Origin of the sequence: Veillonella sp. 3891, assembly GCF_003992315.1 — a bacterium.
Taxonomy (GTDB): Bacteria; Bacillota; Negativicutes; order Veillonellales; family Veillonellaceae; genus F0422.
Map to the genome: position 1 here is coordinate 57,672 of NZ_RQVE01000002.1, position 115,343 is coordinate 173,014.

Annotated in this window: 97 protein-coding genes, 1 tRNA gene and 1 pseudogene (2 of these 99 cut by a window edge); 11 read left to right on the forward strand and 88 right to left on the reverse strand. The window is 40.7% G+C overall.

Annotation, left to right across the window (positions count from 1 at the left end; translation table 11 throughout):
• Together EO118_RS01445 and EO118_RS01450 are read right to left on the reverse strand one after the other, a co-directional pair.
• Positions 1–356: the 5' portion of a YadA-like family protein gene (locus EO118_RS01445; RefSeq protein ID WP_127068286.1), read on the reverse strand. The gene continues 145 nt to the left of window position 1, outside the view; 356 of the gene's 501 nt are visible here — the first part of the coding sequence; the start codon lies at positions 354–356; the stop codon falls past the left edge of the window.
• A gap of 238 nt (positions 357–594) precedes the next feature.
• Entirely contained in the window at positions 595–13,707 is a 13,113-nt protein-coding gene (locus EO118_RS01450; RefSeq protein ID WP_127068287.1) for a YadA-like family protein, read from the reverse strand.
• Positions 13,708–14,495: 788 nt separating this feature from the next.
• On the opposite strand from EO118_RS01450, the gene EO118_RS08785 reads away from it, so the two are divergent.
• The gene (locus EO118_RS08785; RefSeq protein ID WP_164723836.1) at positions 14,496–16,472 is read left to right on the forward strand and encodes a YadA-like family protein; all 1,977 of its coding nucleotides are present in this window, start codon (positions 14,496–14,498) and stop codon (positions 16,470–16,472) included.
• A gap of 203 nt (positions 16,473–16,675) precedes the next feature.
• Here the strand turns inward: EO118_RS08785 and metE are convergent, their stop codons facing one another.
• The 4 genes from metE to EO118_RS01475 form a co-directional block, all read right to left on the reverse strand.
• Positions 16,676–18,952: a 5-methyltetrahydropteroyltriglutamate--homocysteine S-methyltransferase gene (metE, locus tag EO118_RS01460; protein ID WP_127068289.1), complete on the reverse strand. Its 2,277-nt coding sequence runs from the start codon at positions 18,950–18,952 to the stop codon at positions 16,676–16,678.
• Positions 18,953–19,768: 816 nt separating this feature from the next.
• Positions 19,769–20,572 carry an Rpn family recombination-promoting nuclease/putative transposase gene (locus tag EO118_RS01465; RefSeq protein WP_127068290.1) on the reverse strand — a complete coding sequence of 268 codons (804 nt, stop codon included), beginning with the start codon at positions 20,570–20,572 and terminating at the stop codon, positions 19,769–19,771.
• A 409-nt stretch (positions 20,573–20,981) separates the two neighbouring features.
• Entirely contained in the window at positions 20,982–21,698 is a 717-nt protein-coding gene (locus EO118_RS01470; protein ID WP_127068291.1) for a DUF4198 domain-containing protein, read from the reverse strand.
• Between the two features lie 149 nt (positions 21,699–21,847).
• Positions 21,848–22,465, reverse strand: coding sequence for a site-2 protease family protein (locus tag EO118_RS01475; protein ID WP_127068292.1), 618 nt, complete (start codon positions 22,463–22,465; stop codon positions 21,848–21,850).
• A 185-nt stretch (positions 22,466–22,650) separates the two neighbouring features.
• On the opposite strand from EO118_RS01475, the gene EO118_RS01480 reads away from it, so the two are divergent.
• Complete coding sequence (locus EO118_RS01480; protein WP_127068293.1) at positions 22,651–23,550, forward strand: helix-turn-helix domain-containing protein; 900 nt, start codon at positions 22,651–22,653, stop codon at positions 23,548–23,550.
• 81 nt (positions 23,551–23,631) lie between these two features.
• Positions 23,632–24,567, forward strand: a complete 936-nt coding sequence (locus EO118_RS01485) for a hypothetical protein (protein WP_127068294.1) — start codon at positions 23,632–23,634, stop codon at positions 24,565–24,567.
• Positions 24,568–24,734: 167 nt separating this feature from the next.
• Here the strand turns inward: EO118_RS01485 and EO118_RS01490 are convergent, their stop codons facing one another.
• The 16 genes from EO118_RS01490 to yedE form a co-directional block, all read right to left on the reverse strand.
• Positions 24,735–25,076, reverse strand: a complete 342-nt coding sequence (locus tag EO118_RS01490; RefSeq protein ID WP_127068295.1) for a hypothetical protein — start codon at positions 25,074–25,076, stop codon at positions 24,735–24,737.
• Complete coding sequence (gene glmM, locus EO118_RS01495) at positions 25,076–26,422, reverse strand: phosphoglucosamine mutase (RefSeq protein WP_127068296.1); 1,347 nt, start codon at positions 26,420–26,422, stop codon at positions 25,076–25,078. The genes EO118_RS01490 and glmM overlap by 1 nt, the downstream gene beginning before the upstream one ends.
• Positions 26,415–28,028, reverse strand: a complete 1,614-nt coding sequence (locus EO118_RS01500) for an NAD(P)/FAD-dependent oxidoreductase (RefSeq protein ID WP_127068297.1) — start codon at positions 28,026–28,028, stop codon at positions 26,415–26,417. The genes glmM and EO118_RS01500 overlap by 8 nt, the downstream gene beginning before the upstream one ends.
• Before the next feature lie 9 nt (positions 28,029–28,037).
• Positions 28,038–28,967, reverse strand: a complete 930-nt coding sequence (locus EO118_RS01505) for a YbbR-like domain-containing protein (protein ID WP_127068298.1) — start codon at positions 28,965–28,967, stop codon at positions 28,038–28,040.
• On the reverse strand, positions 28,964–29,791 hold the full coding sequence (cdaA, locus tag EO118_RS01510) for a diadenylate cyclase CdaA (RefSeq protein ID WP_127068299.1): 828 nt from the start codon (positions 29,789–29,791) through the stop codon (positions 28,964–28,966). Before cdaA ends, EO118_RS01505 begins: the two co-directional genes overlap by 4 nt.
• Before the next feature lie 103 nt (positions 29,792–29,894).
• Entirely contained in the window at positions 29,895–30,209 is a 315-nt protein-coding gene (locus tag EO118_RS01515) for an XdhC family protein (RefSeq protein ID WP_127068300.1), read from the reverse strand.
• On the reverse strand, positions 30,199–30,924 hold the full coding sequence (locus EO118_RS01520; RefSeq protein ID WP_127068301.1) for an XdhC family protein: 726 nt from the start codon (positions 30,922–30,924) through the stop codon (positions 30,199–30,201). Before EO118_RS01520 ends, EO118_RS01515 begins: the two co-directional genes overlap by 11 nt.
• Positions 30,925–30,928: 4 nt before the next feature.
• Positions 30,929–31,732 (reverse strand): selenium-dependent molybdenum cofactor biosynthesis protein YqeB, encoded by an 804-nt coding sequence (yqeB, locus tag EO118_RS01525; protein ID WP_127068302.1) that lies wholly within the window; start codon positions 31,730–31,732, stop codon positions 30,929–30,931.
• The gene (locus EO118_RS01530; protein ID WP_127068303.1) at positions 31,707–32,360 is read right to left on the reverse strand and encodes an NTP transferase domain-containing protein; all 654 of its coding nucleotides are present in this window, start codon (positions 32,358–32,360) and stop codon (positions 31,707–31,709) included. Before EO118_RS01530 ends, yqeB begins: the two co-directional genes overlap by 26 nt.
• Entirely contained in the window at positions 32,351–33,106 is a 756-nt protein-coding gene (gene yqeC, locus EO118_RS01535; RefSeq protein ID WP_127068304.1) for a selenium cofactor biosynthesis protein YqeC, read from the reverse strand. The genes EO118_RS01530 and yqeC overlap by 10 nt, the downstream gene beginning before the upstream one ends.
• 26 nt (positions 33,107–33,132) lie before the next feature.
• Positions 33,133–35,415, reverse strand: a complete 2,283-nt coding sequence (locus EO118_RS01540; RefSeq protein ID WP_127068305.1) for a xanthine dehydrogenase family protein molybdopterin-binding subunit — start codon at positions 35,413–35,415, stop codon at positions 33,133–33,135.
• Entirely contained in the window at positions 35,412–35,867 is a 456-nt protein-coding gene (locus EO118_RS01545) for a (2Fe-2S)-binding protein (RefSeq protein WP_127068306.1), read from the reverse strand. The genes EO118_RS01540 and EO118_RS01545 overlap by 4 nt, the downstream gene beginning before the upstream one ends.
• Positions 35,858–36,646: a xanthine dehydrogenase family protein subunit M gene (locus tag EO118_RS01550; RefSeq protein ID WP_127068307.1), complete on the reverse strand. Its 789-nt coding sequence runs from the start codon at positions 36,644–36,646 to the stop codon at positions 35,858–35,860. Before EO118_RS01550 ends, EO118_RS01545 begins: the two co-directional genes overlap by 10 nt.
• A gap of 252 nt (positions 36,647–36,898) precedes the next feature.
• The gene (locus EO118_RS01555; protein ID WP_240626894.1) at positions 36,899–37,177 is read right to left on the reverse strand and encodes a DUF3343 domain-containing protein; all 279 of its coding nucleotides are present in this window, start codon (positions 37,175–37,177) and stop codon (positions 36,899–36,901) included.
• Positions 37,149–37,349, reverse strand: a complete 201-nt coding sequence (locus EO118_RS01560; RefSeq protein ID WP_127068309.1) for a sulfurtransferase TusA family protein — start codon at positions 37,347–37,349, stop codon at positions 37,149–37,151. Before EO118_RS01560 ends, EO118_RS01555 begins: the two co-directional genes overlap by 29 nt.
• Positions 37,350–37,367: 18 nt before the next feature.
• Complete coding sequence (gene yedE / locus EO118_RS01565; RefSeq protein WP_127068310.1) at positions 37,368–38,420, reverse strand: YedE family putative selenium transporter; 1,053 nt, start codon at positions 38,418–38,420, stop codon at positions 37,368–37,370.
• A gap of 119 nt (positions 38,421–38,539) precedes the next feature.
• Between yedE and EO118_RS01570 the strand changes: the two genes are divergently transcribed.
• A complete protein-coding gene (locus EO118_RS01570) occupies positions 38,540–39,700 on the forward strand; it encodes an aminotransferase class V-fold PLP-dependent enzyme (RefSeq protein WP_127068311.1) in 1,161 nt (386 codons plus the stop codon).
• Positions 39,701–39,836: 136 nt separating this feature from the next.
• Here EO118_RS01570 and EO118_RS01575 read toward each other — a convergent pair whose 3' ends face one another.
• The 25 genes and pseudogenes from EO118_RS01575 to modA form a co-directional block, all read right to left on the reverse strand.
• Positions 39,837–41,237, reverse strand: a complete 1,401-nt coding sequence (locus EO118_RS01575; protein ID WP_127068312.1) for a nucleobase:cation symporter-2 family protein — start codon at positions 41,235–41,237, stop codon at positions 39,837–39,839.
• Positions 41,238–41,387: 150 nt separating this feature from the next.
• Complete coding sequence (gene xdh / locus EO118_RS01580) at positions 41,388–43,937, reverse strand: selenium-dependent xanthine dehydrogenase (protein WP_127068313.1); 2,550 nt, start codon at positions 43,935–43,937, stop codon at positions 41,388–41,390.
• 18 nt (positions 43,938–43,955) lie between these two features.
• The gene (gene hydA, locus EO118_RS01585; protein ID WP_240633516.1) at positions 43,956–45,257 is read right to left on the reverse strand and encodes a dihydropyrimidinase; all 1,302 of its coding nucleotides are present in this window, start codon (positions 45,255–45,257) and stop codon (positions 43,956–43,958) included.
• Between the two features lie 31 nt (positions 45,258–45,288).
• Positions 45,289–46,989: a selenate reductase gene (locus EO118_RS01590; RefSeq protein WP_127068315.1), complete on the reverse strand. Its 1,701-nt coding sequence runs from the start codon at positions 46,987–46,989 to the stop codon at positions 45,289–45,291.
• Positions 46,990–47,015: 26 nt separating this feature from the next.
• Positions 47,016–48,344, reverse strand: coding sequence for a putative aminohydrolase SsnA (gene ssnA / locus EO118_RS01595; protein ID WP_127068316.1), 1,329 nt, complete (start codon positions 48,342–48,344; stop codon positions 47,016–47,018).
• 48 nt (positions 48,345–48,392) lie between these two features.
• Positions 48,393–49,328 carry a carbamate kinase gene (gene arcC / locus EO118_RS01600; protein WP_127068317.1) on the reverse strand — a complete coding sequence of 312 codons (936 nt, stop codon included), beginning with the start codon at positions 49,326–49,328 and terminating at the stop codon, positions 48,393–48,395.
• An 86-nt stretch (positions 49,329–49,414) separates the two neighbouring features.
• Positions 49,415–50,608 carry a knotted carbamoyltransferase YgeW gene (ygeW, locus tag EO118_RS01605; protein WP_127068318.1) on the reverse strand — a complete coding sequence of 398 codons (1,194 nt, stop codon included), beginning with the start codon at positions 50,606–50,608 and terminating at the stop codon, positions 49,415–49,417.
• 46 nt (positions 50,609–50,654) lie between these two features.
• Positions 50,655–51,962: a YgeY family selenium metabolism-linked hydrolase gene (locus tag EO118_RS01610; RefSeq protein ID WP_127068319.1), complete on the reverse strand. Its 1,308-nt coding sequence runs from the start codon at positions 51,960–51,962 to the stop codon at positions 50,655–50,657.
• Positions 51,963–52,037: 75 nt separating this feature from the next.
• Positions 52,038–53,246 carry a diaminopropionate ammonia-lyase gene (dpaL, locus tag EO118_RS01615; protein ID WP_127068320.1) on the reverse strand — a complete coding sequence of 403 codons (1,209 nt, stop codon included), beginning with the start codon at positions 53,244–53,246 and terminating at the stop codon, positions 52,038–52,040.
• Positions 53,218–53,892 carry a helix-turn-helix transcriptional regulator gene (locus EO118_RS01620; RefSeq protein WP_127068321.1) on the reverse strand — a complete coding sequence of 225 codons (675 nt, stop codon included), beginning with the start codon at positions 53,890–53,892 and terminating at the stop codon, positions 53,218–53,220. Before EO118_RS01620 ends, dpaL begins: the two co-directional genes overlap by 29 nt.
• 214 nt (positions 53,893–54,106) lie before the next feature.
• Entirely contained in the window at positions 54,107–55,294 is a 1,188-nt protein-coding gene (locus tag EO118_RS01625; protein ID WP_009353334.1) for an NADP-dependent malic enzyme, read from the reverse strand.
• A gap of 11 nt (positions 55,295–55,305) precedes the next feature.
• Entirely contained in the window at positions 55,306–56,094 is a 789-nt protein-coding gene (gene speD, locus EO118_RS01630) for an adenosylmethionine decarboxylase (RefSeq protein ID WP_127068322.1), read from the reverse strand.
• Between the two features lie 99 nt (positions 56,095–56,193).
• A complete protein-coding gene (locus EO118_RS08740; protein ID WP_231723404.1) occupies positions 56,194–56,814 on the reverse strand; it encodes an XTP/dITP diphosphatase in 621 nt (206 codons plus the stop codon).
• Positions 56,806–57,531, reverse strand: a pseudogene (gene rph, locus EO118_RS08745) (ribonuclease PH); the annotation flags it as partial. The gene EO118_RS08740 and the pseudogene rph, both read right to left, overlap by 9 nt.
• A 695-nt stretch (positions 57,532–58,226) precedes the next feature.
• The gene (locus tag EO118_RS01640) at positions 58,227–58,994 is read right to left on the reverse strand and encodes an amino acid ABC transporter ATP-binding protein (protein WP_127068323.1); all 768 of its coding nucleotides are present in this window, start codon (positions 58,992–58,994) and stop codon (positions 58,227–58,229) included.
• Positions 58,995–59,003: 9 nt separating this feature from the next.
• Complete coding sequence (locus tag EO118_RS01645; RefSeq protein ID WP_206168264.1) at positions 59,004–59,663, reverse strand: amino acid ABC transporter permease; 660 nt, start codon at positions 59,661–59,663, stop codon at positions 59,004–59,006.
• A 2-nt stretch (positions 59,664–59,665) separates the two neighbouring features.
• The gene (locus EO118_RS01650; RefSeq protein ID WP_127068324.1) at positions 59,666–60,487 is read right to left on the reverse strand and encodes an amino acid ABC transporter substrate-binding protein; all 822 of its coding nucleotides are present in this window, start codon (positions 60,485–60,487) and stop codon (positions 59,666–59,668) included.
• Between the two features lie 218 nt (positions 60,488–60,705).
• A complete protein-coding gene (locus tag EO118_RS01655; RefSeq protein ID WP_164726234.1) occupies positions 60,706–61,545 on the reverse strand; it encodes an Rpn family recombination-promoting nuclease/putative transposase in 840 nt (279 codons plus the stop codon).
• 196 nt (positions 61,546–61,741) lie between these two features.
• Positions 61,742–62,242 (reverse strand): hypothetical protein, encoded by a 501-nt coding sequence (locus EO118_RS01660; protein WP_127068326.1) that lies wholly within the window; start codon positions 62,240–62,242, stop codon positions 61,742–61,744.
• A 78-nt stretch (positions 62,243–62,320) separates the two neighbouring features.
• The gene (locus EO118_RS01665; protein ID WP_164726235.1) at positions 62,321–62,806 is read right to left on the reverse strand and encodes a hypothetical protein; all 486 of its coding nucleotides are present in this window, start codon (positions 62,804–62,806) and stop codon (positions 62,321–62,323) included.
• Positions 62,807–62,918: 112 nt separating this feature from the next.
• Positions 62,919–63,905, reverse strand: coding sequence for a tryptophan--tRNA ligase (trpS, locus tag EO118_RS01670; RefSeq protein ID WP_127068328.1), 987 nt, complete (start codon positions 63,903–63,905; stop codon positions 62,919–62,921).
• A gap of 8 nt (positions 63,906–63,913) precedes the next feature.
• Positions 63,914–65,746: a glutamine--fructose-6-phosphate transaminase (isomerizing) gene (glmS, locus tag EO118_RS01675; RefSeq protein WP_127068329.1), complete on the reverse strand. Its 1,833-nt coding sequence runs from the start codon at positions 65,744–65,746 to the stop codon at positions 63,914–63,916.
• A gap of 639 nt (positions 65,747–66,385) precedes the next feature.
• Positions 66,386–67,012, reverse strand: a complete 627-nt coding sequence (locus tag EO118_RS01680) for an ATP-binding cassette domain-containing protein (protein WP_127068330.1) — start codon at positions 67,010–67,012, stop codon at positions 66,386–66,388.
• A 9-nt stretch (positions 67,013–67,021) separates the two neighbouring features.
• On the reverse strand, positions 67,022–67,681 hold the full coding sequence (gene modB / locus EO118_RS01685) for a molybdate ABC transporter permease subunit (protein WP_127068331.1): 660 nt from the start codon (positions 67,679–67,681) through the stop codon (positions 67,022–67,024).
• Positions 67,678–68,469, reverse strand: coding sequence for a molybdate ABC transporter substrate-binding protein (gene modA, locus EO118_RS01690; protein ID WP_127068332.1), 792 nt, complete (start codon positions 68,467–68,469; stop codon positions 67,678–67,680). The genes modB and modA overlap by 4 nt, the downstream gene beginning before the upstream one ends.
• 147 nt (positions 68,470–68,616) lie before the next feature.
• On the opposite strand from modA, the gene EO118_RS01695 reads away from it, so the two are divergent.
• On the forward strand, positions 68,617–69,597 hold the full coding sequence (locus EO118_RS01695) for an AEC family transporter (protein ID WP_127068333.1): 981 nt from the start codon (positions 68,617–68,619) through the stop codon (positions 69,595–69,597).
• A 279-nt stretch (positions 69,598–69,876) separates the two neighbouring features.
• Here EO118_RS01695 and EO118_RS01700 read toward each other — a convergent pair whose 3' ends face one another.
• The 5 genes from EO118_RS01700 to EO118_RS01720 form a co-directional block, all read right to left on the reverse strand.
• Positions 69,877–70,173 (reverse strand): metalloregulator ArsR/SmtB family transcription factor, encoded by a 297-nt coding sequence (locus tag EO118_RS01700; protein WP_126937104.1) that lies wholly within the window; start codon positions 70,171–70,173, stop codon positions 69,877–69,879.
• Positions 70,174–70,205: 32 nt separating this feature from the next.
• Entirely contained in the window at positions 70,206–70,832 is a 627-nt protein-coding gene (locus tag EO118_RS01705; RefSeq protein ID WP_127068334.1) for a hypothetical protein, read from the reverse strand.
• Positions 70,829–72,256, reverse strand: a complete 1,428-nt coding sequence (locus tag EO118_RS01710) for a DUF2157 domain-containing protein (RefSeq protein WP_164723838.1) — start codon at positions 72,254–72,256, stop codon at positions 70,829–70,831. The genes EO118_RS01705 and EO118_RS01710 overlap by 4 nt, the downstream gene beginning before the upstream one ends.
• A gap of 52 nt (positions 72,257–72,308) precedes the next feature.
• On the reverse strand, positions 72,309–72,755 hold the full coding sequence (locus tag EO118_RS01715; protein ID WP_009353425.1) for a universal stress protein: 447 nt from the start codon (positions 72,753–72,755) through the stop codon (positions 72,309–72,311).
• An 887-nt stretch (positions 72,756–73,642) separates the two neighbouring features.
• Positions 73,643–74,851, reverse strand: a complete 1,209-nt coding sequence (locus EO118_RS01720; protein WP_127068336.1) for an MFS transporter — start codon at positions 74,849–74,851, stop codon at positions 73,643–73,645.
• A 143-nt stretch (positions 74,852–74,994) separates the two neighbouring features.
• Here EO118_RS01720 and EO118_RS01725 point away from each other — a divergent pair.
• Positions 74,995–75,083: transfer RNA gene (locus EO118_RS01725), tRNA-Ser, on the forward strand.
• A 224-nt stretch (positions 75,084–75,307) separates the two neighbouring features.
• On the opposite strand, the gene uraA is transcribed toward EO118_RS01725, so the two are convergent.
• The 3 genes from uraA to trmB are packed head-to-tail and all read right to left on the reverse strand — an operon-like array spanning position 75,308 to position 78,683.
• Positions 75,308–76,585, reverse strand: coding sequence for a uracil permease (gene uraA / locus EO118_RS01730; protein WP_127068337.1), 1,278 nt, complete (start codon positions 76,583–76,585; stop codon positions 75,308–75,310).
• Between the two features lie 36 nt (positions 76,586–76,621).
• Positions 76,622–78,022 carry an FtsW/RodA/SpoVE family cell cycle protein gene (locus tag EO118_RS01735; protein WP_127068338.1) on the reverse strand — a complete coding sequence of 467 codons (1,401 nt, stop codon included), beginning with the start codon at positions 78,020–78,022 and terminating at the stop codon, positions 76,622–76,624.
• A complete protein-coding gene (trmB, locus tag EO118_RS01740) occupies positions 78,009–78,683 on the reverse strand; it encodes a tRNA (guanosine(46)-N7)-methyltransferase TrmB (protein WP_127068339.1) in 675 nt (224 codons plus the stop codon). Before trmB ends, EO118_RS01735 begins: the two co-directional genes overlap by 14 nt.
• Positions 78,684–78,785: 102 nt before the next feature.
• Between trmB and queC the strand changes: the two genes are divergently transcribed.
• Complete coding sequence (queC, locus tag EO118_RS01745; protein WP_127068340.1) at positions 78,786–79,469, forward strand: 7-cyano-7-deazaguanine synthase QueC; 684 nt, start codon at positions 78,786–78,788, stop codon at positions 79,467–79,469.
• A 44-nt stretch (positions 79,470–79,513) separates the two neighbouring features.
• Here queC and EO118_RS01750 read toward each other — a convergent pair whose 3' ends face one another.
• The 13 genes from EO118_RS01750 to EO118_RS01810 all read right to left on the reverse strand — a co-directional run bounded on the left by EO118_RS01750 (position 79,514) and on the right by EO118_RS01810 (position 92,299).
• Positions 79,514–80,161, reverse strand: a complete 648-nt coding sequence (locus EO118_RS01750) for a PepSY domain-containing protein (protein WP_127068341.1) — start codon at positions 80,159–80,161, stop codon at positions 79,514–79,516.
• Between the two features lie 77 nt (positions 80,162–80,238).
• Positions 80,239–81,093 (reverse strand): twin-arginine translocase subunit TatC, encoded by an 855-nt coding sequence (gene tatC / locus EO118_RS01755; protein WP_127068342.1) that lies wholly within the window; start codon positions 81,091–81,093, stop codon positions 80,239–80,241.
• 2 nt (positions 81,094–81,095) lie between these two features.
• The gene (locus EO118_RS01760; protein ID WP_127068343.1) at positions 81,096–82,067 is read right to left on the reverse strand and encodes a polyprenyl synthetase family protein; all 972 of its coding nucleotides are present in this window, start codon (positions 82,065–82,067) and stop codon (positions 81,096–81,098) included.
• A complete protein-coding gene (yihA, locus tag EO118_RS01765) occupies positions 82,064–82,756 on the reverse strand; it encodes a ribosome biogenesis GTP-binding protein YihA/YsxC (protein WP_127068344.1) in 693 nt (230 codons plus the stop codon). Before yihA ends, EO118_RS01760 begins: the two co-directional genes overlap by 4 nt.
• Complete coding sequence (gene lon, locus EO118_RS01770) at positions 82,753–85,062, reverse strand: endopeptidase La (protein WP_127068345.1); 2,310 nt, start codon at positions 85,060–85,062, stop codon at positions 82,753–82,755. The genes yihA and lon overlap by 4 nt, the downstream gene beginning before the upstream one ends.
• Before the next feature lie 92 nt (positions 85,063–85,154).
• The gene (gene clpX, locus EO118_RS01775) at positions 85,155–86,378 is read right to left on the reverse strand and encodes an ATP-dependent Clp protease ATP-binding subunit ClpX (RefSeq protein WP_127068346.1); all 1,224 of its coding nucleotides are present in this window, start codon (positions 86,376–86,378) and stop codon (positions 85,155–85,157) included.
• A gap of 12 nt (positions 86,379–86,390) precedes the next feature.
• Positions 86,391–86,984 carry an ATP-dependent Clp endopeptidase proteolytic subunit ClpP gene (gene clpP / locus EO118_RS01780; protein WP_176782569.1) on the reverse strand — a complete coding sequence of 198 codons (594 nt, stop codon included), beginning with the start codon at positions 86,982–86,984 and terminating at the stop codon, positions 86,391–86,393.
• Positions 86,985–87,024: 40 nt separating this feature from the next.
• Positions 87,025–88,353, reverse strand: coding sequence for a trigger factor (gene tig, locus EO118_RS01785; protein WP_127068348.1), 1,329 nt, complete (start codon positions 88,351–88,353; stop codon positions 87,025–87,027).
• A 99-nt stretch (positions 88,354–88,452) separates the two neighbouring features.
• Positions 88,453–88,914, reverse strand: a complete 462-nt coding sequence (locus EO118_RS01790) for a CBS domain-containing protein (RefSeq protein WP_127068349.1) — start codon at positions 88,912–88,914, stop codon at positions 88,453–88,455.
• Between the two features lie 12 nt (positions 88,915–88,926).
• Positions 88,927–89,826, reverse strand: a complete 900-nt coding sequence (locus EO118_RS01795; protein ID WP_127068350.1) for a hypothetical protein — start codon at positions 89,824–89,826, stop codon at positions 88,927–88,929.
• A gap of 13 nt (positions 89,827–89,839) precedes the next feature.
• Complete coding sequence (gene rlmH / locus EO118_RS01800; protein ID WP_127068351.1) at positions 89,840–90,319, reverse strand: 23S rRNA (pseudouridine(1915)-N(3))-methyltransferase RlmH; 480 nt, start codon at positions 90,317–90,319, stop codon at positions 89,840–89,842.
• 47 nt (positions 90,320–90,366) lie between these two features.
• A complete protein-coding gene (locus EO118_RS01805; RefSeq protein WP_127068352.1) occupies positions 90,367–91,179 on the reverse strand; it encodes an MBL fold metallo-hydrolase in 813 nt (270 codons plus the stop codon).
• Positions 91,180–91,186: 7 nt separating this feature from the next.
• On the reverse strand, positions 91,187–92,299 hold the full coding sequence (locus tag EO118_RS01810; protein WP_127068353.1) for a RuBisCO large subunit C-terminal-like domain-containing protein: 1,113 nt from the start codon (positions 92,297–92,299) through the stop codon (positions 91,187–91,189).
• Between the two features lie 432 nt (positions 92,300–92,731).
• Here EO118_RS01810 and EO118_RS01815 point away from each other — a divergent pair, with 432 nt between their 5' ends.
• Positions 92,732–93,898: a pyridoxal phosphate-dependent aminotransferase gene (locus tag EO118_RS01815; RefSeq protein ID WP_127068354.1), complete on the forward strand. Its 1,167-nt coding sequence runs from the start codon at positions 92,732–92,734 to the stop codon at positions 93,896–93,898.
• 209 nt (positions 93,899–94,107) lie between these two features.
• Here the strand turns inward: EO118_RS01815 and atpC are convergent, their stop codons facing one another.
• The 15 genes from atpC to EO118_RS01890 form a co-directional block, all read right to left on the reverse strand.
• Positions 94,108–94,365 (reverse strand): ATP synthase F1 subunit epsilon, encoded by a 258-nt coding sequence (gene atpC, locus EO118_RS01820; RefSeq protein WP_127068355.1) that lies wholly within the window; start codon positions 94,363–94,365, stop codon positions 94,108–94,110.
• 3 nt (positions 94,366–94,368) lie between these two features.
• Entirely contained in the window at positions 94,369–95,790 is a 1,422-nt protein-coding gene (atpD, locus tag EO118_RS01825; protein WP_127068356.1) for a F0F1 ATP synthase subunit beta, read from the reverse strand.
• Between the two features lie 22 nt (positions 95,791–95,812).
• Complete coding sequence (gene atpG / locus EO118_RS01830) at positions 95,813–96,667, reverse strand: ATP synthase F1 subunit gamma (RefSeq protein WP_127068357.1); 855 nt, start codon at positions 96,665–96,667, stop codon at positions 95,813–95,815.
• Positions 96,668–96,670: 3 nt separating this feature from the next.
• Positions 96,671–98,206: a F0F1 ATP synthase subunit alpha gene (gene atpA / locus EO118_RS01835; RefSeq protein WP_127068358.1), complete on the reverse strand. Its 1,536-nt coding sequence runs from the start codon at positions 98,204–98,206 to the stop codon at positions 96,671–96,673.
• 2 nt (positions 98,207–98,208) lie between these two features.
• Positions 98,209–98,775, reverse strand: a complete 567-nt coding sequence (gene atpH, locus EO118_RS01840) for an ATP synthase F1 subunit delta (protein WP_127068359.1) — start codon at positions 98,773–98,775, stop codon at positions 98,209–98,211.
• Positions 98,776–98,779: 4 nt separating this feature from the next.
• Positions 98,780–99,274, reverse strand: a complete 495-nt coding sequence (gene atpF, locus EO118_RS01845; protein WP_127068360.1) for a F0F1 ATP synthase subunit B — start codon at positions 99,272–99,274, stop codon at positions 98,780–98,782.
• Between the two features lie 29 nt (positions 99,275–99,303).
• The gene (gene atpE, locus EO118_RS01850; RefSeq protein WP_009353316.1) at positions 99,304–99,576 is read right to left on the reverse strand and encodes a F0F1 ATP synthase subunit C; all 273 of its coding nucleotides are present in this window, start codon (positions 99,574–99,576) and stop codon (positions 99,304–99,306) included.
• 20 nt (positions 99,577–99,596) lie between these two features.
• Entirely contained in the window at positions 99,597–100,268 is a 672-nt protein-coding gene (atpB, locus tag EO118_RS01855; RefSeq protein WP_127068361.1) for a F0F1 ATP synthase subunit A, read from the reverse strand.
• 26 nt (positions 100,269–100,294) lie between these two features.
• Positions 100,295–100,669 (reverse strand): ATP synthase subunit I, encoded by a 375-nt coding sequence (locus EO118_RS01860; protein ID WP_127068362.1) that lies wholly within the window; start codon positions 100,667–100,669, stop codon positions 100,295–100,297.
• 9 nt (positions 100,670–100,678) lie between these two features.
• Complete coding sequence (locus EO118_RS01865; protein ID WP_164723840.1) at positions 100,679–100,882, reverse strand: AtpZ/AtpI family protein; 204 nt, start codon at positions 100,880–100,882, stop codon at positions 100,679–100,681.
• A 188-nt stretch (positions 100,883–101,070) separates the two neighbouring features.
• Positions 101,071–102,216, reverse strand: a complete 1,146-nt coding sequence (gene wecB, locus EO118_RS01870) for a non-hydrolyzing UDP-N-acetylglucosamine 2-epimerase (protein ID WP_127068364.1) — start codon at positions 102,214–102,216, stop codon at positions 101,071–101,073.
• A gap of 557 nt (positions 102,217–102,773) precedes the next feature.
• Positions 102,774–103,796 carry a glycosyltransferase family 4 protein gene (locus EO118_RS01875; RefSeq protein WP_127068365.1) on the reverse strand — a complete coding sequence of 341 codons (1,023 nt, stop codon included), beginning with the start codon at positions 103,794–103,796 and terminating at the stop codon, positions 102,774–102,776.
• Positions 103,797–103,990: 194 nt separating this feature from the next.
• Positions 103,991–105,715: a phosphoglucomutase gene (locus tag EO118_RS01880; RefSeq protein WP_127068366.1), complete on the reverse strand. Its 1,725-nt coding sequence runs from the start codon at positions 105,713–105,715 to the stop codon at positions 103,991–103,993.
• A 4-nt stretch (positions 105,716–105,719) separates the two neighbouring features.
• Positions 105,720–106,709 carry a YitT family protein gene (locus tag EO118_RS01885; protein ID WP_127068367.1) on the reverse strand — a complete coding sequence of 330 codons (990 nt, stop codon included), beginning with the start codon at positions 106,707–106,709 and terminating at the stop codon, positions 105,720–105,722.
• A 121-nt stretch (positions 106,710–106,830) separates the two neighbouring features.
• Positions 106,831–107,205, reverse strand: a complete 375-nt coding sequence (locus EO118_RS01890; protein ID WP_009353332.1) for a RidA family protein — start codon at positions 107,203–107,205, stop codon at positions 106,831–106,833.
• Between the two features lie 130 nt (positions 107,206–107,335).
• Between EO118_RS01890 and EO118_RS01895 the strand changes: the two genes are divergently transcribed.
• On the forward strand, positions 107,336–107,839 hold the full coding sequence (locus EO118_RS01895; RefSeq protein ID WP_127068368.1) for a methylated-DNA--[protein]-cysteine S-methyltransferase: 504 nt from the start codon (positions 107,336–107,338) through the stop codon (positions 107,837–107,839).
• Positions 107,840–107,841: 2 nt separating this feature from the next.
• Here the strand turns inward: EO118_RS01895 and EO118_RS01900 are convergent, their stop codons facing one another.
• Genes EO118_RS01900 through EO118_RS01915 form a run of 4 tightly spaced genes read right to left on the reverse strand, consistent with a single transcriptional unit; the run spans position 107,842 to position 111,030 of the window.
• Entirely contained in the window at positions 107,842–108,525 is a 684-nt protein-coding gene (locus EO118_RS01900) for a hypothetical protein (RefSeq protein ID WP_127068369.1), read from the reverse strand.
• Positions 108,504–108,743: a hypothetical protein gene (locus EO118_RS01905; protein ID WP_127068370.1), complete on the reverse strand. Its 240-nt coding sequence runs from the start codon at positions 108,741–108,743 to the stop codon at positions 108,504–108,506. The genes EO118_RS01900 and EO118_RS01905 overlap by 22 nt, the downstream gene beginning before the upstream one ends.
• Before the next feature lie 4 nt (positions 108,744–108,747).
• Positions 108,748–109,560, reverse strand: a complete 813-nt coding sequence (locus tag EO118_RS01910; protein WP_127068371.1) for a hypothetical protein — start codon at positions 109,558–109,560, stop codon at positions 108,748–108,750.
• A gap of 12 nt (positions 109,561–109,572) precedes the next feature.
• Entirely contained in the window at positions 109,573–111,030 is a 1,458-nt protein-coding gene (locus EO118_RS01915; protein WP_127068372.1) for a nicotinate phosphoribosyltransferase, read from the reverse strand.
• 214 nt (positions 111,031–111,244) lie between these two features.
• On the opposite strand from EO118_RS01915, the gene menA reads away from it, so the two are divergent.
• Together menA and EO118_RS01925 are read left to right on the forward strand one after the other, a co-directional pair.
• Positions 111,245–112,150 carry a 1,4-dihydroxy-2-naphthoate octaprenyltransferase gene (menA, locus tag EO118_RS01920; RefSeq protein WP_127068373.1) on the forward strand — a complete coding sequence of 302 codons (906 nt, stop codon included), beginning with the start codon at positions 111,245–111,247 and terminating at the stop codon, positions 112,148–112,150.
• 354 nt (positions 112,151–112,504) lie between these two features.
• Positions 112,505–113,326, forward strand: coding sequence for a MetQ/NlpA family ABC transporter substrate-binding protein (locus EO118_RS01925; protein WP_127068374.1), 822 nt, complete (start codon positions 112,505–112,507; stop codon positions 113,324–113,326).
• Between the two features lie 237 nt (positions 113,327–113,563).
• On the opposite strand, the gene EO118_RS01930 is transcribed toward EO118_RS01925, so the two are convergent.
• Positions 113,564–115,343, reverse strand: the 3' portion of a protein-coding gene (locus tag EO118_RS01930; protein WP_127068375.1) for a YadA-like family protein. Its footprint extends 608 nt past the window's final position; only the last 1,780 of its 2,388 coding nucleotides appear in the window; its start codon lies off the right edge, out of view; the stop codon is at positions 113,564–113,566.

The window sequence follows — 115,343 nt, forward strand, 5'->3', positions numbered from 1 at the left end:
CGTTCTGGGATGTTATCATCATCACCAGTTCCGAAACGATATGTAGCACCTAGGTTTGCCATGCTCTTACCAGAGCCCATTGTAAAGCCTGCATTGAACATGAAGTTTTCATTTGCATAATGAGCTACACCCAATGCCAACGCTTGGTTGCCTTCATAGGAACCGATGCCTGCCATCACTTGAGTTTTTCTCAATGGATCATAGCTTAATGGGTTCATTGCTGCTAATGCTGCGGAATGTGCCCCTACTTGGCTAATACGTTCAGAGTTTTTCACAACTGCATTGCCTACTGCATTGAAGGCTTCTGTTACTTGACCTACTGTTGCTGCATCAGTTGGTGCTTCACCTGGAGCCAAGTTAGTGATAATCTACACGATTTGTTAATTTATGCAGTATTATATATTCATATTTTCCGATGTGACTAGTATACATCATCTTCATGAAAGATTAATGAAGAATTCTCATTATTTTCCAAAATATTCTCAACTATATATGCAACTTGTGTATGCACATTAGGAATACAAAAGACACCCAGCCTTTCGACTGAGTGTCATTTTTATCATCCCCTAAGGCATTCACCTCATATATGGTGTATTACTTTTTTGCTTCCAGCATGGTTACACGTTCGATAAGCATTTTAATTTGTGCTTTCATTTCCTCATTCTCTGCTTCTTTTTTAGCATTTTCTACATCTTTTCTAGCATTTTCTGCTTTCAAAGCTGTGATTTCATCTTGCATTACATACACAGAAGAAATTGGGCCACCTTTGTAACGTTCTGGAATCATGCTGTCTTCGCCGCCGAATCGGTATGTCATACCTGCATTCACCATGTTTTCACCATTGCCTACGCTGACCCCTACGTTGAATAGAGTATCTTCGTTAGCATAGTGTGCCACGCCGAGTGCCAATGCACTGTTACCTTTATAAGCGCCGTATCCAGCCATGACTTGGGATTTTTTGAGAGGATCATAGCTCAATGGATTCATCGCTGCTAGTGCCGCTGCATGAGCCCCAGTTTGGTTCACCTGACGACTCACCGCGCTGGCTGCTGCCACCACTTGACCAAGGGTCGCCGCGTCATCTGCTGCTGTACCTGGTGCCACGTGATGAATCGCATTGCCACCATTATCCAAGCCATCTGCCGTTAAGCTAACGGATGGTTTGTTTAAGCCTTTCACTGGAGCAATCGTTATGCCTTCTCCATTCACAGTGGTAGTGACAATAGAAATAGGATTACCTTCTTTATCTGTTTGGTATTTCACAGTTCCATCTGCGTTCTTAGCGATGTCCTTCGTACCATCAGGTTTTGTGATTACCTCAGGCAAGTAGTAATTGTAGGACGTAGAACCGTCTTTCATTTTCACATCTTTTGCCAAGCGTACTGTCATGGTAGCTGGTGTTTTGCCGTTAGCTTCTGTTAATTCTACACCAATGTTGTGATCTGTTAATGCACCTGTAGCTCCACCTTTAATGGCTAACGTATCTCCTAATGCCACTGTAGTAGACGCTACTCCAGTATCAGCTGCAAAGACACGACCTTTTTGTAATGTATCAGATACATCTTTCACTTGACCTTGCGTAGCTGCCTTACTACGATCCGCATCCGTTACTTTTGTTGGATCCCATTTCGTATTCGTCAAGCCAGACACTGCACCATCTTTAATGATCACAGTGGATCTTACCGTACCATCCGGTTGTTTTGTCGTTACCGTTACACCTTCAGAGGTTACCACCGTATTAGTTTTATTAGCATCACCCACTTGAACTGTATTCGTATTCACTGCATTGATCGAAGCATTTGGTGCTGTAACAGTACCTGTTGTACCATCGATAGTAATTTTGTTACCCTCTTTACCAAATGTCACTTTATCATCCAGTTTCGCTGTGAAAGTTTTCACTCGTGACGTTGTATCTGTATCCGATGTCACAGTAATACCATTCGTGCCCACTACATTTACTAAGCCTGTCACCACATCTTTACCTGCATTGGTAAGGTTGCTCAAATCTTTTGTAGCTGAATTACCTTGTAGATTTTTGATATCCCCAGCATTTTTAGCGATGGCCACTGCATTCGTTGTAATGTTGTCGGCATTTGTTTTGATATTGCCTGCGTTCGTTGCTATATCTCCTGCGTTCTTAGTGATATTCGCTGTATTCGTTGCGATGTTGCCAGCATTTGTTGCGATATCGCCCGCATTTTTCGCAATATTTTGAGCATTCTTAGCGATTTCCTGTTTGTTTGTGTTAATCGCTTGCGTATTGCCAGCAATATCCGCTTTAGCTTTTGTCATATCACCTTGCAAGGTCGTGATATTTCCTTCTGCTGTAGTCAAACGAGTATCAATACCTGCGATTCTATTAATTTCTGCTTTCGCTGCATCCGTCAAATCTACTGTGTATTCTCGTTCCCCTTTAGCATTTAGATCGCCACCTGTGACAGATACGCTACCACCTGTAGCTGCTTTCACAGTCGTATCTCGACCATTCACAGTGTAGGTTGTAACATTATCTTTCGTTGTTGGGTCAATCGTTACATTGTTACCTGCTGCTACTTTGACAGCCCCTTGCGCCGCATCGATAATTACTTGTTTACCTGCTGTGGTCAAGTTGCTTAGATCTTGGTTCGCCGCATTGTCGATAGCACTACGAGTATCACTGTCTAAACCGATGTTGACCACACCATCAACGTCTGTGGAAATAGCAATACCTTTTTTAGTCGCCACAGAATCTGTCGCCGCTGTTGGGCTAGTTGCAGTTGTTGCGCCTCCTGTTGGATTTGTGCCATCTGCTGCTTGAGCTTTAGGTGCTACTGTGCCAGTGCCTGCTACGAAGTTGAATCCGTCTGCTAATTTAACAGAGTTTGCATTTGCTTTTTCTGCATTGTTCGCACGGTATTTAATGGATGCATCTAAGTTTTTAGCTACTACATTGCTGTCACCGAAGTCTACGGTAGCTGGTTTAGCTGGTGTTGTCACGTCACCTGTCGTAGGATCGTTCACAGCTGGTTTTGCCGGCTTCAAGGTAATCGTTGCATCACCATTTTTGATCACTAGGTTATCTGCACCATTACCAGCAACTTCTTTGATATTCGCAAGATTTTCTGCCAATTTCACATCGAATCCATCGCCTGCCGTGTTTTTCACTACATCAATGTTATTCTTAGCGCCTTCAGCACGAGCAAAGTTCTCAGCCCCTTTCACTTTTAAAGCTTCACCAAGATTACGGTGTACTTTATCTGTGTCAGCAGTGTCTTTATTACCGTAGAAATCTAATCCTTTTGTAGCTAAGGAGCTGTTTGCATTGTTGATACGGCTATCTAATTTAGAAATCGCATCGCCTACGGTTTTCGCTTCTTCGGTTATGTTAGTACCGTCATCTTTTGTGATGTTGTACGTAGGACCTGTAAAAGATCCATCAGCATTGACTTTGGAATCACCGCCAAGGGCTGTAGCTAGGTCAGATTTCACAGTGTGTAATTGACCACCGTTCACAGCTTCTTTGGAGTTAGCTGCTACTTTGCCATCTGCAATGTTAGATAAAATCGTCGGAGCTTTTGTATCTCCATTACCGTTCACCACACGTGCTTGTGGGTTGTCGATTGCTTGTGGTGCTTTGCCATTGTTTTCATCAGCAGTTTTTACAGTACCATCAGCTTTTACTTCATCAGCTTTATAGTATTTACCATCTTTTGCTTTTACCACACGGTCCCCAGCTTCGTTAGTGTATACCACAGATCCAGCTTCGCCATTACGTAAAGCGTTTACTTTGTCATTTAATGTGGCATTGTTTAAACCATCTGCACCCGTTAAGCCTTTTGCTCCAGATACTCCATCTTTGCCATCACGGCCGTTAGATGCTGTATCGCCAACTTTAGCTAATTGGTCTTTCACAGCTTGTGCCAATTCCACAGTAATCGTATCGCCTTTTGCTGTAGTTACAATGTTGGTATTATCACCGTTGACATGTAATGTACCTTTCGCTAAGGATAAGCCTACTTTTTCTGTATCTTGATCCTGTGCGTCTTTCGTCACATTACCAGCAAAGTTCAATGTCGCGTTATTCGTTAAAGTTTCACCTAACTTATTGATAGCGCTATCTACGTATTGTTTGTTCGTCGCATCGCCATCATTTTTAGCTTCTCCTACATTTGTGATGTTCATGTTACCAGCATTAATACCATCTTTACCGATAGTGACAGTTTTCGTTTCTCCTGTTGTAGCACCTGCTACTGGAGCTTGCGTATTCGTAATTGTTACGCCATCAGCACCTAACGTAATTTTGCTACCTGGTTTGTTATCTGCATCGGCATTTGTGATAGATGTGATGTTTTTCAAATCGCTTGCCAATTTTACGTTCAATGTAGTCGCATCCGTACCATCTTTCTTCACAGTGATATTATTTTGACCATGGATGTTTAAAGTTTCTCCTAATTTACGAGCTACTTTATCTGATGTCGCATCATCACCGATGAACGTCATACCACCGTCTACCAAATTAGAAATTCTTGTATCTAAATTGGTAACTGCTGCATTCACATCAGCTTTATCGGCAGCATTGTCTACTTTTTCACGTGTAGCCTTATCTAAACCAAATGTAACTTTACCATCATCCCCTGCTGTAATAACCAACCCAGATTTAGGGCCATCTTCAGTTGTAGTTGCCACATTACTTGCTACAAAATTTAAACCTTTTTGCAATTTTACAGATTTTGCATTTGTATCCTCAGCATCATTTGCGCGATATGTAATAGATGCGTCTAGGTTTTTAGCCACTAACGTTGTATCACCGAAGTCTACACTTGGTTTCGTCGCTGGTATTACTGTTCCAGTCCCAGCATCTGTACCACCTACTTTACCTGGTTTTACAGTGATCGTTGCATCGCCGTTTTTGATTACTAAGTCATCTGTACCATTACCAGCGATTTCTTTCATATTACCAAGGTTTTCTGCCAATTTCACATCGAATCCATCGCCTGCTGTGTTTTTCACTACATCAATGTTATTCGTACCAGTACGTGTAAAGTTCTCAGCGCCTTTCACTTTTAAAGTTTCACCAAGGTTACGGTGTACTTTATCTGTGTCTGCAGTATCTTTATTGCCGTAGAAGTCTAAGCCTTTTGTAGCTAAGGAGCTGTTTGCATTGTTGATACGGCTATCTAATTTAGAAATCGCATCGCCTACATTTTTCGCTTCTTCAGTTGTATTGCTACCATCATCTTTTGTGATGTTGTACGTAGGACCTGTAAAAGAGCCGTCAGTGTTCACTTTGGAATCCCCGCCCAGTGCTGTAGCTAGGTCAGATTTCACAGTGTGTAATTGACCACCATTCACAGCTTCTTTGGAGTTAGCTGCTACTTTGCCATCTGCAATGTTAGATAAGGTAGTTGCTGTTTTTGTATCTCCATTGCCATTCACCACACGTGCTTGTGGGTTCTCCAAAGCTTCTGGTGCTTTGCCATTATTTTCATCAGCAGTTTTTACAGTACCGTCAGCTTTTACTTCATCAGCTTTGTAGTACTTGCCATCTTTTGCTTTTACAACACGATCCCCAGCCTCATTAGTGTACACCACAGAACCAGCTTCGCCATTACGTAGAGCGTTTACTTTGTCATTTAACGTGGCATTGTTTAAACCATCTGCACCCGTTAAGCCTTTCGCTCCAGATACTCCATCTTTGCCATCACGGCCGTTAGAAGCTGTATCGCCAACTTTAGCCAGTTGGTCTTTTACAGCTTGTGCCAATTCAACAGTAATCGTATCGCCTTTTGCTGTGGTTACAATGTTTGTATTATCTCCATTGACATGTAATGTGCCAGTAGCTAATGATAAACCTACTTTATCCGCAGCTTTATCTTGTGCGTCTTTTGTCACGTTACCTGCAAAGTTTAGATTTGCATTATTAGTAACTGTTGTTTGTAGCTTAGTAATCTCATTATCTACATATTCTTTATTTGCTGCATCGCCATTCTCTGTTGCTTTCGCTACATTAGTGACTTTCATGCCGCCAGCATTGATACCATCTTTGCTAATGGTTACAGTTTTTGTGTCGCCAGCTGCGCCATCTGCGCCTGCTGCTGTATTAGCAATAGATACACCATCTGCGCCTAAGGTAATTTTGCTACCTGGTTTGCCATCTGCATCGGCATTTGTGATGGATGTGATATTTTTCAAATCACTAGCTAACTTAACATTTAATGTAGTCGCATCGGTACCATCTTTTTTCACAGTGATGTTATTTTGACCATGGATGTTTAAGGTTTCTCCTAGTTTACGAGCTACTTTATCTGCTGTCGCATCATCACCAATGAATGTCATACCACCATCTACTAAATTGGTAATTCTAGTACCTAGATTCGTAATTGCTGTATTTTGACCTTGGTTGGCTGCATCTAATTTTTCGATAGCATCTTTCAAGGTAGTTGCATTTTCACTAGTACCGTCTGCTTTGGTAATATTGAAAGTTGGTCCTGTTACTGTACCATTTGCAGCAATCGTTGTACCACCGATAACAGTAGCCAAACCACTTACAGCAGTTAATTTGCCTTTGGTAGCATCGGATAGGTCTAATGTATAAGCACGAACTTTTGAAGTAGCATCTGGAGTTGCATTATTGATCGTTAATGCATCACTACCTACTGCTACTGTTGTGTCATTTGCATTCACTTTGTAGATTGTTGTACCTACTGTAGTTGTTGTATCCGTAGTTACCGTTGTATTGATACCATCTGCTACTTTTACAGCTGTTTTCGCCGCATCTTTCGCTAATTCTTTTACTTTATCTTTGCCAGCATCAGATAAATTGCTTAAGTTTTTATCGGCTGCATTATCTACTTTACTACGAGTATCTTTATCTAAGCCGAATGTAACTTTACCATTATCCTCTGCTGTAATCGCTAAACCAGATTTAGGACCTTCTGCAGTTGTGGTTGCATCATTACTTACTACGTAATTAAATCCATCTGCTAATTTAACGGATTTCGCATTCGCTACTGCTTCATCATTTGCACGATATTTGATAGACGCATCTAAGTTATTAGCAACTAATTTCGTATCTCCGAAATCAATGCTGCCTGTATTTCCAGCTTTAGGAGCTTTTACTGTAACCTTAGTATCGCCGTTTTTGATCACTAAGTCATGGGTACCATCCCCGGCGATTTCTTTCATGTTCGCAAGGTTTTCAGCCAATTTCACATCGAATCCATCGCCTGCAGCATTTTTCACTACATCAATGTTATTCTTAGCACCTTCAGCACGAGTAAAGTTTTCTGCGCCTTTCACTTTTAAAGCTTCACCCAAATTACGGTGTACTTTATCTGTGTCAGCAACGTCTTTATTACCGTAGAAATCCAAGCCTTTTGTAGCTAACGTGGAGTTTGCATTGTTGATACGAGTATCTAATTTAGAAATCGCATCACCTACATTTTTAACAGGTTCAGTCCCATTAGTACCATCATCTTTTGTGATGTTGTACGTAGGACCTGTGAAAGAACCGTCACTGTTCACTTTGGAATCACCGCCAAGTGCTGTCGCAAGGTCAGATTTCACAGTGTGTAATTGACCACCGTTCACAGCTTCTTTGGAGTTGGCTCCTACTTTGCCATCTGCAATGTTAGATAAGGTAGTTGCTGTTTTTGTATCTCCATTGCCATTCACCACACGTGCTTGAGGGTTGTCTACTGCTTGCGGTTCTTTGTTATTGTTTTCCGCTGCAGTTTTTACAGTACCGTCAGCTTTTACTTCGTCAGCTTTGTAGTACTTACCATCCTTAGCTTTTATAACTCGGTCCCCAGCTTCGTTAGTGTACACCACTGAACCAGCTTCGCCATTACGTAGAGCGTTTACTTTATCGTTTAATGTGGCATTGTTTAAACCATCTGCACCAGTTAAACCTTGTGCACCAGATGTACCATTTACACCATCCCGGCCATTAGAGGCTGTATCGCCAACTTTAGCCAATTGGTCTTTCACAGCTTGTGCCAATTCAACAGTAATGGTATTGCCTTTTGCTGTGGTAACAATGTTTGTATTATCGCCATTAACATGTAATGTGCCAGTAGCTAATGCTAAGCCTATTTTATCCGCAGCTTTATTTTGTGCGTCTTTTGTTACATTACCAGCAAAGTTTAGATTTGCATTGCCTGTAATTGTGCTATTTAGGTTAGTTAATGCATTTTCTACATACTCTTTACTTGCTGCATTATCAAGAGTGGTACGTGTAGCTTTATCTAATCCAAATGTAACCTTACCATTATCCTCTGCTTTGATCGCTAAACCAGATTTAGGACCTTCTGCAGTTGTGGTTGCATCGTTACTTGCTACGTAATTAAAGCCATCTGCTAATTTGACAGATTTCGCATTTCCTACTGCTTCATCGTTTGCACGGTATTTGATAGATGCATCTAAGTTTTTCGCTACTACAGTGCTATCACCGAAGTCCACTGTAGCTGGTTTAGCTGGTGTTGTTACGTCACCTGTCGCAGGATCAGTTACAGCTGGTTTTGCTGGTTTCAACGTAATCGTTGCATCACCATTTTTGATGACCAAATCAGTTTTACCATCCCCAGCGATTTCTTTCATGTTTGCTAGGTTTTCTGCTAATTTCACATCAAGAGCTTTATCATTTTTCACAACTTTAATATTGTTCTCATTGGCTCCTCGTGTGAAGTTTTCTCCACCTTTGATCGTTAAGGTTTCTCCTAAATCACGGTGCACTTTACCAGTATCCGTTGTGTCGTCACCAGTGAAGTTCAACCCTTTTGTTGTGGCGGCTGTTGTAGCTGCTGTTCCAGCTTGGGTAATTTTGTTAGATAGGTCATTGTAATTATTAGTAACTGTTGTTCCCAAATCTGTTACTTTGCCCGCAGTTTCAGAGATTTTTGTATTTTGCCCCGCATTAGCCGCATTTAATTTATCAATAGCATCTTTTAAGGTAGTAGCATTTTCACTAGTACCATCTGCTTTGGTAATACTGAAAGTTGGTCCTGTTACTGTACCATTTGCAGCAATCGTTGTACCACCGATAACAGTAGCCAAACCACTTACAGCAGTTAATTTACCTTTGGTAGCATCGGATAGGTCTAATGTATAAGCACGAACTTTTGAAGTAGCATCTGGAGTTGCATTATTGATCGTTAATGCATCACTACCTACTGCTACAGTTGTATCAATTGCATTCACTTTGTAGATTGTTGTACCTACTGTAGTCGTTGTATCCGTGGTAACCGTTGTATTGATACCGTCAGCCACTTTTACAGCTGTTTTCGCTGCATCTTTCGCTAATTCTTTGAATTTTTCTTTGCCAGCATCAGATAAATTGCTTAAGTTTTTATCGGCAGCATTGTCTACTTTACTACGAGTATCTTTATCTAAGCCGAATGTAACTTTACCATTATCCTCTGCTTTGATCGCTAAACCAGATTTAGGACCGTCTGCAGTTGTGGTTGCATCGTTACTTACTACGTAATTAAATCCATCTGCTAATTTAACGGATTTCGCATTCGCTACTGCTTCATCATTTGCACGATATTTGATAGACGCATCTAAGTTATTAGCAACTAATTTCGTATCTCCGAAATCAATGCTGCCTGTATTTCCATCTTTAGGAGCTTTTACAGTAACCTTAGTGTCTCCATTTTTAATGACTAAGTCATTCGTACCATCACCAGCGATTTCCTTGATGTTACCAAGGTTTTCCGCCAATTTCACATCAAGAGCTTTATCATTTTTCACAACTTTAATATTGTTCTCATTGGCTCCTCGTGTGAAGTTTTCTCCACCTTTGATCGTTAAGGTTTCTCCTAAATCACGGTGCACTTTACCAGTATCCGTTGTGTCGTCACCAGTGAAATTCAACCCTTTTGTTGTGGCTGCTGTAGTCGCCGCTGTTGTAGCAGCTGTTCCAGCTTGGGTAATTTTGTTAGACAAATCATTGTAATTATTAGTAACTGTTGTTCCCAAATCTGTTACTTTACCTTCTAAGGTAGTTACTTTACCTGCCGTTTCAGAGATTTTTGTATTTTGTCCAACATTAGTAGCATTTAATTTATCAATAGCATCTTTTAAGGTAGTAGCATTTTCACTAGTACCGTCTGCTTTGGTAATATTGAACGTTGGTCCTGTCACTGTTCCATCTGTAGCAATATTTGTACCACCGATAACAGTAGCCAAACCACTTACAGCGGTTAATTTACCTTTTGTGGCATCGGATAAATCTAAGGAATACTTACGTACTTTATCTGTACCTAGATCACCACCAGTAATTGCAAGGCCATCTCCTGTAACTGCTACTGTTGTGTCATTTGCATTCACTTTGTAAATTGTTGTACCTGCTATAGCTGTTGTATCCGTAGTAACCGTTGTGTTGATACCATCTGCTACTTTTACAGCTATTTTCGCCGCATCTTTCGCTAATTCTTTTACTTTATCTTTGCCAGTATCAGATAAATTGCTTAAGTTTTTATCGGCTGCATTGTCTATAGCACCACGTGTATCGCTGTCTAAACCGATATTAACTACGCCATTTGCTGCTGTAGAAATGGCGATACCTTTTTTAATGGCTACTCCATCTGTTGCCGCGGTTGTGCTTACCATACCTGCTGGTAAATTTTTAGGTGCTACTGTACCAGTACCTGCTACGAAGTTAAATCCATCTGCTAATTTAACCTTATTCTTCGCTGTTTCAGTACCCGCTTTATAGGCAATATCTGCGTCTAAATTAGAGGCTACAACTTTTGCGTCACCAAAGTTAACAGTCCCTTTATCATTGCCTTTACCAGGTGTTACTGTCACTGTATTTGTGCCATTTTTGATCACTAAATTATCTGAGCCATTACCAGCGATTTCTTTCATACCAGACAGCTTGTCAGATAATTTAACAAGTAATCCATTGGCTCCATTAGAACCATCTTTTTCAACACGAATATTCGTATTCGCTGTGGTAGATGTGTAATTAGCGCCGCCTTTCAGCGTTAACGTCGTGTCTAATGTACGAGCTACGCCAGCATTATCGTCACCTGTGAAAGTAATTGTTTTACCTTTGAAAGCGTCAAAATCAGATTGGCTAACTTTTCCTCCTACCGCAGTAGTAAGATTGGAAATCTGTGTCGTATGAGTATTCACTGTTGTATTGATACCATCTACTACAGATTTTTTAGCCACATCTTTAATCGTGAAAGCTTTATTATTTTGAGCTTGGCTATTAGCGTTTTCTTGAATTAAAGATACATCACCATCATTACCAACTGTATAATTACCAGGTTTTACATGCAATTCATCTGTTTTATTAACTTTCAAATCAAGGGCTGTTTTCACAATGCCAGAGGTAACTAGTTTTCCATCTTCACCAGTGGCTCCTACAGAGCTTGCAATATTAGGGGTAACGGTCACAGCTCCGTTACTAGGATTCACCGTCAATGCTGTACTATTTCCGCTAGAAATTGACGTTACTACATTCTTAGCCTTAATGGTAACCGTACCATTAGTATTTTCGATGGCAATGTTATCGCCTGCTTTTAAAGTAACAGCTTTTTTCGTCAAACCATTTACAGTTTGCGGTGTAGCGTTTGCCGTAGTATTGCCATCTTGGGTACGTAGCATCCATTCATCGGATTTTTTCGCTACATCCGTAATTTCTGCTGTTTCACCAGTAACATCTTCTCCTTTACCGTTTACGTAATTTAGAGTGATTGTACCAGTAGCATCTGGCTTATAGGCAGCATTTCCTGTTTTTGCCTTGATATGGCGCTCGTTAGATTCTAACGCTTTTAATTGTTTGATATTCGCCGCATCATAGTCATTCGTACCACTAGCTAAGCCGACAATTCGACGCAGTATAGTTCCTGTATCATTTGTACCATTAGCATTTTTGTCATTACGTTTATTACCAATAGCAATGACACCATTACCACTATTACTTACTGATTCATTTGTTAAATATCCAGTTGTAGCTGTAGCATCATTTGATGTGGTAGTAGAACCTTCACCGAGTGCTACGGAATGTTCTAACCCCGCACTTGCATTAGTTCCTATCGCTACTGCACTAGTTGCACTAGCTTGAGCTCCTGTGCCCATAGCTACCGTATAGGCTGCACTTGCGGTAGTTTTCTTACCTTGATAGTCTGCACCAATACTAATGGAACGATTTCCTGATGCTGTAACTTGATAGCCAATACCTACTGCAGCAGTTCCGGATACGGATGTATTAGAGCCGGCACCAAAAGACTGATCCCCACTTGCATTCACTGTATACCCAATTGCCGTCGATCCACCACCAGTTGCTTTGGCTGCATTACCAAATGCACTATCATTAGCATTCGACGCACGAGAAGTAGTACCTACTGCGATGGTATCCGCCGCTTGTGCTTGCGCATCATTACCCACCGCAATACCACTTGTACCGCCTGAAACAGCTCCTTTACCAATGGCAACAGCATTTTCTTTTTCTGCATTGGCACCATCACCGATAGCTGTAGCACTAGCCTCTGTTGCCTCTGCTTCTTTACCAATAGCAATAGCATTGCCTTTTGATGCTTCAGAGCCTTTACCGATGGCTATTGCATTTGCTTCGGTTGCTTTAGCACCAGAACCTACGGCTGTAGCATCTCCTTTTGATGCTGTAGCACCTTTACCAAGAGCCGTAGCATTAACCTCTGATGCTGTTGCTCCAGATCCTAAGGCAGTCGCATCACCTTTTTGAGCTTTTGCTGCTTTACCTACAGCTGTAGCACCTTCTGCAGTAGCTGCGGCGCTTGAGCCTGCTGCCAAGGTATCTTTGGCTGAAGCGGACGCACTGGTACCAATAGCTGCTGCATTTTCTGCAGAGGCAGATGCCTTGTTTCCTAAAGCAGAGGCACTTTTACCCGATGCTGTAGCGTTATATCCAATGGCAGTTGCTTTTTCAGCTGTGGCTTGGGTCCGCTCTGTATTATCATCAAAGCTATTGCCATTACCGCCACCGATCGCTACGGCATTTGTTGCTGTAGCCGCTGCATTACGGCCTAAAGCTGTAGCATTACCACCTGTAGCGAGAGCACGTAAGCCCACAGACATATCGCCCCAATTATTATAGGCGTTAATCTTGCTTTCGCTATCTTTATTAATATCATTACCTGGTACACCTACTGTATATACATCGGCACCGGCTAGGGATTGCCAGCCGATAGCAATGGCACCTTTGCCATAGCCACGAGAACTAACACCTAATGTAGTGGCACCTTCTTTAACGGAGCGAGCTTGTTCCCCCACAGCAATACCATGTAGTGCCGCTCGTGTATTATAACCAACACCAATGCCATAGTCCCCTGTAGCTACCGCCGTACGCCCAATAGCAACCCCATAATTCACATCTTGAGGTGACAATCCATTAACACGATATCCAGACTGCGCATTATGACCTATAGCAATAGATCCCGCACCATTTGTTCGCGCTGTATTACCAATAGATACCGATGATATATTCTTATCTCTAGGATTATATCTATCATTTCCGCCATAGGAACTAGTATCTTTCCCTAACGCAACTGAATCGGCTGATGTAGGTCCTTCAATTACGGCTTGTACAGATACACCCATATCCGCACCCACAGCCATAGCCGCCAAGATGCTTGCCACGACAATTTTCTTTTTTCCAGAATGATTTTTTGCCATTTCAGAGACAACGATATAACATTGCTTAGACTTGCTCCAGATAACTTTAAATATCTTATTCATTGTGTTTTGACTCCTATACACACTGTTAACTACGTTCCATATATTCTGCACTCGCTGTTACTACATGCTTTCACCTTTGAAAGTCCTACTACGACTAGAGCAAATCTTACCTGCGATCTCTCGTCTGCCTACTATTGAATGCTTATGTATATTATTATGTTTTCTTTTACTATCCTACGTAATCCCATAGATAAACATTCTCTGCGTATTATTTCATATCTTATAACCTCCTAAACCACAGCCCTCATGTATTTTGGTAAACATAAAAAAGACCTCATTCCTTCTCAAAAATGACGTCATATAATCAAAATTATATACCAAATCAGTGTTCTTTACAAATTGAAAAGATCAACTTTCTTTTAAATCAAAAGAAATTGTTGCACTTATATCAATTTTAGTCAGCACAAATGTGTTGCTTAAAGTACATATTCACTAATTTATAATCATTCTAGATTCTATAAATGTGCCTTCTCATTATAGCAAAATACTATAACACTAAGCAATTATATTGTTAAATATTCATCCTTCAATAATTTCCATTAAATCATTTTTCACAACTATGAATCAAGTTGCCTCACGCCCAATAACTTGACTTTCATTCATAGGTAAACAAATACCTTCTATAGAATCTCTTATTCCTGTGATATACTGTACATATACACATGTACGCATGCACGCATATAGCATGGTACGCTAACTCATCATTAGATATTCGCAAAAAGGGGGTGCGTATATCCAACGTTTTCTGTATCCATCGTAAGTCAATAAGAAAAAGAAACGGGAGAGATATGATGAAAGAAGTATCTACTAACACACAACCGATCCGCAGACGCTATTCCTTGGCAGCTTCTACTGCTGCCCTATTCGCATCGACTATCCTATTGTTTCCGTGGAGCCAAGCACAGGCAGGTTTACCAAAAGACATCGAATTGCATGATGCAACAGGTATCCTATATGATGCCATGGCTGCCAATACTAGCACGAATATTACGGTCGGTCCTAAAGCCACCGTCATGATGGGGGGCGGCAAGCAAGAAGGGATCTTATCCTTTGGCGAAACTTTCAGTGGCCGAGATATTAAAAATGAAGTAGAAATTTTAAAAAATCTACCAGCCGGTATGGCTGTGGGCGCTAATACCTACGCTCGCACGGGTTCTATTGAAGTAGGTGACCACACGCTAGAAAAGAATGACATTGCCATTGGCGATAGTTCTGCGAGCAAGCTTAAACAGTTTGGCGTAGCCTCTACTACAGTAGGCACCAACTCCTATACAGGCGGTGGTTTTGCTACTACCTTGGGCAGCTATAATGTGCAGTCTAGTCCGTTCAATGCCAATGGATTCTTTGATACCCTGTCGAATGCGACAAAAAATGCCTTTGCCACTGTGGTGGGATCATTGAACTCCAATGAATCTATGTCTAGTCGTTCTTCTACTTCTGGTGTTGCCAATGTGATCACTGGTACAGCCAACTCTGTGAAAAATAGTAATGGTGCCATCACTATGGGAGCCGGAAACCGCATCGAAAATTCCATCGGCGATTTCAGCGCCTCTGCGTATAATACTAAATATGCCTCTGTGAAAGACATGCAAACTGCGCTACAAGAAGGCGTTGCAAAAAGTGCGGGCGGCGCTACCTTAGCCATCGGTGGCGCTAATACAGCCGATTATACTTCGCACACACAAATTATCGGGGTTGGTAACACCGTAACAGGTACTAAATCTGTGCCAAGCAAGTACAACATGGTAAATGGTTACAAAAACACGTTAACCAATGCCAGCCATCTATCTGTGATTGGTGCGGAGAATACAGTCACTGATACTACGTCCTCTATCTTGTTTGGGGATCATCGGACCTTAACCGCCGCTAATGAAAGTGTCCTCATCGGTGGCGCTACCAAAGACATGACTACCAATGTGGCACGATCGACTGCTATCGGTTTTGACTCGAATGTAACCACTGCAGGTGGTGTTGCCGTCGGTAGTCAATCTGTGAGCAACACAGCTGCAGGTGTAGCAGGCTATGACCCAGCTACGAAACTAGCTTCAAAACTGACAGACCACACATGGGTATCTACCTTAGGCGCTGTGTCCGTGGGCGATACAGAGAAACAACTTACTCGCCAAATTACTGGCGTCGCAGCTGGTACCAACGATACGGATGCCGTCAATGTAGCACAACTAAAAGCGGTAGCGGCAAACAGTCAAGATGGTAACGATACCTTGGTAACTTCTACCACTGGCTTGCATCTACAAGATAAAACATTGTCTTTGACCGTAACAGATACTGCAGGTCATTCAGTAACTGGCACCGTAGACTTATCTTCTATCGCTGCCAATCCTGAGGCGTTCAAGCGAGTGGAGTCTTCTGTGGATCGTCTAGGCGGTCGTGTCGATTCCTTAGGGGCTAGTGCGGCGGCTCTTGCTGCTTTGCATCCACAAGATTACAACAGCGAAGATAAATGGGATATCGCCGCTGGCTATGGACATTACCAAGGTTCTCATGCCTTGGCACTAGGTGCGTTTTATCGTCCTAATGAAAAAACTATGGTTTCTTTCAGTACGAACCTAGGTGGTAGCGAGCGTTTATTTAACGCTGGCCTTAGCCTTAAATTCGGTGAAAGTAACCCCTATGCGACATACAGCAAATCACAGCTAGTTACATTAGTACAGAAACAACAAGAACAAATCGCTCAACAACAAGCCGACATGCAACAAGTACAAGAACAATTGCATCGCATCATGGAGCGGTTGGAGATTAAATAAGCTATATAGTGACTATAACAAAAGAGGAACATCGGTATTACTACCGATGTTCCTCTGTTTTAGGTTAAAATGGGTTTTCAGTCTCCATTATGACCGCTTGCTATAGGTTTACTGTCTCTATACCGACTATTATGTATCTTTATGTTAATCTTCATTGTGCAAATTGTCAATATCTTTAATAAGCTAGACGAATTATAGTCTTACTATTTACCCAACTCTGCTCGAATCTCTTTTGTTGCTTGTACCATGTGTTGTAAACTAGCTACGGTTTCTCTTTCGCCACGAGTTTTCAATCCGCAGTCTGGGTTTATCCATACATGTTCTACTGGGATTTTTGAAACGATCAAACGTATGACTTCTTTGATTTCTTCTACACTTGGTACTCGTGGAGAGTGGATATCGTATACGCCAGGGCCTACTTCTGTTTGGAAGTTATTTTCCAATAAGGCATCTAGCAATGTCAACTTGGATCGTGACGCTTCGAAGGTAATCACGTCTGCATCCATGGCATCGATTTCAGAAATAATATCTTCAAACTCGCTATAGCACATATGCGTATGAATTTGCGTTTCCACTTTCACTTTCGCATGACATAGACGGAATGCTTTGATAGCAAAGTCTAGGTAGTCACTATACCAGTCCGCACGCCGCAACGGCAATTTTTCACGAAGGGCTGCCTCATCAATTTGGATAATGCGAATACCTGCCGCTTCTAGGTCAAGTACTTCTTCACGGATAGCCAATCCGATTTGATACATCATTTCTTTCGTGGAAATGTCTTCACGAGGGAAGGACCAATTCAAGATAGTCACAGGACCTGTCAACATGCCTTTTACTTCTTTATCTGTCAAGCTGGTAGCATAGGCATTATAATCCGTGGTGATTGCTTGTTTTCGTTTGATGTCACCGAACACGATTGGCGGTTTTACGCCACGTGTGCCGTAGGACTGTACCCACGCATTGGATGTAAACACATAGCCTTCCAAGTTTTCTCCGAAAAATTCCACCATGTCATTGCGCTCGAACTCGCCATGCACTAGCACATCTAAACCAATGTCTTCTTGTAACTTGATGCAGTCTTTGATGAACTCTTTCGCTTTCGCACGGTATTCCGTTTCAGAAATCTCACCTTGACGATACAATTTGCGATTTTCTTTTACGGCCTTTGTTTGTGGGAAGGACCCAATCGTTGTGGTCGGCAACAACGGCAATTTGAAAATAGCTTTTTGCGCCACTTGACGCTCTTTGATATTTTGTGGACGGTTAAAATCTTCTTCTACCAAGGCTGCTACCGCTTGTTGCACGCTTTCATCCGTACGAAGTTCGGACTTTGCAAACAATGCTTGATTCGCTTGGAATGCTTCTTCAGATGTGCAATCTGAAAGCTCTGCTAGATCGGTGATTTCTTTCAATTCCCCTAGTTTTTCATAGGCGAATGAAAAATGTTGTAACACCTCTTGTGAAAGTTTCGGCTCGTTCGCCACCGTATACGGCACATGCAGTAAGGAGCAAGATGTACTAAGCACCACATCGATGCCAGCTACTTTTAATTCATCTACCTTTGCTAACACTTTTTTATAGTCCGTACGCCAAATATTTTTACCATTTACTAAGCCTGCAAAGAGCAGTTTACCTTGCGGGAATCCATAAGATTTCACTAAGGAGTCTGTTTGCTTTCCTTCAATGAAGTCCAAGCCAATGCCGTCAAAGTCAAGCCCTGTCACTACTTCATAAGCATCGCGGATATCTCCGAAGTAAGTTTGCAGTAATACGTGTAACCCTCGTTTTTGTGGGAGCAAGCTTTCATAAATACGACCAAACAATGCTACGTCTGCTTCGCTAAGATCATACACCAAGTACGGCTCGTCTAGCTGAATCCAAGACACGCCTTCCTCTTTGGCTGCCTTGAATATGTCCGCATAGGCTGCGATGACATCATCCACTACATCGTCGATACCCTTGCTACCTCTAAAATCTGCTAATTGTAAGAATGTGAAAGGACCCACCAAGACAGGTTTGGTTTCGATACCTAATGACTTCGCTTGACGATAACCATCTAGGAACGCTGTGGAACGCAATTGCAACTTCACGTCATCATCGATTTCTGGCACCAAATAGTGATAGTTTGTATTGAACCATTTCTTCATAGAGAAGGCTTTCACATCGCCTGCCTCACCTTGGTAACCACGAGCTGCTGCAAAGTACGTATCTACCTCACCTAACCCTAGATCATGATAACGTTTTGGAATTGCATTCAACGTGAATGCTGTGTCCAACACACCATCGTATAATGAATAATCATTGGATGGAATGAAATCCGCCCCAGCTGCCTGTTGCACTTTCCATTGCACCTCGCGTTGCTCTTTCACAACCTTCGTCAAATCCTCTAGACTCACATCGCCACGGAAATAAGACTCAGTAATAAATTTTAACTCTCGTTTCGCCCCAATACGTGGGAATCCAGTTACAGAATATTTCATATATACAACACCTCCATAGTGTACATCGATAAGTATCAATCTGATGTCTATACTATACTCCTTAGGTAGGTATTTGTATAATATGTATAAAAGATAGTGAGTTATACATAAAAGCTATAACGCAGGGATTCCATACGTACCGCAGTAATAAGAGAACTGCCCCCATTCCCAAGGAACGCAGTTAGGCGTAGTAGCCTTTGTGGCAAGTCTTACTGAGTAAATCAAACAAATAAAAAAGAGCTCAACCCTTCCCTAAGAAATGCAGTTAGGCGTAGCAGCCATAGTGGCGCGTATTACTGACTAAATCAAACAAAACCAAGATGACCGCAATATACCTCCGAAGAAACATTATGAAATACCGTTTCTGAGGGGGTGTATTGCGGTCATCCTTTTATCTAATCAGAAATGCCACAAGGCTACATAGCGTAACAAGTGACGATACATTATGAAATACTGTTTGTGAGGGGTATGCCGTGCTCTTCTCTTTGCCTAAATCAAGACAATATAATTGATACATATCCCTTCTCCCTAAGGAACGCAGTTAAGCGTAACAGCCTTTGAGACAGGTCTTACTGAGTAAATCAAACAAACGCAAGATGACCGCAATATACCTCCGAAGAAACATTATGAAATACCGTTTCTGAGGAGGTGTATTGCGGTCATCCTTTTATCTAATCAGAAATGCCACAAGGCTACATAGCGTAACAAGTGACGATACATTATGAAATACCGTTTGAGAAGGAGTATACCATGGGCTTCCCTTTATCATATTCAGTTAAGGCCGCCTCAAGGCTGCATAGCGTAACAAGTGACGTTTTATAAGAGCGCATGCTCTTTTCCAATTTGAATCACTTGGTCTACAGGCATATTGGTAATGCGGGCAATCATCTCTACTGATAATTTTTCACGTAACATACCAACAATTGCTTCTAGTCTCCCCTCTACTTTGCCTGCTTCTTTGCCCTCACGCCAATATTTCTTCCGATCCATTTCTAATTTCATATATTCACCCCTCCATTCCTTACTTTGCTTCACTACGTGCACAACCTCATCCATCTGTTGTAACAAACCATCTACAGGAGGTCTACCATCTACATAATCCAAGAAGTTCTGTAATAATTCTGAAACATCATTCATTTGAGCCTTGGTACTTAAAAATATAGTGGTTAAACCATCTCCCAACTCTCTGCCCAGCTCTTCTGTACACTTTTTTGTATACGTGTACTTATGGCGCTTTCCTGAAAATATAGGGAACGTACAGATAAAGATAACAAAACAATCATTCAATGTCATATAGTCAGCGCCCTTTTCCATAGAATAGTGATCAATGGCACTATGATAAAATCGTGAACGTTTTATTAACTCAGGCATATTCTTGTACGTTTGCATTTCAATATTGTAGACAGTTCCTTTGTCATCATTCACATACACGTCCAAGCGCACACCTTTATCATCAAGACCAGACTCCATTGTCTTTTCCGTTTCAATGTACGCAATATCCAGAATTGAAATCTCCAATACCCGTTCTAACAATTCCTTACAAATCGATTTCTCACGCATCACCTTTTCAAAGATAAAATTATCTTGAATACTCAACTCATCAAAAGACTTGAATTGCATAGATGTACCTCGCTCCTTGAGTTAACTAAATTATACCACATCCATAATGCAGTACGGTAGCGCGCCATGCACCACCTATCCATACAATTCGCAAACTATCGTTTATCCTCCTTTAAAATTTCCTATCAGTATATATTCTCCCCAAGGAACGTAGTTACATGTATAAAACTTGTGCTTCCCTTACTAACTAAATAACACAAACAAAAAAGAGCACTCCACTTCCCTGAGGAACGCAGTTATGCGTAGAAAACTTGTGACGAGTTTTACTATCCAAATAATACAAATACAAAAAGAGCACGGTGTGCCCCCGAACAAACATTATGAAATACCGTTTGAGAGGGGGTATGCCGTGCTCTTTCCTTTATTTAGTTAAGCCGCCACAAGTTTTCATAGCAGAGCCAGAGACGTTTTACTCCGGTTGAATCGTGAATGACAAGCTAGAGAAGTATTTTGTTTGTTCCCCTTTTGTTTCAGTTGGGAATGCTACTTCTACGCCCACAACGTTCAAGCCATTAGCACTTACTGTTACCATTGCTTTACCTTGTGCATCAGCTTGACTTTCATTAGTCAAATCATTGATAACGTCTTTGATCAATGGAGCGTTAGCATAAGGCATACCATCTTTGAATACTTGGATTTCGTAAGTATCACCTTTGCGCAATGTCAATGGATTAACGCTAGGAACAATCTCAATTGGCATATTCAAACGTTCAGGTTTTACTGCTGCATTCCAATAGTTTACATTATATTTCACAGCATGCGTAGATTTCACCGCATTTGGTACATCTTTCATCATAGCTTTATGCATTTTGCCATCTTTATCTTTTGTAAAATAGCCGTAGTCAAATGTAGTTGCTGTAGTACCTAACATTTCATTTTTCTCAATAGTTACATTGTGTTCGTGAGGCATTACTTTCATGTCCAATGGATTATATGCCACATCATATGCTTCAAAACTTTTTACCATAGATGGTTCGTATGCGTTATCTACAGGATCTTCGCCTAATACCAATGTTGGTTGATCAATGCGTTCTGCAAACCACACGCCATGTGCTGATGCATTGGATCCTACAGATACAGCCCCTACTAATGCTAATGCAAGAATTGCTAACTTACTTTTTTTCATGATGGATACCCTCCTATGAAATATAAAATTACAATACTTACATTGTACATCTTTTGAGAATCACTAGCAATATTTATTTTTAATTATGAATTATTTCTATAATTGACTATTGTTTTTATCTATGTATTAACAAGACGCATATCCATTAATTATAGGATTAGATGAACAATACTTTCAAAAATACCCAAAATCACTGCAAATACTGGACGAATCACAGCACCTAAAAATCCAAATTGTCCCAATACCAGAATGCCGATAAAGAACCACAACTGAGCGCCTAATAATTTTTCTTGCCACTCATAGGGCAAATATTGTAGTAGTACATAAAATCCAATAAAGCCTGGCACTGGTAGCATATTAAAAACGCCAAAGCCGATGCACAAGGTCACGATATAGGACATGACCATTTGTAAGCCAGTGCTTACTGTGCTGACTTGCATGGCAATGGACATACCTACATAGGCTAGAAACGCCACTAAAATATTAGCACCTAATCCAGCTAAAGCAATTTGTATCATCGCAGTGCGTGGGTTTTTAAAATGATAGGGTGAAAAGGGAATCGGCTTACTCCAACCTACACTAGCAATGAGCATCACCAATATACCGAGTAAGTCAATATGAGCGAAAGGATTAATCGTATCTCTTCCCCATTGTCTCGGTGTAGTATCACCTAAGCGAATAGCCATCTTCGCCTGTGCGTAGTTAAATATAGAAATTGCGATGGCAATAGCCGGTAGCATCGCAATATAATGAATCATATCTTTCATACTATCTCCTTTTAACATCAAAACTGTCCCTTTTATTATACACGATGGTCCCCCTCTTCCTCCATAGATAGCCAAAAATTTCCTGCCAGTCATGCACACTCCTACCAGTGAGTGGACAATGTGCACTATTCTGTGCATACTGAAAGTAATCTATCTTTCATAGAAAACATAGGAGGAGACCTATTATGAGCCAAAAAAAGTTCATCATTTCCATTCCTTATGAATTACTGTACCAACTGTATGTAACAAAAGGCATGAGTACTAGTGCTATCGCCGAGCAATTACACTGTAGTCAAAGTACCATTTGCCAACGACTACGAGACTATGAGATTCCCTTTCATAGTAGAATTCCCACGATCTCCAAAGAGGAACTGACTCAACTCTATGAAAGTGGTACCTCCATCAAAGCTATAGCGCAGCATTTTCATGTATCTCCTCGCACTATCTATAGCCGATTGCATAAATGGCACCTAAAAGAACCCCATCCTAGTTCTTCACTAACATCATTACCTATCTCCTATATCCTGGAATCTTACGATAGAGGATCTAGTGCCGCCATGATTGGCAGGGAATTACAGGTGGCTCCTTCTACGATTATCCATCTATTACAACGCCATGGTGTTTCCCTCCGAAATAGCCTAAAGCGTATTGACCTACCTATTGATGATATTTGCCAACTCTACACACAACACAAACTGTCTACTATTCATATTAGTAAGCTATACTCCGTCAAAGCCTCCACCATTGCGTCACGGTTACGAGAACGGGGGATTATGTTACGAGGGAATAAAGAACAACTCCCTACATACTCCATTATTTCTGACTATGTACAAGGTACGTCGTTGCAACAATTAGCCACCACCTACCAAACTAAGTACCATACAATTCGCAATCTATTAATCCGCCACGGGGTCTACCGAAAAGCGCGACGCATCCGCGAACATACGTATGCTATACAAAGTTTACACAAAAGGGAGCAACTATCTGTAGCAGAAATCGCTTCTCACTATGGATGCCATCCAGAAACAATTCGACGGATTATCAAAGGTACACATCCACAAGAAATTTCTCCTAATACCCACTGATATCTATTGATATCCTTGCTATGCGTTCCAAAGTAACGTATACTAAAAGTAAATATATCATGTATTAAAAAGGAGTTCATTATGGAGTATATCTTGGCCTTGCTACCTTACTTTACAATAGGTATTGTAGCCGCATTCATTTCTCGATTTACGGGAATTGCTATTTCTTTCTTATTAGTACCAACCCTATTATATTGGGGGGCTACACCGGTAGAAGTCGTATCATTTATGTTGACATTCACTTTGTATAACACATTTACCTTAGAAACACAGGATGTACGACTAGACTTCAAAGAGTTAACCTTCTTCCCAGGTTGGAAATTACTTATCCCTCTAGTTATCTCTTTTGGATTAAGTCTAGTGTCTCCTCATCTATCCATTGGGTTGTTTATTTTCTTCTTTATCTTAGAATTAGGGGCTGCCCTATACAAACGCATTCCACAAGCAGAGCGACCTACCCTAAAACAAATTGGGATTTCCTCCGTACTGGCCGCTGGTTGGACTATCGTCGGTGTCTTAGCATATCGTCATATCCCTGATACTTGGTATTTTCTACTAGTAGGGATTGCTATGTTGGGCTTAACTTGGTTTGCTTACTATGCAGGGGCGAATCGCTATGCTATGCGTCAATCTTGGACCGCTATTTGGCCATCCTTATCCTTACTATTAGGTCTATTTGGATTAGATATTTCTTCCTATATTCATGGAGTGAAACGAAATTTCCCATCATCTTTTGATCGCATTGTACCTATGGTCACAGTCATCGGCGCTTTTGCGGGCACCATGGTTCTATTTGTACTAGAAAATCAATTTTCCTTAGCTTCCTTAATTGCTGCCGTTGGTTGTGCCTTCGGTATCCGCATGTTTGGATACTACGGATTCAGTAAATCTGGTAAATTCTCTTGGTTAATCATCGGTTTAACCATCCTCATCGTGCTTTGCTTATATTTGGTAAGCCCTAGCCCTGTGGGCATGGATACTGGCAATGCTCTATTACAAGCACCGATTGCGGAATAACTAAAACTAAAAAAGGGCTATCACAAAATAGTACCCTATAAAATGGTTCCCAATACAATAAGAGGAAAGTTGATTGAAACATCAACTTTCCTCTCTTTTTTATATTTTAATAGCCAAAAAGCCCCTAAAGAACCCTATCCATCCATAACGTCAAAGCCGTCAAACATCTATCCCTGCGGAAACGCTCCGACAAACTCCCAAATGCTCATATCTGGTAAATGGTTTTGTACATACATGGTTTGTAATGTATCCATACACCATGGTATAGTCACATACTTCTTCACATACATATAATTATGACCATCTTTGGATAAGGCAATTTCTAAATTTAATTGATCCGGGTGAGCTTCATCCATAATGGCTTGGACAAAGTGGCAGTTTTCTTTTGGTGTATCCCAAACTAATGTAAAAAACACACGCTCATCTGCCACAATCTGATGTAGAACCGTTTCTACATCATCCCAAGTGCCTTGTTCATAGGTTTCTTCATCCGTCACTAAGCGAAACATTAGGCTTCTCCTTGTTCAATGCGGATCACATCGCCAATACGGTTACATAATTCATCCAATTGATCTTGGTCTGGACCTTCTGCCATAACGCGAATTAATGGTTCCGTACCAGATGGACGCACTAAAATACGACCATTGCCGCCCAATTCTTCTTCTGCTTCACGGATCGCATCTTGAATCGCACTATTCGTCTCCCAACCTGCTTTTGTAAGCACTCGTACATTTACTAACAATTGTGGGTATTTTGTCATCAAACCAGCTAGTTCAGATAAAGATTTTCCTTTTTCTTTCATAATGGACAAGGTTTGTACTGCTGTCAATAAACCATCGCCAGTACTATTGTAATCTAAGAAGATGACATGTCCCGATTGTTCGCCACCAATAGAGTATCCATCAGCAAGCATTTTTTCCAATACATAACGGTCCCCTACAGCAGTGCTGCATGTTTGCATACCCAATTCTTTTGCCGCCTTGTGAAAGCCGATATTACTCATCACTGTGCCTACAATCATATTGTCTTTTAGTTTACCTTGTTCTTTCAAATGTAAACCGCAAAGTAACATGATTTGGTCACCGTCTAAGACTTGACCTTTTTCATCCACCATCAAGCAACGGTCTGCATCACCATCATTGGCAATTCCCACTTGTGCGCCTTCACGAAGCACCGCCTCTTGCAAGCCTTCTAAATGCGTAGATCCTGCGTTATCGTTGATATTTGTGCCCGTTGGCTCTACATTGATGGCTACTACCTCTGCCCCTAATTGGCGAAGAATCTTAGGGCCCACATAAGAAGCTGCCCCATGAGCTCCGTCATAGACAACTTTCAACCCCGTTAAGGTATCGCTAGTAGATACTACGAAGTTCACATATTCTTCCACCCAGTCTTGATGATACGTAATACGACCAATATCTCCATCTGTTGGACGTGGCAAGCAATCGTCAGCACTTTCAGTGCAAAGTTTTTCAATTTCATCTTCTACTGCATCGGGCAATTTAAATCCATTACCGTCAAAGAATTTGATACCATTATCTGGATACGGATTATGGGATGCAGAAATCACAACCCCTGCAGTACAACCTTTTTGGCGAACCAAGTAAGCAATCGCAGGTGTCGGTGCTTCCCCTAAAATAATCACATCACCGCCTACTGCGCAAATACCAGAGGCTAAGGCATTTTCTAGCATGCCTCCAGAAATGCGTGTATCACGTCCAATTAAGAAAGTTGGACGTTCTACGGATTGACCAAAATAAGACGCCGCTGCTCGACCTAAATGATAGGCCAACTCAGGCGTTAAAAATTCATTGACTAAACCTCGTACCCCATCTGTACCGAATAATCTACTCATGATGATCTCCTTTCAAAGGGCCATATGTATTCATAATTAGTATGGCAGTTTCTGACCCATCCAAAGCGGCACTCATGATGCCTCCTGCATAGCCTGCACCTTCCCCGATAGGATATAATCCCTTCGTGGACTGTGAAAGTCTATGTTCATCTCGTACGATGCGAAGCGGTGCTGATGTTCGTGTTTCCACCCCAGTCATACACACATGGTCCGCATCAAAGCCTTGTATACGTCGCCCAAAATATGGCAACGCTTCCGCTAATGTATTCGTCACATAGTCTGGCAAACATCGACGAATATCTGCTGGTGTCACACCAGGCTCATAACTGTAAGCTTTACGCTGTACATCATTTGTCTCTGTGCGGCCTAAGAAGTGACCTACCGTCTGAATTGGTGCATGGTAATTGCGACCTCCCACGATAAACGCTTGTTCTTCCCATTTTCGTTGAAAGTCCACCCCGGCTAATGGATGGTCTCCAAAATCACGAGGTCCTACAGTAACCACCAATGCACTATTGGCAATGCCACTATCACGAGCGTATAAACTCATACCATTAGTCACAACGCCACCTTCTTCAGAAGCACTGGCAACAACTTGTCCTCCTGGGCACATACAGAAACTATAGCAAGAACGATCTTGTTCTTTATCGTGATATACCAAGGAATACTCTGCTGCTCCTAAGCCAATATCTGCTGGATGCACCCCATACTGTGACGTATCAATAACATCTTGATCGTGCTCAATACGAACGCCGATGGCAAAGGATTTTCCTTCTAAATGGACTCCTCTATCATAGAGCATGCGATACGTATCACGCGCACTATGTCCAACCCCTAACAGTACAATATCTGCCGGGATTCGTTCTCTTCCATTGATCACAACGCCGGTTACTGCTTGATCTTGGACTTCAATATCTGTCACCTGCGCACCAAAACGGACTTCCCCGCCCCAAGCAATGATTTGCTGGCGCATAGCTTTTACCATGTGGCGCAAAATGTCTGTCCCTACATGAGGTTTATGTTTATATAAAATTTCTTCAGGAGCTCCAAATTCTACGAAGTACGTAGCAATCTCATGAAGCCTTGGATGGGTGACACGAGTGGTCAATTTACCGTCTGAAAAAGTACCTGCTCCACCTTCACCAAACTGTACATTCGATTCTGGCTTAAAGATGCCCTCTTTCCAAAATTGCTCTACATCTAACGTTCGTTGATCCACATCTTGACCTCGTTCTAATACGATGGGACGATATCCTTCTCGCGCCAAATAGAACGCTGCCAACATGCCAGCAGGGCCAAATCCAACTACTACTGGTCGATGTTGCATAGGCTTAGCGCCACACACAATGGATTCTGGCATTTCAGGCTCCATTAAGGTAATATCTTTATGACGACTTAATTTTTTCATCACCTGTTGCTCTTGGTCTACTTCTAAGAACAGAGTATACACAAAAGTAATATGCGGTTTCTTCCTAGCATCAACGGCTCGTCGCACCACATGAATTGCTTTAATACGTCCTTGTAAAGGGCTATATTTTTTAACAAGCAATGCTTCTAACTGCTCCGCCTCTTGCACGGGTATCCGAAAATTTATAATACGTAACATGTTTCTCTCCTACATATGAGGTTCTATTTCTACTTTTACTACTACTCGGTCTGTCGATGTAGTCACACCTTCTGGTAATACAAAGCTATAGTTCCCCGTAAAACTACCTGTAGCGCCATTGACTGGAATATCAATGGTTTTCACTCCATCAATACCATTTAAAATGGATTCTTTTCCTACAATCGTCAATTCTTTTGGTTCCACTACCACTCGTTTCACTGTATATCCAACTGGTACATTACCTACTACATTGGCTTGAACAGGTACTTTCTTCTCCATCCGAATGCGTTCTAGTTCATATTGAATTTGCGCACCTTTCGGTGTGATCGTCAATCCTTCTACCACATTGCCCGCAGAATCTACTGGTAAAATATCGCCTACTTCCGTAAAGCTTTCTCGATGTTTATCTAGGTTAATCCGAATCACGGCATAGGAGGCTCTGCTTACCAAATGGGCTGGCCCAGAAATCGTTACCGTAGTAGGCATAACTTTAGAGTCTTTAATAGCAATGTCATTCGGCACCGTGCCTAATGGTTGCGCCTGCACTTGTAACTCTTTTACCATGTATTCATCCACCGTAACTGTTACATTTTCTGGGGTTATGCTATCGATGAAAGTCCCCGTCGGGGCTGTAAAATTGATGGCTACATTTTCCTGTCCTACACGGGCATTCTTCATGTTTACATAAGCTTTTAGTACAGATGGATTAATATCAAAGATCGCATTACGAGGTCCTCGCAAATGAACACGCACTTCGCTCGGTACCCCTTCTACCAAATAATTTTGATCCAAATTCTGCACTTGCACTGGTACAGTATATGTCATTTCTATCACAGGATTTTGGTCCTTCATGACAAATACCCACATACCAATGGCACAAAATAAACAGAATAATTTCATCCCCCAATTATGTTTTAACCCTACCATCCAATGCATCATTTCGATTCACCTCGTTTTATTTTAAGTAAAGAACTGACTGCACTTGGTGTTGGCTCTAATAAAGACAACATAACTGTGCGCAATGTATCTTCTGTGACGCCACGATGAATTTGTCCACCTAAGGCATAAGAAATTTGTCCTGTTTCTTCGCTGACCACTACTACTAAAGCATCGCTTTCTTCGCTTTGCCCTAAGGCAGACCGGTGTCGTGTGCCTAATTCCTTGCTCACATCTCGGTTTTGACTGACAGGTAATAAACTAGCAGCCGTCTCAATACGTCCATTACGAATGATTACTGCTCCATCATGAAGAGGAGATTTAGGATAAAACAAATTCATCAACAGTTCACTGGTCACAAGTCCATCGATACGAGTCCCCTGCATGGATAACACATCTAATTTCATGTTTCTTTCAAAAACCATGAGCGCCCCAATTTTACGACGAGACATACTACGACAAGCAATAACGACTTCTTTCACAATGGATGTGAGCTCTTCTTTAGAAATTTTAGTGCGGGATGAGAAAAATCCAGTACCACTACCCAATTGTTCTAAAAGGCGTCGTAATTCTGGTTGAAATACAATCGGCAGAGCAATCATTAAGACTGCCACACTTTGTTGCATAATCCAGCTGATGGTATGCAACCCCATGAAGTGTGCTACGATATTGATGACCACTAATACGCCTAACCCTTTCAATAAGCCTAAGGCTCTCGTATTTTTAACTAGTCTATATAACCAATAGAATAAAGTGGCTACAACTATAATATCTACGATATCTAAAAATCGTAATGTTTCTAATGTAGTTTGTAATTGAAACAGCATAGAATATCTCCTATCCTTTCTAATACAAAATAAGGGCACATGCTTATGCATGTACCCTTTTATTGTATCCTATATTGGTATTTTTTTCTAGTAAACCTACGATTTATGCACGGTAAGTTTCGATAAGTACGTCCATATTACCGCCGCAAACCATACCTTCTTTGACTGCTAGATCATCGTTTAAGTCCACATAGATACGACGAAATGCTTCTTTCTTCTGTAACGCATCTACAGCACTTAATCGAATTTCATTTTCTGCACGGCCCCCACCGATGGTACCAAAGATAGAGCCATCAGGATGTACAATCATAGTAGTACCCGCTTTCCGTGGAGTGGAGCCATGTGTATTTAAAATCGTTGTCACTGCTAATGTGTCCTGCTTATGTTGTTGTAAATACTCAATAAACTCATACTTCATGTGTGTACCTCTTCTTTGATAAAAAACCACCTTGTTTACGATAGGATACTGCCATGTATTCTGCTACGATGGAAAGTGCAATCTCTTCTGGTGTTTGCGCTCCTAAGTCTAATCCAATAGGACCATATAACATATCTAGCTCTTGCTGTGTCCAACCTTCTTCTTTCAACACTTCAAAGGCATGGAAAATACGTTTATGGCTACCCATCACACCCACATAGGTTGGCAACACATGGCGCACTTGGTGCAAGCACATGCTATCGAACTCATGAGCTCTTGTAACCACCACAATACCTGTATAGGCTTGAAGATTTAAATGATCCTTGAGTGTTTTAAAATCTAAATGTACTCGTTTTACGCGGGAGTCAAAAAAGTGTTCTTGTAAATATTCTGCTCGGTCATCGACTACGGTGACTCCGCAACCAATAAACAAGAATTGATCCGCCACACAACGACTGACATGTCCAGCACCCAAAATAAGAATTTCTGGATCCTTTTCAAGAGGTTGCAAAAAGCATTCCATATCTTCAATAGAAAACAATTGTGGTTCTATTCGTTGAGGTACTGTAAAGCCTTCAATAGCATTGCCATACACCACTTCTCCTGTATAGCTATACATCACCTTATCACCTTGTCGATTTCCAGATAAAATCGTCACAATCAAAGATGATTCATCCTTTGCCATACGCTCTTGCGCAATATCAATCAGATTCATGGTTCTACTCCTTTATCTGCTCATATTCCCAAGCAGTGATGGCCTCCATCACACCACCGCCGACAGCCAATGCTTTATCTGATATAGTAAAGCAATGGCTGTCTTCACATCGTGCGTCCACATCCGCCAATTTAAAGCCTTTCGTTACTAATATATTAGAAGCTAAGATGCCTCGTAAGGTACCTGTTATTTTTGCATGCACTGGCACATTCTCTACATAGCCTATAACAGAGCCTGCTTCTACTTGATCTCCAATATGGCTTTTCGCTACAAATAGACCTTCTGCTGGGGATTTGATCACTCGCTCATGCGTATAGCCACCCACATTGCCCGGAATCCCCGTATTTGCTAAGGCTGGTCCCTCATAAATGCATCGTCCTAAGGTATGACCACGCATAGTTTCAATCACCACATGCACATCTTTACCGGCACTAAACCCAGGACCACATCCAATGACTAAGGAAGCATCACTTTTTTGAGTTCCTACATTTCGCTTCGCCAAAATTGCATCTACCACGATCGTCGGTTGTATCGTAGCCAATACGGTTTCATAAGGTTCTGTCACCACAGGAATTGCCTCGCGACTAGCCAACAGTTGTGCCACATCTTGTAAAGGTACATGGCGTGAGCGCAAGCGCTCCAAGATCATTTCCCCTCGGTGCACGGCATTTCCATAGGATACTTCTCTACGAATCATGGTAGGAATGGCAATTTCATTAATCACCACTGGATACCCTGCTCGCCACAAACGATAAATAGCGCCAGATGCCACATCTCCACCGCTACGGATGAGAATGATTGGTTTCATAACGTCCTCCTTCGCTTACGATACGGTCATAGTCTTCCTTCGTATCGATATCAATACCACTATGCATAGTACATTGCCTTTCAAGCCATACATGCCTCACATGAGGAGCACCTTCACCTCGTAAAATGATACGCCCTCCCTGATCGCCAGGAATCAGACAAAGTGCATCCGCCCAATATCTGCCAAACACAACGGGATTACCTCGTTCTTGATTCGGTCCATACTGTGGCTGTACAATAGCCTTTTCATCGCCTATATCTCTGAAAGCATGACACAATTCCTCAATGACTTGTCCATCCAATAAAGGTTGATCGATCACACCACATAGAATTGCCTCTAAGCGCTCTTTCTGTGTGCGTTCCCATTGTAACAAGGCCTCCACTCCTAATCGGATTGATGTGCCTTGCCCTAGTTGTGGTTCCACATTAAAAACAGGAATTCCCTGTACCTTACGCACCATATTCTCCACACCCATACGTGGGTCAATCACCACTGCTAGAGGTTGTATCTTGCCATACTTAGAAAGAGCACTCTCTAACAAAGTATGCCCTTCATAGGTCAATAATTGCTTGGCCCGTCCCATACGTTTCGATTGTCCAGCCCCTAATACTACACATCCTATTGCCATGTTAGCACCTTTTGTATACAACAATGTTCACCATATCCATTAGCCAATACCACTTTGTATAATGGAAGGGCATGCAAAGCTTGTAACAATGCATCCACCACCGATGGATGTACCGCATCGCATCCCGTACAGAACACAATCCGTTTTCCACGAGCATATTGAAAAATACCATTCTCGTGTCCTAATAGTTTTGCTACTCCTTCTGGGGTGATTCTATCTCCTAGTGCAAATCCCGTGATAGACTGCACTTCTTCTATACGATGCACATAGTCCTCTGCGAGCGGTTTGCCTAAGACCTGCATATTGACTACTGCAATGGTAGTCACCGTGTTAGCCGGTATCACTGGTTCATGAGGCTTAGGGGCTTTCAACCATTTAGTTTTCGCCCCATCTGCCTCAACGACAATAGACCAATCTAGATGACGATCATGCAATGTATCCAGTAATTCTGGCTCTAGGCCAACTACTTTGTGACCTGCTATCGCTTGGAACCATGCCCCCATCTGACCACGTTTCACTTGTTCTACAATATGAGCCTCACCTAGTGCTAGATCATCCCCATAGCAAGGATTCCAAGGAGCTACTTGTTCCGATCCCATCTTTGTTGTAGTCGTTACCACTACGGGACGTTTTAGACTGGTTGCCACAGCACCTAATTTAGATACCACTGTTGTTTTACCACCAGCCCCTACGACAGCAAGTATTCCAGGTTCTAGTAAGGACTCCCAATACTGCCTATCACTCATCTCGAATCTCCTATTGCTAGCTCTACTTATTTATTTTGTAATGCCTTATACACACGTTCTGGAATCATTGGCAATGTAGTTACCTCTGCACCTGTTGCATTTAAGATAGCCCCTTGAATCGCTGGACAGGAGGTATTGATAACTACTTCCCCTATGGATTTAATACCGTAGGCACCTGTTGGTTCATAGGATTCCACAAAATCTACATGAATATTGCCAATATCTAATCGTGTTGGTAATTTATAATGCATGAAATTATTCGTTTCTAACACACCTCGAGAGGAATAGCGAATTTCTTCATACAAAGCCATGCCAATACCTTGTACCACGCCACCTTCTGTTTGTACAGTGGCTAAATTTCGATTCACAATCGTACCGCAGTCAACCACAGCATAATAGTTTTCTGGTGTGACTTTACCAGTTTCCGTATCTACCTTCACTTCTGCTATACCTATCATAAAAGGAGGAGGAGATGTTTGACTGCCCCAAGTCGCCATACCACTTAGGTAATGACCTTTCGGGCCCGATACAAGCTTCGGCGCTAGCTCTTTAGTCGTCATCGTTTTAGAACCATCTTCGGTCCACACTTTTTCTCCATCAAAGGAAAGTGTACTTGGGTCCACTTCTAAAATACGGCCGAACTCTTGTAAGATTTTTTCTTTCAATTCGTCACAAGCCAGTTTAGTAGCAGTCCCTGTCACATAGGTCGTACTCGATGCATAGGAACCTGGATCAAAAGGCACTACATCGGTATCTGCTTCATACACAACCATCATATCCATTGGACATCCCAAGGTTTCACAAGCAATTTGTGCCAATGCTGTATTGGAACCTTGGCCCATATCTGTAGATCCTGTAAATAACATATACGTACCATCATCAAGCATGCGCACTTCTACAGAAGCAGAGTCAATATTGGCAATCCCCGAGCCTTGAAAGGCTAGGGCAACCCCTAAACCACCCATATGGCGGTCATCTATTTTCCAGGATTTCGGACGATTATCCCAATTGGACATTTCTTTCGCCTTTTGGATAGCCTCACGCAACAAGCCAGATTCTAATATTTCTCCTGGATGGAAGGATTGTGCAGTTTCCCCTACACTAATTAGATTTTTCAAGCGCAATTCAATTTCATCTACACCCATAGCATGCGCCAATTTCGTAATGGCACATTCTAACGGCCATAAAGCTTCTGTAGCACCATACCCACGGAATGCACCGCCTGGCATATGGTTTGTGTACACCACATTCGATTCATAACGAATCGCTTTAGTTTTGTTATATAATGGCAAGGATTTGTGTTCCCCTGCGGTGAAAGTCGTCAGCGCATGGCTACCATGTGCTCCTGCATCGGATACCGCCACCATGTCGATAACTTGAATAATACCATCCTTTGTGGCCCCTACACGAACTTTCCAATCCCGTGCATGTCGGCTAGTGGAACAGTTATTCGCTTCATGACGATCGTATATGATATAGGACGGTTTTTTCAACTTCCATGTTACAAAGGCTGGGAACATTTCTGTACAACCAGTTTGTTTAGATCCGAAACCACCACCAATACGAGGCTTGATAACACGAATTTGTGCCGCTGAAATCCCTAACGCACGAGCCACATGTCTACGAATATGGAATGGTACTTGTGTCGAACTAGTGATGACAAGGCGATTAAATTGGTCAATAGTGGCAAAGGTTCTAAAGGTTTCCATTGCCGATTGTAAAGTAGCTTGGTCAAAGTAAGACTCTTCTACTACATAATCACATTTCGCCAATTCTGCTTCTAAATCACCCACTACATGACTATAGGAACACGCAATATTTCGCTTAGGATCTCCCCCTACTGGGAAGTTATAATGGAGATCATCTTCTGCATGAATAATACTTGGATGATCGATGGCTGTATGCATATCTAAGACTGGTTCATAGACCTCATATTTTACTTTAATGAGAGGCATCGCTTTTAATGCGGTCCGTTCATCCACGGCCACCACTAAGGCTACTTCATCCCCCACATAGCGAACCACTTGATCTAAAATCAACATATCGTATGCAGATGGTTCTGGATAACTTTGACCCGCTAAGGTAAATCTAGTTTGTGGCACATCTTTGTAAGTATAAATCGCTTCCACACCTGGTACTTTTAAAGCGGCCTCAATATTAATATCTACAATTTTAGCAAATGCATGAGGACTACGAAGCACCTTAATACATAGTGCATTGGATGGAATAAAATCTTCTGTATAGGCTGCTTTACCACTCAAAATCGTTGTGGAGTCTGTTTTTTTGTAACTTTTTCCTAAGTGTTTCATAGTGTTTTGCCTCCTAAAAATTTACGAATCCCACGCATATGCGATTCATAACCTGTACAACGACATAAATTATTGTTTAGGTAAGCTTTAATTTCTTCATCCGTAGCATTTGGATATTTACGGCTCAAGGCAATGGCACTCATCATCATGCCTGTTGTACAGTAGCCACATTGATCAGCCCCTTCTTCTGCCAAGCAATCCGCCAAATGAGCTGCCTCTTCCGCTACGCCTTCTAAGGTAGTAATCTCATGGCCTACGGCTCTGAAAGTAGGATAGGCACAAGATAACATAGGATCTCCATCTACCCATACAGTACATAAACCGCAGTTTGTCGTATCACAGCCGCACCGCACACTATAAAAGCCTAAGTTACGTAATGTTTCCAATAACATTTCATCTGTTTCGATGAGAACTTTTTGTTTCACTCCGTTCACTTGTAACATTATTTCCATTGTGCCACCTCTTTTACCAATCGTTTAAACATGTTTTTTGCCATCTCTAAGCGATACTCTGCACCTGCATGTGAGTTACTTTGAAAGGATAATTCCTCTTGAATTAAGATTACCGCTTCATCCAAAGCATCTAATCCTTTTTCATTAATCATCTGGCAAGCTTTTGTAGCTAATGCTGGTTTGCCCGGACGACAACCAATGTATACGGAATAACCTTGATCATCTAATCGAGCAGATCCTGTTAAATATGGAAAATCTGAAGTCGATTTTCTTAAGGCTTCAATCGCCACTGGTACTTCTTGTTTTGGTACAATGATTTCAAGCAATAAATCTCTTGTTCCATAGGTTAAGTATTGTTCAATTGGCATGCGGCCCGCTTCAAATAAACGTACCTCTGCTCGTAATGCTAATAAGGCAGGAATAATATCAGAGAACCCGAATTTCGCTGCTACCGATCCCCCCATGGTAGCCATACTCCGGAATTGAACACCTAAAATATCTTTCACAGCTTTTGGGAGCACTCCCCCACAGAATGTTTTAAATGGTTCATATACCTCTACATCCCGTTGTGTTGCCATGGCTCCAATGCGATATTCTGTGTCCTCTTCTTCAATATAACGAAGGCCCAATTCAGACAAATCAATCACCATTGGCCATTTACGATTTCCCAATCGTGTCCAACAACCACCTGCTAAGATAGGCGCCATCTTTTGCTTCACCATTAGTGCATGTGCCTCTTCTACTGTTTTAGGCTGTTGCACTTGCATAAACATAAGCATACTTATACCTCCTGACTCCAACATCTCTATACCCTTATTGTACCATGTATATGAAGATTTTGGCATATGAATTACCTTAGATACTACGCATCCATATATGCATAATCCATATACATCATAACTTACTAACAATCATGGAAATAAAAATAGGCATACACAAACTACTTCGTACTCCAATGAATCTATCATTATGCGAGACTAGTTTATGTACGCCTAATATCAATTTTATATGAAATATAGCTTGCAAGCTGTTCAATTACTTTTATAGATTTCTCTATATCCTTCTCTTTGTTTCTCTACAACCTGCTCTATATCTTCTAAAATATCTTCAGGAATGTCTTCAACAATGCATCGATCCACTTGGAAAATTGCACATGTACCACATGATGAGCTAAGCCAACGAGGAACAGGCTGTAAGCGTACAGTTATGTGTGCCTGCTTACAAAATTGTTCAAATTGGATAGCCCCGAAGTGAGAATAAAACGTTGCTACATATTCCATATTATTTTGTGATAGTGAGAATATACTCACCGTTCTCCTCTTGAGATACGATTGTGTATCCTTGAGCTACTACAAATCGAGTAATATTTTCCACTGCTGTTTTAGAGTCAGATTGCACAGTATATTGACTGTCACCTGATGCCATTGCTTTTTGTACCATAATCACTGGTTCTGGACAAGATAGTCCTCTTACATCAATCATACTTACCTCCCGCTTTCCTTATTTACGCATATTTTTAACAGCAATTACTAAGGCGATAACAAAGCCTACACCTACTGCAATTTGGCCCGCTACTGGAACACCTGTACCTGTGGCTGCCAAACCAAAATTGTGAGCAAATGCTGCACCTGCCGCTAAACCTACGACTGTAATCATAGAATCGGAATTACCTTCACCGGATAAGATCAATTGACGTAATGGGCAACCACCCATTAATGTACAGCACAAGCCAGCCAAGGCCATACCTAAGAAGTTCCACAATCCATCTGTATGCGCAATTGGTTGTTTCACAAAACCAGGATGGAAGTTACCAACCGAAATGTTCACTAGGAACGCTGCTACAAGAATCGCAATAAAACCAAGAATTAATTTTGTTTCTTTAAATAGGATGATATCTCGGATACCACCTACCATACAAAGACGGCTGTATTGTGCTAAGCCACCTACGACTAAACCTGCTGCCAAAGAAATCCACAATGGAGCATGAATGGCACCTGGCCCTTTTTCAGTAAAGAAAATGAACGCTGGCGCTGCCACCACAAGACCTAATAAAATTACCTGTGCTGCCGGCATAATATAGGAGTCCATTTTAGATACGATATACGTTCTACCCAAGGAATAGCCACGTTTTAAGAATACTGTACCCACTGCAATACCACCAGTAAATCCTAATAGACCCATGATAGCATTCCAATCACCACCAGCTAATCGTAAAATCATACGGAATGGACAGCCTAAGAAAATAAGACAGCCAATCATAGTAAAAAATCCTAAGGTAAATCGTGTTGCTGGAGCGGAACCACCTTTAGCAGATCGCTCTCCACGGAACCAAGATAATAAAAAGGCTCCTAACACTAATCCAATAATCTCTGGACGAATGTATTGTACTGGTGCTGCTCTATGCAGACCCAATCCCCCTACAGAATCACGAATAAAACAGGCAATACAAAAGCCCATATTTTGTGGGTTTCCCGCTAGTACTAAAAAACTAGCAATAGCACCAATAATTAATCCAGCAATAATAATTCTTTGCTTTTCACTTACTACACTCATAGTACCTCTCCTACTAAACATTACCTCTTCGACTAGGTTACTTTTGTCCCTATAAATTGATATTTTTCACGCCTTACTTTATACTAAATATAATATACATATTAAAAGGAGTTATACTTATGAAATCCATCTATGCAGATAATAGCAGTACCTCTTTTCCAAAAGCGCCCACTGTAGCGCAGGCTATGTATGATTACATTTCCTATAATGGAGCCTCCGTTCATCGATCCTCTAACGAGGATGCATACCAAGTAGAACGCTTACTCTTAGAAACACGTCAACAGTTACAACAACTATTGGGTGGACCTAGTCCAAAATACGTCATCTTTACTCCCAATGTAACAACTAGTCTAAATATGGTCTTACAAGGTCTTTTTTCTGCCGGTGATCATCTCCTAATTTCCAGCTTAGAGCATAACGCCGTCATGCGTCCGCTCCACCAATTATCTATGAAAGGTGTATCTTACTCCACCATTCCAAGCACACCTCAAGGGGAAATGATTACCTCCACCTTAGAATCACTCCTCTTACCTACTACAAAGGCCATTCTAGTGACTCATGTATCTAATGTGTGTGGCACCATTCAACCTATTGCCGAAATCGGTGCATTCTGTAAAGAACACAATCTATTGTGTATCGTAGATGCTGCACAATCTGCTGGTATCTTACCAATCCATATGAAAGATATGAACATTGATATCCTGTGCTTTACCGGTCACAAAGGATTATTGGGACCTCAAGGGGTAGGAGGCTTTCTCCTTACCAAAGATGTGGCTCATCAAATACACCCTCTACTAACTGGTGGCACTGGTAGTTTCTCTCACACTATAGAGATTCCCACTACCTTTCCCGACCGCTTTGAACCTGGTACGCCCAACATTCCAGGCATCCTCGGTCTTCATGCTAGTTTGTCCTATCTCAATACAGTAGGCATCGACAGCATTTACCAACACGAATTGTCTTTGACCAAACAATTCATATGTGGATTACAAGAACTACCAAAGTATACTATTCATGGTATGCCCAACATTCATAATCGGACAGCCGTAATTTCTATCTCTCCTAATCATTGTGATCCAGCAGAACTGGCGCACAATTTAGAAGAAACCTATCATATTATTACTAGAGTTGGTTTGCACTGTGCTCCTACAGCCCATCAAGTACTAGGAACCTATCCTAGAGGAACCGTTCGCTTTTCCTTTGGATACCACAACACAGCTGATGAAGTGGATACTATATTAAATAGCTTGGATCTGTTACAGACTACACAACTCTTATAACTAGAATACCATACATCAAAAAACAAAGTAAGCACCAATTATACATATAATTGGTGCTTACCTATTTTCGTGCTACTTTCTGTATAAAGAAAGCACTTATATATGTAACCTAACTCTAAATTTTACAATATTTTAATTAGATAGATTGTTTTCTACGAATTTTGCGTTCTGCTTTCCATTTGTCCAATCGAGCAATCGCTTTTTCCCGACGTGTTGCTTGTACTACATGTGTTTCGGTTCCATAGCCATTTAATAATACATTAAGAGCTACTGCCATCAAGCTACCAAATGTAATACCACTGTGAAGAACAATTTTTAGCCATTCAGGGAAATGATCATAGAATGTTGGAACTGCCAAAGGAATCATACTCACGCCAATACTGATTGCTACAATCATAAGGTTGTAAGTGCCATCAAATTGTACTTTAGACAAAGAACGAATACCACTAGCGATAATCATACCAAACATAGCCACGCCAGCACCACCTAATACAGGATTTGGAATACTTGCTACAACAGCCGCCATTTTAGGGAATAAACCTAATAACACTAAGATAACACCAGATGCTGCCACTACGAAGCGACTTTTTACATTGGTTACTGCTACAAGTCCAACATTTTGTGCGAATGCGGTATGAGGGAAGCTATTTAGTAAGCCACCAATCATAGTTGCAAAGCCGTCTGCTCGCAAACAAGCTGCTAATTCTTTCTTACCAATTGGTTTTTCTACAATTTCGCCGATAGCAATACAGTCACCAGTTGTTTCTGTCATAACAACTAACATAACAATGACCATAGAAATTATGGATGAAAATTCAAAAGTTGGCCAACCAAAAGCAAGTGGTGTCACTACTGCAAACCATTCAGCTTCACCAACGGCTCCTAAATGGGCTACGCCAAGAGCCATGGACACTAATGTTCCTACTACTAGCCCTACTAATACAGCTACATTACTCCAGAAGCCTTTGCCAAATCGATACACAGCTACCACGATAACCAATGTTAAGATAGCCAGAAATAAATTGACAGGGTTCGCAAAATCAGGAGAACTAGGATTACCTCCCCCTACCCAACGAACGGATACTGGCATTAATGTAATACCAATTATTGTAATAATGGTACCTGTTACTACAGGTGGAAAAAAGCGGATTAAACGACTAAATAGATGGGAAATCAAGAATGTAACAATCCCTGCTACAATAACGGCCCCATAAATACTTGTCATCCCATGTTCCTGACCAATTAAAATCATAGGGGATACTGCGGCAAATGTAATCCCTTGAATCAACGGGATTTTTGCACCTATTTTCCAAAACCCTAATGTTTGGATCAATGTAGCGATCCCACAAGTAAATAAGTCTGCATTAATTAATTGAATCAATTGCGCTCCTGATAAGTGCATAGCTTGAGCTATAATAATTGGAACCGCTACTGCTCCAGCATACATGGCTAATACGTGTTGTAAGCCGTAGGCAAACAATTTAGGAATGGGTAACATTCCATCTACATGATTAACTCCCTGAATTTGATGTGCCATATGAATCACCTCATATTACTTAATAGAATATACTAGTCTTATGCTTATATCATGTTTTGAATATTCGACATCATCTTACGCTGTAACAAGCACTTCCGTGCTTGTTACAACATCTCCCTCATAGACTTAGTACACTCTCTCCCTTACTGATTATTTTCTATATCCAGTTTTCTCAAGTGGTAAAGAACAACGTTCCATACCGTCCAAACGATTATATGCATTGGCAATAGCTGGAGCAATTGGGATACTACTGATTTCCCCAATACCTTTAGCACCATATGCATATTGGTCCGGCGTACCTTTTTCTATGAATGTGCATTTGATTTCTGGGCGTTGCGTAGCTCTCAACAAGCCTAATGTGCCATATTTTGTAACTACTTTACCTTCATTGTATTTGAAGTCTTCTGTTACACCATAGCCCATCCCCATGATTGTGCCACCTTCAACTTGGCCTTCACAAGATTGAGGGTTCACCACTCGTCCTACATCATAAGCCACATGAATTTCACTTACCTTGTTATCATCTCCTATCGTAGCTACGCAAGCTCCATACCCATAAGCCACATGGCTCTTAGGATGTTTTTTATCCGAATCGAATGGATCCGTAACCCCTAGGAACTCTTCGTATATTTCTTTACCTTCAAGGTCTGCTAACGTTTGAGTTTTCAATAATTCTGCTAATTTTTCAGCAGCTCTACGTGTTGCTTCCCCTGTAAATACCGTTTGTCGAGATGCTGTAGTGGTACCAGAGTTTGGTGTCCGTTCTGTATCTGGTGCTTCTACTACAATTTGTTCTGGTGAAAGTTTCGTAGCTTCTACCACAATTTGTGCCGCTACTGTACCTACACCTTGACCAATACAAGCTGCTGATGTACGAATACGAACCTTGCCATCACGAACCTCTAGGATAACGCGTCCTGTATCGGGCAAACCTACACCAACACCACTATTTTTCATGCAAATAGCAAGCCCTGTACGATCACTGGCATAATACGAATCTTTAACGGCTTCCAAACATTCCACAATGCCTGTATCTGGAGTACATACTTGTCCATTTGGTAAGTAATCACCAGGTCGTACTGCATTTTTATAGCGGAATTCCCATGGATCCATACCAACTTCTTTAGCTAGTAAATCAATATTTACTTCTTGCCCAAAAATCGTTTGTGTTACACCAAACCCACGGAATGCACCGCCAGGTACTGTATTTGTATATACACAAATACCATCCATAGAGAAGTTTTCAAAATTATATGGACCGCTAGAGTGTGTACCTGCCCGTTGCAATACCGGGCCACCTAAGGATGCATAGGCTCCACAATTGGAAACAATTTTTACTTTTGTCGCTACTAATTTACCTTCTGCATCACAAGCGGTAGTAATATCCATTTCCATGGCATGGCGTTTTGTATGTACTTCTAAACTTTCTTGTCGAGTTAACTGTACTTTCGTTGGAAGTCCCGTTTTCCAAGCTACAAGTGCTGCATGATGTTGCACACTCATATCTTCTTTACCACCAAAGCCACCACCTACTAGCATGCTGTGGACTTTTACTTTGGATACATCCAACTCCAGCATACGAGCCACTTCACGTTGATCATCATATATACTTTGGCTGCCTGTATAGAGTTGAACTCCATCTTCAGTTTTCACTGCAATAGCACATTCTGGTTCCATAAATGCATGGTCCGTTTGTGGTGTAGAATAATGACGAGTAACTACATGCGCCGCATTGGCAATTGCTTCATCTGCATTACCACGACTTAATGATTGATGCGACAAAATATTACCATTCGGATGTAATTGAGGCGCCCCTTCTGCTAAAGCCTCTTCTGGAGTGACTACAGGTGTCAATTCTGTATAGTCTACAGTCACTAAATTACACACTTCTTGTAAATATTGTTTTTCTTTTACCGCAACTACGGCAATGGCATCGCCTACATATCGAGTGATATCTCCTTCTGCAATCATTACGTCCCAATCTGGAACAATATGACCTGTTTTATTAAAAGGTACATCTTTGGCTGTTAATACTGTTACGCATTGAGGATGTGCTAGAGCTTCTTCAATATGAATTGCATCTACACGAGCCCTTGGATATTTAGAGCGAATAGCTTTGGCATAAATCATACCATCCACTACCATATCATCTACGTATAAACCTGTACCCAATGCTTTCTCCATCGCATCAACACGATGCAACCGAGAGCCTACTGTACCATCTGCATCATTTTTAGGAACAGGTGTATTCTCTTTAAACATACGAGCCGCTAATAAAATCGCATCTTCAATTTTAACATAACCTGTACAACGACAAATATTGCCCAGTAAAGCTTTTTGCACATCTGCTCTTGTAGGCTCTAATGTAGTATCCAATAATGCTTTGGCACTGATAATCATGCCTGGAATACAGAAACCACATTGTACAGCTCCACATTCAGCAAACGCATATACATATACTTCTTTTTCACGTTCTGTAAGGCCTTCAATAGTGATAATTGATTTACCTTCCATTTGTGAAACTTTGCCTATGCAAGCTTTTACTTTTTTCCCATCAATGAGAATCGTACAAGCTCCACAAGCACCTGCACTACAACCGTCCTTTGTTCCGGTTAAACGTAGGTCATCACGAAGATAATCCATTAGTCGCTTATCTTCTTCTACCTCACGCCAAATACCGTTAACTTGAAATCGGTACATACAGAGACCTCCCTCCAATTATTGTTGGAATTCCCCTTTATAGGCTTCCACTAATTTTCTATCTTGCACCACATGGTGCCCACGTAAAAACACATCATCTATTCGACCATGTACAGTCATTCCCTCATAAGGTGTATAATCTGACCGACTATGAGTTTTATCCGAAGTCATACATTCTGTTACATCTAGTGAAAGTATTACGATATCTGCGTCACTTCCTACCTGTAACGTACCTTTTTTTGGATATAATCCATATAACTTAGCTGGTGTTTCGCTAGTTAATTTCATATATTCTACAGGATCGATTCGTCCACTATGAACAAACATATCCCACATTAGAATCATCCGCTCTTCTACACCTGGCAGACCACCTGGTGTTTTCGTAAAGTCACCAAGACCCTGCGCTTTTTGCGCCAATGTATAATTGCAGTGATCCGTACATAAAGTTTGGAAAACTCCACGCTCTACCGCCGCTTGCAAAATCTCCACATCTCTTTGTTTTCTAAGAGGTGGACTTAAGATATATCGCAATCCTTTTCCATCCGGCTGATTATACAATTCATCTGTCAATAATAAGTATTGAGGGCAGGTTTCACAGGTTACTTTTGCCCCATTTTTTCTGCGTTCCTCAATCACATCTAATCCTGCTGCAGAGCTCACATGTACAATATGTACTGGATAATCTGCTAACTCCCCTAGTCGAATGAAGCGATGCATTGCTTCTGCTTCTATGGTATCTGGCTTTGAAAGTGGATGATACTTTGCTTCAGTATCTCCTTCCTCTCTCATTTCCTGTACCTTAGCTGCAATCATCGCTCCATTCTCACAGTGGGCTGCCACCAACGCACCGGTTGGGGCGATTGCTTTAATTGCTTCATAAATTGACCGATCATCAATACTAAAGCTATAGGCCATATATACTTTGAAGGATGCGACGCCTTCTTCTACGACCTTAGGAATTTCCGCTGCTACTTGCTCATTCATATCTAACAATTCCATATGAAATTTATAGTCACAAGAGCAACGTCCTTCCGCCCGTTTTTTATCGCGTCGCAAACCTTCTAACAAAGATTCTTCAAAAGGCGATGCAAAATTGATAATCGTCGTGGTCCCCCCCATAATGGCCGCTTTTGTGCCACTTTCAAAATCGTCTGCCGTGGTGGCAAAAGCATTGGTCATTTCAAAATGGGTGTGTGTATCGATTCCTCCAGGCAATACATAGCGCCCTTTTGCATCGATTCGTACATCTCCCGGTTTTGCCTCAATATGAGGAGCTACCTCTACAATTGTATCGTTTTCAATTGCTATCGTCCCTTGCATGACTCCCGTTGGGAGTACAAGATATCCTTGTTCAATGAGTATCATAGATATAATATGGAAGTTCTTTAATGAACGCTTCCACAACTCCTTTCAACACCTCTGGTAAGGCATCAATCGCTGTGCGACCTGTAGCGCCTTGGAAGCGATATCCGCATTCCTTACCTTGAATATAAAAGCCATCATTATCACTTGCTAATAAGCGTTCTTCATCAATGAAGTATGTTAATTTATCTTTATATGGGAAGCATGGTTGTACGCAATGACAAGCACAGTTACCACATTCATTACAAGACTCATCAATGTGAATAATCAATTTTTTACCATCTACAGTAATGCATTCATTCGTTCTATTTGGACATACACGTACGCAAGTACCACATACCACACGGCATTCATGATTTTTATCATGAGCTGTTGGGAAACCTGGTTGCTCTTCGCGTTTTTTCTTAGCAGCTGCAGATTTTTTGTATGTTGGCGCTGTTCCCATAGCCTCAGCAAAAGCTTTGATCTCTGTTGGTTTAACTACCTTAGCAGTATCATAATCTTCTGCTTCTACTAATTTAGCCAAGTTATCCAATTGGTTGTAGCCTAAACCTTGTAGCAAGGTTGTACATACTGTAATTGGCCAAATACCTGTGCGGAATAAAGCTGCAATATTTTTCGCATCAGCACCACCGCTATAGGACATTGGTAAGCGTTCGCCAAATGTTTCACTCAATAATTGAGCCACACCGATAGATAATGGTAATAAGGATTTACCAGACATATACATTTGCTCACCTGGTAATTCTTTTTCGTGAATCGAAACAGGGAATGTATTTGTCAGTTTCACACCGAATACTAAACCTTCTTCTTCTGCAATCGTCAACAATCGTTCAATCATTGGCACTGCTTCCTTAAAAGATAAGTCCACTTCAAATTGATGTGCATCAAAATCAATATATCCAAATTCTGCTTGATCTAATAATTCTCTTACACGATCATAGCCTAATAATGTTGGATTACATTTTAGATATAGATTCAAATGTTTTTCTTTCATTAGATATGTACAAATCGATTCAATTTCGCCTGCAGGACAGCCGTGCATGGTAGATAATGTAATACCTTGGCAAATGTTGTCATCAATATTGCGAATGTAATCTTCTGTTACATGTTTAAATTGATGTACATTAGCTAATGCCCATTCTTCGCATTCCTTCCAAACTGGTTTAGTACGTGCTGCACGTAAACATTCCATATAGGAATCTACATCTTCACTTTGAATGCCCGCTAAGTTGTAGCCAACACTCATAATAAAGATGAATCCATCTGGATCGCCGATGCCCCATTCTTTACTAATTAATTTAATAGCAAACCATGCTTTAATGTATTCATCAGCAGCCGCATGGCAATGGTACTCAGAGGACCATTCCACATTGTATGCTTCATCTTTTGAATAAATACATGGTCTTGGGATGCCCAATTCTTCACCGAACATAATTTGTACTGTTTTTAATTCTAAGAATCGGGAACCGCCCACATAGGCTGCTACTAAGTTTTGAGCTAATTGAGTATGTGGACCTGCTGCAGGGCCTAATGGATTTTCTAGATTACGACCAAATAAGGATAACCGTTGATTCGTGCCTGTTGTGTGCATGCGCTCCACATTATATACTCGATTGTGTGTAGCATATTCTGTTAGAATATGGTTCATTAAATGTCCGAAACTTACCGGATACATGATATCGCTCATAGTATTCACTCCTTACTGAAAGTGTATTATGGGACTAATCGTTTCCATAAACGATGGGAAATTTGTCGTACTTCTCGTAGCAATTCTTCTTTATTCATGCCACATAATTGACGATCTAGCATACGTACCTTACCACCAGAAATCGTTGTAATTACATTAAGACCATTTAGGCCAAATAGTAAATGACCATTAATATTATCAGCATGTAAATCTGTTCTAGGAATATAATCTAAAACAATTACATCTGCTTCTGCCCCCGGTGTCAAGGTACCAACTTTTACAGGGAAGAATTTTTCAATCATTGCTGGGTTAGTATTGAATAACATATGTGGAATTTCAGTCCAACCAACATTTGGATGTTGCATGTTATGTTTCACTAAACAATTTGCTACTTTGTAGGATTCTAACATATCGCTAGTATATCCATCTGTACCAAGACCCACTGGAATACCTGCTTCCATAAGTTTTAATACATTAGGTGCTCCTACCGCATTACCCATATTACTTTCTGGATTATGAGCCACCATGGTGCCAGTTTCAGCTAATACCTTCACTTCACTATCATCTACATGGATACAATGCCCAGCAATTGTTTTCGGCCCTAGGATGCCATCTTCATGCAAGCGATGCACTGCGCGCATACCATATTTTTCTTGGCTATCTTCTTGATCTGTAGTGCCTTCTGCTACATGGATGTGATATCCTAAATTGTCTACGTTTTGTTCACGAACATAAGCCAATGTGTCTTTGCTCAATGTGAAAGATGCATGTAACCCCATCATAGCTGCGAGTGTTTCAGGGTTTTCTTTTGCTTCTTTACCAAAGCGTACGTTTTCTGCTACAGCTTTCTCCATTTCCTCTTGGCCATTCCGATCACTTACTTCATAGCACAAGCAAGAACGAACACCGAAGTCTTGAGCAACCTCGCTAATAACAGATAAACTACCTTCTGTTTCTCCATAACTTGCATGATGGTCGAATATGGAAGTCACACCATTTTCGATACATGCCATATAGGTCACAATCGCACTTGCCCACACATCTTCTTTAGCAAGACGTTTATCTAAGTAGAACCACAATCCATCTAAAATTTCTTTAAAATTTGTTGGGTTATTACCAGGGATATATAATCCGCGGGCTAAGGCAGAATAAATATGATGATGAGCATTTACAAAACCAGGCATAATCAAGCGTCCATGAGCGTTCACTCGATATGCTTTTGGATATTGTTTGCGCAATGTTTCGTATGAGTCTACCGCCACAATTTTAGTGCCATCCATTAATACCCCACCATCTTCAATAATGGGTTGTAATGGATTACGTGTAACGACAGTTCCTTTTCCTAGTAAAATCATAGATAGGCTCCTTTCTATGAAACACTGTATGTATTTGAAATGCTATTGTTATAATTCGATATGTGTACCTGTTTTTCCTTCTATACCTTCTCGAGATTTTTCTAATTGAGTAATAATAGCTTTTCTACCTGGTTTCGATTTAGCAAATGCCACTGCTGCTTCCATTTTTGGTTTCATAGAACCTGCTGCAAATTCACCATTTTTGATGTGTTTTTCTGCTTCTTCTACAGTAATGTGCTCTAACCATTGTTGGTTTTCTTTACCATAGTTAATCGCTGCTTTTTCAATAGCTGTTAAGATAATCAATACATCAGCATCAACTTCTTGTGCTAATAGGCTACTAGTCCAGTCTTTATCGATAACTGCAGAGGCACCTGTTAAGTGATTTCCATTGCGAACTACAGGAATACCACCGCCACCGCAAGCAATCACTAATTCATGACCAATTAAACCTTTGATTGCTTGTAATTCAATGATTTCTTTTGGTGCTGGTGATGCTACGACACGGCGATAACCACGACCTGCATCTTCTTTTACTACGTAATCATATTGGTTCACTGCATGTACGGCTTCTTCTTTTGTCATAAAGTGACCAATTGGTTTTGTAGGGTCTAAGAAAGCTGGATCATCTGCATCTACACGAACTTGTGTAACCATTGTTGTAACAGGTAAGTCTTTAATACCTCTATTCAACAATTCTTCGCGTAATGCGTTTTGTAAATCATATCCAATATACGCTTGGCTCATGGCTACGCATACAGACAAGGGAGTATTAGGTTGCCCTTCTACTTCTCTTGTCAATGCAGCCATAGCATTATTGATCATACCGATTTGAGGACCATTACCATGGGTAACGATAACATCACAATCTGCTTCGATTAAATCTACGATTGCTTTCGAAGTTTCTTTTACTGCAAGCATTTGTTCTGGTAATGTATTACCTAGGGCATTGCCCCCTAAAGCGATAACAACACGTTTTTTCATAGGGTACCTCTCTATGGTGTATATATTCCTAACTACTTTGTAGGGATTAAAATAAGGGACTGTCTGAACAGACAGCCCCTTTGCTCTTAGCGGAGAACTCTTTCTGTTCCCTTTTCTTCTAGCTCTTTCAATAATTCTACTGGATTTTCAAATTTGCTTAATAAAATCATAGCAGCAATTACATATGGTTTATAGCTTGCTTCTTTGTAAAGAGGTACACGATAACGATCAAATACAGATGCGTCAACTTCACCTTCTTCACAGCTTACGCCAGTGATATCAGCTGGTAAGCAATGTAAGTATAATGCTTTACCGTCTTTTGTAAGACTCATCATTTCTTCTGTGCAAGCCCAATCTTTATGTTGTGCATTTTGTTCTAATAAACGACCTTCTAATTCTTTAATGCCTGCTGTGTCGCCTTTACCATATAGGTCAGTTCTTTCTTCCATTGCTGCGAAAGGTGCCCAGGATTTTGGATATACGATATCAGCATCTTTGAAAGCTTCTTTCATGTCGTTTGTACGTTTGAAAGATCCGCCACTAGCTTGTGCTTGTTTTTTAGCAACTTCTTCAACTTCTGGCATTACTTCATATCCTTCTGGATGCGCTAATACAACTTCCATGCCTAAACGAGTGAATAAACCGATAGCACCTTGTGGTACGGAAAGAGGTTTACCATAGGATGGGGAGTATGCCCAAGTCATAGCCACTTTTTTACCTTTTAAGTTTTCAAGTCCACCAAATTCGTTGATAAGGTGAGCAGTATCAGCCATCAATTGTGTTGGATGGTCGATATCACATTGTAAGTTTACCAATGTAGGACGTTGTTCTAAAACGCCGTCTTTATGACCTTCTTCTACTGCATCAGCTACTGCATGCATGTATGCATTACCTTTGCCGATGTACATGTCATCACGGATACCGATGATGTCAGCCATGAAGGAGATCATGTTAGCTGTTTCACGTACAGTTTCGCCATGAGCGATTTGAGATTTTCCTTCATCTAAATCTTGTACTTCTAAACCTAATAAGTTACAAGCAGATGCGAAGGAAAAACGAGTACGAGTGGAGTTATCACGGAATAAGGAGATGCCAAGTCCACTGTCAAATACTTTTGTAGAGATATTGCGCTCACGTAATGCGCGTAAAGCATCAGCTACTGCCCAAACTGCTTGCAATTCATCGTCTGTTTTTTCCCAAGTTAAGAAAAAGTCATTATTGTACATATTTTTTGTATCTAATTTAGCAAGAGCGTCTACACATTTTTTGAAATCTGTCATTTTTTGTACCTCATTTATAATTTATAACTTTATAAAACTGACACTATTATTTGCAGTAGTTTGTAGGCAAGATAGCATATACTGCTGCACATGTTACAAGGTCTTGTTTCCATGTGATTTCGTTAGGAGCATGTGCTTGTGCTTCTGCGCCAGGACCAAAGCCGATACAAGGGATACCATTACGTCCCATGATGGATACGCCATTTGTAGAGAATGTCCATTTATCAGTCAATGGGCGAGCTTTACGTTCTGCCAATGTAACTTCAGCACCGATACGTTCTGTGCCAAATAAGGAGATGTAAGATTCTTCTAACGCTTTTGTTACTTTATGATCTTTAGGAATTACCCATGTTGGGAAGTAGCATTCGATTGGATATGTTAATCCAGTCCAAGATGGACGAGCATATTCGTACATAGATACTTTCGCACCGTATTTTTGTACAGCTGGTAAGTCTTCAATTTCTTTTAAGCAACTTTGCCATGTTTCACCTGCTGTCATACGACGGTCAAGAGATACTGCGCAAGAGTCTGCTACGGCACAACGGCTAGGGGATGTGTAGAAAATTTGAGAAGTAGTTACTGTACCACGGCCTAAGAAACGAGCTTCTTCATAATGATCAGGGTTGAATTTAGGGTCCAACATTTTTTCTAAGCCACGAACACGTGTGCTTTCAGTAGAGTTATTTGCATTTAATGCACGAACATCTTGTAAAATATCGGCCATTTTGTAGATGGCATTGTCACCGCGATCTGGTGCAGAACCATGGCAAGATACGCCTTCTACATCGATACGGATTTCCATACGACCACGTTGACCACGATAGATACCGCCATCAGTTGGTTCTGTGGATACTACGAATTCTGGACGAATACCACGTTCTTTAATAATGTATTCCCAGCACAATCCGTCGCAATCTTCTTCTTGTACTGTACCAACTACTAATACACGATATTTATCATTCAATAAACCTAAGTCTTTCATGATTTTTGCACCGTATACTGCAGATACGATACCACCTAATTGGTCAGATACACCACGGCCACCGATTTCAGTATCGCTTTCAAATCCCTCATATGGATCAAAGTTCCAGTTATCACGGTTACCGATACCTACTGTATCAATATGTCCGTCAAAAGCAATCAATGTTTTACCAGTTCCCATATAGCCAAGAATGTTACCCATAGGATCCACTTCTACTTCATCGAATCCTAAGTCTTTCATTTCTTTTTCAATACGGCGAACGTGTTGTTCTTCTTCCGCACTTTCACCAGGGAATGCGACGATTTCTCTTAAAAATTTTGTCATCGCTGGTTCATAGGCTTTTGCTGCTTCTTTTACTGCTTGTAAATCCATACCTTTTTCCTCCTTAAATACACATATACGTATACGTTAAAGTTAAAATTAACTGTATATGACTACTTGGTTATACTAAAATTTTCCTTGCCATACGATTTCTTGATATCGTGTTGGATCTGTGTCCCCCTCTGTAGAGAAGCAAAGAACTTTAGAATCTTTTGTAAGGCCTAAGTCTTCACGTAAATCTTTATATTCATCCATTGTCATAGCGGCTGCTACTAAACCAAATGGTACGGCACCAGATTCACCAGATGTAATGCTAGCATCACCTTTAATAGGAGCTGCACTCATGCGCATACCCAAGGATGCTACCCAGTCTGGAGCGGATACGAATACGTCCACATGATTTTTTAAGATGTCCCAAGAGATTGTATTTGGTTCACCGCAAGCTAATCCTGCCATGATAGTTTGTAAATCACCACCAACAATGCGTAAGTCTCCATCACCTGCTTTAGCACCTTTGTATAAGCAATCTGCAGCAGATGCTTCTACCACAACAATTTTTGGTTTTACAGGAGCATCTTTGTAGCGGTTCACTACATAACCAGTCACAGCACCTGCTAAGGAACCTACACCGGCTTGAACGATAACATGTGTTGGTACATCTACACCTGCTTTTTCTAATTGCTCAGTAGCTTCTAATGCCATTGTGCCATAGCCTTGCATGATCCATGCTGGAATTTCTTCATAGCCATCCCACGCTGTATCTTGAATAACAACGCCATGGTTTACTTTTTTAGATTCTGCTGTAGCTAAGCGTACACAATCATCGTAGTTCATTTCTTCAATCGTAACTGTTGCACCTTCTGCTGCAATATTTTGTTTACGAGTTTCTGTAGAACCCTTTGGCATGAATACTACAGATTTTTGACCTAATTTATTCGCCGCCCAAGCGACGCCACGACCATGATTGCCATCGGTTGCTGTGAAGAATGTAGCTTGACCAAATTCATCACGTAATTCTTTAGATGTTAATACAGCGTATGGTAACTCGGATACTTCTTTACCTAATTCTTGTGCCACGAATTTAGCAATCGCATAGGATCCCCCTAATACTTTGAAAGCATTTAATCCAAAACGATAGGATTCATCTTTAATGAACAGTCTGTTCAATCCTAAATATTCTGCCATACGTGGTAATTCAGTTAATGGTGTTTCTTCATATTGTGGGAAACTTTTATGAAATTCCCTTACACCTTCACTTGATTTCACACTCATAATATGCGTATTTAGATCTTCAGACCCAGGCATATTATTTTTCACCCATTGAATCCGTTCCATGTAATTCCTCCTCTTCTTTCACCTGATTTAGGTCATTATATAAAGTAAATTTGGAAACATTAAAATACTCTGAAATTTTGTCAGATGCTTTTGAAATCAAAAAAGCGCCTTGACAATATAAATATCGTATTGCTTCCAGACGCTCATTTTTATTCATCAAATGTGCTGGCCGCCCTACTACTTTTTCAGCTTGAGATAACATATCGCTCAACAAATCGCTAACAGATGTAACAATTCGTTCACCTTTTGTTTCCCATGCGCGATTACTGGATGTAATAATTCGATCTAACGAGTTTTGTAATGTAATAAAATCAGTAATATCATAGTTAATACACAATAAATACTGTAATTTATCATTATCATCACGTATATACATCGTCGTCGATCGAAGAACTCTTCCATCTTTGGTTCGTGTGAGATAAGCTTGTTTACCCTGACACTGACCATCGTCATTTCGTATCGCATCTAGTACTGCATGCGAGGCGCCATCACCTACATTTCGGTTAGAAATATCTCCGTGCTCAATATACACAATAGAACTCTCTAATGTTTCTATTTGCACGTCGTGAATCAACACTTCACATGAAGCTCCAAATTGTGTCGCAATACCATGCGCAATTACCTTTAATTGTTCTAATTTCATAATTGTCTCCTAACTATTATTTAGGCTATCTAACAATTTATTAGGTATGCCCTTATTATAGCACCATCAATTCTATAATTCAATACTTTTTCTAAATATTTTTCAGGTTTTCTAATTTTTTGTTAGGTGATATTTTTCACAGCCCATTCATAAAAAAAGATAGAGGTAGGTCGAATTAACACTCAACCTACCTCTATATTATATACAAGTCCTATTCTTAATAAGGCACTTCTGTTTTACGAGCTACACCAGTTTTGATTGCTGTTTCAGCCACTGCTTTTGCTACTGCTAATGGAACACGTTTGTCGAATGCATTCGCTACTACGTAGTCTTCTGCTAATTCTTCATCTGTTACAAGAGCTGCTAGCGCCTCAGCGGCTGCCAATTTCATTTCATCATTAATTTCACGTGCTTGTACATCGATGGCTCCACGGAAGATGCCAGGGAATACATTCACATTATTGATTTGGTTAGGCGCATCACTACGACCTGTACCCATAACACGTACGCCAGCTGCTTTCGCTTCTTCGTACATAACTTCTGGAACTGGGTTAGCCATAGCAAATACAATAGCATCATCCGCTAAGCTTTCCAAAATTTCTTTTGTGAAAGCACCTGCTGCAGATACACCTAACAATACGTCAGCGCCTTTTGCAATCTCTGCTAAGTTGCCAGTTTTTGTTTCTTGACCCAATGTTTTGATCAACTCAGCTTGTAAAGAATCAAGACGTTTGTAGTCTTTGTTCAATACACCGGAGCTTACCATTAATGTAATGTTACGAGCGCCTGCTAAGTATAATAGACGAGCAATATTAGCACCCGCTGCACCAGCACCATTTACAACGATTTTAACTTTGGATAAATCTTTTTTCACAAAGCGAAGGGCTGCTTTTACACCTGCTAAACAAGCGATAGCTGTACCATGTTGATCATCATGGAATACAGGGATTTCTAACTCTTTTTTCAAGCGATTTTCGATTTCGTAGCATTTAGGAGAAGAAATATCTTCTAAGTTAATGCCAGCAAAGTTTTTTTGCACTAATTTTACAGTATTAATTAACACGTCTGGATCTTTTGTATCAATCACCAAAGGAATGCAATCTACATTACCAAAGCGTTTAAACAATAGGGATTTACCTTCCATAACTGGAATCGCAGCAGCTGCTCCGATATCACCTAAACCCAATACGCGAGTACCGTCAGATACAACGGCTACCATATTAGAACGACACGTTAAGTCGAAGGATTTGTCTTCATCTTCTTTGATATGAAGGCATGGCTCTGCTACACCTGGAGTGTATGCTACCGTTAAATCATGAGCATCTTTTAATTCGTATTTTGTGCCAGTTTGCAAGAAACCTTTTAGTTCCAAGCGTTTTTCAATTGCCTCTTGTTTTACGTCCATGGGAAAACCTCCTAGATTTTCAATGATGGTAAGTTTCTACCGTAAAAGATTTCAGCCATCTCTTGTTTGAGTTGTTGGTTGATTTGTTTGCGCTCTTTTAGCGTCAAATCTTCTTCGGTAATACCAAACAAATAATTATTAATGTCGTACTCTTTCAGCATCATTTTGGTATGGAAAATATTTTCTTGATACACATTCACATCGAGCATATTGTAAAGATTACGAGTTCTAGAATTGATGTAATTTTGGATGGAGTTCATGCGGTGATCCATGAATAATTTTTTACCATGAATATCGCGAGTGAATCCACGCACTCTGTAATCTAGGCTAATGATATCGGAATCAAAGCTATCGATAAGATAGTTCAATGCGTTAAGCGGAGAAATTTGACCACATGTGGACACGTCGATATCTGCACGGAATGTACTGACTCCATTGTCTGGATGACTTTCAGGGTAGGTATGAACCGTCAAATGAGATTTATCGAGATGCATCACCACATCATCTTTATCTACTTTATCAACAGGTTCTTCCGAAATCAGAATGGTTACGCTTGCCCCTTGTGGATCATAATCTTGCTTTGCCACATTCAGCACATTGGCTCCGATAATATGTGAAACCTCTGTTAAAATATCAGTCAGGCGCTGTGCATTGTAAACTTCGTCAATGTATTCAATATATTGGCGTTTTTCTTCTTCTGTACGCGTATAACAAATATCATAAATATTAAAACTCAAGGTTTTTGTTAAATTATTAAACCCATAGAGTTTCATTTTATTTGATTTTACAGATGTATCCATAACTTAATATCTGCCTTCCTTATAATACCTACCATTATTATATCGAATTAAATCCATATATTCAAGACTTTCGATATAAAATTTTCATTTTTTTATTAATTACTTAATTATAGTGTGTCGCAATTGCTCCACCAATGCCCGTAGCGCCTTACCTCGATGGCTAATAGCTTGCTTTTGTTCCATAGAAATATTGGCCATCGTCGTTTTTAATTTCGGAATGTAAAAGTATGGATCATAACCGAATCCACCTTTTCCCATTGGGCTTAACTGAATAAGTCCTTCACAAGTGCCTGTTGCTCGAACGCATTGTCCATCCGGTGTAGCCCATACAAGAGCACATTGATAGCGTGCTGTTCTATCACTTGGAGTAACATCCACCAATTCCGCTACTAATCGCCGATTATTATCTTCATCACTGCGATGCAGTCCTGCATAACGCGCAGAATATACACCTGGTGCACCGCCTAAGGCATCTACTTCTAAGCCCGAATCATCTGCCACACATGGGAGACCGCAAGCCTCTGCATAGTATAAAGCCTTCAGTTCTGCATTTTCCATAAAGGTAGTGCCAATTTCTTCTGGTTCATCAATATCTACAACATCATCTATAGTACGCACTTCAAAGCCTAGTTCTTCAAAGGCTGCCGTAAACTCTCGAATTTTCCCTTTATTCCGGGTGGCTAATACCACTGCTTTCGGTGCATTTTCGTGACCCACCATATGGCCAATTTCACCTAATGCTTCACGTTGAGCTTGCATCAATTGCTGTGTGCCATCTTCACCCAAATCTAGCAGGCTATTCAACTCTTCTCTCGTGAAAGTCCCATGTTCACCTGTTCCTTGCACTTCTACTAATTGGCCTTTACCGGTACAAACCACATTCATATCCACAATGGCTGCACTATCTTCTTCATAGCACAAGTCTAGCATAGGGCCATCTTCACCGATGCCCATGGAAATAGCTGCTAAATAGTCCGTTACAGGGAATTTACCATATCCATCATAGATAGAATAGATAGCGTCTACTAAGGCCACAAAAGCCCCTGTAATCGAGGCCGTACGAGTGCCACCATCAGCTTGTAGTACATCACAGTCTACCGTAATCGATACTTCGCCTAAAGCTTCTAAGTCTACAACAGCTCGCAAGGCACGACCAATCAAACGTTGGATTTCCACGGTGCGACCTGTCTGTTTACCTTTGGCTGCCTCTCTAGGTACACGAGTATGTGTAGCTCGTGGTAACAAGGAATATTCTGCTGTCACCCAGCCTGTACCAGTGCCTTTCAAAAAGCGGGGAACGCGATCCTCAACGCTAGCCGTACAAAGCACTTTTGTATTGCCACATTCAATTAGTACAGATCCCTCTGCGTAGGCTGTGTAATGCCTAGTGATTTTCACAGGGCGTATTTCTTTTAAACCACGACCATCAATTCGCATCGTCATTCCTCATTTCCCTCTAACATCGGATTATACATACCTCTTATTATACACAATCTTAGTACTGATTGGCAATTTGTGTATGCCTTTGACTGAGGGTTCTTTGAGTCGTTCATGAGTAGGCGTTTTGGTGTGAATCTCCGAAATGGCAGGATGCGGTGCACTCCCTCAGAAACGGTACTACGTAATGTTTCTTCGGAAGTACACCGCATCCTGCTTAGCGTTAGTGTGAATTTTTCAAAAGCGCCTACTCACATTGTCCTACCATGATATGTATATATCAGTCAAAGGCAAACATCTATGTTGAATCTGTCTATAAGATTGTGTATCCTCATCGTTATGTGAGGGGGATCCTCAAAGTGGGAGGGGAACGAGAACTTTGTCTATCCTTTTGCCGATAGATTATAAAGCTGAGCTATATGATGGATGTCCCAGTCTGTTGATAGCTCCTTTATCTCCTACTGAGTATATGTATGATTCTAGCTAGAACTATACAAAATGACACGGTACATTTAGAGGTGCTTGTATTCTATGAGGAAGTAAGTATAAGGAAAGGATATTTGTACACAAAAATGCGACATACCTAGTACAAACTATATAATACGGTTTGTGCCTCGTTATGTCGCATTTGCTTTGCATGATTTGATACCAAAACTCGTAGCATAGAGTTTAGGTACGTTTATAATGTTTGAACCTTACACTCTCAACATAGAGTTTAGGAATGCTTGTGTTCTTGGGTTTTGTGGATTCCCGAAAACCTTTTCTGGGGTTCCTTCTTCTTGTATTTTACCGTCTGCCATGAAGATGACTCTGTCTGCTACTTCACGGGCGAATGCCATTTCATGGGTGACGATGATCATGGTCATATCTTCTTCGGCTAGTTCTTTGATGGTCCGCAATACTTCACTGGTAAACTCTGGGTCCAAGGCAGAAGTAGGTTCATCGAAGAGCATAATTTCTGGTTTCATCGCTAATGCTCTAGCAATAGCGACCCGTTGCTTTTGTCCCCCTGACAAGGTGCTAGGGTATACGTCTCGTTTATCCCAAAGACCTACTTTTTCTAGCAAGGACTGAGCCATAGGTAATATATCTACATCTTTCATTCCTTTCACCATACGAGGTGCCACCATAATATTTTCTAGGACGGTCATGTGTGGAAATAGGTTAAAGGATTGGAATACCATCCCCATTTTCAGCAAGATTTGTTGCTGTTCTTCTTTCTCAGCATAGACCGCTGCGCCAGTGTTCGCTGGCGTGTCCACCAAGATCGCCCCATCGACGATGATAGTCCCTTTTTGAATGGTTTCTAGTTGTCCTAAGCAACGAAGAAAGGTGGATTTGCCCGATCCAGAGGGACCGATGATGGACACCACTTCGCCACGTTCCATGGATAGTGACACGTCTTGCAAGACCGCCACCGAGCCAAAGCTCTTTTCAATATGTAACATGTCTATGAAAGCCATGGTTTCCTCCTAATCTTCGTAAATCGCCATACGGCGTTCTAAATATTGATACAGTTTCGTCAGTACAAATGTCATAGCCAAGTAGAATACCCCAGCTACAATAAAAGCTGTAATATCGAAATCACGTTGTACAATGCTACGAGTGATTCGCAAAATATCATTCATAGCCAATACATACACCAAGGATGTATCTTTCAGCAATGTAATCGTTTCATTCGCCAATGGTGGCAATACACGTTTGATGACCTGTGGCAAAATGATTTTGTACATCGTCTGCACATAAGTAAAGCCTAATACCTTCGCCCCTTCATATTGTCCTTTTGGAATCGATTGGATACCACTGCGGAAAATTTCACATAAGTAGGCGATGTAATTCAACACGAAGGACAGCACCGCCGCCGTCATATCGGTCAACTCAAAGCCATCAATCATAAATGGCAAGCCGTAATAGATGAGCAAAATTTGTAGCATTAACGGTGTGCCACGCATTACGTACACGTAAGCATCCACGATGGTCGTTACCACTCGATTTGTGCTCAATCGGAGCAGTGCCAAGAGCAATCCACCTGGCACTGACAAGATGATGACGATGAAGAACAAGGACAAGGTCACTTGGAATCCGCCAGCAATGGCCGGAACCATCTGTAAAATATATTCCAATACGTCCATGTTTATTTATACTCCTCTTTCGTCAAGATAGATGTGTCGCCAAACCATTTTTGCGCCAATTTGTCAGCCGTACCATCATTCATCACTTCTTGTAAGGCAGCGTCAATTTTAGCTTTCAACGCTTCATCTTCTTTGCGCATACCTACGCCTGCTTTTTCAGTGGCAAAGGAACCATTTGCTACGGTGAACACATTATTACCTTTTTTGCCGATTAAATAACGGCCTACCATTTCATCTACCACGATCGCATCGATACGGCCTAATTCTAGATCCATGAAAGCATTCACATAATCGCCATATTCTTTGATTTCTTTAAAGTTTTTAGATTGTGGATCATTTTTTACTGCTTCTAAACCAGTAGAACCTGATTGAACTCCTACTCGTTTGCCATCGAGTTGGGCCTTGTCAGCAATACCAGCATCCGATTTCACAGCAATGATTTGGTCCCCACGAAGATATGGTTTAGAGAACAAAATATTGCGCTCCCGTTCCTTCGTAATGGTTAAACCATTCCACAACACATCAATGCGTTTAGATTTTAGTTCTGCTTCCTTGCTATCCCAATCGATGGATTTAAATTCCACTTCAGAACCAATACGCTTAGCTACCTCTTTTGCCAAATCGATATCAAAACCTACGAGTTCACCTTTTTCATCTTTAAATCCCATAGGAGGGAAGTTATCATCTAGACCAATGACAATTTTCTTAGGTACCTCAGTATTCGCCTGCTTCGTAGATGTCCCACAACCTGCCACTAACCCCACAATTACCAATGCACTAGCTGCTGCTAATACTGTTTTAGAACATGTTTGTAACCAATTCATAGTACTTTCTCCTCTCTACAGATATGTAATCTCTATTTCATGATTACATTATACTTTAGTTAATTAAAGTTGTAAAGAAGTAAATAATAAAATTTTTATCATATGTTATTAAAGTAATTTATACTGACAACGTCCCTCCAATATCTAACTATCAAAACAAAAAGCGATATAGTAAGTTATGTACTCACTATATCGCTGATTTTCTCTTTACCTATATATTATATCAAGCCATGTGCTTTGCCTATTTCATTTATTTCTTTTAACGTTAAGTTAGTAATCTTAGCAATCATCTGCATGGATATATTTTCTCGAAGCATTTGAACGACAACTTCAGTCTTCGCTTTAGCCTTACCTAGATTTTCACCTTCTACTAACCCTTCTGCCCGACCTTCAGCCACGCCTTCTTTCCAATATGTATAATGATCCATTGATAGCATTGAATATTCCTCCCTCCAAGTCTCACAATGTTTTGCTTCATCTACGGCACTTTCAATTTCTCGTAGTAACTCATCCGATGCAGCATGACCGTCCACATAATCTAAGAACCGTTGCAACGGCTTCGAAATATCATCCATTTTACCCTTGGTACTTAAAAACAATTTTGTAGCCCCATCGTTCAACAGAATATCATGTTCTTCCATACAAACATTTTTGAATGTGTATTTATGACGATTTCCAGTAAACACAGGGAATGTACAAATAAAAATAATATACGAATCATTTAATGTCATGTACTTCTGCCCTTTTTGTAAATGATACATATCCAAAATACTTTGGTAAAAGCGTGTGCGCTTTACCAGTTCTTCCATATCCTTGCTGGTTTGCATCTCGATATTGAATACAGTTCCACTGTCGTCATTCACATAGACATCTAAACGAATACTTTTCGTTTCCAAGCTTACATCCAGAGTTTTCTCCTCTTGAATGTAAACGATATCCTTGATAGAAATATCCAGCAACCGTTCCAATACTGCCTTACAAATGGATTTCTTTAGCATGACCTTTTGAAAGATAAAATTGTCCTGAATGGTCAGTTCATCGAATGATTTAATACGCATATAACGCCTCACTTTCATTCTTACCAAAATTATACCACAATTACGTGCTAGGTCGGTAGATACACCTCCAGCATATAGTTGCACTTCTCCTTGAATCTTATCCTTCCTCTAAAATTTCCTAACAGTGAATATTTTCAAAAAAACAAATAAAAAGAACCACCTAGCACCTTGCCAAGTGGTTTTTTTATAATCCTATTCAAGTATTTTTATATCGATTCAGTGCCTCTAAAACTTTCATTTTATCTTGATGGCTCAGAAACTGTAAGCTAATGGACACGATATATATACCGCCTGTTTCTGTTTGCACATACAAGGTTTTCCAGTCCTCCCCGAATCCCATGATGCCTTGATAATGAACAAAGGTCAAATATAAGTCTGGTGCAAAAAAACGTTCAATTCGTTCTTTTACTAATATAGGCGTTCGTTTTAGAATGAGCCCTTCTGTAGCAATATAAATCTCCACATCGTCTTGCTGGTACATACGAAGTAAGGCGTAGCCAGCAACCATCACAAGGAGGATGAACCACATATTCATCCCTGACTCTAGCTCTCGATAGAGGAGTACACTGCGATAGATGCCCCATACTGCAATGGCTGCATATAACAGCTGAAAGCCCCATACCATAACCGTAGAATTATGTATTTCACCTTGAATCGTTCCACAAGGAAACATGTTCTCTAATTCTTCACGTTTCATAGGTCCTCCAAATATACAGCTTGAAAAATAGTTATGTTTATTTCCTAATACATTAGTTTCTACATAAATCTGCAATATCTAGTCTTGTTTATTTTCTAAGCTATAATTGATTCTTAAGATTGGTCTTTTTGACTCCTCTTCTCGTGCTTGCTCTAGCTCTTCTGCTTGCCGCTTCTCATAGGCTTTCGCCTTAGTATCACGATCTGTTAGTTTTTTTACCAGTTCCCAGATTGTCTTGCCGCTATCAGACTCACTAAAATGAAAACTATAATCATTGATTCGACGTCCTACCACCACATTAGATTCTGGTTTATAGAGCAATGAATCTTTCACCATTATTAATCCGCCATTAAAATACAGCACATAATGTACAACTTCTTGACGATCTTCGTTTGTATCAAGTCTAGCTATCCAAGCATCAGCTGTGTCCAATTCTTCATTATAGGAAACTGTATTCACATCAAGTTTTAAGAGTAAACCATCATTAGAAAATACTGTCTGCCAACGTGGATCGTTAAAGTCTTTTCCACTCACTGTATGGAAAAATCCTAGAAACAATACCATTCCTAATACTATGCATTTTTTCATCTTATCCCCCGCATTTTATATCTCCTACAACACGATACCAAAAAGATGTAATGAAACGCCACGAGAGCATCTCATTACATCTTCATCATTACTTACGTCGTAGGCCCATAGCTTCTTCTACACGAGCTAATGTTACATTTGCCACAGCAGCTGCTTTTTCAGCACCTTCTGTCAAAATCGTATCTAGCTCTGGGCTGTCAATTAATTCTGCATACCGTTCATGGATTGGTGTCATCGCACCTACTAATAAGTCTGCAATATCACCTTTGAAAGTTCCATAGTTTTTGCCAGCATACATAGTTTCAATGGCCTCGAAGGAATCTCCTGTTAAAGCATTGTAAATGCCCATCAAGTTGGAAATGCCTGGCTGTTTTTCTTTATCGTAGCGCACGACCCCTTCAGAGTCAGTAGCCGCTTTTTTAATCTTTTTCACCACTACATCTGGCGTATCCAACAAGCGGATGGTAGCCCAATTGTTATCATCGGACTTACTCATTTTCTTCGTTGGATCTTGCAAGGACATAACACGAGCCCCACCAACTGTGGTTTTAATTTCCGGCATAGCGAATACTTCACCGTATTTGAAATTGAAACGTTGCGCCAAATCACGAGTTAACTCGATATGTTGACGTTGGTCGTCCCCTACAGGCACATAGTTGGTTTGGTATAACAAAATGTCCGCCGCCATCAATGGTGGGTATGTCAACAAACCGGCCGGGATCGTTTCCCCTTGTTTTGCCGATTTATCTTTGTACTGCGTCATACGCTCTAATTCACCGATGGAGCTCAAGGTTGTTAAAATCCAACCTAACTGCGCATGGGCAGGCACTTCGGATTGCACAAATAAAGTTACTTTATTAGGATCCAAGCCTACTGCCAAATATAAGGCAGCAAGGCTTCGAGTGTTGTGAATTAAGTCCTTTGGATCTTGTGGTACTGTGATGGCATGTTGGTTCACGATACAGTAAAAACAATCATGGTCATCTTGGAATGTCAAGAAGTTGCGAAGAGCTCCAAGGTAATTACCAATGGTCAACTCACCGCTAGGTTGTATTCCGGAAAATATAACAGACATAGTATCTCCTATTCTACGGTTACAGATTTCGCCAAGTTTCTTGGTTTATCTACATCAGCACCGCGAGTGATAGCTGCATAATAGGACAACAATTGCAATGGTACAACGGCTAAGATAGGCACTGTGAAAGCGTCAGTTTTTGGCACGAAGATAGTATGGTCCACATATTTCGCCAACTCTTCGTCACCTTTCATACCCACACCGATTACGATAGCATCACGAGCTTTTACTTCTTTGATATTGCTCATCATTTTTTCACGTACCGATTCTTGTGTTGCCAAAGCGATGACAGGAATGCCTTCTTCAATCAATGCCAAAGTACCGTGTTTCAGTTCACCACCTGCATAAGCCTCTGCATGGATGTAAGAAATTTCTTTCAATTTCAAAGACCCTTCCATAGCTACGGCATAGTCGATTAAACGACCTAAGAAGAAGGCATCTTCTTTATAACCATAATGGTTAGCAAAGGCTTTGATTTCGTCTACGTTTTCAAAGATTTCATGCGTCAATGTAGGCAATTCTTGTAAATTTGTCAAAATTTCATGTTTTACCGCTTCATCGATGCGACCATTTAATTGACCTAAGTACACAGCCAATAATAATAGAGCTACTAATTGTGTAGTGTACGCTTTTGTGGAGGCTACGGCGATTTCAGGACCTGCCCACGTGTAGATTACTTGATCCGCTTCACGAGATACGGCGGAGCCTACTACGTTGGTGATACCCAAGGATTTAGCGCCTAAGCGTTTTGCTTCTTTCAAGGCAGATAAGGTATCGCTAGTTTCACCAGATTGGCTGATAACGATGCATAAGGTATCTTCATCCGTTAATGGTGTACGGTAACGATATTCAGAAGCGATGTCTACCTCTACTGGAATACGCGCCAATTGCTCAATGTAATATTTCGCTACTAAACCTGCATGGTATGCCGTACCACACGCTGTAATCAAGATGCGTTTGATACCTTTCACTGTATCTGGTGTCCAGTTCAATTCATCATAGATAACTTCTGTAGCATCTTTATTGATACGTCCGCTCAAGGTATCACGAATCGCTTTTGGTTGTTCGTAAATTTCTTTTAACATGAAATGTTCGTAGCCGCCTTTTTCAGCCGCTTCTGCATTCCATGTAATATGGTAAATATCTTTTTGTACTGGTTGGCCAGCTCGGTCAGTGATTGTCACGCTATCTGGTGTCACAATAACAACTTCGTTGTCGTTAATGATGTATGTTTCACGAGTGCGTTGAATAATAGCTGGGATATCAGAGGCGATGAAGTTTTCACCTTTTCCTAAGCCCACTACCAATGGATTATCTTTTTTCGTAGCAATGATTTTATTTGGCTCATCGGCGCAAACCATCACCAAAGAATAGGACCCTTCGATGCGTTCTAACATGCGACGAACGGTACTTTCAAAATTGCCATCGTACATATCGCTCAATAAGTGAGCTACTACTTCTGTATCTGTTTCAGATGTAAATTCAACACCTTTAGCCAACAATTCTTCTTTCAATGGCATGTAGTTTTCGATGATACCATTGTGCACTACGGCAAATTTTCCATCTGTACTTGTATGTGGGTGTGCATTCATATCGCTTGGACGACCATGAGTTGCCCAACGAGTATGACCGATGCCGATATGGCCTTGGTTAGGATCTGCTTTCACTACAGCTTCCAAATTCGCCAAACGACCCATTTTCTTTTGCACTTTAATCACATTGTTTTCGCCCACTACGGCAATCCCTGCAGAATCATATCCGCGGTATTCTAATTTCTCTAAACCTTCCAGCATAAAATCTGCTGCATTTTCAAATCCAATATATCCTACGATACCACACATGGTATGTACCTCCTTGATTAATTCATTGCTATTGCTTCTGAAAGTAGCCTTTGTGCACCTAGTTACCTTGATGTTTTGCTCTACTTCTACGACTGAAGCTAGCCGAGAGGCATCCGCTGAATTTCGATACTCCTCTACCTCGTCCGCTGTGAAAGCTGTCTCTTTCCAGCGCTTGCGCTATTCGCCTGTACGAATTTGGTTCCTCCTTTGCATCTGTTTCGACAGTTCTGTTGACTATGCCTAGGTATGTTAAAAATAGTCATAATCAGTAGTATTATACTTCATATGAGCAACAACTGTAAAGAAGCAAACACATTTACCCTTAACTATCATAAACGGCATATACTATTGCCATAGTCTACACCTACATAGATGTATCATGAAAACTACAAAGACCCTCTGCTATTGTTATACTATACTGAAAAGTGATTCTACCATTATATAGAGCTACCATAATGTACTATAACAAAATAAAATAGAGAAATGTTGACCAAAACGTATCAACATTTCTCTATTGTTCCATTGTGTTATTATGTTATCTTGCTATTATGCATTTGCCCAGGTAGTCATCACCTCAGTGTTGCAATATAGGTTCACCTATCTCCGTTATATTGTATAAGCACTGAACTTGCGTTCCCATTACACCTCTTCGGCAATCATCCCATCTCGACACAAAAGCCGGTGGTTCCCTACGGCAGCCGCCTCTTCTTCACTATGAGTGACCCACAAGCAAGGGATTCCCCATTCAGAGATAATGTCCACTAAGTCTTGTTGCAATTGCGACCTCAAGTTCACATCTAAGGCAGTAAGCGGTTCGTCTAGGATAAGTAGCACTGGTTTGGAGTACAGTGCTCGTCCTAATGCCACCCGTTGTTGTTCCCCACCAGACAAGCCTTTGGCTTTCTTCTTAAGATGTGGTGTCAATCGCAAACGCTCCACAATATGATCGAACAACTCTGGAGAACCTTGCTTACTATATCGGATATTCTTCTCCACGGTCATATGAGGAAACACAATATTGCCTTGCGGCATATAGCCAATGTGTCGTTCTTGGGTAGGTGTTACTACCTTCTTTCCATCAAACCATACCGCATCATTGGCTGTAATCCTACCTTCTTTAGGCGTTAACAATCCACATAAAGCTTTCAAAAATGTAGATTTTCCACTTCCAGAAGGGCCCATCAATGTAGTAATACCTTCTTGTAATGTACCTTGGGCTTTCACAACAAAAGTACCTCGTTCTATGACGATATCAAAGGAAATCATAGTACCTCCTTACCGATTTGAGAAGAGGGAACCTTTGGTTAGACCTTGAATGGCCCACACAAGCCCCAATGTTAATACACAAATATAAATCACTAATTCAAATGCACCGCTATAATCGCCAAATTCTACGAGAGAATAAATGGCTAATGGCATCGTTCTTGTGACACCTGGAATATTTCCAGCAATCAAAATAGTAGCCCCGAACTCACCCAATCCACGCGCAAAGGAAAGGATGGATCCACTGAGAATTCCTTTCCACGCTAACGGCAAGGAGATGGTCCAAAATACACGAAACTCCGAGGCTCCTAATGTACGGGCTACATCTTCCATATCGCTATCGATAGCGGCTAGCGCTGTTCGAACAGATTGATAAAACAGAGGAAAACTCACCACGGCGGATGCAATAATTGCCCCTAACTTAGAGAAGACCACGCGAATTCCATGCGCCTCTAACCAAGCTCCAAAGGCATTGCCTGGAGAAAATATGATGAGCAACACAAAGCCTAATACCACTGGTGGTAATACCAAGGGCAATGTAAAGAAAGAATCAATTAAAGATTTTCCTGGAAAGGCATAATGTTTCATCACATAGTTCAAACTAAGTCCAAAAATGACATTAATCAAAAGTGCCAGAAAGGCAACTTCGATGGATAGTTGTAAGGCTATCATTTTTGAGCTGGCTCAGCGAAGCCCCATTTGGCTAATACTTCGTTAGCTTCTTTACTTGTTAGGAACGCATAAAAATCTTCAGTTAATTTATTTTGGTTCTTTTTCACCACACCGATAGGGTACTCGATAGGTGCATGTAATTTAGCATCCACTGTAGCAGAAATATCTACTTTATCTTTCAATGCTAAGGCATCAGTTTTATATACGAATCCTACATCAGCTGCGCCTTCCGCAATGTACGCACCTACTGCTTTTACATCTTTCGCAAATACAATATTAGGTTCTACTGCATCCCACAAATTAGCTTTTGTTAAGGATTCTTTTGCATATTTACCAGCTGGCACTGTTTCTACTGTGCCGATAGCTACGCGTTTTGCATTCGTAATATTATCTAATGTCACAGATTCTTTACCTTTTGGTACGATCATTACCAATGTATTCGCTACGAATGGACGAATGTTATCCATTAATCCTTTTTCATTCAATTGATCCATATTCTTTTTGTTCGCAGAAATAAAGATACTAGATGGCGCCCCCTCTTCAATTTGTTGACGCAAAGTGCCAGAACCTGCATAGACAATATTCACTTGTTCAGGTTTTAAGTTATGTTTTTTCACATAGTCTGCTTTTAATTCTTCCAATGCCCCCTGCATACTAGCTGCTGCAGATACAGTGATTGTTTCATTTGTAGATGGTGCTGTAGACGTCGTTGTTCCTTGTTGTCCACCACAGCCAGCTAATGCCAACATACCTGCCATAAATAACCCCATTAACCAATTACGCTTCATAATGATATCCTCCCTAATTTAAATATATACACTTAGAAGCTTACTACATATTCTCATTATACTAGAAAAACAATATTAGGCAAAATGATTTATATTCATGTGGTACAATAGAGATGACAACTATACAACCTAAGGAGGTTATCCACTATGGATTTATTTTTTCACATTATTCTCACCAGCATCGTCCCCATTTTGTTACTTACCCTCATGGGGGTCTTATTAGATCGATGGTTTCACCTCGATTTACGAACTTTGAGCAAATTAAACTTTTACTTATTTTTGCCCGCCTATATTTTGAAATCCTTTTATGTCACTGAGTTAACCCATGAAAGTTTTGAAATTTTTGGCTGCGCTCTCATCATTCTATTTGCTAACTCTGTCTTAGCAGGTATCGTCGCTAAGTGGCAGGGTTATAATTTAGGAAAAACAGAAATCGTCCGCAATGCAGTGATGTTTTCCAACATTGGTAACTTAGGAGTAGCCCTAGGCACTTTCGTCTTTGCCAACGAACCATACATCATCGATGGTGGTACCCCTTATTTACATGATGGGGTCATTGCCATTATCGCTACCTTTATTATCCAAACTGTATTCTGTAACTCCTTGGGATTCTATCAAGCTGGCAAAGGAAAGTTAACCACTGCAGAATCTTTACGTACTATCTTACATATTCCTATTATTTACTGCGTACCTATCTCAATCATTGCTCATTACTACATTCCTATCGATTTCACCCAAACCATTATATGGGGGCCTTTAGATATATTTGGCCGTTGCTTTGTAGGCGCCGCTATGCTGACTCTAGGAGTACAGTTGAATCGAACGCCTTGGAACTTCATCAAAAAAGATGTAATGATTACTTCTTTCTTGCGATTAATCGCAGGACCTGTATTAGCATTAATTGTGGTACTTCCTATCACCATGTACTACACCCCATTAAGTGCTATTGCAGCGCAAAGCATTATCATCGCTTACGCAGTCCCATCTGCAGTAAACACCGCCCTTATGGCAGTGGAAATGAACAACAATCCAGAATTAGCTACGCAAATCGTACTAGCTACTACAGTTCTTTCTTCTTTCACCATGCCACTAGCTATTTTATTGGCCTACTATGTATTTCCGTTATAACGAATATTATGATAAATCAATTCGTCTACGCATGATAAATAGGTTTATTTTTACAGGCACACTACATTAATTTTGTGTAGGTGTGATGTATAAATACCATTTAGATAGATAACCTAGCAGTCTAGATACGTACCCATACACAAGGGCTACTACGATATATTCTATTCTCACATAAAAACATACAATCCCCCCTATTCGACACTACATCTGTACAGTGTTGATAGGGGGTTTTTCATGCAAAAAGGGCTGCTTTCGCAACCCTTCTACATGTTTCTACACTTATTGATGTCCCACGTGTTCTAATCCTTGACGAATCAGAACAATCACATGGTCATCATTTAAGCGATACCAAGCTGTTTTTCCTTCTTTTCTAAATGTTACAAGTCTTGCTTGACGCAACACACGCAACTGATGAGATATAGCTGACTGGCCCATATCCATAGCATCTGCAATTTCAGTTACACACATTTCTTTCTGAAGCAGATGTCTAACAATACGCAACCGCGTTGGATCACCAAGGACCTTAAATAGTTCAGCTAACAATTGTGTTTCCAACTCTTGTTGATTTGTTTCCATCTTAACCTCGCTATCATATAGTAATCCGTCCTCTAATTAGAGTTCGGTATTACTATTATATCATCTTTTTCTTGTTCTGTATCACCAATTTTTTCTAAAAGAACTCGTGAATCTTTTTCTTGATCCACTACGCTTTCTGGCGTAGCTAATTCCAACGGTACCCCCTTGGCATAAACACCAGTGACTACGCCATAGCCATCACGTAATTTTAGAGTACCAATCAAAGTACCTCGATAATTGGTATAAAACTTATTATCTACCTTGCTAAGGTCTACTTTCACACGATTGAAAGGAATTGAAAACTCCACTACACCATGATCAAATCGTTTCACATTCGCCCGAATGTATTCTTGATCTTTTGGAGTTTCATCAGTGGCGGATACCACTTGCAATACACCAGACTGTTTAGGTGTAACGATGACATACACTTCATGTCCTACTTCTGGAGTTTGCTTCCCTTCCCAATTGGCATAAGAACCCAAAAACTCTATCTCTAAGTAATCTGACGGGACCCATCCGATATGTCGACTTACTTTCACAGGCCATTGGTATTCAGCCCCACCTTGCAATAAGGTTGTATATCGTTGTTGAATATAGAATTGACTTAGCAAGGCAACAATCGCAGCAAGAGCAAAGAAAATCCATTTTTGATATTTCATCGTTCTTCCTCCTTCATAGCTACCTCTGATTCTACGTTTCTAGTTTCCTCTATCGCAGTTTTCTCTTCCATCGGTGTTTCCAAAGCTGATACATCTGCTACCTGTCGACGTGCTTGTCGAACACGTTGATTTACCGTAGCACGTTGTTTCCCTTTTCGCCATAAATAAATAGCATTAATCCCTAGTACAATCATACCTAGCACTAAGAAGGATACGCCTCGCTCTACAAAGGTAAAGCTAGGATCGAAGAAACGGGCCCCAAACATAGCTATCAAAGTCAAAATGCTGCTATTTAATAAACTTACCTTTTTCACCAAAGTGCCACGAATGAACGTCCCTAAGGCTGCTATTAACACATAGGCATTAAACAAAATGGATGTCAAAATAGGAGTCGCTCCAGATACAGTGACGATATAACAGCCAAAGACAACGAATGGAATTAGTCCAATACAGCTTTCAATACGTTTTGCCAATACCAAACGACGTAACACAAGAAAAGCTACACCTAGGCTCAGTAACATACAAAGCCATAACCACCATACCATGCTGCTTTCACCTATACGAATCCATGTACTGATGTAGGTGCCTTCCACAATGGTATACAGTAAGGCAATCGCACCTACCCCCTTACAAGGCAACGCTAAAAGGGTTATTTTCTTTTCTAATGTGCCTAGTCCATAAGTAACGGCGCCTAATACACTGATAAAAAATAGATTCATTTGCGGTTCATAGGTGGATAAGGTAAAAAATACTTCCCCAAAAATGGCACCTACAAATGCCCACGACACAGACACTAATAAAGGATCTTTCACCTGTTGATACTGACCAAAACGACGTATATAATATGGCACTGCTACTAGTAACAGTCCACCTACCGCAGCCGGTCCTACCCACGCATTCAAAGGATGACTGGAGAAACTCCAGCCTAAAACGCCAATAAGGTATAAAATCATCCCCAATGCTGAATCTAGGATATAAATGATCGGCAAAGAACAACACAGGATAATCAGCACATATAATCCCATGTGTTCCCCTGTATAATAGGTATCTGCCACTAATAAGGTTGACGTCGTTAAAATTGCCATATAGATAACTGTAATGGCCTCGGCAACCATACTCGCTGGCTTGGCTTTCCAAACACCGCCCCCTACAATGGCGATTGCCAGTAATAAGATGACTAATGACCAGTCAAAGCGTCCATTCGGGGAAAATCCATACCAATAGCCTGCAAAGAGCAAAATAACTCCCAATAAAATGAGCACAGCGCCCCCTAACACGGTGATCAGTCGCGTCCAAGATGGCCCCTCTGTAGGAATGTACCCATACTTCGCTTGTAGCCGATGGCTTTGCTCTTCCGAAATTAGACCTTCCTCACGCCATTGCTCAAGTTCTTCATGTAACCAACGTATATGTTGTATATTCATATATCTCTCCATAAAAAAAGGCTTTGCTCAGAGAACAAAGCCTTGTATCCTATTATTTAACAATTAATACTGGACATGTGGAATGACTAGTTACATAACTACTTACACTACCCATAAATAGGCCTTTCAAAGGTCCTAATCCACGGCTCCCCATAACAATTAAGTCTGCATCATATTTTTTAGCCACCGCTAATACAGCAGGTCCAGGAGACCCTACTTCAAAGACGCATTTAACTTTCATATCAGCTGGTACCTCTTCTGCTACTTCGCTCAAGATTTTTTTACCTGTTTCTTCCATATCTTCAGCAATTTGTTCAGATACATAACCACCACTGATTGGAGTTTGGTCAAAATTAGAAATTGCGGATACAATGTTTGCTACGTGCACTAAAATCAATTCCGCATCATTACGTTTAACAATTGCCAATGCATGTTCTAACGCTCTTTTACCATTTTCCGATCCATCTGCAGGAACAATTATTTTTTTATATTCCACCATAGTAAGACCTCCTCCATATTGTCACTGTGCTACTATGTAACTTGCCTATATCACTATAATTCGACATAGACTTGAAAATTCCTTTTCTTTACTCTTATTGTCTCACAAAATTCCAATCTTCGCAAATGAAACTTGCGTCACGATGATATCTTTATGGTGTTCTTTGGCTACATTACATTCTGAAAGAAATGCGCGGCACACCTCAGCCCTTAAATAAGCGATTTAATTATACTAAGTTAGTTAAAGAAAGAGCACGGTATCTTTGTAGAGTGGCGTTCTTTATCTACTAACTAGCAAAGGGAAGACCGTGGCACACCTCTCCACAAACTGATACTCCGTTAGGTTTGCTCCGAGGTATGCCACGTTCTTCACAGATTAGCATAGTTTGGGTAAATACAAACGCCACTGTATGTGGGGTATACCGCGCTCTTTCGATTTGGCATAAGTTTGGCAAATACAATCGCTTATAGACATACATCGTCTTCAATATATGTTCCGTGCATTTCTTACTGCACCCTAAAGTGACAAGAGAACACCTACAAGAGTATATCCTGCCACTGCGTTTCTACGGAAAGGTATACTATGTTTGCGGTGGAATTTACCGTGTTTTTCTTGTAATATATAAATTTAGAAAATAAAAACGCTACTTTATATAGATATACCGTGCTTTTTCGGGCTTAATGTAAATTTGCAAATAAAATTGTCTTTACCACTACACTTCCTTCCATATATGTCCACGCTTTTCTTACTATACCCTAAAGTAGTAGAAGAACACCTACAAGAGTATATCCTATAAGTAAAATTTTTATTCTATGCTCAATTTTATATATACTTTTTTATTACTCTCCCTTGAAGTTATATAGAAAAGAGGGTAAAGCAGTATAACCTTATTTTAATCGAATTAATGACAACAATATCGCTCCGATGATTGGAGAGATAGACAATGCCATTAGCGCTGTTTGGTAATTACCTGTGGCTGTTAATACTGTGGACAAGATGATAGGTGCTGTGAGTGCTCCTATTTGGTTGAACAAGTTCACGAATCCTGCTGTAGTTCCCCGTAGTTCTGGTGGTGCCGCTTGGATAATGATAGCGTTGGTTAATGGGCTATACATGAATGCACCCATACCTAATAAAGGTGCTGTAATGTATAACATATCTGGATTACTTGTGTTCGCAAAGATTAGCAAGGCTGGAGAGAATAGGAACATAACGATGGCCGCTAAATAGTTCCTTGGCAAAGAAATTCTATCAGAAATAAATCCAATAGTCGGTTTGGCAATCACCGCAGCGATACCATAGAGGCTCATGATGGCTCCCGCAAAGATAGGTGTCACATGTAATTGTTTCACCAAATACAAGTTAGCCCATGTGGTAACGCCCCAGGTGGTACCTGTTGCGAAAAATCCCATCACTGCTAACAATAAAATGTTGCGGTTCATTCCTACAAACTTCAAACTTTGTGCCAATGACATGGACTGTTGCTCTGTACCTTGTGTGTCTACTGTACGATTCTTTCTGAAAGCTTGTACTTCTTTCACTGTAAACAAAGCTAAAAAGAATACTAGTAATGGCAATAAAGCGGTAATCAAAAATGCCATTTGCCATCCATAGTGTACAGCTACAAATGGCGCATATCCGTTGACCACGGTAATACCAAAGGATGTACAACTCATGAAAATACCTACGGCTGTACCGCGTTGTTCTGCACTGAAATGCTCTCCAATAGCTTTCAAACAAGCAGATTGCACAGGACCTGACACAATTCCCAATAAGAAACGCAATACTAATCCGTATTCATAACTTTGTACAGTGCTCATAAGCCCCGTTACAATAGCCATAGCCACTAAGCTGCCTAGAATAGACTTGCGATAGCCAAATCGATCTGCTAACAAGCCTCCTGGCAATACAGTCAATGCATAGCCAAAGTAAAACGCCGTTAAATAGGACGTCCCTTGCTGTGCTGTAAAATGTAACGCTTCATTCACAATGGGCATCAACGATGACCAGGATAATCGCATGACAAAACTTAATAAAAATGTTAACCACAAAGTCAGCAGTATACCTGTTTGTGTAAGAGTAAATCCCTTTTTCATGTAATACCTCCTATGGAATACCACAAACCTATATAAAGAATATAATCCGCATAAAATTATAACATATGTAACATAGTTTCACACCTATTTCTAATTGACAAATCCCCTCATTCAATGATAGACTATATCTAGTTTTTATATTTGGAGAGGTGTCCGAGTGGTTTAAGGAGCTGGTCTTGAAAACCAGTGACTCCGCAAGGGGCCGTGGGTTCGAATCCCACCCTCTCCGCCACAGTAAGCTGTTATCGATATGGTAGCAGCTTTTTTTATCCCCCCTAGAATCGCAGTTATGCGTAGTAGCCTTGTGGCTACCTTACTATCTAAATGACACAAACGCAAGAAGAGCACGGTGTGCTCCGAACAAACATTATGAAATACCGTTTGTGAGGAGTATACCGTGCTCTTCCCTTTATCATATTTAGTTAAAAATGCCACAGGCTACATAGCGGAGCAAGATTAGTCTTTGAGTTCCTCATTCCATAGACCTGTTTTACGGAAAATGGCAAATAGAATGCTCAACAAGATAGCTGTTACTGTTGCCAAGCCCATCCCCTGTAACACAACTGGACCGATAGCTAATTTAGCACCGCTCAAACCAATAACTAGTACTACAGATGTTAAGATTAGGTTAGAAGATTTTGTATAATCCACTTTACGTTCTACCAACATACGTAAACCAGAAGCAGCGATGATGCCGAATAGCAAGATACTTACACCGCCCATAACTGGAACTGGAATGGCATGGATTAAGGCTGCTACTTTACCAATGAAAGAGAACAAGATAGCGAGCACTGCTGCACCAGCGATAACGAAGGTACTGAATACACGTGTAATCGCCATTACACCAATGTTTTCTCCGTATGTTGTATTTGGTGTGGCACCGAATAAACCAGACAACACATTAGATAGACCGTCTGCAAATAAAGAACGGCTCAAACCTGGATCTTTCATTAAATCACGACCTACAATATTACTTGTTACCACAATGTGACCCACATGTTCTGCAAACACTACGAATAATGCTGGCATAATCATCAAGATCGCATTGATATTAAATTCTGGTTCATAGAAATGTGGAAGTGCAAACCATGGTGCATTCGCTACATTAGTGAAATCTACTACACCCATAATTGCAGCCGCAACATACCCAGATACGACACCAATTAATACAGGAATGACTGCAAAGAATCCACGGAATAATACAGTTCCTAAAATGGTTACCCCTAAGGAGAACAAGGATAAGAATAAGGCTTGTTCATGAGTCATACCAAAGCTTTGCCATTGATCTCCAATAATACCAGCCATTCCCATCGCTACAGGGGCTACTTCTAAGCCGATAACGGCAACGATAGCGCCCATCGCTGCTGGCGGGAACAATGTATCAATCCATTTAATACCAATGAATTTTACTAGTAAAGCCAATAGCATAAAAGACACACCAAAAGCGATGAAACCACCTTGGGCTGCTCCATAGGTCATACCGGAAGCGACTACAGCACCTACTGGACCAATGAAAGCAAAACTAGAACCTAGGTAAGAAGGAATCTTTCCTTGACAAATTAATACGTATAAAATCGTACCGATACCATTCATGAATAAGGACGTAGCTGGGTCAACTTTCAATAAGAATGGTACTAATACAGTAGCCCCGAACATAGCAAATAAATGCTGGAAACTAAGTGGTAATAACTTAGCGAAAGACGGGCGTTCGTGAACATCAATAAAATCTTTCATGGTGCATCTCTTTCTGTGTAAATCACACTTAAAACATTAAGACTTAGGTTGAAACCGATGACGCGTTTCTTCACCGATGGATGGTAAATGACGAGTCGTTCCAATTTGTTTGCGTGCATATTCATTGCGGCGCGCAATATTTAATAATATGCCGATAACGGCAAAGTTTGTAACCAACGAGGAACCACCATAACTGATAAATGGCAACGGAACCCCTGTAACTGGTACTAAACCTACCACCATAGCAATATTAAAAAATGCTTGAATCGTAATAAAGAAAGTAAACCCTATAGCAAGGATTTGACCTAATACATCTCTTGATTGACGAGCAATGGACAGACCATATTTCGTAAACCACAAGAAGAAAAAAGCTACCAAGCAAACGCCTACAAAGCCAAATTCTTGAGAGAAAATCGAAAAGGCAAAGTCTGTATGAGCTTCTGGCAAGTAATTATATTTAGAAATCCCTTTCGTAAATCCTTCTCCCCAGAATCCACCAATGGACACACTCAATATACTTTGCGTCACTTGATATCCATTGACAGTTGTATCTGACCAAGGGTCATAGAAAGCGACTACACGTAGCCAACGATATTCTGTATAGCGAACCAACAGATATGCAATGACACTGAGTATAAAAAATACTACCCCCAAATATTTCCAATCCGATTTCCGATAGCCTACGCAAAATGTCATTAACGTAGGAAATAATAAAATCAGAATCGCTGTTCCCATATCTGGTTGAAACATAGTAATTACAGCATATAGAATAGGTACAGCAAAGGCAGATGGCAACAGGAAGTTTGGATGTAATTTGCCGGGAGTCCCTCGAACCACTTTCCACAATCTATTGATTTTGGATATCACAAAGACCCATGCTTTCCAAAGCCACCGCAAGCGTTTATATTGTCCCCATTGATGAGGTTCAAATAAATGCATAATGCCTCGTTCTTTCACCTGTTTATCAATGCGATACGCTGCCCAAAGCATAGCTGCTAACTTCGCAAATTCTGACGGCTGTAGCGTGAACCCTAACGGCAAACTAATCCACCGGCGAGCCCCGTTCGCACCATGTCCAAGAAACGGTATAAAAACGACACCCATGAGGATAAGTACAATCACCAACAATTTACGTTGTACCTTAGGGTCTCCCCATTTACGATAATCAAAACGATAGAACCACCAAGCTACAAAAAAGCCTGCTCCCAAGAATAGCGCTTGCTTACCTAATAGCATCCAAAATGGTTTCCAATTGTCGCCTCCATGTAGGGTCGTCGTATAGGTAGCACTATAGCCATTCAAAAAGCCTATTAATATAATGCCGAAGAGAGGAACTAATATCCCCTGCCCATCATGTTTGATAACACTCTTATAAAGCGCTCTTACTTGCTGAAATATGCCGATATTTTTGTTAGGTGAACTACTATTCTCCTGCATTTGTCGTATCACTTCCTTTAGCCGGCTTAATCGCCTCTAAGCGGAAAATTGGTTGCCCTTTAGCACTAAATTTCTCTTCATATTCTGTGCGCACATTTGGCATATCCGTACTATGTAAATCATAACTTACATTCTTTAATGTCCAACCAGAATTTTTGAACTCCTCCAAGGAGAACATAAACAATCCTTCATTATCTGTTTTAAAATGGATTTCTCCATTCTCTTTCAACAATCGTGCATATCGATCTAGGAAGGTATGGTAGGTCAAACGACGTTTCGCATGCTTTGCTTTTGGCCAAGGATCACAGAAGTTAATATAGAAACGGTCCACCTCACCTGGTGCCACCACTTCTTCAATCCCTGCAATATCAAACAAGCTCACTTTACCATTTTCAGCTTTTTGTTCATACAATTTTTGAGCTGCATAGTATAGCACACCAATTTGTACTTCAAAGCCAACAAAGTTTGCTTCTGGATGTGCTTCACACATACCTGCAATGAATTTACCTTTTCCCGTTCCTAGCTCCATATATAATGGTTTGGACGGATCTGCAAAACTTTCACGCCATTTTCCCTTGAAAACTTCGTGATTCTCTAGTACAGTATATGTATTATATTCTAGGATTGCTTCATCAATCCACGGCTTTCTACGTAAACGCATACTATCTCCTTTTATAACAATCTTATCCTTATTATTATAGTACATCATCTGTTCTATGTCAGTACTCACTTATAATTTTTTTATTTCCATGAAAGGTTTCCTATGAAAGCATTAGTATTATCCAGTGGCGGGGTAGATTCTACTACCTGCTTAGCTATGGCCATCGATGCCCTCGGCACAGACAACGTTAGTGCCCTTTCCATTTGGTACGGGCAAAAACATAAAAAAGAATTAGATTCCGCCAAAGCTATTGCGGGCTATTATGGTGTTCCTCACTATGAACTAGACCTGACGCAGGTTATGTCCTATTCCAATTCGTCCCTCTTATCTTCTTCTACTGAAAGTATCGATCACCGCACCTATGGTGAACAAATTGCAGAAAGCGGTTCAGTATCTACTTATGTGCCGTTCCGCAATGGACTCATCCTCTCCATGGCAGCTAGCTTAGCTCTTAGCCTCTATCCAGATGAGGAAGTGACCATTTATATCGGTGCTCATGCTGACGATGCTGCGGGCAATGCCTATCCAGACTGTCGACCTGACTTTAATCACCATATGAATGAAGCCATTTACATTGGTTCCTATAACAAAATACACCTCTATGCTCCCCTCAATGATATGAACAAATCGCAAGTTGTCCAAGAAGGGTTGCGTTTACAAGTACCCTATCATCTAACATGGTCTTGCTACGAAGGTGGCGATACTCCTTGCCACACCTGTGGGACTTGTCGTGATAGAGAGCAAGCTTTCACTGATAACGGCATCGTGGATCCTTTACTACTATGATAATGTACAAAAAAGCTATTCAAACCTAACGGAATGAATAGCTTTTATTCTTCTTTCGTCACTTCCATAACCTGACTGGAATTGGCATCAATCGTTACATGCATCGTATCACCATGCATATCCAATACCATATGGTATCGAGCAACATATCCTTTTGTTTCTAATTCCCAACGTATTAGACGAGCTCCACTACCCAACATAGTGATAGCCACCTCTTTTGCTTCCTCTGGGTTAATGAGATTTCCCAAATCTATGGCTGCAGAATCAACCATCGGTTTGCGAGCCTCACCTACATTGGTTTGTAACACCTGCCCTGTTGTAGCATCTATGGTTACACTATGACCCGCTTCCGAGGATACCCCCTCTACCTCATAGCTTTTGCGTCCATCTTGTGTTTCAAATGTTATCCCTTTCACTTGTGCTGTTGGATATTGTTTCTTGTATAGATTGACAGCCCCCTTGGCATCTACAAGGATTGAATCTGATCCCTCTTTCGCATCTGAACTTTGCGGCTCTGTAGATACAACTTTTACCTCTGGTAAAGGAACTTTCTTCAATGTAATCTCCGTTCCATCCACCATTTTTGTCGTAGAAATCGACTCATTTCCAGTACAACATGAATACCAAGAAATTGCCCCTACCGAAAGAATAGCACAAATACTAAGGATACTTATAAGTATTTTTCGTCTCATATTACATCCTTTATATATACTAATCAGTTTCTAAATCAGTATACACTATAATTATGAACGTAATATGAACCATTACTTTATACTTTCACAATGTATCGTAATACACCGTAACTAATTTCATAGAGCAAAATCATAGGTCCTGCAATCATAGTTTGGGACAGCATATCTGGTGTAGGTGAAATGGCCGCCCCCACAACAAAGGCTACTAGAATAAATATCTTACGATACTGGCGTAATCGATTCGATGAAAGAATACCCATCACCCCAAGAGCAATCAATATCAGTGGCAATTCAAAGGTAATGCCAAATGGTAAAACAAAGGCGATCACAAAATCAATATACTGACCGATGGAAAACAATGGTTGCAATTCATCCGTACCAAAGCCGATAAAAAATTGTATAGCCATTGGTAAGACTAGGTAATATGAAAACAGTACCCCCACCACGAATAAGGTGACTGCCGTAGGTACCACCATGAAGGTTACCTTTTTCTCACCTTTCGACAAGGCTGGTACAATGAACGCCCATAACTGGTAAAACCAAATAGGACTCGATATAATACAACCTGCTACTATGGAAATTTTCATATATGTAAAGAAAGCTTCCGTCGGTTTTGTATAATACAATTTTCCAGCTGGAGCCACTAAAATCTGCAGAATATCCTCCACATAATAGTACGCCCCCAAAGTACATATGATGATTGCCACAATGGCTACTACTAGACGCATGCGAAGTTCGCTTAAATGGTCTACTACAGACATAGAAGACGCCTCTTCCATGAGTTTTGCTTCCGTCTCTGTATAGTTATCCTCTTGTAATAAGGCGTCTTGCTCTGCTTGTTGCTGAGCAAGACGCTTTCTTTGCGCTATCACACTATTCAAGGACGGACGTTTGGCACTCATGTCAAAGTCTTTTACTTGAAATTCTTTCATGCTTACACCTTACGGTTCGATAATTTTTCAAGAACAGTTTCCAAAATATCTTTTCCTTTAAAGGACGGCAATTGCTCTAATGCTATCTCTGCTTGTCTGCGATACATCGCCTCAAGAGCTAACGCTTTATCGATGCCGCCTTCCGCCATAACATAGTCCAACAATTCTTTTGTATCTTTTCCACCACGAATTTCCTCAATCATGGTTGTCAAAGAGGCTGTATTTTCTGGCGTTACGATAGATAATAATGGATAGGTCAGGATGCCTTCTTTCACATCCTTACCTACTGGTTTTCCTGTGGTCACCGTTTGCTCACGATAATCCATCACATCATCAGTAATTTGGAATGCCATTCCTAAGCCATGACCATAGGTGCGCAATAATGAAATATGCTCCTCTGACCATCCCCCAAGGATGCCGCCTAATGCCAAGCAGCCTTCAATGAAGTCTGCTGTTTTCTTTTGTGTTTTTAAAAGGTATCGATCTGTGCCTTGATCTAATCGGTACACATCTTCCATTTGCATAAATTCGCCTTCTACCAAGGCAGAAATAATTTCAGAAAAAATAGTTAAGCATGGAATAGAACCGATTTCAGCTACAATACCGAAAGCTTTAGCAAATAAATAGTCTCCACTAAGGATAGCCACTTTATTGCCTTTCGTACAATGAATAGAAGTCACGCCACGTCGCACTTCTGCTTGGTCTAATACATCATCATGAATGAGCGTAGCCAAGTGCAACATCTCAATGGCTGCTGCCATACGAACTCTATCTTCTTGTTTGGAATCTCCACTCAAGGCAATTAACAAACACAATTGCGCTCGTAATCGCTTGCCGCCCCCTGCTGAAAGAGGACGAATAAGTGCATTAAAATCTTCTGCACCAGTTTGTAGAGATTGTTGCAAATATGTTTCTACGCGTTCTAAATCGTTAGAGACCCGTAGCTTCATTTGTGCATCTGTAAGAATACTCATTCCTCTTCCCCCAATAAGACTGCATTAATACGTGCTAATAAACGATCACGACCTGTATGTTTTAAAGAACTATACAAAATAGGTGGATATCCCGTCGGATATCGCTCTTCAATAGTTTTTAACTGTTTTTGTCGCTCGTTCATTTTTAATTTATCCGCTTTTGTTACCACGATTTGTAAAGGTACCCCATGGGATTGTAACCAATCAAAGGCCTCTTTATCGATAGGCAACTCTGGATGACGACCATCAATGAGTAAACATAGTAGCATCATCCGTTCGCTTTGTAAAATATAATTGGCAATAAAAGAAGACCAAATATTGGTATTGGACCCACCTGTTTTTGCATATCCATACCCTGGTAAATCCACTAAGAACCAATCAAAGCGACGTTCCATATCATCTGGTAAATCTTCCTTTGATTCTATACTAAAGAAGTTGATCGTTTTCGTTTTACCCGGTGTACCACTGACCAGCGCCAATCCTCGATGATTGCATAAAGAGTTGATGAGAGATGATTTTCCCACATTGGATCGTCCCAAGAAGGCGATTTCAATGGTATCACCTTCTGGGTATTGATCCGCCTTCACTGCAGACGCTATATATTTCGCTGCGATAATACGTGGACCTGTCGTCTCTTTTCTAGTATACACTGGTTTTGGATGACGTTTTACAGCTGGTTTCTTCTTCATAGTAATGCCTTTTCTAATACTTCTTCCATCGTTTTCACAGGAGTAATGATCAATCCTTCTTTGACGATATCTGGTAAGTCTTGAATATCCTTTTTATTGCCTTCTGGAATGAGTACTTCTTTCACTCCATAGCGAAGAGCCGCTAATAATTTTTCTTTCAAACCACCAATTGGCAATACTCTACCACGTAAAGTAATTTCGCCAGTCATAGCAATGTCTGATCGCACTTTTTTACCGGTTAAAGCAGATACAATAGCCAAGGTCATCGTAATCCCCGCAGATGGGCCATCTTTAGGGGTAGCCCCTTCTGGTAAATGCACATGAATATCCAGTTCCTTGTGGAATTTTTCTGGCAATTTCAATTCTTTTTGACGATGACGAATGTAGGACATAGCCGCTTGACCAGATTCTTGCATCACTTTGCCTAAGCTACCAGTCAAACTTAATTTGCCGGTTCCTTGCATTGTTGTCGCTTCACATGGTAAGACAACTCCACCTACGGAAGTCCAAGCTAAACCATATACAAGTCCAACTTGCGCTTGTTTCTCTCGAGATTCTTCCACAAATTTAGGCGTGCCTAGATAATCTTCCAAATTTTTCACCGTTACTTTAGGTGCTTTTTCACCTTCCGTAACCACAGCAAATGCCAATTTACGGCAAATTTTAGCAATTGTTTTTTCTAAGGTACGCACACCAGCTTCACGAGTATATTCGGAAATCACACGTTTTAACACAGCATCTGAAAGTTTCACACTGTGACCTTCTAAACCATGTTTCTCAATTTGTTTTGGCACTAAGTAACGTTTAGCAATTTCTAATTTTTCTTCCTCTGTATAGCTGCTGAGTTCAATGATTTCCATACGATCCAATAGTGGTCTAGGAATATTACCCGCTACATTGGCAGTAGTAATCCAGAATACATCAGAGAAATCAAATGGAATTTCAATGTAATGGTCACTGAATGTGCTATTTTGTTCAGGATCTAACACTTCTAATAAAGCAGATGATGGATCCCCTTTATAATCAGATGCCAATTTATCAATTTCATCAAGCAAAAATACAGGATTACGAGTACCTGCATTTTTTAGCCCTTGGATCATACGACCTGGCAAGGCTCCTACATAGGTACGACGATGGCCGCGAATTTCAGCTTCATCACGGACACCACCTAAGGAGGCACGGATAAATTTACGATTCATAGCTTTTGCAATGGAGCTTGCTAAAGATGTTTTACCTACCCCTGGTGGTCCTACTAAACATAATATGGAGCCGCCTTGTTTACCAGATAACTTGCGAACTGCTAAAAATTCTAGAATGCGTTTCTTAATTTTTTCCAAACCATAATGGTCACCGTCAAGTACATCGCTAGCTTCTTTCAATTCTAACCGATCATCAGACAAAGTATTCCAAGGTAATTGCAATAACCAATCAATATAATTACGCAAAATATTGGATTCGGGCATCATTTGTGGCATACGACTATAGCGAGTAATCTCTTTGTCGATACGTGTATGGATATCCTCTGGTAATTCTAACTTTGCCAGCTGTTCCCGTAATTCTTCTGCCTCTTGATCAGGGTCCATTTTATCCCCTAATTCATCGTGGATAATACGGATTTTTTCACGTAAGAAATATTCCTTTTGTGCTTTTTCCATAGATTGACGCACTTGGTTATTAATGGAATTTTCCATATCCGAGATTTGTAGTTCTGTATTCAATACACCTACAACCATATTCAAACGTCGATTTACGGATAACTCTTCTAAAATATTTTGGCGCACTTTCAATTGGATAGGCACGAGGAATGCCACTTGGTCCGCCCATTCACTAGCATCTGAGCTTCCCAAAACATGATCTAATCCTTCATCTGTATTGGGCTTAAGCACCTCTACCCATTGTGCAAATTTAGTTTGCAAGATACGTCGATATGCTTCTTCTTCCATCGGATCTTCATGAAGAGTCTCCAACGGAGTTACTGTTACTTCATAAAATGGATCTGTACCTAAAATAGCGTCTAGCTTAACACGGCTTACGCCTTCTACTAAAATACGAACCACTCCCCCTGGTAAGCGGAGCATTTGATTTATTTTAACAATCGTCCCAACTTGGTATACTTCTTCCAAGGTAGGAGTTTCGATATTTTCATCTTTCTGAGCAGTAACCACCAAATATTGGTCTTTATCCATAGCTGCTTTTACAGCCTGTACCGATGTGGTACGACCAATATCTAATTGTGTCACTACTTTGGGAAATACAACAATTCCACGTAGGGGAACCATCGGTAATGTCATAGGTTTAGTTTCCATTGAACCTCCCAGTACTATATTATAAAAAGAAACCCATTCCGCCTTTGAAATGAGTTTCTTTGCCTTTACTATCTGATTGCTTCAGCGTGGACTCATTTATTGAGTATTGGCTCTTCTTCGCCACGAACCGCTTTGTCTGTTACAATGCATTCTTTTACATCTTTCATAGATGGTACTTCATACATCACACGTTTCATAACTTTTTCGATAATGGCCCGTAATCCGCGTGCTCCCGTATTGCGTTCCAAGGCTTCTTTCGCAATCTCACGGAGTGCATCTGATTCAAAGACTAATTTCACATCATCTAAAGACAGCATTTTTTCATATTGCTTAGTCAATGCATTTTTAGGCTCTGTTAAAATTTTGATCAATGCCTCTTCATCAAGTGGGCTGAGCGTAACCATCACTGGCAATCGTCCGATAAATTCAGGTATTAACCCGAATTTTTGTAAGTCTTCTGGCACAACTTCTTTCAAAATAGAGGCTACATCTTTTTCCTCTTTCTTTTGAATATCTGCACCAAAACCTAATGTTTTCTTCGCAGTTCGCTTCGTGATTACTTTGTCCATACCATCAAAAGCACCACCGCAAATAAACAAGATATTTGTTGTATCTAAATGTAACATCTCTTGATTAGGATGCTTCCGCCCTCCTTGTGGTGGTACAGAGGCTACTGTTCCTTCTAGGATCTTCAGTAATGCTTGTTGTACACCCTCGCCAGATACATCGCGAGTAATGGACGGATTTTCTGATTTACGAGCAATTTTATCGATTTCATCAATGTAGATGATACCTCGTTCAGCTAGCTCTATATCATGGTCGGCGGCTTGAATCAATTTGAGGAGAATGTTTTCTACATCTTCCCCTACATAGCCTGCCTCTGTCAAACTAGTAGCATCTGCCATGGCAAATGGTACTTGTAACATTTTTGCTAATGTTTGAGCCAATAATGTCTTGCCACTACCTGTAGGACCAATGAATAATACATTGGATTTTTGCAGTTCTACATCATCGATGACATTATCATGTTGCAAACGTTTGTAATGATTATATACGGCTACAGACAAGGAAATTTTAGCATCATCTTGACCAATCACGTATTGATCAAGATGAGCTTTAATTTCTTTTGGAGTCGGGATATCGTTTAAATCAAACGCTTCCGGTAGTTCTTCAATTTTGTCTTCATCAATAATATGCTGGCATACATCAATACATTCATTGCAAATGAACACATTAGGACCTGCTATCAATCGTTCGACTTCTGTTTCTGCTCTACCGCAAAAATTACAACGTCTTTCTTTATCGTCTTTATTCAAACCCCTGTCTCCTTATTTTTCTGTTGAGGATGGACGAGTCAATACTTCATCAATCAAACCATATGCTTTTGCATCTTCTGCAGACATGAAATTATCACGATCTGTATCTTGTGCAATCACTTCTATTGGTTGACCTGTATGATGTGCTAACACGCCATTCAATTCTTCTCGTAACCGCAATATTTCACGAGCGTGAATTTCAATTTCAGACGCTTGCCCTTGAACACCACCCAATGGTTGGTGAATCATAATGCGAGAGTGTGGCAACGCATAGCGTTTGCCAGGGGCTCCCGCTGTAAGCAACAAGGAACCCATACTAGCCGCTGAGCCTACGCAAATTGTAGACACATCAGGTTTAATGTACTGCATAGTATCATAAATCGCCATACCAGCCGTTACCACACCACCTGGGCTATTAATGTACAAGTGAATATCTTTATCTGGATCTTCCGATTCTAAGAATAGCAATTGAGCTACGATACTGTTGGCAACTGTATCATCAATAGGACCGCTCAATAGAATGATTCGATCTTTTAATAGACGAGAATAAATATCGTAGGAGCGCTCACCACGACCAGTTTGCTCTACCACGATTGGCACATACATAGACATCTAACACCTCTTATACATGTACCTGCATTAGCAATTATTCAGCTTTTTCAGCACCTTTAGCATTCTCAATAATGAAACGAGCTGCTTTTTTGCGTGCTACGGAACTTGCTAACATAGATACACGACCTTCTTTTACAATGATATCGTATACTTCTTTAGGGTCAGCACCGAATTGTTGGGACATAGCAAAGATTTCATAGTTCATGTCTTCAGGAGTAACTTGAACGTTTTCTGCTTTTGCAATTTCATCTAATACTAAGTCAGCGCGAACGTTTTCAGCGGCTGCTGCTTTATTTTCTTCACGTAATTCTTCAATAGTTTTGTTGGAAAATTTCAAGTAGTCTTCTAATTTCAAGCCACGACCTTCAAGGTTCATTGCTAATTCTTGAACCATTTGTTCAGCGCGGTCTTCGATCATGACTTCAGGGATATCTACTGTTGCATTTTTAACAGCTAATTCCACTAAACCTGCATTGTATGCATCGATAGCACGACGTGCTGCATCATCTTCCATACGTTTGCGAAGATCTGCTACAAATTCTTCTGCTGTATTGTAAGATGGTTCAGTTTTACCTTGACCAACAGATACGGAACGTACGAATTCATCAGTGATTTCTGGTAATTCTTTACGTTTAATATCATGGATATGGCATTCAAATTTTGCTTCTTTACCAGCTAATTCTGCTACGAAGTAATCTTCTGGGAAAGATACAGTAACAGTTACATCTTCACCAGCTTTGTGACCAATTAATTGGTCTTCAAAGCCAGGGATGAAGCTACCGGAACCGATTTGCAATGGATAGGATTTGCCTTCACCACCATCAAATGCTTCGCCATCGATGAAGCCTTTGAAATCAATTGTGGCAAAGTCATCGTTTTGTACAGTTGCATCTTCTGGAGCTGCTACCATTTTAGCTTGTTGGCTACGGATATTGTTTAATTGTTCTTCTACTTGCTCATCAGTGATAGTAGCATCTTGTTTTTCAACTTCTAAGCCTTTGTAGTCACCCAAAGTTACTTCTGGTTGTTTTACTACTGTTGCTTTGAAGATTAAATCTTTACCTTCTTCAAATTGTTCACGTTCAATTTCTGGGTTGCTAACAGGAACGATTTCGTTTTCACGAAGTGCTTCTGTGTAAGCACGACCTGCTAATAATTCAAACGCTTCTTCAGCGATAGCTTCTTTACCATAGTTCATTTCCAAAACTTTACGAGGTGCTTTACCTTTACGGAAGCCTGGAATGTTAACTTGGCCAGCGATGCGTTTTACAGCTTGCGCAAAGCCTTTTTTCACATCTTCCGCTGGAATTTCGATTGTAATAGATACCTTGTGCTGATCAACAGCAGTTACAGTTGCTTTCATGAAAGTATTTCCTCCTTAGGGTATAATGCACCCAAATTATAAGTTTTAATATTGCATTTTTAATATTATCATAAAGTCGTCAATCGTGCAATTATTTCCCTATTTACCTTGTTCTTCAGCGATAAGTTTCATGATATCATGACGGCTTACCATACCAATCAAATGATACGCATCATCAACAACTGGTAAGTTTTTCAAATGTTTTTCTACCATAGCCCCTACAGTTACTTCTACCTCGGCATCTGCATAGGCCGTAATCACTTCTGTAGTCATGATTTCTTCTACATGAGTAGCCATCAATTTTTTGAATTGTCCATCGTATTCACCGATACCACCATAGTAAATGTTAGCACCTAAAATATTGATGTAATGTGGCGCATGAGGACGAACTTTTTTATACAACAAATCCCCTTCTGATACAATGCCAATCAACTTGTTATCTTCATCTACTACAGCAATAGCTGTTAAATTGTGTTTCACCATCAATTTAGCTACATTCGTAATCTGTTCATCTTTACCAACAGTAATTGGGTATTTGTTCATAATTTCTTGTAATGTCATAGTGAGTTCCTCCTATTTCATATATACATAGGCAGCAAAGATAGCAATGACTATCGCTGTCACAACCAAAATGGCAGTTAAGCTTTTACGGTTACCACCATCGCCCCCTTCATGAGTACCAATGTGATTTCCTTCTTCATCATAAGCATGACGATATTGACCTTCTAAATCTTCATAATCTGTCACATCTTCGACTTTTGCTTGTTGGCGCAATTCTTGTAATCGTTTTCTACGTTCTTCTACATCGCTAGCTACAGAATGGACCTGTACTTTCATCACATCTTCTCGCAATCCTTCTAGACGAGGCACCATTAATTGCAACCGTTCTACCAAAGACTTATTAATTTCTACGCAAGAACTCAGTGCTGTTTGATGTAAAAGTAACATATGCACCACATCTTCTTCCGAAGCGCTTGCGTCACCGGCTACCCCTGATTTCACAAATTCTGTTTCTTTCGAAAGTATCTCAACCACGGTAGAAATATAATAATCTAGACGATCAAAAATCTTATTTAGTTCTACATTCTGTTCTAGCAATTCTTGTTTACGATGCAATAAATACACTGGATTACCGCCAGATGTCTCCATTTGTTGAATCATATTTGCCATATCTATGTAGGTATCTAATACAGTACATACTGTATCTGTCACATTCGTATATTCTCCTATACTATCTGACACCATATGACGACGTTCTTCTAAGGACTCTAATTGCCCCTTCTCTTCTAATTCGACAAAGAGTGCCTCATATCCTTGTACCAATCCCTGTATTTCATTTTGAATCGCAAGAATATCTTCTTTTCCTTCTGTTAATTCCGTAGTATAGTGCCTCACAAATTCCGGATCTTCTATGGACAATTCCTGCATATCTGCCGACACATAAGTAATTCCTTTTTCAATTGCACTTGCCATGCATATCTCCTTCCTACCAATGATAAGGTTCATTCCGATTAATTTTACAAGCTCTATATAATTGTTCCACCAGTACAAGTCGCACCATCTGATGGGTGAAAGTCATAGGGCTAATGGATAATTTCCACTGTGCCCGTTGTCGTAATTCTTCTGCCACCCCAAAGGCGCCACCAATACAGAATACCATCTCGCTATGGCCTTGCACTTCTAATTCACTAATTCGTTTTGCCAAGTCTTCAGAACTCATTTGTTTTCCATATACATCTAGCAATACCACAAAGGATTGTGGTGTACAATATTTGAGCAATCGCTGCCCTTCATCATAGAGGGCTTTTTGCTTATCTGATGGACTTGGCTTATCTCCTAATTTACTTTCTGGTAGCTCTGTAATAGTGATGCCCCCATACGGTTGCACTCGCTTAACAAATTCTGCCACCCCTTCTCGTAAATAAGGTTCTTTTAACTTTCCTATACAATAGATAGAAAATTTCATAGATTCCTATCTCCTAAAACCTTCAATACATGCCAATCTAAGACTCTTTATATATCACGAGATACACCAATGGAAGTATACTTTTTGGGATCTCCATGATACGCCGTAAACCCTTCTTGACCTTGTGTATGGCACCAAGCTAACAAGCGATCTGATAGCTGCTCTACTAAATGGAGCGAATTATTTTGCTCGGAACGATGAGCAAAGACCACTTCCATCCCCTTAGGTCGTCTTAGGGCTGATAACACTTTCATGGCTGTTACATTACACAAATGTCCTGATTGACCTTTTACACGACGCTTTAAATCTGGTGAGTACGGTCCATAGAGCAACATCTGTTCATCATAGTTCGCTTCCAAGACCAACAAATCTGTATCATGCAGATGCGCTAACATTTCCTTTGATACCATACCTGTATCTGTTAGCAAAGCTGCTTTTGTGTGCCCTTTATAACAAGTGACTCCTATCGGGTCCACCGCATCATGGCTAGTAGAAAATGGTTGTAATACCATATCCCCTATGGTCACTTCTTTCGTCCCTAACGTTTGAAAGCACTCCGCAGATACGCTAAATTTATCCATAAGGCGCCGTGCTGTATTAGGTCTTGTGATAATGGGTAAGCCCATTTGTTTAATCATTTGAGGCACCCCTGCAATATGATCAGAATGTTCATGGGTAATGACAATCCCTTCGACTATATGCTTTGGTATCTCTAAATCTTGTAAGGCATTCGTAATACGTCGGCAACTAATGCCTGCATCAATAATCACTGCACTGCGAGAACTGCGAATAATGGTGCAATTCCCTTTACTACCGCTAGCTACGACATGAACTTGTAATTCTTTTTCTTCCAATGTCATATGTCTCCTAGCTTCTTTCTAATACATCTATGAAAGCTTTCATATTGTCTGTTAAATCGGGTCCTCGTCGGAACATATCGCCCCCTACAAGGAACATCGTATCTGTACCGTAAATGCTCACCAATTCTGGTAATCGAGCCTCAGTTACACCCCCACCTGGAGCTGGGCAAGATGCTTTGATAGTTGCCAATGATTTTCGATTGGCATCACAAATTTGACGGCATAATTCCGGTTTGAATGTAAATCGCCCACCGTAGGATACGAAAATATTCATATCACCGCCGAAGATACGTGGTAATAAGCCCATCCAAATGGTAGCTGCAATGCCCGATGTACCTGGTAATGTGAATCCACCCATCATAGCAGGATGTACAATTAATGGCAGGTTCAGTGAATCATCCGTAGCCAACCGATGGAGCCAACCAAATCCGATTAAGGACGGAGCCACCATGAGAGCCGTAGCACCCACTTCTTTTACATAATGGGCCCGTTCTAATACATCTGTGCCATCCCCAGATACATTCGCTGCATAGAGGGTATGATGACCACTTTTAGCATTCGCCTCTTGCACCGCATGAGCACATCGTGACACACGATCTTTGAAAGGCGAAAAGGATTGATTCGTCAATCCATGGTCATCCTTGATCACATCCGCACCGCCCATGGTGTAAGCATGGCACATGCGAGCCAATTCTTCATTGGGCGTGCCCATGGGTTTAATCACAGCTTGAATCATAGGCCGAGTTGGGGTCTGGCATAATTCTCGAATGCCAGCTAATCCAAACTTAGGACCTTTAAACACGTCTAACAAACTAGGGCTAAACTCAATATCTACTATCCAAATATGTGGTTGCAAGGAAGAGTTGCCAAAGACTACATTTAAAAACTGTGTCACTTCCAGACCTGATGTCTCCACCGGGTAGGCAATCTTTGCCCAAAAACAATCTTCTTTTTCTTCTAACGAAAGCAATTGTCCCACCATATGACGGCGTGGATCGCTTTCGCCTAATAATTCGTAAGGAAATTCAATAGTTTGCTCCACCTGTATGGACCAAGCCACTTGCTTCGCCTCTTCATAGGTGGGAACATGCAATGCATAGGTAACGGAAAATGTTTCCATCGATAACTCCTTTCCCATCATTACAACTGTATCTATTCTATCTTGTGAGTTTTTATGTGAAAGTCAGTTACAACCTCTTAGGTTGTAACAATGCTTAGAGAATATGTCTCTATCTTTATAGTATGACATAAGTTCTGATGAAATGCTATGTCATACCTACAATTATACACTATATGCAATAAAAAAGAACCTCTAATCGACTAGGTTCTTTTCTAAGAATGTGGTACACTGTTACTATTGTTAACTCTATCATTATAAAAGGTGTTGTTATCCTCTGTATGCATTCTTATAAGTAGTTAATTCTATATAAACTTATTTTATAGCTTGCGATCTTCGCAGGACCTCTTATGAGTTAGAGTCCATATCAGGTAATACAACACCCATGACATTTGACATAGAGATACATGCATCATGTATCAGAAAGGACAACTTATGAACTGGAACAATTATCTTTCAACTATGACACAAACTTTACCCCCTTCTGGGATTCGTAAATTTTGGGAAAAAGCAATGGCTATGGATGATGTTATTTCTCTTTGCGTAGGAGAACCCGATTACATTCCTCCCCAACCTGTGCTAGATGCACTTGTGGCTAGCGTAGAACGAGGGGAAACAAACTATTCCCCGAATGCAGGCATCTTGCCCTTGCGTGAGGCTATCAGCAATTGGTACAACCGCCGTTACCATGTATTATATGGAACGGATGAAATGATGCTCACCATCGGTGCTAGCGAAGCTATCGACTTGTCGTTGCGAGCTTTATTAAACGAAGGAGACGAGGTATTAATTCCAAATCCATCCTACGTAGCTCACCAAGCAGAAGTTCATATGTGCGGTGGCAAGGCTGTACCTGTGCCGACACATTTAGAAGATGGTTTCAAACTTCGTGTGGAAGAGTTAGAAAAACTCGTCACAGAAAAAACGAAAGCCATTTTAATGTGCTACCCAAGCAATCCTACGGGAGCCATCATGGACTATGAAGATCTATTACCTATTGCAGAGTTCGCTAAAGCCCATGATCTGATTATCATCTCTGACGAAATTTACTCGGAGCTTACCTACCACAAGGACCATGTATCTATGGCGTCCTTACCGGGCATGAAAGAGCGGACCATCATCTTAAACGGTTTCTCCAAATCCTATGCTATGACCGGTCTTCGCATTGGTTTCCTCTGTGCTCCAGCACCATTCATCACGGCCTGCATTAAGTTGCACCAATACAGCATCGTCGCCCCAGCGACACCAGTGCAACACGCTGCCATTGTTGCCCTTAACGAATGCGATGACTCCGTAATAGCTATGCGCCAAGATTACTTGGAACGCCGCGACATGATTGTGAAAGGCTTCCAAGACATGGGCTTACCTATCGCCGTTCCAGAAGGAGCTTTCTACGTGTTCCCAGATATTTCCCAAACCGGTTTATCCGACGAAAGTTTCTGCGAACAATTGCTAGAACAACAACACGTTGCGGTTGTACCAGGATCTGCTTTCGGCACTTGCGGCGCTAACCGTATTCGTTGCTCCTATGCGTCCTCTAAGGAAACCATCCAAGAGGCCTTGCGCCGTATCAAACTATTCTTAGACTCATTACAAAACTAGTATAGACAAACATAGAGGAACGAATCATCATAGCAACGTTCCTCTATTATATATTAACTCTTATCTGCTTATTATATTATTCATAGGACACTAAGTTACTACATACGTTATGTATAATAGCCTCTAAATAACTATATATCCACAAAAGGGTTGTACCATACTGCTAAATGCAGTTGGTACAACCCTTTTTCTATCTCATCGATATGTAATTATGCACGTTCACAAGAAGCTGTAGTGATATACACAGAGTTATTTTCCACTTCTAGGAATCCCCCTGGAAGGATAAACTCTTCACGCTTGCCCTCATGGTCAATGCGGATAGCCCCTGGTGCCAAAGCGCTCACTAAAGGCATATGATATGGTTGGATACCAAACTCTCCATCGAGAGCTTTTCCTACCACCATCGTTACTTCTCCAGAAAACACTGTTTCATCAGGAGTAATAATTGTTACATGCATGGTACTCATAGATTATTCTCCTTTCCCTAACATGTCCCTTCCTTTGGCAACAGCTTCATCGATCGTTCCCACCATGTAGAACGCACTTTCAGGTAAATCATCATGTTTACCTTCTAGAATTTCACGGAAACCACGCAATGTTTCTTTCAATGGCACATATTTACCAGGACTGCCTGTAAATACTTCGGCTACGAAGAATGGTTGACTTAAGAAACGTTGAATTTTACGAGCACGAGCTACTGTCAATTTATCCGCTTCAGACAATTCTTCCATACCTAAGATGGCAATGATATCTTGTAAATCTTTGTATTTTTGAAGCACTTCTTGTACACCACGAGCTACAGAGTAATGTTCTTCCCCTAATACTAGTGGATCCAAGATACGGCTAGTGGAATCCAATGGATCCACGGCTGGGTAAATACCAAGTTCTGCAATGGAACGAGACAATACTGTGGTAGCATCCAAGTGAGCAAATGTGGCTGCTGGCGCTGGGTCAGTTAAGTCATCGGCTGGTACGTATACGGCTTGTACAGAAGTAATAGAACCTTCTTTTGTAGATGTAATACGTTCTTGTAGAGCCCCTACGTCATTCGCCAAGGTTGGTTGGTAACCAACGGCAGATGGCATACGACCTAGCAAGGCAGACACTTCAGAACCAGCTTGAATGAAACGGAAAATATTATCTACGAATAACAACACGTCTTGTTGTTGTACATCACGAAAATATTCTGCCATTGTCAAACCTGTTAAGGCTACGCGCATACGAGCTCCAGGAGGCTCATTCATTTGTCCATATACAAGAGCTGTTTTAGACAATACGCCAGACTCTTTCATTTCGTTCCAAAGGTCATTCCCTTCACGAGTCCGTTCACCAACCCCTGCGAATACGGAGTAACCACCGTGTTCTGTAGCGATGTTATGAATTAATTCCATGATAAGAACTGTTTTACCTACACCAGCACCACCAAATAGACCGATTTTACCACCTTTTACATATGGGGCAATTAAGTCTACGACTTTAATACCAGTTTCTAAAATATTAGTTTCTGGTGCTAATTCATCAAACTTTGGAGCGGCCCGGTGAATTGGCCAATGTTCATTCACTTTCACTTCTGCTGGGTCGTGGTCTACTGTTTCGCCTAATACGTTGAAAATACGACCTAGTACACCATCACCAACAGGAACGGAAATAGCGGCACCTGTGTCCACTGCTTCCATGCCACGAGTCAATCCATCAGTGGAGCTCATGGCTACACAACGAACTGTGTCATCACCTAAATGTTGCATAACTTCTACAACAATCTTAGATGTTTCTTGTTCGCCGCCTTTTGTAATAGTAATTGCATTGTAAATAGCAGGCAATTCACCTTTTGGGAAGACTACGTCTACCACAGGTCCAATAACCTGAACTACTTTACCTATATTTGTACTCATATACGAGATACTCCTTTATCTATTATTGCAATGCGTTTGCACCGCCTACGATTTCAGAAATTTCGTTAGTAATACCTGCTTGGCGCAACTTATTGTATTCTAAGTGCAAGGTACCAATCAATTCGCCTGCATTATCTGTAGCGGATGTCATGGCCGTCATACGAGCACCTAATTCACTAGCCGCCCCATGTAGTAATGCATTATATACAGTGCTTTCCACATAGGCTGGCAACAATTGTTCCAATACAGAGCTTTGATCTGGATAGAATAAACTTTCACCAGTTGCTTCCGTATCCGTTTCTAATGAAAGAGGTAATAAGCGCTCATGAGTCACTTCTTGCAACAAGGAGTTCACAAACTTGGTGTATACCAATACCACTTCATCTACCTCACCGGATAAAAACATTGTTTTTACTTGTTCTACAATGTCTTGGGCATGATGAAAGCCTGGTTTATCAGAAAATCCTTGCAAATCAGATACTACAGAATAACCATGATTTGTGAAATATTCCGTTGGCTTACGACCCACTGTGAATAGACCATAGTCCTCAGCTGGCTTATCTTGCAATAAAGCTTGCACGTATTTAATGATATTACTAGTATAGGCACCGGCCAAACCTTTATCAGCACCTACCACCACATAGGCTACCTTCTTCACAGGACGAACTGTAAGTAGTGGTAAATCTGCCCCCCCATCTAGAGAGGACATGCTTTGATGCAGCATGTGGCGGAGACGTTCTGTATAAGGTTCAGTACCTTTCGCTTTTTGTTGTGCACGACGTAGACGAGCAGATGCTACCATTTTCATAGCTTTTGTAATTTGCTGCGTATTAGTGACACTTTTTATACGCTTGCGTAAGTCTTGTGCACTACTCATAGATTACGCCTCCTCTGGTAATAATTCGTGAGTAGCACCAAAGACATCAATACATTCTAAAATCGCTGCTTGCAATGTTTTTTCTGTATCTTCTTCTAATTTCTTAGTATCTCTAATTGATGCTAATATATTGGCATAATTTCCATGTACATATTGTAATAACGCATCTTGGAAAGCTGGTACATCATGAACGGCTAATCGTTTGAAATAGCCATTGATGCCCGCATATAAACATACCACTTGTTCTTCTACTTTTAACGGAGAATATTGTGGTTGTTTCAACATTTCTGTTAAGCGTTCCCCACGATCCAATTGTGCTTTTGTGGACGCATCCAAATCGGAACCGAACTGAGCAAAGGCCGCTAATTCACGATACTGTGCCAATTCCAAACGCAATTTACCAGCTACTTGTTTCATAGCTTTAATTTGCGCACTACCACCTACACGAGATACGGATAAACCTACGTCAACTGCTGGACGAACGCCAGAGTAGAACATATCTGTACCCAAGAAAATTTGTCCATCTGTAATAGAGATTACGTTCGTTGGGATGTAGGCAGATACGTCACCTGCTTGTGTTTCGATAATTGGTAAAGCCGTAATAGAACCGCCACCTAATTCATCAGATACTTTAGCAGAACGTTCCAATAAACGAGAGTGTAAGTAGAACACGTCACCAGGGTACGCTTCACGTCCTGGAGGACGACGTAATAACAAACTCATCGCACGGTATGCAGCAGCTTGTTTTGTTAAATCATCATATACGCAAAGTACATGTTTACCTTGGTACATGAAATGTTCGCCCATAGCTACTCCAGAATATGGTGCTAAGTACTGCATAGGAGCTCCTTCAGATGCCCCTGCAGATACGACGATAGTATATTCCATAGCTCCTGCTTCCTCTAATTTTTGAACCACACGAGCTACAGTAGATTCTTTTTGACCGATTGCTACATAGATACAAATCACATCTTGTCCTTTTTGGTTCAAGATTGTATCAATAGCAATGGCTGTTTTACCGGTACCACGGTCACCGATGATCAACTCCCGTTGACCACGGCCGATTGGTACCATCGCATCAATGGCTTTCAAACCAGTTTGCATTGGCTCAAATACAGATTTACGATCTGCAATACCAGGTGCTGGATATTCTACAGGACGATGTGTTTCTGCCACGATTTCGCCTTTACCATCGATAGGTTGACCAAGAGCATTCACAACACGACCAATTAAGCCATCTCCTACAGGTACTTGCATGATGCGGCCTGTACGGCGCACTTCATCACCTTCTTTAATCAAGAAGTCATTACCTAGGAGAACGGCGCCTACATTATCTTGTTCTAAGTTGAGTACCATGCCATATACGCCATGAGGTAACTCTAACAATTCGCCAGCCATGGCTTTTTCAAGACCGTAGATATGAGCAATACCATCCCCAACTTCCAGAACAGTTCCTACGTCATCTACGTTTAATTCAACATTATAGTCCTGAATCTGCTGTTTAATAATGGCAGTAATTTCTTCAGGCGTCATTTTCATAATTAACCATTCACCCCAATCTTATTGGTACTTGCATTAAGCAATGATTTTTTCAATTCTTCCAATCGTCTAGCCATACTTCCATCAATCCGAGTGTCTCCCACTTGAATGACCATACCACCTAAGATGGATGAATCCACATGTTCTTCGATGACACATTCTTTGCCAGTGATATCCTGCAGTTTTTTCAATACTTTTTCACGCATTGTTTCTGAAAGTGGTTCAATAACCGTCACTTTCGCTTCCAAAATACCACGGCTTTCACGGGATCGTTTTACGTAAGCACGAGCTGTTTCCATGATGTATGGACTACGACGGCGGTCCACCATAACATAGAGAAAATTCATAATCAATGGGTGCACTTCGCCACCAAAAATTTGTCCTAAAATCTTCTTTTTTCCAGCTACTTCTAACATAGGATTGATTAAAATTTGGCGTAATTCCTCATGGGTGGAAAATAAATCTTGCACATAGGAAAGATCTGTATCAAATTGCGGTAACAAACCTGATTCCTGTCCTAATTCAAATATAGCGGAGCTATATGCTTCTGCAATTCTTTCTACACTCATCGTATCACGACCTTATAGTTGTACTATCAAGTTTTGCAATGGTATCCTCTACAAGAGCTACATTATCAGCACTGGAAAAATCTTTTCCAATTAATTTGCCAGCTACCTGTACAGACAAATTCACTACTTCTGCACGAATTTGTTGCATTGCTTTTTCCCGTTCCCGTTCAATTTCTTGACGGGCAATTTCTTTTTCTTTCACTAGTTGAGCTCGTAACTCTTTGATTTGTGCTTGTGATTCAGCTTCTGCTTGTTGTTTTGCGGACTCGATAATGCCTTGTGCTTCTTTACGAGCTTCTTGCAATTGCGCTGTATATTCAGCTTTCAACGCAGCCGCTTTTTCTCTAGCTTGTTCTGCACTGGTAAGATCATTCTCAATGCGACGTTTCCGTTCTTCCATAGTTTGCAATAACGGTTTATACGCATACTTCGCTAAAATCAACACTAGCACGATAAAGTTTAAAATCTGAAGTACGAGTGTGCCGTTTAAATCTACCAACGGTCATACCTCCTCTTAGCTAATGTCTATTATTTAAGTAAGTCTACCAATGGGTTTGCGAACACTAATACAATCGCGATAACTGCTGCGATAATAGGCACCGCTTCGATCAAGCCTACAGAAATTAACATATTTGTGAACAATTTACCAGATTGTTCTGGTTGACGAGTCATTCCTTCTAAAGCTTTACCAGATACAAGACCGTCACCAATACCTGCGCCAATCGCAGCTAAACCAATTGCTAAACCAGCGCCAATGGCAGAACCAACCAATACATACGCTTTTGCTAATAATAATTCCATTATGATTTCCTCCTAAACTATTAATGTCCATCTCCAATTGTCATCCCCAAATAGGATGTAACGAGCATGGCAAAAATAAACGCTTGAATAATACCGATTGCTAGACTAAAAGCTAACCATACGATAGGAAGTACATAGGGTACCAAGGCATATAATAATTCTAAAAGAATTTCCCCCGCTAGTATGTTACCAAACAAACGGAAGGCTAATGTGACAGGTTTCGCTATTTCTTCCATCAAGTTAATGATGATAAATAATTTAAATGGCTGTACAAAGTGTTTAAAATAGCCAATTCCTTTTACTTTCAAACCCACAATCCATACAAGAATTGAGCTTGAAATGGCTAGTCCCAAAGTCGTGTTAATATCATTTGTTGGCGATGCCAAGATATGCGGACTCGGAATCAACCCTAACTCATTACTTACCAAAATAAATAGAAAATACGTAAATAGTATGGAGCTTAAAAACTTCCATTGATTGCCTAAGTTTGTTTTAAACTGACCAGTCAATCCTTCTAACACGCTTTCCATCACATTTTGAATCCCTTGTGGTACCATGGCACGTGACCGTGTCGCTAATAGTGTGACCACAATAATAATCGCCATCACTAGCCACGTCATATACAACGTATCCATATTAAAGGATATACCCATCCATTGAACAACATGATGATGCCCTGCATGCAACTCCATATTCCCACCCCCTTTCACATAGATGATTACCTAATACGTCGGCGTACATACATACTATACTCAATATACTGCATGGGAACAAACACACAAATGCCACCTAAAACACCTTTCATGGAAATCGAAGGTATTTGCGTGCTTATGCCCACCAACAATACAATTAAGCTAAATCGACTCATAACACCAATCCAAACTCGTCGTTTTACATCTTCTAAGGTGGCATCTTTCATCTTATAGGTTTGTAATGCTAAATACAGGAAATAGATAACATAGGTCATCATCCCCCACAGCCAACCAGTAATATGACTAGACCAATCTAGGAACCATAACACAACTACACCTAGTATAGCCACTGAAAGTATCCATCGGCAATGACTTTTGATATAGGTGATATATTCTTTCATATAATCTCCTTACATACACTGACGTATGACACCATATAGGCCTAGAAAACCGCCAATTAATCCACCTAGAAGCACACCCCATGGGTGCGTTCCTACATAGTGATCAATAGCATAACCAATCCCCATACAGATACCGATAGAACAAAGTATAGTAAACCCTGTGGTAGATGCTCTGGAGATAGCCATCCATAGTTCTGATTTTTCTTTCCCCATAGATACACCCCCCATACCTCTAACATGGTAGATTATACCACCGATACGAACCGTTTTAACAATATATAAATTTTATATCTATCAAAACTTTTCATGCGATTTGATTCAAAACCATGTACATTTCTCGCTTACACTGTCAATGAAAGTAGCTATCAACTTAATTATAACTAGAATGCATACTTCTATCATTACTTACCAAAGGACGATGGTTTTTCTTGACCTTCATAGAACTCATGACGCAAAGCTTGTACAATTCGTTCTGATGCTAATCCATCTCCATAAGGATTCACTGCATTTGACATAGCCGTGTAGGTTTCTGCATTTGTAATTAACTCCTTAGCTGTGGCGTACACAGTTACTGTATCTGTACCCACCAATCTTACCGTACCAGCTTGAACTGCTTCAGGACGCTCTGTGGTATCCCGAAGAACTAGTACAGGTTTACCCAAGGACGGTGCTTCCTCTTGAATCCCCCCAGAATCTGTCATGATGAGGTAGGTACGAGCCATTAAGTTTGCAAATGGTTCATATTCCAATGGTTCAATAAGGTGTACACGTGGCATATCACCTAGTACCTCTTGTACAATACTGCGTACCTTTGGATTTCGATGCATAGGGAAGATCACTTCTACATCTTCATGTTCTCCAATAATATCACGGATTGCCTCATACACATTGCGCATAGGATCCCCTAAATTTTCACGACGATGAGTAGTAACCAAAATCACCTTTTGGTTCACGTAATCAATTTCGTTCAGTAACTCCTCAGTAAATGTGTAGTCTTCCTTCACTGTAGTTTGCAACGCATCAATAACCGTATTTCCCGTTACATACAAGTGATCTGGATTTATATTTTCTTTCAATAAGTTCGCTTCCGATGTAGTCGTCGGTGCAAAATGGTACGTCCCAATAGCTCCCGTCAACTTACGATTCATCTCCTCTGGAAATGGGGAGTAAATATTCCCCGTCCGAAGACCTGCCTCCACATGCCCAACAGGAATCCCTTCATAAAATGCCGCTAGAGCACCTACAAATGTTGTCGTCGTATCGCCATGGACAAGAACCACATCAGGTTTCGCTTCTTTCAATACTTCTTGCAATCCCATCAAAGCACGACAAGTCACATCATACAAAGTTTGCCCTTGGCTCATAATATTTAAATCATAATCAGGGGTGATAGAAAACAAATGCAACACCTGATCTAACATCTCTCTATGTTGTGCCGTTACCGTAACGATAGACTCCATATCAGGCGCTGCTTCCAAAGCCTTAACAACTGGTGCCATCTTTATTGCTTCAGGACGTGTCCCAAATATGGTCATGACTTTTAACATAGTACCTCCCACATATTTCGTTTACTTCCTTTACCATGAAAGCTGTCATACACAAGCTTTCCTAAACTTTCCTAAATCACTTTATTAAGCTTTTTCAATTATCTCTATTGTATCATGTACAAGCCTTCCATACTAGTAGAAACTATAAAGAAGTACACCCAACCAAAATGGCATAAGCAAAGCGCCCTGACATCCCTCCCCTACAGAGTGAGCAAGTACGAAGCAAAACGCCAGAAGCCACGAAGCAGTTTGCCAAAGGCATATGGCAGTTTATTATTAGCATTAAGCAAATGCAAAAAGACCGCGACATCTCCCTCCCTTACAGAGTGAGTAACTACGAAGCAAAACGCCATGAGCCAAAAAGCAGTTTGCCAAAGGCATATGGCATTTTATTACTAACATTAAGAAAATGCAAAAAGACCGCGGTATGTTCCTGAACAAACATTATGAAATACCGTTTGTGAAGGAATGTGCCGCGGGCTTAATTCCTGAAGTTAACAAAAAACGCCATATGCCCCTCAGAAAATCTTCTGAGGCGCTCCTGGCGTTTTGCATAGCTATTTACGAACGTCGTTGTCTTTGGATATAATCCCAATTTTCGTTGCTGTCCACACGCATGCACAGAGTATGACAAGCACTAGCAAGACTCCTATGACAAAGTTTGCTTTTGCCGCTACGATAGACACACAACCTAAGAGTGCCGTAATGGCATACATCAACAACACAGCTTGTTTTTGTGTGAGCCCCATCGCCAATAGGCGATGATGCAAATGCCCTTTATCTGGTTGGAATACGGGGCGTCCATTAATACGTCGACGTACAATGGCAAATAAAGTATCTAAAATTGGTAACCCTAACACAATAACAGGTACCACTAATGCCACAGTCGCTGCCGTTTTTACACTGCCCATGACAGAGATCGCCGCCATGGTATACCCCAAAAGCATACTACCTGTGTCACCCATAAATATTTTGGCAGGATTAAAGTTATACCGCAAGAACCCACAAGCCGCCCCAGCTAATGCCAAGGTAATGCACGCCAACTCAATTTGTCCCATTTGCAAAGTAACAATACAAATCGTAATACACGCAATGAGAGAAATCCCTGCAGCCAATCCATCTAATCCATCAATAAGATTCACAATATTCGTAAATCCTACAATCCAAAATACCGTCAAAGGTATGGCAAAATATTCTAAATACAATAGATGGTCACCAATGCTAATAAAATGCACCGCATTGCCAAAGAGTGGCAACATAAGAGCTGCCAAAATTTGTCCCATCAATTTCGTTTTCGGACCGATTTGCTTAATATCGTCCCAAATACCTACTGCTACTAAGATAATTGAGCCTACAATCAATCCTTTTACAGAGGATATATCTTTCACGCTATACAGCAAAGATACCATATAGCCAATATAGATAGCCAATCCACCTAATCGTGGAATCGACACTTGATGCACTTTGCGTGCATCTGGTTTATCAATAGCACCTACCTTAACGGCAAATTGTTTCACCAAAGGCGTGCAAATATATGTTACTACAAGAGCAATGACAAAGGCCCATAAATATACTGTCATTCCAACACCTCCATACGTGGTATTTCATGATTATTACAAGTGACTTGTTTACTGGTCCGTCATTAACATACAAAGTTCATTATATATAGACCACGTCTATTAATTATATCAGTTAAACACAGCACATACAAGAATAGATACAGTAAGCTCATGGAATCCCTTGTTCTTCATCCACTTGGAAAAGCTTTTACAATTTACATAGATTTCGTAACTAATCCTTCAATGATACGTTTACCGTCTTCCATCAGATGTGCCAATCCTTCCTCACCTAGATAGGACTCTGCATACATTTTATATAAATTTTCTGTACCTGATGGACGTGCTACAAACCAACCTGTATCTGTTACAATTTTAACGCCATCAATTGGTTGATCTTCAAACAAAGAGGTGGTGCGAACGTCCAAAATCGGACTACCTCCCAGTTCCGTCATAGTCACATCGCCTGGTTTCATACCTTTTAAAGCACTTTTGATTTCCGCTGTGCAAGGCATATCCACACGTTGGAACACCGGTGTTCCCCATTGTGAAGTAATATCTACATAGTGTTGTGCTAGAGTTTTTCCTGTAGTTGCTACCATTTCCACCGCTAGCAAGCCCAAAATTATGCCATCTTTATCAGTAGTCCATACGGATCCATCTTGTTGCAAGAAGGAAGCCCCTGCACTTTCTTCTGCCCCTAGGCCAATGCGTCCATCAAATAATAAAGGCGCGAAATATTTAAATCCGACTGGCACTTCATACACAGGATGATTAGAATCTTTGCAATAGGCATCCATCAAGCCCGTAACGACCGCCGTTTTACCAACACCTTTCCCTTCCCAAGGACGAGTTTCATTCAAATATTTAGCAGCTACTACTAAATATTGATTGGGCGCTAACAAACCTTCTTCTGTGACAATGCCATGACGATCATAGTCTGGGTCATTACCGATGGCTAGTACATGGTCACCTAAGTTCTTAGCCACCTCTGCCATAGCATATGGGGAAGAACAGTCCATACGAATAGCGCCATCATGGTCATAGGACATAAAGCTAAATGTGGGATCATAGCCACTATTAATAATGGTAAAATCTAGATTATACTCCTCAGCAATGGCATGCCAATAGGCACCACCGCTGCCCCCTAAGGCATTAATTAGTACCTTTGGATTAGCTTCTTGGATGGCTTTCATATTGATGATTTGAGGTAATTCTTTCACATAGGCCATTTTAAAATCATACGGTTCTAAGTATTGTCCCGCTTCCTCTACAGAAATCGCAGCTGGAGCTACTCGTTGCTCTTCTTCATGATGACAGCAACCACAATGAGCACTTTCATGAGCACCCACTAAATGATGAAAGGAGAATCGTTGAATGCTATCTAACCCTTTTTGTAAATATTCATTAGCTAAGGCTTCAATCCGCTTCGTTACTGCTGTATCTGCAGGACCACCATGAGGTGGATTGTATTTAATACCACCATGTTCTGGCGGATTATGGGATGGCGTAATGATAATACCATCTGCTACATTGTCTACAGATGTATCCGCATTATGCCGCAAAATAGCACGAGATACACTTGGAGTAGGCACAAATTCACGATGTGCATCCACCCGTGTTTTCACGCGATTTCCCAGCAAGACTTCAATAGCTACTTGCAAGGCTGGCTGCGATAAGGCATGTGTATCTTGTCCAATATAGCAAGGTCCTGTGGCCCCAAATTCTTGACGCACATCGCAAATCGCTTGTACAATGGCTGCCACATGGAGTTCATTAAAGGTCCCTTTAGAGGCAATTCCGCGATGTCCCGATGTACCAAAGCTTACTCGCTCTTCTAAGGTCCCATAATTAGGGACAATGCGAAAAAAGTCTTTCACAATTGTATCTACATTAATAATATCTTCTTTTTTTACAGGCAGACCTGCCAAAGGATGTACCATATTATCATTTCTCCTTCTTGTTTTCCACAGGGATTTCATTTCTAGCCATTTGGACTTCATGAATCATTTGCTCTGCTTCCGCAGTTTTCACAGGGTCACACGTTTGTAGTACTCGCTCTACAACACCATTTGTAGAACGTGCTGAGAACCCCGTGCCGATAACTTCAGCCGCATCCGTGATAACCATAAATGCCGTTGGATCTTCCGCTTCGACGGCGGCTTTCAAACGCGCTACTTGTAACAAACTAACTACCACCATAATAACCTGTTTTGGTTGATGTGTATAGGCACCTTCTCCGTTTAAGATCGTAGCACCACGGCCAATTTTATCAATAATTAAATTACAAATTGTCACCGGTTTATAGGAAATGATAAACATCGCCTTTCGTTGGTTAAATCCAGTAATCATCTTATTAGTCACCATAGCAGATAAATAGGTACTAATCAATGTGGTAGCTGCTGCTTCAATATTAATCACAATAGCTCCAATGATTAAAATCATCATATTGATACCAAATAGAATGCTACCGATTTGTAGACCAAAGCGATTTCGAATGATTAAAGCAATGGGATCAATACCACCAGTATTACCTCCCCCACGATAGACAATACCAAGTCCTAGCCCAGAAAATAAACCACCCAAAATACCACCAATAATCGGATTTTGTGTTAAGCCTAATTCCGCCAATGGGGATACTAGATTGATCAGAATAGACATCAACACTGTACCAAAGATAGTAATACCTAGATGCCATCCCCCTAACCACCGCCATGCTGCATATAAAACCGGTAGGTTCAGTAGAAAGTTAATCATACCAAGGCTCAATGCGCCTTGGGTTACATAATAAATAATCAGTGTCAATCCACTAATACCGCCACTTAATAATTTATGGGGTACGATAAACGCTTGCACACCTACTGCGAATACTAGAGCCCCTACTAGAATATGTAGGATGGCTTTCACCGTACTTAAATATTTTGGTTTGTTACTCATACGCTCACCTATTCTAAGACTACTTAAACCACCATAAGCAAAAAGCTGCCACATTAAGAGTCAATCATAATGTAACAGCTTTTTAGTACTCATTACACCGCTTATGGTATAATACAATATACTATTCTGCTAGGGCAATCACTTCTACTTCTACTAAGAAGTTAGCTGGTAATGTTTTGACTGCCACACAACTACGAGCTGGTTTAGATGTAAAATACTCAGCATAAATAGCATTAAATTTAGCAAAGTCACCCATATCTGCTAAAAAGCATGTTGTTTTTACAACTTTAGAAAAATCAGTGCCTGCTTCTTTTAAGATAGCTTCGATGTTTTTCATCGCTTGCAACGTTTGTGCTTCCACGCCACCTTCTACCAAAGCGCCTTGTGCTGGATCAATACCACCTTGACCAGAGATAAACACAAAACCATTTGCTTTGTAAGCTTGAGAGTATGGTCCTAATGCTGCTGGTGCTTGCTCTGTATACACTTGTTTCATAGTTGTCCCCTTTCATTACCATAAGACATTTATAATATACCATTAGTATAGCATGTAATGGTATCGAAGTGTAGCTATTTTTCATACTTCTATTGTACTTTATTTGCATACCTCTATAAGGAGCACCTATATGTCTATTATTTATACTACTTATGAAAGCCCTTTGGGCACTCTCACACTATATGCCAATGCATCTGCATTGGTTGGACTTACCTTTCCTACCCAATCTCTGACATTTAAAGAATCATTGGTCATAGATGAATCCCCTTCTTCTCATATCTTGCAACAGACTATCCAATGGCTAGACCAATACTTCAACGGACAAATACCAACAATCACCATACCTTTATCTCCACAAGGCACAACATTCCAACAAAACGTATGGTCCCAATTACAGCACATCCCCTACGGCACATCCCTTACCTATGGCCAGTTAAGCCAACGTGTATTTAACTCACCAATCCCTAAGGGTTCTCAAGCCATAGGGTCTGCCGTCGGTGCCAACCCTATCTCCCTTATCATCCCCTGCCATCGTGTGTTAGGCAAAGGAAAAACCCTCACTGGTTACACAGGAGGGCTATCCATTAAACGAGCCTTGCTGTCCATCGAGAATATCGATTTCGTGGACAAGTAGGCTTACTTGATATGTTCTAACATGTGTAGGAAGTATGGCTTAAAGAATGTCCCTTCCACTTCACTAGTTCCCATGACAACCGTTGTCAAATACTCTGGCGTTCCAACTAGGGCTATCCGCAGATATGCTGGATATTGAACCCCTTTTATATCATAGGTTATATGTCCTGATGTTGTCATTGTACCGTATTTAGTGTCTGCTAAGGTATGTAATGGTTCCACATTGCGCAATCGTATCTTTGCTGGAATCTTATTCTGAGAATAATCTATATCTCTATCCTCTCCAATACGAATATTAAGATAGTCTAATACGTCTTTTGCATCATGAGTAATTTTATCCATTTCCGCAGGTGAAAGTCCCTCTTTTCCGTATAATCGCGTTAATCGTGAACTCATCATCAACTCTTTAGGAATCGGAAATACAAAAACCCAAGCTGTATTTAAACCATATTGATCCGTACCTTGCAATTCATACACATCCATATAACGTCCTAGCTTAAGTCCATCTTTCATGTTCGCCATACTTGCAAAATCCTTTACTCTAGCAACGGTAGTGCCCGCTGTCCCTAAGTTAGCATGTATAAATCCTTTTCCTACCTGTGCTAACTTTGAAGAAGACAATTGCTTAACAGTAATCTCTGGGTTTACTGTTTGACGCAAGTCAATCAATGGATTCCGTTCAAGCATCGCATCGAACTCTGCCTTAATCTCGTCACCCGTTTTTTTCTTTTTTTCTCAGCAGCTAAAAACTCCCCCAAAGGAACTCCTACTTCCCCGTCTGACATTGGGTAAATACTACCTACCCTCTCGTGGCTAGTATCATGTACCTGTGCAGACACTTGTCCATACCCCATCATAAGGCTGAGCACCATCGCAGCCAGTCCCATTCGCATCCAATATTTCATCTGCTTATTCTCCCTTCATACCTAATAGACTCATGATAACAGGGTTCCAATAGGCTTTCGATGTATCAGCCGTTGTTATCAACGTCATAGATAGCCCCTCTTGACCATACCGTCCTACAAAGCTCATATACGCAGGTAACACGAACCCATCTACATCCAATTGCACTCGGCCATGCGTGTACAACCCTTTATCGCCTTTTATGTGTACAGGTTTCATCATCTCCCCATCAAGAAATCTTACGTTGACGAGAGGTAATACAGCTTGCATAATAGCGGTATCACTGAACTCATGATTAGTACTTGTAACATATGGAACTAGAATGGAACCATTCTTCTCTATACGTTTCCCTCTCATAACATTGACATTATAGAGGTCTATTTTCTGTAGCTCTTTCACTGTTTTACTATATAATGTTTCTCCTACAGATTGTGGTGCCATCATAGTGTCTTTATATCTTATTTTCCACACTTCAGCCGCTTCTGCACCTGTCATATGAAGGTGTACTAACTCTGCTGTATGTAAACCTCGTTCATCACGCCCTTGCAACTGATAGCGTTGCCCCCGCTGAACCACAGCTTTGATAATTCCATCTAACACCTTGGCGTCTTGCTCCGTCAGATGCCAAGCATTAGGACCTGTCTTATGAACCACATCTTCTTTTTTCAAACCACCATCAATTAAATCATCATGGTTAACTACCGAAATATGACTAGGTAACTCTACACTACCTTGCCCATCTAATATAATCGATGCTGCATGTCCTGAAAGCATCGTTCCTACTAATGCCACACTGGCCATCACACATTTCCAATTCATACTAACTCCTTTCTAACTAGGATTCCCTACTTTTTCCAACAATAATTTAGATTTCAATTGATGTAATTCTTCGCTGATGTTGACTTTTACCTCTGGGGCCCGACGAAGTCGCAAAAATTCTGGCCACAGCAATTGAATTTGCTCTTCTCCGTAGGCTTTGATTTCTGCCAAGGTCGGTACATCGTACACCAATTCTCCATCCACAAAGATAGGTACTAATAATTCTTGTACTTTAAAGGTGTTTGCTTTCAACATGGTTTGTTTCCATGGGTGCAATGGATTTTTAAATACATAGTCCTGTGTGGTGTCCACGCTTTCATGGTCCAAACAAATTAAATCACCGATGAGCTTGTTATTTCGCACGTTGATGAGGCGCAACACCTTTTTCTTGCCAGGGTTTGTCACCTTTTCAATATTATCGGAGAACTTCATAGCCGGCATAAAGGTATCTCCTTCCCATTGACCCGCCAATTTATACACCCCGCCTAGAGCCGGTGTTTCATCGGCAGTAATCAATTTAGTGCCTACCCCCCATGCTGTAATCGCTGCGCCTTGTTGTTTCAAGTCTGCAATTTTATATTCATCTAGATCATTGGTGGCAAAAATTAATGCTTCTGTAAAGCCTGCCTCATCTAACATCTTACGAGCCTCAATAGATAAGTACGCCAAATCACCACTGTCCAAACGAATACCATAGATGGATGGCATAGTACCACCACGACGTTCACGAATCTCTTGGAATACTTGAATCGCCGCTGGCACACCTTTATGTAATGTATTATAGGTGTCGACTAAAAATACCAAATTATTTTCATATTGGTCTGCATAGGCACGGAACGCATCAATTTCATTAGGAAAACTCATCACCCAACTATGAGCCATAGTTCCTACGGGTCTCATACCATACAAAGCCGCACTGTACACATCGCTAGTGCTATCAAATCCGCCAATGAAAGCCGCCCTAGCTCCTTGTACAGCAGCGCTCACACCTTGGGCTCTTCGCATGCCAAATTCTGCTACCCCATCCTTGCCAATAACGGATCGGATACGGCGGGCTTTGGTCGCAATCAAGGACTCATGATTTAAAAACATAGATAAGGCAGTTTCTAATAAAATAGCCTCATCTTTGGCTGCCTCTACACGGAGTAACACTTCCCCTGGGAATACCACAGAGCCTTCCGGCGCCGCATAGATGGTGCCAGTGAAGCGGAATGTACTTAAATACGTCAAGAACTCTTCTGTGAACACCCCTGTTTGACGTAAATAGGTAATATCTTCCTCAGAGAACCGCAAACCTTTCACATACTGGATCACTTGTTCCAGTCCTGCTACCACCGTGTAAGCACCTTGAAATGGATTCGTTCGATAAAAGCGATCGAATACGCAACGAGTACGATGTTTATTTTGTGTAAATAAACCTTGCATCATGGTAAATTGATACATATCTGTTAATAGAGCATGTGTAATCATGAATAACTCCTATTCTTATAGGTCCACCCTATAGCATACTAAGCACTTTTCTATGACAATTTAAATACTATGCCTATCGTCTACTTCCTTCTATTATACTCTACTATTACATTTCATGTATAACTCTTTTTTCATCGTATAGTTTGTCATAATCTTCTATTTAGGTTAGAATGATACCATATATTATATAACTTCTAATGATGAAAGGATGACTATGAATCTGTCACAATTTTTTGCATTAATTCGCCCCCGTACCTTAACGGCTGCTTTCAGTCCCGTTGTCTTAGGAGCTGCTATGGGGGCAACGCAATTTGAAACCGTACAACCTATTTGGCTATCCTTAGTCTATACTCTAGGCATTCTAATTTGTGTGTTAAGCGCACAAATTGCCGCCAATATTTGGAATGAATATTTCGATTTTAAATCTGGTCTCGATCTCACACAAGCTGCGGGCAACAGTGGTTCCATCGTCCGTGATGGCATCGCCCCTTCTGTGATTAAACGTTGGGGATATATTACGACCATACTCCCTCTCGTCCTAGGCATCGTCCTCGCTAATGCTGTCACTTGGTGGTATATTCCTGTGGGTATGCTCTGCATACTGACTAGCATCTTATACTCTGGGGGCCCTAAGCCTATTTCTCGCACCCCTTTTGGTGAACTTGCATCTGGTCTTGCCATGGGCTTTGCCATTGTGGACATTACCCTCTACGCTTGGACTCATACCTTGCACTGGACATACCTTATTCCTGCAGTTCCCTCCACCATCTTAATCGGCGCTATTATGATGACCAACAACTTGCGAGACTTCACTAACGATGCTAACCATGGTCGTCGTACCTTGGTCATTCTCTTAGGCCGTGAAAGAGGACTTCAACTCTTGCGAGCACTCTTCCTCATCAGTTCTTTATGGCTAGTCCTCTGGGCGGCATGTGGAACTATCCCTTGGACATCCTTATTGGCATTACTCTCACTCGTGCCAGCTATGAAAGTCATCACAATCTTCAACACCTATGCTGATCCGATACACTTAAACGAGGCTATGAAGTTTACTTCTACTTCTTGTACACTGTATCACTTTTTGTGGGCTATAGGGTTGCTACTGAATACAATCATATAATAGAGTGATTACTTTTTATCACCTAAGTGTATCTACTTACTATATGGAAATACATATAAAAATAGAGGAAAGTTGCTACTTTTTAATCAACTTTCCTCTATTTTGTTAGGAGCTATTTTGTTACAACCCATTTTATATATTCTTATACTCTTTAAGACCCGCCTAGTATATGCCATTACTACATTCAAACTTTCAACTAAATATATAATTACTTTTCTAGTATAACCCACTTAACTAATAGCCTATAATTATAACAACTTAGATATATAACATATTTTACTTATAACCGAACTCTTGCTATACTAAGCAAGTAGAAATTCACTATGTAAGTACACAAAGAAAAGGAGATAACACATGAAGAAATTATTTAGTTTAGCAGCTACGGCTGTATTAGGCGCTGCCTTGTTATTAGGTGGCTGTGGTTCCACTGGTACTAGCTCTACTGGTTCCGACGCAGGTAAAACATTAAAAATTGGTGCTTCTCCAGTACCTCACGCTGAAATCTTAGAACAAGTAAAACCAATCCTTGCTAAAGAAGGCATTAAATTGGAAATCATCGAATTCAGCGATTATGTACAACCAAACGTATCCTTAAACGACAAAGAAATTGATGCGAACTTCTTCGCCCACATTCCTTATCAAGATAACTTCAACAAAGAAAAAGGTACTCATATCGTAACCGCTGGTGCCGTACACATCGAACCAATGGGAATTTACTCCAAAAAAATTAAAGATTTAAAAGAAATCCAAGATGGTGCTCAAGTAGCTATCCCATCTGATGCAACAAATGGTGGTCGTGCATTACTATTGCTTTCCAAAGCTGGTTTAATCACTTTGAACGATCCTAACAGCATCTCTGCTACAGTACAAGATATCAAAGACAACCCTAAACACTTGAAATTCGTTGAATTAGAGGCTGCTCAATTACCTCGTACATTAGATGATTCTACAATCTCTGTGATCAACACAAACTTTGCATTAGGTGCTAACTTGAACCCAACAAAAGATGCATTGTTCTTAGAATCTAAAGATTCCCCATACGTAAATATCGTATCCGTTCGTGAAGGCGATGAAAAACGTGATGAAATCGTAAAGTTGATCAAAGCTTTACAAAGCCCTGAAATCAAAAAATTCATCGAGGACAAATACAAAGGTGCTATTCTTCCAGCATTCTAATGGAATCACTTAGAATAGACTCCTCCAAATAAAAATAAACACTAACAACTATCATACATACTTAACTATACAAACAACAGAGGCAAGTTGATTCGTTCAACTTGCCTCCGTTGTTTTTGCATATACTACCATACTTATTTTTAGCATATCAAAAAGGGTCCCGAAGGACCCTTTTCTAATGGCTCTACTATTATTGAGCAGAACGAGTTCAGCTACTTGCTTTTGTACTATGTTGTACTACTTACGAATAGCTGCTCGTAGTTCTTGCACTTCTTCTTGTAAAGCACTAATTGTATTCATCAACACATCGATTTTTTGATCATAAGATGCTTTGAGCGTAACTAGTTCATCGTGAACTTTGTTTGGTTCTACCTTTGCTTGTTTTGCACTACCTTGTCCAATTTTGAAAGTAGCCCCTCCATTGATCATCGTTTGACCGCTCACCATGGAAATACCCCCGTGGAACATAGTGGAATCGTTCGTGTAGTGTGCTACACCTAATGCTAAGGCATTCGCATGTTTATAATGCCCTACGCCTGCCATAATTTGCGTTGGCGCCTCTGGATCGTATTGGATTGGCTTCAATGCTGCTAATGCCGCATTTAATGCATCACCATTGCGACTTTCTTTGCGTAACTCCTCTACATTATTGGAAAGATTTGTCATTTGCTGTTGTACTTCTTTTTGCAGAACACCAACATTGGCAACTGCTGTACTTGCACTATTTAAAACATTTTTAAAGTCTTCTTCTGTTTTATTTTCATTGCCTTTAATTTCTTTCCAGTATTCATAAGCAGATTTACCTGTAGCCCCATCCTTACCTGCTACACCATTCTCGCCTTGCGGACCTTGTGCACCAGCTGCGCCATCTTTACCGGCTGGGCCTACGTCTCCTTTAGGACCTTGTGGGCCTGCTGGACCTGCTGGACCTACTGATCCTGCTTGTCCTGGGTCCCCTTTATCACCTTTAAAATCTGCATCGCCTTTTAGAGATGCTTTATCCAAAGACACCACTGTTTTATTATCTTTTTCCTCTGCTTTTAAACCATCTTTAAACTCATACAGGCTATTTAAAATACTCTTGAAATTACCTTTTGTGACAATTTCTTGGCCGCCAGCTTGTAGCTTGCTATCTGTATAAGTAATGCTAATTGGATTAGTTTCCCCTAAGGAAATGCTACTAAATGTAGGTGCTTTCAGCATGCCAATGCGCACAGTACCTGCATCATTGAAAGTAATCAAATTATCAGAGGAATAGTTAGTCGCCTCAAAGCCTGTTGCACCATATACTGATTTTGCTTTTCCTTCGATCGGAAGAATCCCACCAATTGATGTCTTAAGCAAGGAAGCTTTCGTATTTGCTATTGTCGTTTCATCTTTGCTGTCATAAGCATTTGTGGCCACTGTAATGCCTTGTTTACCTAGGGCTTTCAACTGCGCCACATTGACCGCATCCGCATCCTGAGTACCTGCCGCTAGATTAATAATTTGACGGGTCCGTTTAGTCGTTGCATCCCCAATACTAACAGCTGCTCGATTAGCTTTCCACACTTCCTCACTACTGGATTCATTTTGAATGAAAGTAGCCAACGCCGCATCATCAGCGATAGTTTCTCCTGGTACATAGCCAATGCTCCCCGCTTTACGATCTGCTACAGATAAAAATCCTAGTGCCACAGAACCTTCCTCTTTAGCTGCTGCATAGGCACCTACGCCCGTAGCACGATCAGCATAGGTCCGTGCATCATGACCCAAGGCTACAGAATCCTCACCTAGCGCAGTAGAGTATAAACCAGATGCTAAAGCACCTAATCCAAACGCACTAGAACGGTGACCAAATACAGCAGCACCATAGGCTTTTCCATCTTTTTTAATAAGTTCTTCTCTTGGAGTCTCCGTATTGGTAATCGTATACGTTCCGTCCGCTAGCTTTTCAACAGTTGTTGTGGCTTTTACGCCATCACTAGCTGTCACCTTATCCCCTACATTCACCGGTGCTGACCCAATATAAGTACCT

Excerpts from the sequence above, each read along its gene's own strand:
- EO118_RS01450 (WP_127068287.1), bottom strand. The coding sequence starts at position 13,707 with ATGAATAAGATATTTAAAGTTATCTGGAGCAAGTCTAAGCAATGTTAT.
- EO118_RS08785 (WP_164723836.1), top strand. The coding sequence starts at position 14,496 with ATGATGAAAGAAGTATCTACTAACACACAACCGATCCGCAGACGCTAT.
- metE (WP_127068289.1), bottom strand. The coding sequence starts at position 18,952 with ATGAAATATTCTGTAACTGGATTCCCACGTATTGGGGCGAAACGAGAG.
- EO118_RS01465 (WP_127068290.1), bottom strand. The coding sequence starts at position 20,572 with ATGCAATTCAAGTCTTTTGATGAGTTGAGTATTCAAGATAATTTTATC.
- EO118_RS01470 (WP_127068291.1), bottom strand. The coding sequence starts at position 21,698 with ATGAAAAAAAGTAAGTTAGCAATTCTTGCATTAGCATTAGTAGGGGCT.
- EO118_RS01475 (WP_127068292.1), bottom strand. The coding sequence starts at position 22,465 with ATGAAAGATATGATTCATTATATTGCGATGCTACCGGCTATTGCCATC.
- EO118_RS01480 (WP_127068293.1), top strand. The coding sequence starts at position 22,651 with ATGAGCCAAAAAAAGTTCATCATTTCCATTCCTTATGAATTACTGTAC.
- EO118_RS01485 (WP_127068294.1), top strand. The coding sequence starts at position 23,632 with ATGGAGTATATCTTGGCCTTGCTACCTTACTTTACAATAGGTATTGTA.
- EO118_RS01490 (WP_127068295.1), bottom strand. The coding sequence starts at position 25,076 with ATGTTTCGCTTAGTGACGGATGAAGAAACCTATGAACAAGGCACTTGG.
- glmM (WP_127068296.1), bottom strand. The coding sequence starts at position 26,422 with ATGAGTAGATTATTCGGTACAGATGGGGTACGAGGTTTAGTCAATGAA.
- EO118_RS01500 (WP_127068297.1), bottom strand. The coding sequence starts at position 28,028 with ATGTTACGTATTATAAATTTTCGGATACCCGTGCAAGAGGCGGAGCAG.
- EO118_RS01505 (WP_127068298.1), bottom strand. The coding sequence starts at position 28,967 with ATGATGCATTGGATGGTAGGGTTAAAACATAATTGGGGGATGAAATTA.
- cdaA (WP_127068299.1), bottom strand. The coding sequence starts at position 29,791 with ATGCTGTTTCAATTACAAACTACATTAGAAACATTACGATTTTTAGAT.
- EO118_RS01515 (WP_127068300.1), bottom strand. The coding sequence starts at position 30,209 with ATGAAGTATGAGTTTATTGAGTATTTACAACAACATAAGCAGGACACA.
- EO118_RS01520 (WP_127068301.1), bottom strand. The coding sequence starts at position 30,924 with ATGAATCTGATTGATATTGCGCAAGAGCGTATGGCAAAGGATGAATCA.
- yqeB (WP_127068302.1), bottom strand. The coding sequence starts at position 31,732 with ATGAAACCAATCATTCTCATCCGTAGCGGTGGAGATGTGGCATCTGGC.
- EO118_RS01530 (WP_127068303.1), bottom strand. The coding sequence starts at position 32,360 with ATGGCAATAGGATGTGTAGTATTAGGGGCTGGACAATCGAAACGTATG.
- yqeC (WP_127068304.1), bottom strand. The coding sequence starts at position 33,106 with ATGAGTGATAGGCAGTATTGGGAGTCCTTACTAGAACCTGGAATACTT.
- EO118_RS01540 (WP_127068305.1), bottom strand. The coding sequence starts at position 35,415 with ATGAAACACTTAGGAAAAAGTTACAAAAAAACAGACTCCACAACGATT.
- EO118_RS01545 (WP_127068306.1), bottom strand. The coding sequence starts at position 35,867 with ATGGAAATAATGTTACAAGTGAACGGAGTGAAACAAAAAGTTCTCATC.
- EO118_RS01550 (WP_127068307.1), bottom strand. The coding sequence starts at position 36,646 with ATGCTTATGTTTATGCAAGTGCAACAGCCTAAAACAGTAGAAGAGGCA.
- EO118_RS01560 (WP_127068309.1), bottom strand. The coding sequence starts at position 37,349 with ATGATTGATGTAAGAGGACTATCTTGTCCAGAACCAGTGATTATGGTA.
- yedE (WP_127068310.1), bottom strand. The coding sequence starts at position 38,420 with ATGAGTGTAGTAAGTGAAAAGCAAAGAATTATTATTGCTGGATTAATT.
- EO118_RS01570 (WP_127068311.1), top strand. The coding sequence starts at position 38,540 with ATGAAATCCATCTATGCAGATAATAGCAGTACCTCTTTTCCAAAAGCG.
- EO118_RS01575 (WP_127068312.1), bottom strand. The coding sequence starts at position 41,237 with ATGGCACATCAAATTCAGGGAGTTAATCATGTAGATGGAATGTTACCC.
- xdh (WP_127068313.1), bottom strand. The coding sequence starts at position 43,937 with ATGTACCGATTTCAAGTTAACGGTATTTGGCGTGAGGTAGAAGAAGAT.
- hydA (WP_240633516.1), bottom strand. The coding sequence starts at position 45,257 with ATGCAAGGGACGATAGCAATTGAAAACGATACAATTGTAGAGGTAGCT.
- EO118_RS01590 (WP_127068315.1), bottom strand. The coding sequence starts at position 46,989 with ATGAGCGATATCATGTATCCGGTAAGTTTCGGACATTTAATGAACCAT.
- ssnA (WP_127068316.1), bottom strand. The coding sequence starts at position 48,344 with ATGATTTTACTAGGAAAAGGAACTGTCGTTACACGTAATCCATTACAA.
- arcC (WP_127068317.1), bottom strand. The coding sequence starts at position 49,328 with ATGAAAAAACGTGTTGTTATCGCTTTAGGGGGCAATGCCCTAGGTAAT.
- ygeW (WP_127068318.1), bottom strand. The coding sequence starts at position 50,608 with ATGACAGATTTCAAAAAATGTGTAGACGCTCTTGCTAAATTAGATACA.
- EO118_RS01610 (WP_127068319.1), bottom strand. The coding sequence starts at position 51,962 with ATGGATTTACAAGCAGTAAAAGAAGCAGCAAAAGCCTATGAACCAGCG.
- dpaL (WP_127068320.1), bottom strand. The coding sequence starts at position 53,246 with ATGGAACGGATTCAATGGGTGAAAAATAATATGCCTGGGTCTGAAGAT.
- EO118_RS01625 (WP_009353334.1), bottom strand. The coding sequence starts at position 55,294 with ATGGACGTAAAACAAGAGGCAATTGAAAAACGCTTGGAACTAAAAGGT.
- speD (WP_127068322.1), bottom strand. The coding sequence starts at position 56,094 with ATGGATACATCTGTAAAATCAAATAAAATGAAACTCTATGGGTTTAAT.
- EO118_RS08740 (WP_231723404.1), bottom strand. The coding sequence starts at position 56,814 with ATGGTGGGTCACGAAAATGCACCGAAAGCAGTGGTATTAGCCACCCGG.
- EO118_RS01640 (WP_127068323.1), bottom strand. The coding sequence starts at position 58,994 with ATGGCTTTCATAGACATGTTACATATTGAAAAGAGCTTTGGCTCGGTG.
- EO118_RS01645 (WP_206168264.1), bottom strand. The coding sequence starts at position 59,663 with ATGGACGTATTGGAATATATTTTACAGATGGTTCCGGCCATTGCTGGC.
- EO118_RS01650 (WP_127068324.1), bottom strand. The coding sequence starts at position 60,487 with ATGAATTGGTTACAAACATGTTCTAAAACAGTATTAGCAGCAGCTAGT.
- EO118_RS01655 (WP_164726234.1), bottom strand. The coding sequence starts at position 61,545 with ATGCGTATTAAATCATTCGATGAACTGACCATTCAGGACAATTTTATC.
- EO118_RS01660 (WP_127068326.1), bottom strand. The coding sequence starts at position 62,242 with ATGAAACGTGAAGAATTAGAGAACATGTTTCCTTGTGGAACGATTCAA.
- EO118_RS01665 (WP_164726235.1), bottom strand. The coding sequence starts at position 62,806 with ATGGTATTGTTTCTAGGATTTTTCCATACAGTGAGTGGAAAAGACTTT.
- trpS (WP_127068328.1), bottom strand. The coding sequence starts at position 63,905 with ATGTCTGTTATATTTTCCGGAATACAACCTAGCGGTGAGTTGACCATT.
- glmS (WP_127068329.1), bottom strand. The coding sequence starts at position 65,746 with ATGTGTGGTATCGTAGGATATATTGGATTTGAAAATGCAGCAGATTTT.
- EO118_RS01680 (WP_127068330.1), bottom strand. The coding sequence starts at position 67,012 with ATGATTTCCTTTGATATCGTCATAGAACGAGGTACTTTTGTTGTGAAA.
- modB (WP_127068331.1), bottom strand. The coding sequence starts at position 67,681 with ATGATAGCCTTACAACTATCCATCGAAGTTGCCTTTCTGGCACTTTTG.
- modA (WP_127068332.1), bottom strand. The coding sequence starts at position 68,469 with ATGAAGCGTAATTGGTTAATGGGGTTATTTATGGCAGGTATGTTGGCA.
- EO118_RS01695 (WP_127068333.1), top strand. The coding sequence starts at position 68,617 with ATGGATTTATTTTTTCACATTATTCTCACCAGCATCGTCCCCATTTTG.
- EO118_RS01700 (WP_126937104.1), bottom strand. The coding sequence starts at position 70,173 with ATGGAAACAAATCAACAAGAGTTGGAAACACAATTGTTAGCTGAACTA.
- EO118_RS01705 (WP_127068334.1), bottom strand. The coding sequence starts at position 70,832 with ATGAAATATCAAAAATGGATTTTCTTTGCTCTTGCTGCGATTGTTGCC.
- EO118_RS01710 (WP_164723838.1), bottom strand. The coding sequence starts at position 72,256 with ATGAATATACAACATATACGTTGGTTACATGAAGAACTTGAGCAATGG.
- EO118_RS01715 (WP_009353425.1), bottom strand. The coding sequence starts at position 72,755 with ATGGTGGAATATAAAAAAATAATTGTTCCTGCAGATGGATCGGAAAAT.
- EO118_RS01720 (WP_127068336.1), bottom strand. The coding sequence starts at position 74,851 with ATGAAAAAGGGATTTACTCTTACACAAACAGGTATACTGCTGACTTTG.
- uraA (WP_127068337.1), bottom strand. The coding sequence starts at position 76,585 with ATGAAAGATTTTATTGATGTTCACGAACGCCCGTCTTTCGCTAAGTTA.
- EO118_RS01735 (WP_127068338.1), bottom strand. The coding sequence starts at position 78,022 with ATGCAGGAGAATAGTAGTTCACCTAACAAAAATATCGGCATATTTCAG.
- trmB (WP_127068339.1), bottom strand. The coding sequence starts at position 78,683 with ATGCGTTTACGTAGAAAGCCGTGGATTGATGAAGCAATCCTAGAATAT.
- queC (WP_127068340.1), top strand. The coding sequence starts at position 78,786 with ATGAAAGCATTAGTATTATCCAGTGGCGGGGTAGATTCTACTACCTGC.
- EO118_RS01750 (WP_127068341.1), bottom strand. The coding sequence starts at position 80,161 with ATGAGACGAAAAATACTTATAAGTATCCTTAGTATTTGTGCTATTCTT.
- tatC (WP_127068342.1), bottom strand. The coding sequence starts at position 81,093 with ATGAAAGAATTTCAAGTAAAAGACTTTGACATGAGTGCCAAACGTCCG.
- EO118_RS01760 (WP_127068343.1), bottom strand. The coding sequence starts at position 82,067 with ATGAGTATTCTTACAGATGCACAAATGAAGCTACGGGTCTCTAACGAT.
- yihA (WP_127068344.1), bottom strand. The coding sequence starts at position 82,756 with ATGAAGAAGAAACCAGCTGTAAAACGTCATCCAAAACCAGTGTATACT.
- lon (WP_127068345.1), bottom strand. The coding sequence starts at position 85,062 with ATGGAAACTAAACCTATGACATTACCGATGGTTCCCCTACGTGGAATT.
- clpP (WP_176782569.1), bottom strand. The coding sequence starts at position 86,984 with ATGTATGTGCCAATCGTGGTAGAGCAAACTGGTCGTGGTGAGCGCTCC.
- tig (WP_127068348.1), bottom strand. The coding sequence starts at position 88,353 with ATGAAAGCAACTGTAACTGCTGTTGATCAGCACAAGGTATCTATTACA.
- EO118_RS01790 (WP_127068349.1), bottom strand. The coding sequence starts at position 88,914 with ATGACATTACAAGAAATTATGAACAAATACCCAATTACTGTTGGTAAA.
- EO118_RS01795 (WP_127068350.1), bottom strand. The coding sequence starts at position 89,826 with ATGGCAAGTGCAATTGAAAAAGGAATTACTTATGTGTCGGCAGATATG.
- rlmH (WP_127068351.1), bottom strand. The coding sequence starts at position 90,319 with ATGAAATTTTCTATCTATTGTATAGGAAAGTTAAAAGAACCTTATTTA.
- EO118_RS01805 (WP_127068352.1), bottom strand. The coding sequence starts at position 91,179 with ATGACATTGGAAGAAAAAGAATTACAAGTTCATGTCGTAGCTAGCGGT.
- EO118_RS01810 (WP_127068353.1), bottom strand. The coding sequence starts at position 92,299 with ATGGAAACATTTTCCGTTACCTATGCATTGCATGTTCCCACCTATGAA.
- EO118_RS01815 (WP_127068354.1), top strand. The coding sequence starts at position 92,732 with ATGAACTGGAACAATTATCTTTCAACTATGACACAAACTTTACCCCCT.
- atpC (WP_127068355.1), bottom strand. The coding sequence starts at position 94,365 with ATGAGTACCATGCATGTAACAATTATTACTCCTGATGAAACAGTGTTT.
- atpD (WP_127068356.1), bottom strand. The coding sequence starts at position 95,790 with ATGAGTACAAATATAGGTAAAGTAGTTCAGGTTATTGGACCTGTGGTA.
- atpG (WP_127068357.1), bottom strand. The coding sequence starts at position 96,667 with ATGAGTAGTGCACAAGACTTACGCAAGCGTATAAAAAGTGTCACTAAT.
- atpA (WP_127068358.1), bottom strand. The coding sequence starts at position 98,206 with ATGAAAATGACGCCTGAAGAAATTACTGCCATTATTAAACAGCAGATT.
- atpH (WP_127068359.1), bottom strand. The coding sequence starts at position 98,775 with ATGAGTGTAGAAAGAATTGCAGAAGCATATAGCTCCGCTATATTTGAA.
- atpE (WP_009353316.1), bottom strand. The coding sequence starts at position 99,576 with ATGGAATTATTATTAGCAAAAGCGTATGTATTGGTTGGTTCTGCCATT.
- atpB (WP_127068361.1), bottom strand. The coding sequence starts at position 100,268 with ATGGAGTTGCATGCAGGGCATCATCATGTTGTTCAATGGATGGGTATA.
- EO118_RS01860 (WP_127068362.1), bottom strand. The coding sequence starts at position 100,669 with ATGAAAGAATATATCACCTATATCAAAAGTCATTGCCGATGGATACTT.
- EO118_RS01865 (WP_164723840.1), bottom strand. The coding sequence starts at position 100,882 with ATGGGGAAAGAAAAATCAGAACTATGGATGGCTATCTCCAGAGCATCT.
- wecB (WP_127068364.1), bottom strand. The coding sequence starts at position 102,216 with ATGTTAAAAGTCATGACCATATTTGGGACACGTCCTGAAGCAATAAAG.
- EO118_RS01875 (WP_127068365.1), bottom strand. The coding sequence starts at position 103,796 with ATGACAGTATATTTATGGGCCTTTGTCATTGCTCTTGTAGTAACATAT.
- EO118_RS01880 (WP_127068366.1), bottom strand. The coding sequence starts at position 105,715 with ATGGTACATCCTTTGGCAGGTCTGCCTGTAAAAAAAGAAGATATTATT.
- EO118_RS01885 (WP_127068367.1), bottom strand. The coding sequence starts at position 106,709 with ATGAGTAACAAACCAAAATATTTAAGTACGGTGAAAGCCATCCTACAT.
- EO118_RS01890 (WP_009353332.1), bottom strand. The coding sequence starts at position 107,205 with ATGAAACAAGTGTATACAGAGCAAGCACCAGCAGCATTAGGACCATAC.
- EO118_RS01895 (WP_127068368.1), top strand. The coding sequence starts at position 107,336 with ATGTCTATTATTTATACTACTTATGAAAGCCCTTTGGGCACTCTCACA.
- EO118_RS01900 (WP_127068369.1), bottom strand. The coding sequence starts at position 108,525 with ATGCTTGAACGGAATCCATTGATTGACTTGCGTCAAACAGTAAACCCA.
- EO118_RS01905 (WP_127068370.1), bottom strand. The coding sequence starts at position 108,743 with ATGAAATATTGGATGCGAATGGGACTGGCTGCGATGGTGCTCAGCCTT.
- EO118_RS01910 (WP_127068371.1), bottom strand. The coding sequence starts at position 109,560 with ATGAATTGGAAATGTGTGATGGCCAGTGTGGCATTAGTAGGAACGATG.
- EO118_RS01915 (WP_127068372.1), bottom strand. The coding sequence starts at position 111,030 with ATGATTACACATGCTCTATTAACAGATATGTATCAATTTACCATGATG.
- menA (WP_127068373.1), top strand. The coding sequence starts at position 111,245 with ATGAATCTGTCACAATTTTTTGCATTAATTCGCCCCCGTACCTTAACG.
- EO118_RS01925 (WP_127068374.1), top strand. The coding sequence starts at position 112,505 with ATGAAGAAATTATTTAGTTTAGCAGCTACGGCTGTATTAGGCGCTGCC.